100 protein-coding genes, 1 tRNA gene and 1 pseudogene (1 of these 102 running past the window's edge) are annotated in these 115,343 nt (G+C 65.3%); 47 read left to right on the plus strand and 55 right to left on the minus strand.

Translation table 11 applies throughout. The features are described 5' to 3' along the window. Positions 1-182, minus strand: a 182-nt coding sequence (locus tag OXH60_10585; protein MDE0712565.1) for an MFS transporter, incomplete at its 3' end; no start/stop codon positions are given. Positions 183-1,163: 981 nt separating this feature from the next. Here OXH60_10585 and OXH60_10590 point away from each other — a divergent pair. The 6 genes from OXH60_10590 to OXH60_10615 are packed head-to-tail and all read left to right on the plus strand — an operon-like array spanning position 1,164 to position 7,114. Then, positions 1,164-2,405, plus strand: coding sequence for an MFS transporter (locus OXH60_10590; protein MDE0712566.1), 1,242 nt, complete (start codon positions 1,164-1,166; stop codon positions 2,403-2,405). Between the two features lie 40 nt (positions 2,406-2,445). After that, positions 2,446-3,237 (plus strand): SDR family oxidoreductase, encoded by a 792-nt coding sequence (locus OXH60_10595; protein MDE0712567.1) that lies wholly within the window; start codon positions 2,446-2,448, stop codon positions 3,235-3,237. Positions 3,238-3,240: 3 nt separating this feature from the next. Then, entirely contained in the window at positions 3,241-4,197 is a 957-nt protein-coding gene (locus OXH60_10600) for a 3-hydroxyacyl-CoA dehydrogenase (protein MDE0712568.1), read from the plus strand. 15 nt (positions 4,198-4,212) lie between these two features. Continuing rightward, positions 4,213-5,187: a 3-keto-5-aminohexanoate cleavage protein gene (locus tag OXH60_10605; GenBank protein ID MDE0712569.1), complete on the plus strand. Its 975-nt coding sequence runs from the start codon at positions 4,213-4,215 to the stop codon at positions 5,185-5,187. Between the two features lie 33 nt (positions 5,188-5,220). Further along, complete coding sequence (locus OXH60_10610) at positions 5,221-6,345, plus strand: zinc-dependent alcohol dehydrogenase family protein (protein MDE0712570.1); 1,125 nt, start codon at positions 5,221-5,223, stop codon at positions 6,343-6,345. Positions 6,346-6,364: 19 nt separating this feature from the next. Then, entirely contained in the window at positions 6,365-7,114 is a 750-nt protein-coding gene (locus tag OXH60_10615; protein ID MDE0712571.1) for an aldolase, read from the plus strand. A 30-nt stretch (positions 7,115-7,144) separates the two neighbouring features. Here the strand turns inward: OXH60_10615 and OXH60_10620 are convergent, their stop codons facing one another. Genes OXH60_10620 through lnt form a run of 3 tightly spaced genes read right to left on the minus strand, consistent with a single transcriptional unit; the run spans position 7,145 to position 11,922 of the window. Continuing rightward, on the minus strand, positions 7,145-9,595 hold the full coding sequence (locus OXH60_10620; protein MDE0712572.1) for a PBP1A family penicillin-binding protein: 2,451 nt from the start codon (positions 9,593-9,595) through the stop codon (positions 7,145-7,147). Continuing rightward, on the minus strand, positions 9,579-10,388 hold the full coding sequence (locus tag OXH60_10625) for a fumarylacetoacetate hydrolase family protein (protein ID MDE0712573.1): 810 nt from the start codon (positions 10,386-10,388) through the stop codon (positions 9,579-9,581). The genes OXH60_10620 and OXH60_10625 overlap by 17 nt, the downstream gene beginning before the upstream one ends. Positions 10,389-10,419: 31 nt before the next feature. Continuing rightward, a complete protein-coding gene (lnt, locus tag OXH60_10630) occupies positions 10,420-11,922 on the minus strand; it encodes an apolipoprotein N-acyltransferase (protein MDE0712574.1) in 1,503 nt (500 codons plus the stop codon). A 467-nt stretch (positions 11,923-12,389) separates the two neighbouring features. On the opposite strand from lnt, the gene OXH60_10635 reads away from it, so the two are divergent. From OXH60_10635 to OXH60_10655, 5 genes are all read left to right on the plus strand, one after another. Continuing rightward, a tRNA-Glu gene (locus OXH60_10635) sits at positions 12,390-12,465 on the plus strand. Between the two features lie 149 nt (positions 12,466-12,614). Further along, entirely contained in the window at positions 12,615-13,181 is a 567-nt protein-coding gene (locus OXH60_10640; protein ID MDE0712575.1) for a hypothetical protein, read from the plus strand. 740 nt (positions 13,182-13,921) lie between these two features. Beyond that, complete coding sequence (locus tag OXH60_10645) at positions 13,922-15,124, plus strand: oxygenase MpaB family protein (GenBank protein MDE0712576.1); 1,203 nt, start codon at positions 13,922-13,924, stop codon at positions 15,122-15,124. Between the two features lie 848 nt (positions 15,125-15,972). Then, complete coding sequence (locus OXH60_10650) at positions 15,973-16,896, plus strand: LysR family transcriptional regulator (GenBank protein ID MDE0712577.1); 924 nt, start codon at positions 15,973-15,975, stop codon at positions 16,894-16,896. A 55-nt stretch (positions 16,897-16,951) separates the two neighbouring features. Then, positions 16,952-17,164: a hypothetical protein gene (locus OXH60_10655; protein ID MDE0712578.1), complete on the plus strand. Its 213-nt coding sequence runs from the start codon at positions 16,952-16,954 to the stop codon at positions 17,162-17,164. A 104-nt stretch (positions 17,165-17,268) separates the two neighbouring features. Here the strand turns inward: OXH60_10655 and OXH60_10660 are convergent, their stop codons facing one another. Next, positions 17,269-18,441: an N-acetylmuramoyl-L-alanine amidase gene (locus OXH60_10660; GenBank protein ID MDE0712579.1), complete on the minus strand. Its 1,173-nt coding sequence runs from the start codon at positions 18,439-18,441 to the stop codon at positions 17,269-17,271. Positions 18,442-18,861: 420 nt separating this feature from the next. Here OXH60_10660 and OXH60_10665 point away from each other — a divergent pair, with 420 nt between their 5' ends. Next, on the plus strand, positions 18,862-22,374 hold the full coding sequence (locus tag OXH60_10665; GenBank protein MDE0712580.1) for an Rne/Rng family ribonuclease: 3,513 nt from the start codon (positions 18,862-18,864) through the stop codon (positions 22,372-22,374). Here the strand turns inward: OXH60_10665 and OXH60_10670 are convergent, their stop codons facing one another. Continuing rightward, positions 22,375-23,544: a pyridoxal phosphate-dependent aminotransferase gene (locus OXH60_10670; GenBank protein ID MDE0712581.1), complete on the minus strand. Its 1,170-nt coding sequence runs from the start codon at positions 23,542-23,544 to the stop codon at positions 22,375-22,377. It lies immediately after the preceding gene. 313 nt (positions 23,545-23,857) lie between these two features. On the opposite strand from OXH60_10670, the gene rpmB reads away from it, so the two are divergent. Beyond that, the gene (rpmB, locus tag OXH60_10675; protein MDE0712582.1) at positions 23,858-24,145 is read left to right on the plus strand and encodes a 50S ribosomal protein L28; all 288 of its coding nucleotides are present in this window, start codon (positions 23,858-23,860) and stop codon (positions 24,143-24,145) included. A 6-nt stretch (positions 24,146-24,151) separates the two neighbouring features. Here the strand turns inward: rpmB and OXH60_10680 are convergent, their stop codons facing one another. The 3 genes from OXH60_10680 to OXH60_10690 are packed head-to-tail and all read right to left on the minus strand — an operon-like array spanning position 24,152 to position 27,567. After that, complete coding sequence (locus tag OXH60_10680; GenBank protein MDE0712583.1) at positions 24,152-25,987, minus strand: cobaltochelatase subunit CobT; 1,836 nt, start codon at positions 25,985-25,987, stop codon at positions 24,152-24,154. Next, a complete protein-coding gene (gene cobS / locus OXH60_10685; GenBank protein ID MDE0712584.1) occupies positions 25,984-27,009 on the minus strand; it encodes a cobaltochelatase subunit CobS in 1,026 nt (341 codons plus the stop codon). Before cobS ends, OXH60_10680 begins: the two co-directional genes overlap by 4 nt. Positions 27,010-27,045: 36 nt before the next feature. Beyond that, complete coding sequence (locus OXH60_10690) at positions 27,046-27,567, minus strand: DnaJ domain-containing protein (GenBank protein ID MDE0712585.1); 522 nt, start codon at positions 27,565-27,567, stop codon at positions 27,046-27,048. A 209-nt stretch (positions 27,568-27,776) separates the two neighbouring features. Between OXH60_10690 and OXH60_10695 the strand changes: the two genes are divergently transcribed. Further along, positions 27,777-28,067 carry a BolA family transcriptional regulator gene (locus OXH60_10695; GenBank protein ID MDE0712586.1) on the plus strand — a complete coding sequence of 97 codons (291 nt, stop codon included), beginning with the start codon at positions 27,777-27,779 and terminating at the stop codon, positions 28,065-28,067. On the opposite strand, the gene OXH60_10700 is transcribed toward OXH60_10695, so the two are convergent. The 5 genes from OXH60_10700 to OXH60_10720 form a co-directional block, all read right to left on the minus strand. Beyond that, positions 28,064-28,657 carry a DUF2889 domain-containing protein gene (locus OXH60_10700; GenBank protein ID MDE0712587.1) on the minus strand — a complete coding sequence of 198 codons (594 nt, stop codon included), beginning with the start codon at positions 28,655-28,657 and terminating at the stop codon, positions 28,064-28,066. The genes OXH60_10695 and OXH60_10700 overlap by 4 nt on opposite strands. Before the next feature lie 54 nt (positions 28,658-28,711). After that, entirely contained in the window at positions 28,712-29,614 is a 903-nt protein-coding gene (locus OXH60_10705; GenBank protein MDE0712588.1) for an AEC family transporter, read from the minus strand. Between the two features lie 393 nt (positions 29,615-30,007). Further along, a complete protein-coding gene (locus tag OXH60_10710; protein ID MDE0712589.1) occupies positions 30,008-31,261 on the minus strand; it encodes a CNNM domain-containing protein in 1,254 nt (417 codons plus the stop codon). Between the two features lie 34 nt (positions 31,262-31,295). After that, entirely contained in the window at positions 31,296-32,417 is a 1,122-nt protein-coding gene (aroB, locus tag OXH60_10715) for a 3-dehydroquinate synthase (GenBank protein MDE0712590.1), read from the minus strand. Beyond that, positions 32,414-32,995 (minus strand): shikimate kinase, encoded by a 582-nt coding sequence (locus OXH60_10720; GenBank protein MDE0712591.1) that lies wholly within the window; start codon positions 32,993-32,995, stop codon positions 32,414-32,416. Before OXH60_10720 ends, aroB begins: the two co-directional genes overlap by 4 nt. A 237-nt stretch (positions 32,996-33,232) precedes the next feature. Here OXH60_10720 and OXH60_10725 point away from each other — a divergent pair, with 237 nt between their 5' ends. The 7 genes from OXH60_10725 to OXH60_10755 are packed head-to-tail and all read left to right on the plus strand — an operon-like array spanning position 33,233 to position 40,284. Next, on the plus strand, positions 33,233-33,415 hold the full coding sequence (locus tag OXH60_10725) for a hypothetical protein (protein MDE0712592.1): 183 nt from the start codon (positions 33,233-33,235) through the stop codon (positions 33,413-33,415). Further along, positions 33,399-35,333, plus strand: coding sequence for a hypothetical protein (locus OXH60_10730; GenBank protein MDE0712593.1), 1,935 nt, complete (start codon positions 33,399-33,401; stop codon positions 35,331-35,333). Before OXH60_10725 ends, OXH60_10730 begins: the two co-directional genes overlap by 17 nt. 26 nt (positions 35,334-35,359) lie before the next feature. Further along, positions 35,360-36,295, plus strand: a complete 936-nt coding sequence (locus OXH60_10735) for a tyrosine recombinase (protein ID MDE0712594.1) — start codon at positions 35,360-35,362, stop codon at positions 36,293-36,295. Further along, complete coding sequence (locus OXH60_10740; GenBank protein ID MDE0712595.1) at positions 36,292-37,275, plus strand: CoA ester lyase; 984 nt, start codon at positions 36,292-36,294, stop codon at positions 37,273-37,275. Before OXH60_10735 ends, OXH60_10740 begins: the two co-directional genes overlap by 4 nt. 11 nt (positions 37,276-37,286) lie before the next feature. Beyond that, entirely contained in the window at positions 37,287-38,234 is a 948-nt protein-coding gene (locus tag OXH60_10745) for an acetyl-CoA carboxylase carboxyltransferase subunit alpha (GenBank protein ID MDE0712596.1), read from the plus strand. A gap of 30 nt (positions 38,235-38,264) precedes the next feature. Continuing rightward, positions 38,265-39,428 (plus strand): MFS transporter, encoded by a 1,164-nt coding sequence (locus OXH60_10750; protein ID MDE0712597.1) that lies wholly within the window; start codon positions 38,265-38,267, stop codon positions 39,426-39,428. 1 nt (position 39,429) lies between these two features. Then, entirely contained in the window at positions 39,430-40,284 is an 855-nt protein-coding gene (locus OXH60_10755) for a DUF4743 domain-containing protein (protein MDE0712598.1), read from the plus strand. Between the two features lie 90 nt (positions 40,285-40,374). Here the strand turns inward: OXH60_10755 and OXH60_10760 are convergent, their stop codons facing one another. The 5 genes from OXH60_10760 to nhaD all read right to left on the minus strand — a co-directional run bounded on the left by OXH60_10760 (position 40,375) and on the right by nhaD (position 46,057). Beyond that, positions 40,375-40,800, minus strand: a complete 426-nt coding sequence (locus OXH60_10760) for a hypothetical protein (GenBank protein MDE0712599.1) — start codon at positions 40,798-40,800, stop codon at positions 40,375-40,377. 237 nt (positions 40,801-41,037) lie between these two features. After that, positions 41,038-42,456 carry a TolC family outer membrane protein gene (locus tag OXH60_10765; GenBank protein MDE0712600.1) on the minus strand — a complete coding sequence of 473 codons (1,419 nt, stop codon included), beginning with the start codon at positions 42,454-42,456 and terminating at the stop codon, positions 41,038-41,040. 99 nt (positions 42,457-42,555) lie between these two features. Continuing rightward, positions 42,556-43,029, minus strand: a complete 474-nt coding sequence (locus OXH60_10770) for an NfeD family protein (GenBank protein ID MDE0712601.1) — start codon at positions 43,027-43,029, stop codon at positions 42,556-42,558. Between the two features lie 12 nt (positions 43,030-43,041). Further along, complete coding sequence (locus OXH60_10775) at positions 43,042-44,082, minus strand: SPFH/Band 7/PHB domain protein (GenBank protein MDE0712602.1); 1,041 nt, start codon at positions 44,080-44,082, stop codon at positions 43,042-43,044. 574 nt (positions 44,083-44,656) lie between these two features. Then, positions 44,657-46,057 (minus strand): sodium:proton antiporter NhaD, encoded by a 1,401-nt coding sequence (gene nhaD, locus OXH60_10780; GenBank protein MDE0712603.1) that lies wholly within the window; start codon positions 46,055-46,057, stop codon positions 44,657-44,659. Positions 46,058-46,183: 126 nt separating this feature from the next. Here nhaD and OXH60_10785 point away from each other — a divergent pair, with 126 nt between their 5' ends. After that, on the plus strand, positions 46,184-46,588 hold the full coding sequence (locus OXH60_10785; GenBank protein ID MDE0712604.1) for a VOC family protein: 405 nt from the start codon (positions 46,184-46,186) through the stop codon (positions 46,586-46,588). Between the two features lie 24 nt (positions 46,589-46,612). On the opposite strand, the gene OXH60_10790 is transcribed toward OXH60_10785, so the two are convergent. The 3 genes from OXH60_10790 to OXH60_10800 are packed head-to-tail and all read right to left on the minus strand — an operon-like array spanning position 46,613 to position 49,843. Beyond that, positions 46,613-47,683 (minus strand): maleylacetate reductase, encoded by a 1,071-nt coding sequence (locus OXH60_10790; GenBank protein MDE0712605.1) that lies wholly within the window; start codon positions 47,681-47,683, stop codon positions 46,613-46,615. Between the two features lie 30 nt (positions 47,684-47,713). Beyond that, positions 47,714-48,823, minus strand: coding sequence for a mandelate racemase (locus tag OXH60_10795; protein ID MDE0712606.1), 1,110 nt, complete (start codon positions 48,821-48,823; stop codon positions 47,714-47,716). A gap of 24 nt (positions 48,824-48,847) precedes the next feature. Beyond that, positions 48,848-49,843 (minus strand): hypothetical protein, encoded by a 996-nt coding sequence (locus OXH60_10800; protein ID MDE0712607.1) that lies wholly within the window; start codon positions 49,841-49,843, stop codon positions 48,848-48,850. Positions 49,844-50,117: 274 nt separating this feature from the next. On the opposite strand from OXH60_10800, the gene OXH60_10805 reads away from it, so the two are divergent. Continuing rightward, entirely contained in the window at positions 50,118-52,364 is a 2,247-nt protein-coding gene (locus OXH60_10805; protein MDE0712608.1) for a 4Fe-4S binding protein, read from the plus strand. A gap of 179 nt (positions 52,365-52,543) precedes the next feature. Next, entirely contained in the window at positions 52,544-53,341 is a 798-nt protein-coding gene (locus OXH60_10810; protein MDE0712609.1) for a phytanoyl-CoA dioxygenase family protein, read from the plus strand. A 6-nt stretch (positions 53,342-53,347) separates the two neighbouring features. On the opposite strand, the gene OXH60_10815 is transcribed toward OXH60_10810, so the two are convergent. From OXH60_10815 to OXH60_10860, 10 genes are all read right to left on the minus strand, one after another. Then, the gene (locus tag OXH60_10815) at positions 53,348-54,439 is read right to left on the minus strand and encodes a TRAP transporter substrate-binding protein (protein MDE0712610.1); all 1,092 of its coding nucleotides are present in this window, start codon (positions 54,437-54,439) and stop codon (positions 53,348-53,350) included. 177 nt (positions 54,440-54,616) lie between these two features. After that, positions 54,617-55,315, minus strand: a complete 699-nt coding sequence (locus tag OXH60_10820; GenBank protein MDE0712611.1) for a winged helix-turn-helix domain-containing protein — start codon at positions 55,313-55,315, stop codon at positions 54,617-54,619. Next, the gene (phoU, locus tag OXH60_10825) at positions 55,312-56,034 is read right to left on the minus strand and encodes a phosphate signaling complex protein PhoU (GenBank protein ID MDE0712612.1); all 723 of its coding nucleotides are present in this window, start codon (positions 56,032-56,034) and stop codon (positions 55,312-55,314) included. Before phoU ends, OXH60_10820 begins: the two co-directional genes overlap by 4 nt. A 15-nt stretch (positions 56,035-56,049) precedes the next feature. Further along, positions 56,050-56,835 (minus strand): phosphate ABC transporter ATP-binding protein PstB, encoded by a 786-nt coding sequence (gene pstB, locus OXH60_10830; protein MDE0712613.1) that lies wholly within the window; start codon positions 56,833-56,835, stop codon positions 56,050-56,052. Continuing rightward, positions 56,829-58,097 (minus strand): phosphate ABC transporter permease PstA, encoded by a 1,269-nt coding sequence (gene pstA / locus OXH60_10835; GenBank protein ID MDE0712614.1) that lies wholly within the window; start codon positions 58,095-58,097, stop codon positions 56,829-56,831. The genes pstB and pstA overlap by 7 nt, the downstream gene beginning before the upstream one ends. After that, a complete protein-coding gene (pstC, locus tag OXH60_10840) occupies positions 58,090-59,442 on the minus strand; it encodes a phosphate ABC transporter permease subunit PstC (protein ID MDE0712615.1) in 1,353 nt (450 codons plus the stop codon). Before pstC ends, pstA begins: the two co-directional genes overlap by 8 nt. A 53-nt stretch (positions 59,443-59,495) precedes the next feature. Continuing rightward, complete coding sequence (locus OXH60_10845) at positions 59,496-60,545, minus strand: substrate-binding domain-containing protein (protein ID MDE0712616.1); 1,050 nt, start codon at positions 60,543-60,545, stop codon at positions 59,496-59,498. A gap of 101 nt (positions 60,546-60,646) precedes the next feature. Further along, positions 60,647-62,008 carry an ATP-binding protein gene (locus tag OXH60_10850; protein ID MDE0712617.1) on the minus strand — a complete coding sequence of 454 codons (1,362 nt, stop codon included), beginning with the start codon at positions 62,006-62,008 and terminating at the stop codon, positions 60,647-60,649. 18 nt (positions 62,009-62,026) lie between these two features. Then, a complete protein-coding gene (locus OXH60_10855; GenBank protein ID MDE0712618.1) occupies positions 62,027-64,300 on the minus strand; it encodes an NADP-dependent malic enzyme in 2,274 nt (757 codons plus the stop codon). Positions 64,301-64,523: 223 nt separating this feature from the next. Next, positions 64,524-64,712 (minus strand): hypothetical protein, encoded by a 189-nt coding sequence (locus OXH60_10860; protein ID MDE0712619.1) that lies wholly within the window; start codon positions 64,710-64,712, stop codon positions 64,524-64,526. A 154-nt stretch (positions 64,713-64,866) separates the two neighbouring features. Here OXH60_10860 and OXH60_10865 point away from each other — a divergent pair, with 154 nt between their 5' ends. The 3 genes and pseudogenes from OXH60_10865 to ndk all read left to right on the plus strand — a co-directional run bounded on the left by OXH60_10865 (position 64,867) and on the right by ndk (position 67,343). Then, on the plus strand, positions 64,867-66,363 hold the full coding sequence (locus tag OXH60_10865; GenBank protein ID MDE0712620.1) for a leucyl aminopeptidase: 1,497 nt from the start codon (positions 64,867-64,869) through the stop codon (positions 66,361-66,363). Continuing rightward, positions 66,360-66,728 (plus strand): annotated as a pseudogene (locus tag OXH60_10870) (DNA polymerase III subunit chi). Before OXH60_10865 ends, OXH60_10870 begins: the two are co-directional and overlap by 4 nt. A 210-nt stretch (positions 66,729-66,938) precedes the next feature. Beyond that, a complete protein-coding gene (ndk, locus tag OXH60_10875; GenBank protein MDE0712621.1) occupies positions 66,939-67,343 on the plus strand; it encodes a nucleoside-diphosphate kinase in 405 nt (134 codons plus the stop codon). Here the strand turns inward: ndk and purN are convergent. After that, positions 67,310-67,957 (minus strand): phosphoribosylglycinamide formyltransferase, encoded by a 648-nt coding sequence (gene purN, locus OXH60_10880; protein ID MDE0712622.1) that lies wholly within the window; start codon positions 67,955-67,957, stop codon positions 67,310-67,312. The two genes, ndk and purN, sit on opposite strands and share 34 nt — an antisense overlap. Continuing rightward, positions 67,945-69,012, minus strand: coding sequence for a phosphoribosylformylglycinamidine cyclo-ligase (gene purM, locus OXH60_10885; GenBank protein MDE0712623.1), 1,068 nt, complete (start codon positions 69,010-69,012; stop codon positions 67,945-67,947). The genes purN and purM overlap by 13 nt, the downstream gene beginning before the upstream one ends. A gap of 109 nt (positions 69,013-69,121) precedes the next feature. On the opposite strand from purM, the gene OXH60_10890 reads away from it, so the two are divergent. Genes OXH60_10890 through OXH60_10915 form a run of 6 tightly spaced genes read left to right on the plus strand, consistent with a single transcriptional unit; the run spans position 69,122 to position 76,615 of the window. Next, positions 69,122-70,300 (plus strand): DUF2066 domain-containing protein, encoded by a 1,179-nt coding sequence (locus tag OXH60_10890; protein ID MDE0712624.1) that lies wholly within the window; start codon positions 69,122-69,124, stop codon positions 70,298-70,300. Positions 70,301-70,305: 5 nt separating this feature from the next. Continuing rightward, positions 70,306-71,373 carry an AI-2E family transporter gene (locus OXH60_10895; GenBank protein MDE0712625.1) on the plus strand — a complete coding sequence of 356 codons (1,068 nt, stop codon included), beginning with the start codon at positions 70,306-70,308 and terminating at the stop codon, positions 71,371-71,373. Then, entirely contained in the window at positions 71,370-72,050 is a 681-nt protein-coding gene (locus tag OXH60_10900) for a DnaA/Hda family protein (protein MDE0712626.1), read from the plus strand. Before OXH60_10895 ends, OXH60_10900 begins: the two co-directional genes overlap by 4 nt. A gap of 29 nt (positions 72,051-72,079) precedes the next feature. Then, a complete protein-coding gene (locus OXH60_10905; GenBank protein ID MDE0712627.1) occupies positions 72,080-72,865 on the plus strand; it encodes an SDR family oxidoreductase in 786 nt (261 codons plus the stop codon). A gap of 31 nt (positions 72,866-72,896) precedes the next feature. After that, positions 72,897-75,101: an RNA degradosome polyphosphate kinase gene (locus OXH60_10910; GenBank protein MDE0712628.1), complete on the plus strand. Its 2,205-nt coding sequence runs from the start codon at positions 72,897-72,899 to the stop codon at positions 75,099-75,101. 17 nt (positions 75,102-75,118) lie between these two features. Beyond that, a complete protein-coding gene (locus OXH60_10915; protein ID MDE0712629.1) occupies positions 75,119-76,615 on the plus strand; it encodes a hypothetical protein in 1,497 nt (498 codons plus the stop codon). 2 nt (positions 76,616-76,617) lie between these two features. Here the strand turns inward: OXH60_10915 and rnd are convergent, their stop codons facing one another. The 3 genes from rnd to OXH60_10930 form a co-directional block, all read right to left on the minus strand. Then, complete coding sequence (gene rnd / locus OXH60_10920) at positions 76,618-77,805, minus strand: ribonuclease D (protein MDE0712630.1); 1,188 nt, start codon at positions 77,803-77,805, stop codon at positions 76,618-76,620. A gap of 640 nt (positions 77,806-78,445) precedes the next feature. Then, positions 78,446-79,504: a saccharopine dehydrogenase NADP-binding domain-containing protein gene (locus OXH60_10925; GenBank protein MDE0712631.1), complete on the minus strand. Its 1,059-nt coding sequence runs from the start codon at positions 79,502-79,504 to the stop codon at positions 78,446-78,448. Between the two features lie 164 nt (positions 79,505-79,668). Then, complete coding sequence (locus OXH60_10930) at positions 79,669-80,583, minus strand: NAD(P)-dependent oxidoreductase (GenBank protein MDE0712632.1); 915 nt, start codon at positions 80,581-80,583, stop codon at positions 79,669-79,671. A 277-nt stretch (positions 80,584-80,860) separates the two neighbouring features. Between OXH60_10930 and OXH60_10935 the strand changes: the two genes are divergently transcribed. The 6 genes from OXH60_10935 (at position 80,861) to OXH60_10960 (ending at position 87,740) form a co-directional block, all read left to right on the plus strand. Continuing rightward, on the plus strand, positions 80,861-81,130 hold the full coding sequence (locus tag OXH60_10935; protein MDE0712633.1) for a hypothetical protein: 270 nt from the start codon (positions 80,861-80,863) through the stop codon (positions 81,128-81,130). Positions 81,131-81,344: 214 nt separating this feature from the next. Beyond that, positions 81,345-82,544 carry a mandelate racemase/muconate lactonizing enzyme family protein gene (locus OXH60_10940; protein ID MDE0712634.1) on the plus strand — a complete coding sequence of 400 codons (1,200 nt, stop codon included), beginning with the start codon at positions 81,345-81,347 and terminating at the stop codon, positions 82,542-82,544. 105 nt (positions 82,545-82,649) lie between these two features. Next, a complete protein-coding gene (aspS, locus tag OXH60_10945) occupies positions 82,650-84,431 on the plus strand; it encodes an aspartate--tRNA ligase (GenBank protein MDE0712635.1) in 1,782 nt (593 codons plus the stop codon). A gap of 119 nt (positions 84,432-84,550) precedes the next feature. Continuing rightward, positions 84,551-85,294, plus strand: coding sequence for a Bax inhibitor-1/YccA family protein (locus OXH60_10950; GenBank protein ID MDE0712636.1), 744 nt, complete (start codon positions 84,551-84,553; stop codon positions 85,292-85,294). Between the two features lie 134 nt (positions 85,295-85,428). After that, positions 85,429-87,327 carry a propionyl-CoA synthetase gene (locus OXH60_10955; protein MDE0712637.1) on the plus strand — a complete coding sequence of 633 codons (1,899 nt, stop codon included), beginning with the start codon at positions 85,429-85,431 and terminating at the stop codon, positions 87,325-87,327. A gap of 5 nt (positions 87,328-87,332) precedes the next feature. Further along, positions 87,333-87,740, plus strand: a complete 408-nt coding sequence (locus OXH60_10960) for an NUDIX domain-containing protein (GenBank protein ID MDE0712638.1) — start codon at positions 87,333-87,335, stop codon at positions 87,738-87,740. Positions 87,741-88,085: 345 nt separating this feature from the next. Here the strand turns inward: OXH60_10960 and OXH60_10965 are convergent, their stop codons facing one another. After that, positions 88,086-88,610, minus strand: a complete 525-nt coding sequence (locus OXH60_10965) for a DUF3574 domain-containing protein (GenBank protein ID MDE0712639.1) — start codon at positions 88,608-88,610, stop codon at positions 88,086-88,088. A 222-nt stretch (positions 88,611-88,832) separates the two neighbouring features. Here OXH60_10965 and OXH60_10970 point away from each other — a divergent pair, with 222 nt between their 5' ends. The 4 genes from OXH60_10970 (at position 88,833) to OXH60_10985 (ending at position 93,045) form a co-directional block, all read left to right on the plus strand. After that, complete coding sequence (locus OXH60_10970) at positions 88,833-89,873, plus strand: amino acid ABC transporter substrate-binding protein (protein MDE0712640.1); 1,041 nt, start codon at positions 88,833-88,835, stop codon at positions 89,871-89,873. A 92-nt stretch (positions 89,874-89,965) separates the two neighbouring features. Further along, positions 89,966-91,150: an amino acid ABC transporter permease gene (locus OXH60_10975; protein ID MDE0712641.1), complete on the plus strand. Its 1,185-nt coding sequence runs from the start codon at positions 89,966-89,968 to the stop codon at positions 91,148-91,150. 32 nt (positions 91,151-91,182) lie between these two features. Then, complete coding sequence (locus tag OXH60_10980) at positions 91,183-92,259, plus strand: amino acid ABC transporter permease (protein MDE0712642.1); 1,077 nt, start codon at positions 91,183-91,185, stop codon at positions 92,257-92,259. A gap of 12 nt (positions 92,260-92,271) precedes the next feature. Continuing rightward, on the plus strand, positions 92,272-93,045 hold the full coding sequence (locus OXH60_10985) for an amino acid ABC transporter ATP-binding protein (GenBank protein MDE0712643.1): 774 nt from the start codon (positions 92,272-92,274) through the stop codon (positions 93,043-93,045). A 250-nt stretch (positions 93,046-93,295) separates the two neighbouring features. On the opposite strand, the gene OXH60_10990 is transcribed toward OXH60_10985, so the two are convergent. The 8 genes from OXH60_10990 to OXH60_11025 form a co-directional block, all read right to left on the minus strand. Next, positions 93,296-93,970 carry an outer membrane lipoprotein carrier protein LolA gene (locus OXH60_10990; GenBank protein MDE0712644.1) on the minus strand — a complete coding sequence of 225 codons (675 nt, stop codon included), beginning with the start codon at positions 93,968-93,970 and terminating at the stop codon, positions 93,296-93,298. Between the two features lie 13 nt (positions 93,971-93,983). Further along, positions 93,984-96,203 carry a DNA translocase FtsK 4TM domain-containing protein gene (locus tag OXH60_10995; protein ID MDE0712645.1) on the minus strand — a complete coding sequence of 740 codons (2,220 nt, stop codon included), beginning with the start codon at positions 96,201-96,203 and terminating at the stop codon, positions 93,984-93,986. Between the two features lie 251 nt (positions 96,204-96,454). After that, a complete protein-coding gene (locus OXH60_11000) occupies positions 96,455-97,642 on the minus strand; it encodes an aminotransferase class I/II-fold pyridoxal phosphate-dependent enzyme (protein MDE0712646.1) in 1,188 nt (395 codons plus the stop codon). A gap of 138 nt (positions 97,643-97,780) precedes the next feature. Then, positions 97,781-99,085, minus strand: a complete 1,305-nt coding sequence (locus OXH60_11005; GenBank protein ID MDE0712647.1) for an ammonium transporter — start codon at positions 99,083-99,085, stop codon at positions 97,781-97,783. Positions 99,086-99,422: 337 nt separating this feature from the next. Beyond that, positions 99,423-100,364 (minus strand): alpha/beta fold hydrolase, encoded by a 942-nt coding sequence (locus tag OXH60_11010; GenBank protein MDE0712648.1) that lies wholly within the window; start codon positions 100,362-100,364, stop codon positions 99,423-99,425. Further along, positions 100,333-101,370: a site-specific DNA-methyltransferase gene (locus tag OXH60_11015; protein MDE0712649.1), complete on the minus strand. Its 1,038-nt coding sequence runs from the start codon at positions 101,368-101,370 to the stop codon at positions 100,333-100,335. The genes OXH60_11010 and OXH60_11015 overlap by 32 nt, the downstream gene beginning before the upstream one ends. A 475-nt stretch (positions 101,371-101,845) precedes the next feature. Continuing rightward, positions 101,846-103,150, minus strand: coding sequence for an ammonium transporter (locus tag OXH60_11020; protein ID MDE0712650.1), 1,305 nt, complete (start codon positions 103,148-103,150; stop codon positions 101,846-101,848). 431 nt (positions 103,151-103,581) lie between these two features. Further along, positions 103,582-104,274, minus strand: coding sequence for a YggS family pyridoxal phosphate-dependent enzyme (locus OXH60_11025; protein MDE0712651.1), 693 nt, complete (start codon positions 104,272-104,274; stop codon positions 103,582-103,584). Between the two features lie 19 nt (positions 104,275-104,293). On the opposite strand from OXH60_11025, the gene OXH60_11030 reads away from it, so the two are divergent. Genes OXH60_11030 through holA form a run of 4 tightly spaced genes read left to right on the plus strand, consistent with a single transcriptional unit; the run spans position 104,294 to position 109,016 of the window. Next, entirely contained in the window at positions 104,294-104,977 is a 684-nt protein-coding gene (locus OXH60_11030) for a thiamine phosphate synthase (GenBank protein ID MDE0712652.1), read from the plus strand. Further along, positions 104,955-107,516: a leucine--tRNA ligase gene (gene leuS, locus OXH60_11035; GenBank protein MDE0712653.1), complete on the plus strand. Its 2,562-nt coding sequence runs from the start codon at positions 104,955-104,957 to the stop codon at positions 107,514-107,516. Before OXH60_11030 ends, leuS begins: the two co-directional genes overlap by 23 nt. Before the next feature lie 13 nt (positions 107,517-107,529). Then, positions 107,530-108,012, plus strand: a complete 483-nt coding sequence (gene lptE, locus OXH60_11040; GenBank protein ID MDE0712654.1) for an LPS assembly lipoprotein LptE — start codon at positions 107,530-107,532, stop codon at positions 108,010-108,012. Then, positions 108,009-109,016 carry a DNA polymerase III subunit delta gene (holA, locus tag OXH60_11045; GenBank protein MDE0712655.1) on the plus strand — a complete coding sequence of 336 codons (1,008 nt, stop codon included), beginning with the start codon at positions 108,009-108,011 and terminating at the stop codon, positions 109,014-109,016. The genes lptE and holA overlap by 4 nt, the downstream gene beginning before the upstream one ends. Before the next feature lie 16 nt (positions 109,017-109,032). Here the strand turns inward: holA and OXH60_11050 are convergent, their stop codons facing one another. The 9 genes from OXH60_11050 to OXH60_11090 all read right to left on the minus strand — a co-directional run. Further along, positions 109,033-109,929: a ParB/RepB/Spo0J family partition protein gene (locus OXH60_11050; protein ID MDE0712656.1), complete on the minus strand. Its 897-nt coding sequence runs from the start codon at positions 109,927-109,929 to the stop codon at positions 109,033-109,035. Next, positions 109,926-110,729 (minus strand): ParA family protein, encoded by an 804-nt coding sequence (locus OXH60_11055; GenBank protein MDE0712657.1) that lies wholly within the window; start codon positions 110,727-110,729, stop codon positions 109,926-109,928. Before OXH60_11055 ends, OXH60_11050 begins: the two co-directional genes overlap by 4 nt. Next, positions 110,726-111,247: a Smr/MutS family protein gene (locus tag OXH60_11060; GenBank protein ID MDE0712658.1), complete on the minus strand. Its 522-nt coding sequence runs from the start codon at positions 111,245-111,247 to the stop codon at positions 110,726-110,728. Before OXH60_11060 ends, OXH60_11055 begins: the two co-directional genes overlap by 4 nt. Continuing rightward, positions 111,244-111,852 carry an LUD domain-containing protein gene (locus tag OXH60_11065; protein ID MDE0712659.1) on the minus strand — a complete coding sequence of 203 codons (609 nt, stop codon included), beginning with the start codon at positions 111,850-111,852 and terminating at the stop codon, positions 111,244-111,246. The genes OXH60_11060 and OXH60_11065 overlap by 4 nt, the downstream gene beginning before the upstream one ends. Further along, on the minus strand, positions 111,849-113,267 hold the full coding sequence (locus tag OXH60_11070) for a lactate utilization protein B (protein MDE0712660.1): 1,419 nt from the start codon (positions 113,265-113,267) through the stop codon (positions 111,849-111,851). Before OXH60_11070 ends, OXH60_11065 begins: the two co-directional genes overlap by 4 nt. Before the next feature lie 2 nt (positions 113,268-113,269). Next, entirely contained in the window at positions 113,270-114,046 is a 777-nt protein-coding gene (locus OXH60_11075) for a (Fe-S)-binding protein (protein MDE0712661.1), read from the minus strand. Between the two features lie 16 nt (positions 114,047-114,062). Further along, entirely contained in the window at positions 114,063-114,428 is a 366-nt protein-coding gene (locus tag OXH60_11080) for a hypothetical protein (protein MDE0712662.1), read from the minus strand. Between the two features lie 153 nt (positions 114,429-114,581). After that, the gene (locus OXH60_11085) at positions 114,582-114,917 is read right to left on the minus strand and encodes a hypothetical protein (GenBank protein MDE0712663.1); all 336 of its coding nucleotides are present in this window, start codon (positions 114,915-114,917) and stop codon (positions 114,582-114,584) included. A gap of 326 nt (positions 114,918-115,243) precedes the next feature. Next, positions 115,244-115,343, minus strand: the final stretch of a protein-coding gene (locus tag OXH60_11090) for a uracil-DNA glycosylase (protein MDE0712664.1). The gene runs 584 nt beyond the window's last position; 100 of the gene's 684 nt are visible here — the last part of the coding sequence; the start codon falls outside the window, past its right edge; it ends in the stop codon at positions 115,244-115,246.

The raw sequence follows: 115,343 nt of genomic DNA on the forward strand, positions 1-115,343 counted from the left end.
TGCCGGGCGGCAGGCGGAAGCGGACGTTCCAGAAATTCTGCGATGGTGGCGTCGATCTGGCCGCGGCGCCGCAACGCGGTCGTGATCAGCGCGCGGGCGAAGGCCCGGTCACGGTCGTCCAGGCCGGGCAGCAGGGTCGACGCCGCCAGCGCCTCCTGCAGCGCCACATTCCGAAACAGCACCGACGACAGGACAGCTGCCGCGGCCTGCCGAGCCCGCAGCAGCTGCTTCGGATCCCCGGATGATCCGGACCTCTGACCGTGGCGGCGCCCGTCCGACCTAGCGGCGCGGGACCCGGGTGATGGTGCCGGCCGACGGGGGAACTTTGCCGCTGCCTCGCGTCCCGGTCGACCCGGCGGGCCTTGCCGTGTTCGATCACCGGGCGCCCGGCGCGGGCGACCAGCGGCAGTCTGCCGACCGTTATCGTCCCGCCGCCGGTCGCGCTCGGGGCCACGGCGATCCTTGTCGCCTCCGGTGCGTGCGGTGCGCGCCGGTGGGTTGGCGGCCGCTTCCCCGCCGGTCTGCCGGTGCCTGCCTGCAGCATTCCGGGCATGCTGCCGGCGAGCGGGCGGGCGGGCGCCGGGCGCATCGGCTCGCTGCTTGTTCCCCCAGACACGCCGGGACGGCCCGGTGTCGCCGGCGCGGTGCACAGGATCGGTCCTTCGCCCGCCCGCGCCGCCAGCGGCGCGCTTGGGCCGGGACCGCGCCATATCGGGCGGCTTGCCTTGGGAGTCTCGGGACGGACCCCTGGCCCGCCGCACCGCCCGATCGCCTGTGCTTGACCTGTCCCGACCGGGTGCGCCCTCAGAGTGCCGTCCGCGATCGCCACGGGAACCGGCGGCAGCGCTCCCGGAATCACGAGGTCCGGACCCGCGCCGCGGCTTGCGGACGCCGTCCCGAGGTTGGTGAACGGACGTCGGTCGCGCCTTCTTGGGCGAATGCTTGGCCTGCGCCTCGCGCCCCGCCTGATCCCTTGAGCGGCCGTCGCGGCGCCGGCCGGCAGCTTCTGCGTCCGAAGGGGGACGCGGTACATGCTTTGGCATGGCAGAGCCCTTAACCGCGTCTCACCTTAGGGTAGCATGCGCCGTCGGGCTGATCGGCGGCAGGCTCATCGACGGCCCCGACTCCCCCCGCAGCGGCTGCCGATCGGAGAGCCCGCGACGATGAATCTCGGCCTGGTACGACTGATCACGCTGGCGTGCACCGCGTACCTGCTCTCGCAGTTCTACCGGTCATCGGTGGGCGTGCTGGCACCGGATCTGATGAGCCGGCTGTCGCTCACGCCTGAGGAGCTCGGCCGCCTGGGAGGGATTTTCTTTCTCGCGTTCGCATGCGCGCAGTTGCCGCTCGGCGTGCTGCTCGACCGATACGGACCCCGCAAGACAACCTCCCTCGTGCTGGTGGGAGCAGCGCTGGGGGCGTTCCTGTTCGCCACCTTCACGGAATTCTCCGGCCTGTTGGCCGGACGCGCCCTGATGGGAGCAGGCTGCTCGGTCGGACTGATGGGATCACTGGTCCTGTTCTCCCGGTGGGTACCGTCGCGCCGGTTCGCGACCATGGCCGGGCTGGTCCTCGGGGTCGGGGGTTTCGGCGGCATCCTCGCCACCACGCCGCTTGCAGCCGCCTCCGCCTGGGTGGGCTGGCAGGGCGTCTTCATCGGCATGGGAGCCATCACGCTGGTGGTGGCGATGGTCTTCTGGCTGACCGTCCGCGACACGCCGGACGGCACGCCATTTCAGAAGACTCGAATCGGCGGCCGGGAGGACAACGTGCTGCGGGGATTTCTGGAGATCCTCACCACGCGCGATCTGTGGTTCATGTTGCCGATTTCGTTCGTCGGGTACGGCGGGCTGCTGGCGATCCTCGGACTCTGGGGGGCGCCCTACCTGAAGGATGTACAGGGCCTTGGCGACATTGACCGGGGGAATGTGCTGCTCGCCACCGCTGCCGCCTGGAACGTGGGCTGCATCCTGTTTGGCCGCGCGGACCGGCTGTTCGACACCCGAAAATGGACGGCGGTCGCCGGCTGTTGCGGCCTCGCGCTGGTGATCTCGGTCATTGCCGTGATCCCCCAGGTACCGCTGTGGCTCAATCTCGTGCTGTTCGGGGTGCTGGGTCTGGTCGGAGCCTTCAGTGTCCTCCTGCTCGCCCACTACCGCGCCCTGTTCCCGGTCAGGCTGGTCGGCCGGGCGCTCACCTTCACGAATTTCTTCAATTTCGGCGGCGTTTTCGTGCTGCAGTGGACGACCGGCCTCGTGCTGTCCAGCCGGGGAGGGACCGCGTCGGGCGCGCCGCCGGAGGCCTATACCACGGCCTTCCTGATGATCGCCGTCGTCCTGACGCTGGCAACGTTCGCATACCTGTTCGCACGCGACTACCGGCCCAGCTCGGAGATTCCCGGATGATCAGCGAACGCCGGGCAATTCGCCTACAGTAGCCCGCGTCATGAATTCGCCCCCCGCCAACGCCCTTGTGACCGGCCAGCGTATTCTGGTCAGTGCCGCAGCCGCCGGCATCGGTCGCGCCATCGCCGAGACCCTGCACCGGCATGGTGCGCGGGTGCATGCCTGCGACGTCGACGAGGCGGCCTGTGCGGCGTTCCGTGCCGCCAATCCCGACATTTCGATGGCGCGCTGCGATGTCGCCGACGCCGACCAGGCGCTCGAATGGGTGGAAGACGGCATTGCCCGCCTGGATGGGCTCGACGGACTGGTGAACAACGCGGGCATCGGCGGCCCGACCGGGCGGATCGAGGACTTGGACCCCGCCGACTGGAAACGCACGATCGACGTGGACCTGAACGGGATGTTCTACGTGACCCGGGGAGCCGTGCCCGCGCTACGTGAGTCCCGCGACGGGTCCGTGGTCAATCTCTCCTCGCTCGCGGGCAAGTTCGGGTTTGCGGGCCGGACCCCGTACGCCGCCGCCAAGTGGGCCGTTGTCGGGTTCACCAAGTCGTTGGCGCGCGAACTGGGCAACGCCGGCGTTCGCGTCAACGCCATCCAGCCCGGCAACGTTGAGGGGCCACGGATCGATCGGGTCATCGCCGCCAAGGCCGAACTCCGTGGCGAGTCCCCGGAGGCTCTGCGGGAACGGGTCTGCGAGACGATCTCGCTCGGCCGGTTTGTCACGGCACAAGACATCGCGGATACGGCGCTATTCCTAATGTCCCCGCTGGCCCGCAATGTCTCCGGACAAATCATCGCCGTTGACGGCGATACGCAGATGCTGCTCTGAGTCATGCAGGAACGACCCGTCATCGCAGTCGTCGGCAGCGGCCTGGTGGGGCGCGGCTGGGCGGTCGTGTTTGCCAGGGCCGGCTGTTCGGTCAGGCTGTGGGATACCCAACCCGGCCAGGCCGACAAGGCCGTGCACGGAATTGCGGGCGAGCTGGACGGACTGGCGGAACTCGGACTGGCCGGCGAGGACCCTCCGTCCGAAGTGCTCGGGCGGATTGCGGTCGCGTCAACCCTGGAGGCTGCGCTGGACGGGGCGGCCCACGTGCAGGAATGCACGCCTGAGGTCCTTGCGACGAAACAGGCCGTCTTTGCCCAGCTCGATGCGGCCTCTGCTCAAGACACCGTGCTCGCCAGCTCGACGTCGGGCATTCAGGCCTCGCTGTTCTCGGAGTCGCTGACGGGGCGGAGCCGCTGTCTTGTCGCCCATCCCCTGAATCCCCCGCATCTCATCCCGCTGGTCGAACTCGTGCCTGCGCCGTGGACCGATCCTGCCGTCGTCGAGCGGACCCGCGTGCTGATGGAGGGAGTCGGGCAGGCAACGGTCACCCTGAAGAAGGAAGTGCCCGGGTTCGTCGTGAATCGGTTGCAAGGGGCCTTGCTGCACGAGGCGTTTCGGCTGGTCCAGGATGAGGTCGCCGATGTGGCCGACGTGGACGCGGCGGTGGAATCGGGATTGGGCCTGCGATGGTCGTTCATGGGGCCCTTTGAAACCATCGACCTCAATGCGCCTGGCGGGATCGCCGACTACGTCGCTCGCTACGGCCAGCTGTACCTCGACCTGGCGCGCGACGGCGGACCACCGCGGCCCTGGGAGGCCGAGCTCGCCCGAAGCCTGGAAACCGACCGGCGCAAACAGCTGCCGGCCGACCGGCTTGACGAGCGCGCACAATGGCGTGATCGGCGACTGGCGTTGCTCGTGGCCCACAAGCTGCGGCACGCTTCGGACCCCGACACCTGAACGGAGACCACGAACATGGCCACGTCCGCTGCCCCGCCCCCTGAAGCTGCACCTTCCGGGCGTCCCCGGCGCAAGGTCATCGTGACGTGCGCGGTGACCGGCTCGATCCACACCCCGTCGATGTCGCCGCACCTCCCGGTCACGCCGGACGAGATCGCGACCCACGCGATCGACGCGGCGGAGGCCGGCGCCTCGATCATCCACCTCCACGCCCGCCAGGCAGACGACGGGCGTCCGACGCAGGATCCGGAGGTGTTCCGCCAGTTTCTCCCGAGAATCAAGCAGAGCTGCAACGCCGTCGTGAACATCACGACGGGCGGCGCGCCGCGAATGCCGGTAGCGGAACGCATGCGTCCGGCGGTCGAGTTCGCGCCGGAAGTCGCATCGTTGAACATGGGCTCGATGAATTTCGGCCTGTTTCCGATGCTGAAGCGCTACGACTCCTTTGAGCACGCGTGGGAGCGCGAGGCCCTGGAATCGAGCCGCAGCAACGTGTTCCAGAACAGCTTCGAGGACATCGAGAACATTCTCCGCGCCTGCAGCGGGAACGGGACCCGCTTCGAGTTCGAATGCTACGACACGAGCCACCTGTACAACCTGTCGTACTTCCTGGATGAAGGGCTCGTGCAGCCGCCACTGTTCATCCAGACCGTGTTCGGAATCTTCGGCGGAATTGGGACCCACCCTGAAGACATCGCGCACATGAAGCGGACGGCCGACCGGCTGTTCGGGGACGTGTGGCGCTGGTCCGTGCTGGGTGCCGGCGCCCATCAGATGCGCGTGGCGGCGTTTGCCGCCGCGCAGGGCGGCAACGTCCGGGTCGGACTGGAAGATTCGTTGTGGGACGGCCCGGGCCAGCTGGCGGAGAGCAACGCCGCCCAGGTCACCCGCGTGCGCAAGATCCTGGAGGGCCTGTCGCTTGACACCGCCACGCCGGACGAAGCGCGTGCCATGCTGTCGCTCAAGGGCGGCGACACCGTCCGCTTCTGATTCGATTTACCCCGTGGCTGAGGAGACCTGCCCATGAAATGCCGCGCCGCCGTTCTGCACAACATGGGGGAGCCGCGTCCCTACGCGGAGACCAAACCGGTCAAGATCGAGGAGATCGAACTTCTCGACCCGGGTCCCGGCGAGGTCCTGGTCCGGATGGTCTCGGCAGGGCTGTGCCACTCTGACCTGTCGGTCGTTAACGGGTCCAGGCCGCGCGACTTGCCCATGGTGCTCGGCCACGAGGGATCGGGGGTCATCGAGGCCGTCGGGCCAGGCGTGGATGAGCTCCGCGTGGGCGATCACGTAGTGTACGTGTTCGTCCCGAGCTGCGGCCATTGCGTGCCGTGCGCCGAGGGGCGCCCGGCGCTATGCGAACCGGGGGCCAAGGCGGCGGCGGCCGGGACGCTGCTGTCGGGGGGGCGGCGGATCAAGCTCAACGGGGAACCCATCAACCACCAGGTCGGCGTGTCGTGCTTCGCGGAGTACGCGGTGTCCAGCACCCGTTCACTGGTCCGCGTCGACCCCGAGATTCCCCTTGACCAGGCTGCGCTGTTCGGATGCGCCGTGATTACCGGCATGGGTGCGGTCGTCAATACCGCGAAGGTGCGCCCCGGCGCCACGGTGGCCGTGATCGGTCTCGGCGGGACGGGCTTAGCTGCCGTGCTCGGTGCCCGCGCCGCGGGCGCCAGCCGGGTCATCGGTCTCGACCTGCTCGACAGCAAGCTCGAATCGGGTCGCCAGATCGGCGTCGACGACGCCGTGAACGCCGGCGACCCCGACGTCATCGAGACCGTACGCGAGATGACGGCGGGCGGCGTCGAGTACGCCTTCGAGTGCGTGGGTTCGGCCAAGGCGATGGAACTCGCCTACGCGATCACTCGGCGCGGCGGCACCACGACCACCAGCGGCCTGCCGCCTCCCGACGCGAAGATCGCCGTGCCGCACGTGCAGCTCGTCGCCGAGGAGCGGACCGTCAAGGGAAGCTACCTCGGGTCCTGCGTTCCGCGGCGCGACATCCCTGCCTACATCGAGCTCTTTCGGGCGGGCCGACTGCCCATCGACCGGTTGGTCAGCGACCACCTTCCGCTCGACAAGATCAATGAGGGCTTCGATCGCCTTGACGACGGCGATACGATTCGGCAAATGATAGCGTTCTGATCAGGATACCGGAGCCGTCATGCGGAGTTCCCACAACGCCGAACGGGCAGCCCGGGTGGATCTGGCCGCCGCGTATCGGCTGGCCGACCATTACGGGCTGTCGGAGGGCATTTGCAATCACCTGACCCTGGCCGTGCCCGACGAGGAAGACCGCTACCTGCTGATCCCGTTCGGCATGCACTGGTCCGAGGTCACGGCCAGCGCGTTGCTGGTCGTCGACGGGGACGGAAACGTCGTCGACGGGGACGGCCTCGCGGAACCCACCGCATTTCTGATTCATGGTGCCGTGCACCGCGCGCGGCCGGACGCCGCCTGCGTGATGCATACGCACATGCGCGCGGCGCTCGCGCTTTGCATGATCGATGACGGCGGGTTGCACATGGCCGACCAGAATGCGTGCCGGTTCTTCGGCCGCACCGCGACCATGACTGACTTCGACGGGGTGGTGCTGGACGAAGTCAAGGCCGCCCCGATCGTCGACGCGATCGGCGACTGCAACGTGCTCTTCATGGCCAACCACGGCGTCCTCGTAACCGGCCGGACGGTCGCGCGCGCCTGGGAGGACCTGTACTTCCTGGAGCGCGCATGCGCCGCGCAAGTCGCGGCGATGTCAACCGGGAGGCCGCTCAAACGGGTGCCAGATTCGGATGCTGCCGCGATCGCCGCGGACGTGACCCGCGAGGCCGAATCGGGCCTCTGCACGGCAGACAAGTTCTTCAGCGCGTCGAAACGACTGCTGGATCGTTGCAACCCGGGATATGACGCCTGACCGACCGCGCCCTGCGGACATCCGTCGCCGTCAGTAGATCTCATCCTCGAAGCCGCGCACCGTGGCGCCCGCCGATTCCGGGCCGGTGCCGCGCGCGAACGCCTCGAAGATCACCCGTTGCGAATCCGGCGCCGGTCGCCGGCCAGTCTCCGCATCGATCCGCACCATGTCGACACCGTCCGGAATCCGAAACGGGGATGCCGCCCCCTCGGCCAGCGCCCGTTCCATGAAGGCTCCGAAAATGGGTGCGGCCACGCGGCCGCCGCTTTCCCCGCGACCCAGGTTCCGTGGCTGGTCGTAGCCGACAAATACGCAGACGACGAGGTTCGGCGAGAACCCCACAAACCACGCATCGAGGAAGTCGTTCGTGGTGCCGGTCTTGCCCGCCAGCGGGATGCCAATGTCCGCCAGGCGGCGCGCGGTCCCGACCTCGACCACTCCCTTCAGCATCCACGTCACCTGAAACGTATTGACCGGGTCAGCCACGGGGATGCCGAGCGGCGGCAAGCCCGGCGGCAATTCCGATTCGACTTCGCACGCCGGACAGCGCCGCGTGTCGCGGCGGTGGATCGTGCGGCCATGCCGGTCCTGCACGCGTTCGACGAATGCCGGTTTGATCCGCCGGCCACCGTTCAGCAGCGTCGCGTACGCTGACGCAAGCGCCAGCGGCGTGGTCTCGGTCGTACCCAGCGCCGTGGCCAGAAACGGCTGCGGCAACCCCAGCCCGAAACGTTCGGCGACCTCGGCCACACGTTCCACCCCCAGGGTGTTGGCCAACCGTATGGTCATGACATTCCGGGATCGCTCCAGTCCGTCCCGGAGCGTTCGCGGGCCATAGAACCGACCAGCCGCATAGTTCTGAGGGCGCCATTCCTCCAGGTGCGGTCCCTGATCGATCACCAGCGGCGCGTCGAGGACGAGGCTCCCCGGCGTCAGACCGTCTTCCAGGGCCGCCAGATAGACAAAGGGCTTGAAGGCCGAACCGGGTTGACGCTTGGCCTGCGTGGCCCGATTGAACCCGAACTCCCCCTCACCGTAGCCGCCGACGAGCGCCAGCACCCGCCCGTTCCTGGGATCGAGCGCCACGAGCGCACCTTCGACCTCGGGGAGCTGGCGCAGCGCCGGCTGCCGCTCCTCGGCGCTGCCCAGCATCTCCACCAGCATCACGTCGCCCGGCACCAGGAGTTCGGCGGGATTCCCGTCTTCGCCGCCTTCTAGCGCCCAGGCCATGTCGCCCCGTGTCATGTCCATGACGGCACCGCCCGCCAGCCCGACACGGGCGGCCTGGCCGTCAACTTCCAGCACCACGGCGGGTTCCAGGTGGGGCGGAATCCATACCGGCCGGATGCCCGGATCGGACAATTGCCCGGCCCAGTCGGTTCCTTCCGGGTCGTCGATGGTCCATACCGGCCCCCGGTAGCCGTGCCGCCGGTCGTACGCCTCCAGCCCGTCCCGAAGCACGTCGGTCGCAATCTGCTGCAGCGTGGGCTCAAGCGTGGTCGTCACCGTCAGACCGCCCTGATAGAGGGCTTCCTCACCCATCGAGTCGGCGATCCATCGTCGCACTTCCTCGGCAAAATGCGGGGCGGCGATCAGAGCGTCCCGGCCCTCCCGTGCCACTGACGTGAGCGGTTCCGCCCGGGCAGACGATGCGGCCTCGGCGGTAACGAAACCCTCCTCGGTCATCCGCCGCAGCACATAGGCGCGCCGCTCGAGCGCCGCCTCGCGCCGCAATTCCGGGTGGTAGTTGTTGGGGCCTTTCGGCAGCGCCGCCAGGTACGCCATTTCCGCCAGGGACAGCTCGTCCAGGGACTTGTCGAAGTAGTTGCGCGCCGCGGCGGCCACCCCGTACGAGCGGAGCCCGAGGTAGATCTCGTTGAGATAGAGCTCCAGGATGCGTTCCTTGCTGAGCACGCGTTCCATGCGGAGCGCGAGCAACGCTTCCTTCACCTTCCGTTCAATCGAGACCGTTCGCGTCAGCAGGAACGTCTTTGCCACCTGCTGGGTGATCGTCGAGGCACCGATCAGGCGGCGGTCGTCCGCGATGCGGCGGGCGTTCTGGACGACGGCTCGCGCAATGCCGACGTAGTCCAGCCCTGAATGCGTCCAGAAGTTCCTGTCCTCCGCCGCGATGAAGGCATTCGCCACCTGCTCCGGGATCGAACGGATCGGCACGAATTGCCGGTCCTGCTCCGCGTAGCGGCCGAGTGGCTGACCGTCGGCAGCGTAGGTGCGCGACGTTTCCGCCGGCTCGTAATCCAGGAGCTGCCGGTATTCGGGCAGGCCCTGCCCGAATTGGCTGAGCACGACGATCACCGCGACGATGCCGACGGCCACCCCCAGCAGGCCGGCCAATCCGAAGCCGACCGCAAGCCTGCGCGTCCACCTTCGCCAGCGGCTCGGCGGTGCCTGGTGCTCGGGCTTTAGTCCGGAGGTGCGCCGGAACAGCGCTGCGTCGTTGGGATCAACCGATAGTGGCACGCGCAGCTCCCAGCCCGTCGAACACTCCCTCCACCTCGGCCCCGCGCTCAACCCACTGAATGGCGGTCACGCTGCCCAACAAGACAAACTCACCCGCCCGCAGCGTGCCGCCACAGGCCGAGGCGTGGGAAGCGAGCCAAGCCAAGGCGTTGAGCGGATGCCCCAGGATGTCGCTTCCACGTCCCTCAGAGCACGTCTCCCCGTTGATGCGCACTTCCCCTGCGAGAGCAGCCAGGTCGAGCTCCGCGGTCAGCTTTCTCGCCGGGCCCAGCACCGCGGCAGCGTCAAAGAAATCGTCGGCGATCAAGGTCGGTGTATCCAACTCGGCCCGGTCCACGTAGCGGTCGTCCACGATCTCGATCGCTGGCATGATCTCGTCTACCACGTCCACCATGTCTTCGCCTCGGAAGGGCCCGTCAGCGGCATGAAGCGTGGAGCGGAGCCGCACGGCAATCTCGACCTCCACACCAGGCCGGATGAAATCGGCGTGGCGGAAAAGACCGGACCCATGATGGACGTTGGCGCCCATGACCCCGCCGCCCGCGGGATGACCGATACCCAGGTAGCGCTGCATCTGGGCGTTGGTGCATCCGATCTTCCAACCGGCCCGCTGGCCGAATCCCGCCGCCGTGAGTTCCTGGTGCAGTGCATGCTGGACGGCATACGCCGTCGACTCGTCGCGCGGCCGGAGGCGCTCGGGGAGGGCGGCGAGGGGGTGACACTCCAGTCGGTGGCGCGCGATCCACGCGGCGGCCTCACGAACCGGGTCAGCGGCGGGGGCAGAAGTCATCATGGACTAGTCATGGTGCGGATTGCCGCTGAGGTCAATCCTTTGCGGCATCGTCAACAACCGGCTCCTGACGGATGGTCGCCAACATGAGCACCAGGAGCGCAAACAGCCCCCCGAACAGCGGTAGGTCACCCATCCTTGCGTGCAGTGGCGGCTTCTCGGGCACCGGCAGAGGGTGGTCGATCACACCACGCTGACCCAGTGCCAGTCGAGCAAGAATGCGGCCGCGCGCGTCGATCACGGCGGATATACCGGTGTTCGCGGCCCGGACGACCGGCAAGCCCTCCTCGACGGCTCGGAGGCGGGCCTGAACAAAGTGCTGATAGGGCCCCGAGGTGCGCCCGAACCATGCGTCGTTGGTCACGTTCAGCAGCCAAGCCGGCCGCTCCGGCCCTCCCGTCGACGTAGGAAAGATGATCTCGTAGCAGATCGCGGGTGCCGCCGGCGGGAAGCCCGGAATGGATACACGGGCGCGCGCATCAGCAGCCTGCATCCCGCGTCCCGTTACCGGTCGCAGAACGTCGGGCAGCCACGCTGCAAGCGGGAGAAACTCTCCGAATGGCACGAGGTGCACCTTGTCATAAAACGCTTCCACCTGGCCGTCTGGAGCCAGGAAGAACAAACTGTTGAACACTGCGCCATCGGCCGGACGGATCCTGAAGCCGCCGGTAGCGAGCCGGACTTCACCGGGGATTGCCTGCTGGACGTCGCGAACATTCCGCCGAATATCCTCCCGCCCCGTCGGATCGAATGGCACGACGGCCTCCGGCCAGATCACCAGCTTCGGGGGCGGGTCCGCAGGCGGCGTCCGCGAGGTGGCAACGTACTGCCGCAGGTTGTCGTCGAACCGGCCCGCGTCCAGCCGGGCAGCCTGCGGAACGTTGCCCTGGACGATCCGCACCACGGGACCCTCGCCCAGATCGAGGGTCCGGACATTGTCCCGCAGGAAGCCGAGAAAGAGCACGGCCGCTAACGGGGCGGGCAGCAGCAGCCCCAACCGTAACCGGCGGCTGGCCAAGGCGGCAGGCGCCAGCGCCGCGAACACTGTCACGGCCCCAAGACCGTGCGTGCCTATCCACGCCGCCGGCTGCAGGGTTTCGACAGAAAAGGCCCAGACCTGGCCCGTGAGATTCCACGGGAAACCGGTCAACAGCCAGCTTCGAAGTCCTTCGGCGAGAATCCACGCCGCGCCGAGGGCGACCAGTCGACGGGGCAGCGAGTCGAGAGTCCGGGCCACCAATGCCGCCGACGCCGGAAACACTGCGAGTCCGGCCGACAGTCCCGCGACGCCGATGCCGCCGGCGATCCAACCGAACTGCCCCGTGTAGACGAATGAGGCACCGATCCAGTAGAGCCCTGCCGCGAACTGACCGAATCCGAAGGCCCAGCCAGTCCAGAAGGCCCGGCGAAGCCCGCCGTTGTTGATCAGCCAGGCCAGTACCGGAAACGAAACCAATAGCACCGGTACGGCGTGGATCGGCGCGAACGCCGCTGCAGAAGCCGCGCCGGCCAGCATCGCCGAAGCCGCGCGGAGCACGCGGCTTTCCGAAATCCGACGTGGAATCGAGCGGCCGCTCCAGGGCATCTCAGGACTCTTGACGACGGGGCGCGAGACGCACGGAGAAGATCATGGGGCAGCGGTCAGTCACGGACCGTGCTGCACTGCCACACGGTACCATGGTTGCCGGCGCGGCCGAATGCTCCAACAGAAGGGCGCGAAGATCAGGATCCCGGGGTGGCGCGGCACCCGGAAGACGACGGCGCGCACCAGTTCTGGGCCGGGCCGACGCAAGCTCAGCATGCGCAGCGTCGGCCATCTCCCCGTGGTGCATTCGTCCATACGTGCGCGGCGCGCCGATGGCCCTCCCCGGGTTTGTTGCGTCAGCACCGCTTCGTTGGCACACTCGCCATCTCCGACTTCCAGCGCTGGTAACCAAGTACCACAGAGGCGAAACAGGTAGGTGCCAACGTGGTACTGTCCTGCATGCGTCGGAGAACACACGGGGCCCCTTCGTCTAGCGGTCCAGGACGCCGCCCTCTCACGGCGGAAACAGGGGTTCGATTCCCCTAGGGGTCACCAAGCCGTCTCGAGCCCGCCTGGCAACGTGTCAAACACCACATAAGTTGTCGCCGTTTGTCCCTCTATGGGTGTTTGTCCGTTTGTGCTGGTGAGGGTCCGAAAGCTAGCTAAGCGGGTTCCGTCAACGGCACGACGAGGCATTAGGACTCGTGAACCCGCCGGACAGGTGCTCGGCGGACGCCGCCGGGATCCTCACGCTCTACATGCGCCTTGGAACGGATACCGAACCTGCACACCTGTCCATCACGAGCCTCGGCGCGTGGGAGGGGGAGACGACCGATCTCACGCGGAGCCTGTCGCAGGTCTCATTCGGCGTGCGGCACGCCAACTGGGTCACCATGCCGTGGACGACGGGCGTGGAACCCGCCCAAGCCCTTGCCGACAACTCACGACTGCAGGGAACCGCGGCTTGGAACGGGGATCTGATCGGCTTCACGCCGACGCTCGACGGCGCGCAGGGCGATGCGGAGATCAGCGTGAACCTCGGCACCATGAACGGGCGGGCCGATTTCACCGGGCTCGAGAACGAGGACGGCTCCACGTGGGGAGACGGGGATCTCAGCTACGCCATCACCGTCGGCGCGAACTACCTACGGAGCACTGGGGGCGACACCGGGACCGTCAACGGGCAATTCTACGGCCCCAACCACGAAGGCGTGGGTGGATCGGTTGAGCGCGTCGATCTCACGGCCGCCTTCGGCACCAGGAGGCAGTAACTTGCACGACCCCGCCTTAGGCGACAGTCGGGCCTACCAACTTGCGAGAAAGGCGGTGCTCATGAGCAATGAAGTGGCCGAGTATCCTCCTCCTGGCAGAGGAGGCAGTCGAAAACGTCACAGCCCATTGGCCTTACGGTGGGAAATCCGGCACGTTGTAGTAGACGAGATTGGTCCTGCGCGCGCAGGAGCGACCCAAGATGCGGCATCAAACTTGAGCGCGCCTCGACTCTTGTCGGACGTAACACACCGCCCGCTGCTGCCGCCTTCCGGGAAGGCTTCGGCGTCCCTCCGGGTGGTCCTGTGTCAGACGCCGTCCCGCCGAACACCCGGAGCCAAGCGTCGGGCGACGGACGGGCCGGTCGCGGCCTCGCCAGGCCTCATCGCACCGCCAGCCGGTACCGATGGGCGCGGGCCCTGCGGGCTCGGCCGCGCGGCCCTTGTACGCCGCTCAAGGTAACCATTTTGTGTTCATCACGGATCCCACAATATCCGAACGGTAAATATTGCGCCATTTGACGGCAGTAACCGGGACTTTGGCGGGCGAAGCGGGTTAACATCACGCTGGGCACGCGCGGGTCGGCGAGACGCCCGGAGCTCACCGGGAGTCTGCCCGGACCGGCGCGTGTCGGTTAGTCACTGTGTAGACGGGGGCCGTCATGGAGCTTGGCAATCTGGCGCAGCACGCGGGCTGCCATCTCCCTATCTGAGGGACCCTTCCAGGCCGAGCACGAGACGCCGTGACCATCGGCACACATCTCACTCCGCGACCTGCGGAGATTCCGAGCGCCTATATCGACGGCTACGCCAGGGGCCGGGCGGCCGACCCCGAGCGGTCCGCCAACTATGTCGCGCACACCACGATCGGGGACCCCCTGGCTGACGCGATGATCGCGGATCTCCTCCGCCTCGGGCCGGATGAGCAAGCCAGGCTGATCAGGCTCGGCATGCACGATCGGGACCGCACCGCGCTTCGCGGCGCACCGGCCTCTGTCAGGGCGTTCTTCGAGCACTGTCGCAAGCCACCGGAATGGCTTGACCTGACATCGTTCCAGCCGGGCTGCCGCATGTTCCACCGGAATACGCGGCTGATCCTCGCGGGCATGGTGGGCGGCGTGCTCGTGGAGGGGTTTTCCACGAACATCGCCAAGTCGTTCTTCATCACCGGCAGGCTACGCGACCAGGGCACGCGGCGCCTCAAGCAGAACAACCGCCACATGCTGGAGATCTTCATGCCTGGCGGCATGGAGAGGCACGCCGACGGATGGACGCACTCCGTACGGGTGCGGCTGGTACACGCCAAGATCCGGTGCCTTCTGAGCGAGTCCGGTGAATGGGACATCGGGGAACTCGGCACGCCCATCAGCGCGGCGCATACCGGCTTCGCCATCGCGGCCTTTTCCGCCAGGTCGTTGAGGCACCTGACAAGACTCGGCGGATCCTTCAGCGACGAGGAACGCAAGAGCTTCATGGCGGTCTGGCGGTACTCCGGCTATCTGATGGGCATCCCGGAAACCATCCTGTTCCGGGACGAAACGGACGCGCTGCGGATCTTCGACACCGGCCGCATGTGCGAACCTTCGCCTTCGATGGAATCGATCGCCCTCGCGTTGTCCCTTATCAATTCCGCGCCGCTGTTCGCTGGACTGACCGAACGGGACGCACGCCAGAAACTGGCTGGCTACATCGCGCAGATCTCGCGCGCGCTGATCGGCAATGCGTTGGCCGATGAGCTCATGTATCCAGCGAGCCCGACCCTGGGGATCCTGTGGAAGTTCCGGCTGCTGAACCGGATCGAGGCCATTCGGAACAGGTTGAACCCGAGCCGTGCCGCCGCTACCTCCAACATGATGACCATCCTTGATGCGTCGATGTACGACAAGGAGGGGATCAGCTACAGATTGCCCGACCATGTCTACGCGGAACAATCCAAAGAGTGGTGAGAATTGCGGGCCGCCAGGGACTCACCGGTCAGGTGCGTTCGGGATGATCCGGTCGGGCCGGCTCCGTGTCCGGGAGCCGGAGCGGCAGCGCCTGCGACAAACGTGGAAACCCCTGCCGTCCGCGGGCCGGCTACCGCCTGACCGGTCTTCGCCATCGGGCTGCCTCGCGCGAGGATCCCGGCGGCGTCGATCGCCGGCAGCGAGCCGTCGAGGCGGAACCAGCTGTCGGCCATGTTCGAGTCCGGGGGAGTCCTCCTGGCTTGGGTGACCATGCTGACCTACCGCTGACAGAGGAGGCAGTCGTAAACGTCACAGCTAATTGGTCGTACAGCGAGAAATCCGACAGATTACGGTAGACGAGACTGGTCCTACGCACGCTGGAACTACCCAAAATGCGACATCAATCGTGAGCGTGCCTCGACTCTTTATCCGATGTTTCACACAACGTTGCGAACCGCCAAACAAATCGAGTCAGTTTGCACCCTCGAGCTCCCGCGCCCGTTTGTGCGGAAAGCCGCCGGGATGGCCCCTGCACAACCGGGAACAACGAGAGCCGCGCGACCGCAGTTCAGGCTGCCCGGAACCGTCGGGCGGACGCCGGGCGCAGCTTTGCCAAGGCGGCGGCAACAGAACTTCCAAGCCAGGCAAATGCATCAGCGAATGCCTGGCTTCGCAGGTGGTGGGCACGAGCCACTGCCTGCTCGACTTCGGGCTGCGATGGGGTGCGGGATGTCGCAAACATGGATCTCACTCCGGGTTCGGGTTGCGTTGCGGAACAAGTTAGGCATGCTTCAGCTGATAACAATCCATCCTTGAAGCACAACATTGTTGCTTAAATTGCAAAGAACATGCCGACGCTGAACGCCCTCCGTTGTTTCACTGAGACCGTCGAGGCCGGAGGCTTTTCCGCCGCCGGCCGAAAACTCAGTGTCGCCCCCTCCTCGGTATCACGCCAGATCACCGCACTGGAGGACAGTGTCGGCGCCCAACTGCTGCTTCGCACGACTCGGAAACTCAGTCTCACCGAGGCCGGGCGGCTCTATTACCGACGCGTTGCACACATACTGGCGGACCTCGACGAAGCGACGACAGCGGTTTCCGATCTCGAGAGGGCGCCGCGCGGTGTTCTCCATGTCAACGCACCGATCGCCTTTGGAACCCGCCACATCGTTCCCGCGACGCCGGCGTTCCTGGCCCGCTTTCCCGAGGTACGGATCGAGCTCACCCTGACCGACAATTTCGTCGACCTGCTCGAGGTCGGCGCGGATGTCGCAGTACGCGTGGGCGAACTTGAAGACTCGAGCCTGATCGCCCGTCGGTTGGCCGCCAACCGCCGAATCCTGTGCGCCAGCCCCGATTATCTCGCTGGCGCCGGAACACCAGATCGGCCTTCCGATCTGATCGCCCACAACTGTCTCGTCTACACCCGTCATCAGGGGAATGTGGACTGGAATTTGGAGGGACCTGACGGACCCGCGGAAGTGCGTGTCACCGGGAGTCTGCGCACCAACAACACTGAAGCGCTCCATGCGGCGGCACTGGGCGGGCTTGGCATCGTGCTGCTACCGTCCTGGTTGGTCGGTCACGAAGTTCAGGCGGGGCGACTGGTTCAGATTCTCGGCCACTACCGGGCTTCCCCCTCAGCCCTCGACACATCCATCTATGCGCTTTATCCCGCCAACCGACATCTCTCCAGCAAGGTTCGGGCGTTCGTTGACTTCCTGGTGGAGCGCTTCAGCCCGGCACCCTACTGGGAAGAGGCGCCAGGCTAGCCCGCTGGGATCTGCCGCCCCGAGTACATTGCGGCTTCGCTAGGAACGCCTTCACGTGCAACCCCGCGTCTCGCCGCAACCGTTTCCGGGCGATACGCGGGCGCAGGCGAAGACCTGGGAAGAGCACTTCAAGTTTGATGCCGTTCTGGACAGCCCGTCCGTGATGGTTCGTCAATTCGCCGCAGCTGCCAACCTTGGCTTCCCAGCGACGCCACGCCGATGCAAGTACGTGGAAGATCGGTTCCCGAACCAGCAGCAGGCTGACTAGGCCCGAACAACTCTCTGAAACAGCGTTGGTGAATCCGCGCCAGTGTAACGCTGTTTCCCCCAGACGAATCGTTCCGGCGGCCGGACCCGGAATGCGGCGGCGATTCAGAATCCGCGTGTCTTGAAATAGTGATCCACGTAGTCCGCGATGGCGGTCATCAATTGGCGACGGTACTTGGCACTGGCAAGGAGCTTTGCATCCTTCGCGTTGGAGACGAAGCCCATTTCGATCAGCACCGACGGAATATGGAAGCCGCGCAGCACGGCGAAGTTTGCCTGCCGGTGTGGCCGCCGGAGGAGCCCAATTCCGCGTTCTCCGAGAGATGCGACCAGCGACTCGGCAAACTGCGCCGAGAGGTTGCGAGCCCCGGTACGGGTCAGATCCATCATCGCACTTTGGACCTGCCGGTCGTACGTTTGCAGGTTGGCCACGTCCAGCACCGCATCGACTGCATCCGCATCCCTGGCCAGCGTTTCGGCCAGGCGGTCCGACGCCTTGTCGGACAGCGTGTACGCGCTGAGGCCGCGGGTCCCGGGTCGCTTGACCGCATCAGCGTGCAACGACACAAACAGGTCGCCCTTCGCGCGGACAGAGATCTCGACCCGTTTGCGGAGCGGGATGTACACGTCGGTTTCACGGGTCAGCACGACCTTGTACTTCCGCTTCCGGAGGATCTCCCGCAACCCCTTGGCGGCCGCAAGCGTCAGGTCCTTCTCTCGCAGGGACCCCCGTATCGCACCGGGATCCTTGCCGCCGTGTCCTGCGTCGATGATGACGGTGAACGGCGTGTTGCGCGCGCGGGGTTCCGCCAGCCCCCCTTTCAGATCAAGAACAATCCGGTCCGGCCGATCACCGTCCGGCGGGAGCGTGAAGTGCCGGTGCAGGTGAAAAGCGCCCGCAGTATCGAACACCAGGCGGGTGACCTGAGCCTCGCGGCGGCCGACTCGAATGCGCTGCACGGCGCCAGCGGCCGAGACCCGGCCCAGCTCCCCGAGGCCGGCCGACACGTCAATCACGAGGCGATCCGGCTCCTGGAGCACGAAGGTCTCGTATGGAGCGGGCGCCGACAACTCGACGACAACCCGCGTGACGGCCTCAGCGTCCGTGCGCCCGCCCTCCGGCGCCCCGATCCGAACGTTGTCCACCGTTGCGCCCGCCGCCGCGCCCGCGTGCGCCAGCCCGATGAGGATCCCGAACCCGAGAGCAGCCGCACACGCACGCGACCGCGCCCAACCAGCGTACTGCAGCGCCCTCGACTTCTGACCGGCGGTCAGCACACGATCACCCAGGACCATATGACAACATGTGTTGTTGCATGGCTGGTATGTTCCAACGCAAGGGCCCCGTCTCGATACCAAGCTTGCGAAAATCCGCGAAACCTGCGATACTCCAAGTGAATAGCAGACAGTGCCAAGAGCGCGCGACTACGTGTCGCCCGGCGCTGCTCCGAAAGAATTTACCTAAGGGCGGCCCACGTAACGCCGGCCGCCAGCCTTCAATGTCCTAGCTCGTGCCAAGTTATATCGCAAACACGGCGCGCTGCCCTGCCGGACCGAACTTGAGCGGCGGGGGCACCACGGACATCGGCAAATCGCTCAACGAGTACCGGCCAGGTCTGACTGGACCGGGTTCACGACATTTCGCGGCTGCTGCCCCTGCTCGCAATGCAGGGGCTTATGCGCCGACCTGGAGTTTTCATGCCAAAACGAATGCTAATCGACGCGGCGCGCCCCGAAGAGACGCGTGTCGTCGTTGCTGATGGGGCCCAACTAGAGGATTACGATGTAGCACTCGCCTCACGCCCGCAGATCAGGGGCAACATCTACCTTGCCAAGGTGGTTCGCGTTGAGGCGTCGCTGCAAGCGGCTTTTGTCGACTATGGACACGAGAAGCACGGATTTCTGAGCTTCACGGAAATCCACCCCGACTATTTCCAGATTCCCGTCGCCGACCGCGAGGCCATCGTCGCTCGCGACAGCGAACTCGCGCGCCAGGAAGCTGAAGCCGAAGAATTGGATGACGATGGCCAGGAGGACATCGACGCCGCAGATACAGGAGAGGAACTGTCCGCGGACTCCGGCGAGGAAGACGAAGATCAAATCGCCGAAGGGGACAACCGCAGCGAGCGACCGCGGCGGCGCTTGAGCCGGCGACGGTCGGAAAAGCAGCGCCGGGCAGAACTGTACCGGAACTACCGGATCCAGGAGGTCATTCGCAACGGACAGCTGATCCTGGTCCAGGCCACAAAGGAACAGCGCGGCAGCAAGGGCGCCGTGTTTTCCAGCTACATCTCGCTGCCCGGCCGGTACACGGTGCTCATGCCCAACACCGCCCACGGCGGCGGCGTCAGCCGAAAGATCGGGGGCCCCGACGACCGCAAGCGCCTTCGAAAGGTCGTGAAGGACCTGGAGGTAGCGGAGGGCATGTCGGTGATACTCCGCACCGTCGCCAAGGGCCGCACCCGCGCGGAGATCCGCCGTGACTTCGATTACGTCGTCTCGCTCTGGTCCGACATCCGGGAAAAGACCCTCAACTCCGTCGGCGCGTCTCTAGTTCACCACGAAAACGACCTGGTCAAGCGTGCGGTGCGCGACATGTATCAGTCCGACGTGTCCGAGGTCATGGTCGCTGGCGAGGAGGCGTACAGACGGGCCAAGGAAATCACCAAGATCCTGTCGCCGTCGAAGGCACGTCATGTCAAGCTGTACCGCGGTGACCTCCCGTTCTACCACTCCTACGGTATCGAACGTCCGCTGGCCAGCGTCCATCGGCCGGAGGTCCGGCTGCCGTCCGGGGGGTCGATGGTCATCGCCCAGACGGAGGCACTGGTTACCGTCGACATCAACTCGGGACGCGCAATCCGCGAACGGCACATCGAAGAAACGGCACTCAAGACTAATCTTGAGGCAGTGGACGAGCTGGCGCGGCAGTTCCGGCTCCGGGATCTCGCCGGGCTCATCGTCATCGACTTCATCGGCATGGAGCGACGGCGCAACAACGAGCAGGTCGAGCAGCGCTTAAAGGAAGTCCTGAAGCAGGATCGCGCCCGCACCCATGTCGGTCGCATGTCGGAGTTTGGCCTGATCGAAATGTCGCGCCAGCGGCTCCGGGCCAGCATCCACGACACCCAGCACGAGCCTTGCGCCAACTGCCATGGCCACGGCTGGATCTACCGGCCCGAGGCGCACGCGCTGATGGTGATTCGCGCGCTGGAATGCGAGGTCGCGAATCATCGAGGCTGCCGGTTCCGCGTGTCGGTTCCTCCTGCCTGCGCACAATACCTGTCCGAAACCATGTGGCGGTCGGTGCACCAACTCGAGACGCAGTTTGAGGTCCGGATCGAAATCCAGGCAACGGCCGAACCGCTGGCCGACAATTATCTGCTTGAGGTCGTCCGCGCTGACGGCGCCAGTCTGTCGCTCAATCCGACACAGGCGAACGAACTGGACTCCGGATCCATCAAGCAGGGCGAGCGGAGCCGCCGCGGTGCGCGAAACCGGGCTTCGGCCCGGGATGAGGACGGCGCCGACGAGCGCCCGGCACGGTCCAGACGGGCCCGTTCGGCTCGTGCAGATGACAGCAGCCAGGACGGGGAAGAAGAGCGGCGTCTTCGGAGCCGAAACGGCAGGGCGTCGGCCCGACGCGCCAACGACGACGACAAACGCAGTGCCCGCAATGGGCGCCGGCGACCGATCGCCCGCGCTGATTTCGAAGATGACACCGAGGAGGGTTTCTCCGAACGCCGGCGCACGATGCCCGTAGCTCGCGACGAATACGATGAGGACGGCGACGAGGAACGCCGTCCCAGGGCGCGTCGCACCCTAGCGGGTTCTCCCAACGGGTACGACGACGAGGAAGGGCGACGTCGGTCCCGAGGCCGCCGCGGCCGGGCCGTCGAACGTGACCAGGCCGATGACGCTGCCGATGAAGATCGAACCCGTCGTGAACGTTGGTCCCGACCGGTCGATGATGACGACTACGACGTCGAAGAGGAACGCCGCAGGTCCGATCGGGGGGCTCGATACGCGGAACGTGACGCGGACGAAGATGACGACCTGATCAGGGACACCCGTTCCCGTCGACGGAGGTCACGTACGCAAATGCGCCAGGACGGTGACCACGATGCGGCCGACGCGCCCCGCGGGCGAGGCAGACGTGCACGGACGCCGACCGACAACGAGTACGACGATGAGTTCCCTGAAGAACCGCGTCCTCGGCGGCGCCGTGCTCAAGCCACACCACGCAGTGAGCCTGCAGATCTGCTTGAAGAAGGCTCCCGCACCGGCCGGCAACGGGAGAGGCCGCCATCAGCAAACGATCGCTCGGACGTGGATGCGGATGAGCCGAGGGGGCGGAAGCGCCGGGCGCGGTCGGCCGGGCGCGATGAGCCACGCGGTGAGGAGACGAAAGAGAGGCGGCCGCGACGCTCGTCATCCCGGCTGGACACTGTCGAGGACGGCCTTGATGCTGCGGAGGACTTCGTCGAGTCGATGCCGGACGGCGGCGGGCCAGTGGACTACGGTGACCGATCCGAGGAACCGGAAGTTTTTGCCGCGTCCGCCGACGCAGATGGCTATGCGGTCGGGGACGCGGATTCTCCATTCGAGGAGCAGCCGGAAACGCCGCTCTCCGGTCGGAGCGACCGATCGAGCAGACGCACGCGACGAGGATCGCGCGGGGGCAGCCGGCGGCGGAACTCGCGCGTCAAGCGACGAGAGACCCAGGCTCCCGAACGGCGCGACGACTTGGACGCCGACATGAGCGATGCCTCGGTCAGCGCTGCGAACTCGCCCGACTTTGAACAGTCCGCCGACTTCGGAGCGGCGTCGCCAGACCTAGACCCGTTCGGGGCTGCCGCTGACGTCTCGGCACGGGATCCTTCGGCCCAGGTGTCCACCTTCGCGACGGCCCCGGCTCATCCTTTCGGAGGCGCCGACGAGCCAATCGTTGCGGACGTGCCGTCGGAACCCTCCCCGGCGTCCGATGATCCCTTCGGAGCGCCAGCCCGGCTCCGTGTTGACCCTGGTCCGGTGGCCGACGACGCGGCGGCCGGGCCCGAGGACCCGTTCGCCAGCCAGGGACCGTCATCACGATCGGACCCGACGGCGCTGGCTGACGGCGAGCTGAACGGCAGTTCCGAAGTGCGATCTGAGGCCAAGTCGAGACAGGGAGCCGGGCGATGGTGGACGACGTTTCGGGGGCGCTCCTGATCATCGGCCCCCAGTTTCGCGTGGGGTCCAACTGCTGAGCCTGTCCATGGCCGACTGGATGGTTTCGGGGGCGCCTGAGTAGCTCAAGCGGACAAACCGGTGCCCCCGGTCACGGTCGAAATCGACTCCGGGGGCGACCGCGATCCCTTGCTCGTGCAACAGTTGGCGCGCGAACTCGAACGAGTCATCCGTAAAGTCGGAAACGTCCACGTACAGGTAGAACGCACCATCAGCGGCAGCGACCCTGTCGAAGCCGGATCGCGACAGTCCATCAAGCAGACTGTCCCGGTTGGCGCGATATCGCTCGACATGCGAGTCGAGTTCCGCGTAGCAATTGAACACCTCACAGGCTCCCACTTGAGCCACCGTGGGCGCACACAGGAAAAAGTTCATGGCGAGCCGCTCGGCGGCTGCGATGAGTTCCACAGGCCCGACCACCCAGCCAAGGCGCCACCCCGTCATTGCGAAATACTTCGAGAAACTGTTCACGACGACGGATTGGTCATCAATACCCAGCACTGTCGGGCATGCACGTTCGTACGTGATGCCGTGGTAGATCTCGTCGGCGACGAGTCGAATGTTTCGTTCCCGACAGAATGCGACCAGCCTTCGTAGTTCCGTCTCGGGCATCACCGATCCGGTCGGATTGGCGGGGCTGGCCAAGACGACGCCTTGCAGGTCGTCGGCCACGGGCCGAAGGAGATCGACGACGGGCTGGTAGGCACTTTCATGAAGCCCGGGAATCGACACCACATCGATTCCCAGTGCCGTCAGAATGCTTCGGTAGGCCGGGTATCCCGGAGAGGCAAGGGCCACGCGGTCACCAGGATTGAAGAGCGCGAGGAACACGAGAATGAACGCACCCGAGGCGCCGGTCGTGACAATGACGCGTCCCGTTTCGACTTCCACGCCGTAGAAGTCACGGTAGTGTGAGGCGATGGCGCGACGTAATTCCGGCAGCCCGAGCGCCTCGGTGTACCCAGTGCGGCCGGCCGCGATTGCCGCCGTGGCTGCGTCGCGCACCTTTGCCGGGGCACGGGCATCCGGCTCCCCCACTTCAAGGTGTAGAACGTCCCGACCGAGGGCAGCTAGGCGATTCGCCTCGGCGAGCACCCCCATGGCATGAAACTGCGGTACTTGTGACCTGGCTGACAATTTGCCGAGCACCATCGGACTCCCGCTACCTCGACTGACAACTCTCGCTCGGGTGGCGTCGCTGGATCGGTGTTGTGCACCCGCTCTCGTTCACCCTGCATCGTTCAGCGACGCGTATCAAGCTCGTGATCGGCGCTGCGGCACAAACGGCCTCGGTTGGCGCGAGACTGGCGCCTCCAGGAATGGCGCCGGCACCCCGAACGCGGCAGCCCGCATCCAAGACATGTTCGCCGACGCATCGGCGCATCGTCGACGGCTACCCGTGTATACTCCCCCGCCTTTGACCGCCGGATCGGCTCGCACCGGATCGAACTCAGGACGACATCACATGTCACGACGCTGTGAACTTACTGGCAAGGGCGTGCTTACCGGCAACAACGTCAGCCACGCCCACAACAAGACACGCCGCCGATTTCTCCCGAATCTGCAGCGCGTGTCGCTGCACAGCGATCTGCTTAACCAGACCGTCCGGTTTCGTGTAGCTGCCTCGACGCTCCGGACCGTGGACCGGAAGGGCGGTCTCGACCTGTTCCTCCTGGATGCCGATCCGCAGTGTCTTTCATCGCGAGCCCGAGCGCTTCGCACGCGCCTCGAGAAACGCCAGACAAGCGTCTAGACGTTCCTAGATCGCCAGCGGCCCAGGGCGACCGGGACGCATCTCTTCGGAAAACAGTTCGGCAAGCTGCCCGGTGATCGCGCCGCCCAGTTGCGCGACGTCAAATATCGTGATTGCCCGCCGATAGTAGCGGGTCACGTCATGCCCTATTCCGACTGCCACCAATTCCACTGGTGACGTCCGCTGGATCATGTCGATCACTTCGCGGAGATGCCGATCGAGATAATGGCCATGGTTGGCTGACAGGGTGCTGTCATCCACCGGGGCTCCGTCCGAAATTACCGTGAGGATTCGCCGCTGTTCGGTGCGCGCAAGCAACCGGTGATGCGCCCACAGCAATGCTTCGCCGTCGATGTTCTCCTTTAGCAGGCCTTCCCGAAGCATCAGACCGAGGTTCCGCCGCGCCCGGCGCCAAGGTGTGTCAGCGGCCTTGTAGACGATGTGCCGAAGGTCGTTGAGCCGGCCCGGCCCCGCGGGCCGGCCCGCCTCCAGCCAGGCAGCTCTCGCCTGCCCGCCTTTCCAGGCCCGGGTCGTAAACCCGAGAATTTCCACCTTGACGCCGCATCGCTCGAGGGTACGCGCGAGGATGTCCGCACTGATCGCGGCGACCGTAATCGGCCGGCCCCGCATCGAGCCCGAATTGTCCAGCAGCAGCGTCACAACAGTGTCGCGAAAACGTGTTTCCGCCTCGCGCTTGAACGACAGCGGCGTGGCGGGGTCGACCACCGCGCGGGCCAGCCGGGCGCAGTCGAGGAGACCTTCCTCCAGGTCGAACTCCCACCAGCGCACCTGCTGGGCCAGCAGCAGACGCTGCAACCGGTGGGCAAGTCGCGCGATGAGACTCTCGAACTGCACGAGGTGCCGGTCCAGCGCTTCCCGCAACCTGACCAGCTCATCCGGGGCACACAATTCTTCCGCCGGAATGACCTCGTCGTGTTTCCGCGTGAAGACGGCGTACGGAACCTGCTCGGAACCGTCGGCAGAGAGATTGTGCCAGGCGGGCGGCGCACTGCTTTCCTCCTCCTCATCGCCCTCGCCGTCCAGCCCGGACGTGCTGTCGCCGCCATCTTCCTCCGGAAGCTCGTCGTCCAGGGCGCCGGTCCCGGGCATGCCGTCCGTCTCGCCGTCGTCCTCGTCTTCCGCATCCATGTTGCCTTGGGACTGCTCGTCGTCCGTCGCGCTCTCCTCGTCTTCGCCCTGTTCGTCTTCCTGACGGGTCAGGGTGTGCAGGTCGAGGTCGTCCAACAGCTCCCGAAGGTGGTTCGCGAAAGCCGCCTGGTCATCGATCACGTCAGCCAGGGTGTCGAGTGATCTGCCGCTCGCAAAGCGGAACGTGCCTTCCCACCGCTGCACGAGGGCGGCGGCGTCCGCGGGAACGGGACGGCCCGTCAGCCGCTCCCGCACCATGAGCCGCAGCGCACTGGCAAGCGCGTCGTTCCCGTCTTCCGCCGCCGTGATGGCGGCGGACCGACGCGCCTCGTCGGCCAGCGCCGCGTCGAGATTGTCGGCCACGCCCCGCATGGCGTTGGCGCCCAGCGCCTCGTACCGCGCCTGCTCGGCGGCGTCGAGCAGTGCCTGGCCAAGCGGATTCGGGGACCCGAGCTCCTGGTGGAGGGCTGCGTCATGGTGCCGCAGCTTGAGCGCAGCCGTGTCGGCGATCCCGCGTATCGACGCGGCATCGACGGCGTCGCGGGTCGGCACGGGAATGGAGACCGCGGGCGCCTCCGTGGACACGTTGCCGAACCTCACTTCCACATCCGCCTGGCCGGCCAGCGCCCGGACCGCCCCCGCGGTCGCCCGCTTGAAGTCGTCCAGTCGACCGCGGGCCCTGACTACCGTCATCCCTTTGGCATCCCGCTGACCCAGCTTTCCGGCAGGTCGCGCCCGAAACAGCGCTGGAAGTACTCCGCTACCACCGAACGTTCGACTTCGTCGCACTTGTTCAGGAACGTCAGGCGGAACGCAAGCGCGTTAGCCTCCTCCCGGCCGCCGCCGCCGGCCTCAAAGATGAGCGCGTTCTCGGCCCACGTGATCACGGTCCGCGGTGACATGACCGTCGAGATGTCACCGGCCGCCAGTCCCCGGCGCGTCAGATTGGCCACGGCGACCATCGCCTTCACGGTCTCCGAGTGCCCCGGTTCCGCGAAGGCCGGCACCTTGGCGTGGACGATCTCCACTTCTGCGTCCTCCGCCAGATAGTTCAGCGTCGCCACCACGTTCCAGCGGTCCATCTGTCCCTGATTGATCTGCTGGGTTCCGTGGTAGAGGCCGCTGGCATCACCAAGGCCGATGGTGTTGGCCGTCGCAAACAGGCGGAACCCGGGATGCGGGCGCAGGACACGGTTCTGGTCGAGGAGCGTGAGTCGGCCGTCGACTTCCAGCACCCGCTGGATCACGAACATGACGTCGGGTCGACCGGCGTCGTACTCATCGAACACCAGCGCCGTCGGGGATTGCAGCGCCCATGGCAGCATGCCTTCCCGGAACTCGGTGATCTGGTGGCCGTCACGGACCACGATGGCGTCCCGGCCGACGAGATCGATCCTGCTGATGTGGCTGTCGAGGTTGATCCGGACGCAGCGCCAGTTCAGGCGGGCGGCCACTTGCTCGATATGCGTTGACTTGCCCGTGCCGTGATAGCCCTGGATCAATACCCGGCGGTTGTCGCGAAATCCCGCAAGGATGGCGAGGGTCGTCTCGGGATCGAATCGGTACGAATCGTCGATCTCCGGAACATGCTCATCCGGCTGCGAGTACGCGGGGACCTCGAGGTCGGTATCGATTCCGAAGACGTCTCGAACCGAGACGACGGAATCGGGTACAGGGGTTCGAACGGCTTCGGGGCCAGCTGGAATATTCGACATGTGTGCGTGTTCGACTTTGCGGAAAGCGCGGCCCGCTCAGGCCTTGCCGTGGTAACGGGTAAGAACGGCATACGCCGCGTTAATTCCGACCAGCCGGTCCGACGCTCTTGTGTCGCCGCCGTTGGCGTCCGGATGGTGCGACTTCACGAGCGACTTATAGCGCGTCTTGATGGTCTCCAGCGACGCTTCCTCGCCGAGACCGAGCACGCGGAGGGCGCGCATCACGTGCGCGTCCGGCCGCGCGCGGCGCGAGGCGCGTTGACCCTCGCGTGGCCGGCCGCTCTCGCGAAACAGACCGAACCAGTCCGTCAACCGCGGCTCAGACCTCCGCACATGCTCTCTGAGCGGCCAGGTCGGACGCTGCCAGCCGATGTCGTCTCGAACCTCTCGGCCGATCTCCACCTCATCACAGCCTTCGAAATAGTTCCAGCGTCGGTTGTACTCCCGGACATGGGCCAGACAAAACCAGCGCCAGTTGCGAAGAGCCCGACGCGACCGCGGCGCCGGGTACTGTCCGAGGTCGGTGCATCCGGGATGTTCGCACACGCGCGGAGGCACGCGGGCATCGTCGCCCAGGCATTCTGGTGCTCCGCGAGGAGGATTGCGGCGAGAGCGACGAGCAGTCATGGCCGCATCATGGTGGCACAAATCGATTCAGGCAAAGGGTCGCCGCCGAAGCGGGCGGTGCCGGCATCGGAGCGCTTGCGGTGATCAAATCCATGCGTCAGGGTGTCGGCTCGGCCATCAGCTGAAGAGGAGCGCGCAGGGTGACCCGAGCGGAACGAATGCTGGCAGCGCTGCAGGCCCGTCTTGGCTCGGCAAGTATCGAGATCGAAGACGAATCCCGCTTGCATGCCGGACACGCCGGCGCCCCGCACGGCGGGGAGAGCCACTACCGGGTAAAGATCGAGAGTACCGCGTTTCGCGGCCTGAGCCGGATCGAGCGGCACCAGCTGGTGCACGAGATCCTCAAGGAGGAGCTGGCTGGAGGCGTACATGCGCTGGCTCTCGAGCTGTCAGTGCCCGCACCGGATCCCGGCGCCGAGACGAACCCCTAGGACCGGCTTTCCGCCGCGCCGCTCTCGGTCGCTGCGGGGCGGTAGTGCGCGGGGTAGAGGTCGCGCACTACCGGACTGCTTTCCGCGTAGGCGTGGCACGTGTTCAGGAGCATGGGCCGGTCGCCCGCCTGCAGATCTTCCACCGGCTGTCCCCTGTCGCGGATCCGCGCCGGATAAATCGTCTGGAAGGCAGCCGTGGCAAGCGGAAACAGCATCTCCACCAGATGGGTGCAGCCCGCAGTGCCACCCAGCCGCTCGCGCACCGCCCGTCGCCAACCCCGAGCGATCGGGATCCCTTTTAGTCGCTGCAGATTGGGAATGACCGCCGGGCACATCGGGTACGGCGATTTCTCCACCGCCACGTGCACCTCTTGAACGATGAAGTCGTCGTCGACGGTCAATCGGATCCACATGTCGTGAATGGGGTCGCCGGCCGCGACGTCTCCGCGCCAACGGGTCGTGAAGCCATAGTCCTTGGTGTCACAAAGGTGCCCCTCGATGTCCCAAAGACCGTCCTCGCGTCGGTAGCCGCGGCAAATCAGCTGGCGGCAGTGCAGGGAGGTGCGGGCTTCGGGTTCAGGCAAGGGCATTGCGGCGTTCTCCGATGACGAAACAAGTTCTTGGGTGGCCCGCCTGGCGGCGGGTCAGGGTAGCAACAAGTACGTGAGCATGATGGGCACCAGGACCAGCGACGCAATGGTGGTGATGACCACGACGCTGGCGACCTCCTCGGGGCTGCGCCGGTAATGCTGGGCGAAAAGGGCCGCGAATACCGGTGTCGGCAGGACCCCCTGGATCAGCACGACCCCCCGGGCGACACCCTCGAGGCCAAGGCCAGCGGTAATCGCGAACGCCAGCCCCAAGCCAATGGCATATTTCATGGCGACGGCGCGCACGATGCGACCGAACCAAACGACCTGGATGTTGGCGATCGTCGCGCCCAGCGTGAACAGCATCAGCGGGATGGCGATGCCGCCCAGGAGCGACGTGGTGGCAAACACCCATTCGGGCACTGCGGCATCGGTCAGCAGCACGGCCAGCCCGGCCGCCACGGCGTACGGAAACGGGGTGCGCAACAGCGCGATGGGATTGGCGTTCCCGGACCAGATCAGGACGCCGAGCGTGAAGTGCAGCGTCGCGGTGACTGTGAAGAAGACGATCCCAAGCTCGAGACCCGCGGCGGCAAACGCGAAGAGACAGATGGAAATCCCGAGATTGCCGCTGTTCGGGAACATCATCGGCGCGAGAAACGTCCGCCGCGACAGGCCCGCGAGCGGCAGCGCAACCAGACCGATGATCATCGCGCCGAGGATCATGAAGATGGCTGCCAGCGCCACATCGATCGCCAGCGCGGCCGGCGACCCGAGTGTCGCCAGCGTCGTGAAGATCAGGCACGGTGCCCCGACCCGGCTGACAAGATCCGTGACTTGCCGCGTATCGAAATGGAACCCGCCCTTGACCCACAGGTATCCGAGCCCCGAAATCGCGAATACCGGTGCGAGGATGGGTAGGAGCGCCAGAACGATGGTGCCCAGGGAACCGATCACAGCAAATCCAGTCCAGTAGCCGCCGCCGGTCGGAATCCCGGAACTCCGGGAAACATGCAGAAGAGACCCGGTGATGACCCCAAGCCGTCGAGCCCGACCCATGCACCCTAGCGCCGGACGTCAGCAGTACTGCCGCGTCGACATGCAGGCAAGGGACGCAGCAACCCCGGACGCGGCGGCCAGACCTCGCCCGTTCCCCGACCGGCGGAACGCTATGCGGCCATGGCTGCAGAGGGGCGGCGACCACCCGACGCGCTCCCGTTCCCTCTCGACTGTCAAGGTCGGAAACGCGTGCCGGCGCGCGGACGGGCTGTCGCCAAGGGTTTCCCGCAGGGGCAGGGCGCGGCCGGTGTAGAGCAAAGCCGGTGTCGCGGCTAGCCGAAGCGGCTGGCCCTATTGCAATTCCGCATTCGGGCGGAGGCGCAGCCGGACGAGCCGCGCCCCGTCCTTTCGCAGGACCTGCACTGCGAAGCCGGGCACCTGCACCTCGGCTCCCTCTTCCGGAAGTTCCTCGGCCTCATCGATCACGAGACCAGCAATCGTCGGTGCTCCGTCCGTGGGTAGCTGCCAGTCGTAGCGCCGGTTCAGGTCGCGCACCGACGTGTCGCCCGGCACGATCACACTCTGGTCCGTCTCCGGCTGCGGGAGCGTCCGTACCGGATCGAATTCATCCGGAATGTCGCCGACGATGTCCTCGAGTATGTCTTTCAGGGTTACCAGGCCTTCCAATGCTCCGTATTCGTCGACCACGAGGGCCATGGGGGTCTGCCGGGCACGAAATGAGTCCAGCTGGTGAGCCAGCGTGGTGACGTCCGGCACGTACCATGGTTCATCCAGCACTTCGCGGATCTCGATGGATGTCGCCCCTCCCATCTCCTGAATCCGCATGAAGAGTTTGCGTGCGTGCAGGATGCCGATGATGTTCTCCCGTTCATCCTCCCAGACCGGGTACCGGGTGTACGGGTTCCTGAGGACCTCGGACGCGAGGACATCGGTCGGCTGAGAAGCGTCCAGCGTCAGCATCCGGACCCGCGGCACCATCACGCTTCGCACCGTCACGTGGTCGAGATCGAGCACGCTCCGCAGCATGTTGCGGTCGCGACGACGAACCCCCGCCGTTGCCGCGAGTTCAATCGCGCCGCGGAGTTCCTCCCGTGCCGTCCGGCCGGCCGATGCGGCACGACCCAGCCGACCGCCGAGCCGGAACACCGCCCCGACGACCATCGTCAACGGCGTCAGCAGCGTTACCAGCGGCGCCACCGGAATCGCCACCCAAGGGGCGATACGGTCGGCGTGGCGGATCGCGACAGTCTTCGGGAGGATTTCCGCGAATACCAAGACCAGCAACGTCATCACGACGGTCGCATACAGCACGCCGGCTCCGCCAAACCGCTCGATCAGGGCCCGGGTGGCCAAGGCAGACGCCAGAATGTTGACCAGGTTGTTGCCGAGCAGGATTGCGCTGATCATCTGTTCGCGGCGGTCGAGCAGGCGCTGCACCCTGAGCGCCCGTCGGTCACCGCGCGCGGCGTGGAGGTGTATCCAGGGACGCGATGCCGCCGTCAGGGCGGTTTCGGACCCAGAAAAGAACGCGGAAAGCAGCAGCAGGCCACCGATGGCGGCAAGGTCTATCGGAAGCGGGTTCAAGCGTCAGTCCTGAAGGTGAAAGCGGCGGTGCCGGTCAATTCTCTGCCTCCGCATGCAGAAAGGCGGCAATGTCGTCACGGCTGCAATCCGGCGCCACAAATGCGTCACCGATCGCCCTAGCCAGGACCAGCGGCATCTTGTCATCGCTTCGGATCTTCTTATCCGACTGCATCTGCCGGACCGCCGTGTCGGCCGACCAAGGCCGGCCCAGCGCTTGCCGCGGAGACGTGGGCAATCCCACCTCTGCCAGGTGCCGCGCAATCCGGTCCGCCGTTCCCGCGGCGGCGTGTCCGCGCCGCTCCGAATACCGGAAGGCAAGGACGCAGCCAACCGCCACCGCCTCGCCGTGGCGCAGGGTGCCATCCATCCCGGCTTCAGCCTCGAGCGCGTGCCCGAACGTGTGGCCCAGGTTGAGCAGGGCACGTCCGCTGTGCTCACGCTCGTCGTCCGCGACCACCTGCGCCTTGATCCGGCAGCAGCGCTCGACCGCGGTCGTGCGAAGGTCTTCGTCGCCGGCAAGCAGCGCCTGGCCGTGCCGTTCCAGCCAGCCAAACAGTTCGGCGTCGCCGAGCAGGCCGTACTTCACCACTTCCCCGTAGCCCGCGCGAAGCTCGCGGACGGGCAGCGTCCGCAGGGTCGCAATATCGGCGAGCACGAGGCGGGGCTGATGGAACACCCCCAGCAGGTTCTTCCCCGCCCGGGTGTTGATCGCCGTCTTGCCGCCCACCGAACTGTCCACCTGGGCCAGAAGCGTGGTCGGAGCCTGCACCAACGCCACCCCGCGCAGCACGGTTCCCGCCGCGAACCCGGCCAGATCACCGACGCACCCGCCGCCCACCGCGTAGACGCTGCAGTCGCGCCGGATTTCAGCTGCCAGCATTCGCTCCACCAGGTGTTCGAACGAGGCATGCGTCTTTGCCGGTTCACCGGACGGAACCTCGAGAACAGCACGAACCGGCACGCCGGCGTCCCGGAGGGAGTCGACCACCACCGAGGCGTGGTGTTCGGCCACCTCCGGCTCGGTCACGATCAGGGCGGGCCCGAGGTCCAGTTCGCGGTGGAGCCGCCCAGCCGCGCCCAGCACGCCCGGTCCCACCGCGACCTGGTAAGCCCGATCACCCAGCGGGACGGAGACCTGAAGGTGCGGCGTGTTCATGCGGTGACCGCGGCGATGGCCGCGAGTGTCCGGCGGACCGTCACTGCATGCGCAACGTCTTCCGAAACGACCACCACATCCGCCTTTCCGTAGACCGGGTATCGCTTTTCCATCAGTGCCGTCAGCGCATTGCGGGTGCTGTCGCCGGCCAGCAAGGGCCGGGTGGCCGGCCGACGGAGCCGCCCGACCAGGACGTCGAGCTCGGCGCGCAGCCATACCGAAAGCCCGGTCTGCTTGATATGGGCCCGGTTCGCCGGGCGCAGGAACGCGCCGCCGCCGGTGGCAATGACCGTTGGAGCACCTCCAAGCAGACGTTTGAGGACCGCTTCCTCCATTTGCCGAAAGGCGTCCTCGCCATCACGCGCAAAGATATCTGAGATCGTCTGCCCGGCCTCGGCCTCCACCACCGCGTCACTGTCGGCGAACGGCCGACCGAGTGTGTCGGCAAGTCGCCGACCAATGGCGGATTTTCCGGCCCCCATCAACCCCACGAGCACCAAGTGTCGACGACCGAGCACCTGCGATGCGGCACGGGCATCCGAATCATCGCCCAACGCGTGTGCGCTCCCAGTCTCCACCGGTGACGCTCCCCATAACGATCCGGCAGGCCTGCGTGCGTCCGCCCTGCTGTGTCGCAACAGACGGGCAGTTTACCATGCCGCGACGCGCAGCCGTCCCGGTATCAATTCACTCGTCAAGTTCCGTTCGCGGGAGCAGGAGTCAACGGGGGTCTTTCGTCACCAGCGGATTGCCTCTGGCCCGCACCATCTGTTCTATATTGTTGCCTCAGAGCCAGGCTAGGACCAATTCGAGCAATGTTTGCCCGTCAAGAACAGACTCGTTTGGAGGCGCGGCGCAGAACGCAGATTCTGACTGCGCTGTTCCTTCTGGCAATCGCCGCGGTTCTGGGTACCGGCGTGTATGTGCTCCTCTCCGTGGACATCACTCCTGAACCTGCACTCGTGGAAGAGCAAATCCCGAATGATCGCTTCTTTTGAGCGTATTTCCCGCTTCCTGATTCGTTCCGCCGCCTGTGCCGCCTGCCTCGCGCTCCTGCTGCCGGCCGTCGCGGCCGCACAGGCGACGGACCCTGAATCCATGTTGCCTGCCGAGGGCCCGACGGAAGCGGCTGCAGACCAGACACCTGCCGCGACCGGCGAGTCGCCGATCCAGCTCGTACCCAACACGACTCCGGACGCCGCCCTCATCGATGACGAGGCGGGTGACGGCGAGGACGAGGTGCCGCCCGCGTTCCAAGTTCCTCAGCTGAACGAAGGCGTCATGGTCTCGGACCTGCCCACCGCCCGACCCGGCTGGTTCGGCGTGCTGACCGGGAGTGAAGGCGGCCTCGGGTGGACGATGTGGGAGGGCACCGACGCGGCACTCGCGGCACGCCTGCTGGCCGCGGTTCCGGATGCGATCGATTCGCCCGCCATGCGCAGCCTCACCCGCCGCCTGCTCCTGAGTCGCGCCGCGGCGCCGGAGCGGCCACCGCAGCGCGAAATTGTCCAGCTGGGCCCCGACGGGCAGCCGATCAACACCGACACGGGAGAAGTACCGCACTTCCTTGAGGAACGGATCCGTCTCCTGGTGCGGCTGGCGGACGGAGAGGGCCTGGCCCTGCTGGCCCAAGCCGTGTCGTCGGACACGGTGGGTCCAGCCCTGGATGAGCGGGTGCTCGAAGGACGGATCCTGACCGGCGACGCCGAGCAAGCCTGCGCGGAAGTACGACAGCGACTGGCAAATCAGCCGTCCACCCGGCTCCGACTGGCGCTCGCCGTCTGCCAGATCCGAGGGGGTGCGCTGGACGCCGCGCACCTCACGCTTCAACTTCTGGAGGAAGTGCTCCCCTCCGACACCGTCGTGTCGGCGCTGGCCTATGCGGTACTGGACGACAGCCCACTGCCGGAAGGGGTGGAGGTCTCCGACGACGATTACTTGGCACTCGCGCTGCTCGCAAGCGGCGGCGAAGCCTTGGTCAGGTACCAGAATGCCGCGGGTCTGCCCGTGCTGCGGGCGATCGCCGAGACCGCTGCCGGCGACACCGTGCGCCGGATCTATGCCGCCGAGCAGGCGGCGCGCGTCGGAGCTCTTCGGGATGGCGCCCTGGCGGAAACGTACGCTGCCGTCGAGTTCACGCCCGAGCAGCTCCGTGGCGCCGGAACCCAGGCCGACGCGCTGCATCCTGTGCTCGCCCGGGCCCTCCTGTTCCAGGCCGCTCTGAATGCCACGACCACGATTGACCGGGCCCGATTCCTCCGGCTGCTCTGGGACCGGGCCGACCCAGATCCCGGCTTCACGGTGATGGCTCAGGTGACCGGGGCGGTCGCCGCTACCGTGAAGCCCCGGCAAGATCTCGCCTGGTTCTCGGTGGCGGCCGCCCGGGCGCTCCTTGCCGGCGACCGCTACGCGGAAGCCGAGGAGTGGGTCCGGATGCTGACGAGTTCCGCGGACCTCGACTTCATGACGTCGGGCCAGCTTTACTCCCTGTTCCCGGCCCTGGCCCTGGTGGGCAGGCCGATACCAGAGCCGTTCGAGGTGTTCCCGCGCGAGGACGTCCGGGCCACGCTCCCGGTAACCGGATCGCCGGATGACCATGCCAATCAGCTGAGCCGGCTGCTGGTCGTGCTGGAAGCCATGGATGTGCCGGTTCCGCGAGGGTCCTGGGTGACTCTGCTCGGCGACGCTTCGGTGCGAACCACCGCCACGATCCCGAGCGCACCAGCCCGTTACCAGCTGCGAGATGCGGTGGCGAATTCGCGGACGGCGGAGACCGTGCTGTTCGTATTGTCGATCCTCGGCTCCGGCGGTCCGGCCGCGGCCGATCCGCTGACCCTGAACGCCGCCATCCGCAGCCTGCGAGCGATCGGCCTCACCGACGATGCGCGGGCGATCGCGCTGGAGGCCGTCATCTGACCACCCTCTCGCGGGCACCGGACCGAATTGCGCTCTTTGTCGACATGCTGGCGGCGGAGCGGCAAGCCTCACCCCATACGCAGGATGCCTACGCGCGTGACCTCCGTCGGCTGGAGCGTGCGCTGGAGCCACGTGCGACCACCCTGGAAGCCGCGACCGCGGCCGATCTCCGGCACTACCTGGGCCTGCTCGCCGCCCGCGGCCTCGCCCGCCGCACGCAGGCACGCCATCTCTCTTCCATCCGCGAGTTCTACCGCTTCCTGCTGACCGAGGGTCTCCGCGACGACAACCCGGCAGAAACGCTGCAGTTTCCCAAGCGGGCGCGCACCTTGCCCAAAGTGCTGGACGAGGCCGAGGTAGAGCAGCTGTTCGAGACTGCGGCCGCCGACTCGAGTCCGCGCGGACTCCGCCTCCAGGCAGCCCTTGAACTCCTTTACGGCACCGGCCTCCGCGTGTCGGAGTTGGTCGGAATTCCGCTCGCCGCGCTGGCGCCTGATCTCACGGCCCTCACCGTTATCGGGAAAGGCAACAAGGAACGGCGACTGCCCCTCGGAGAACCGGCCCGGGACGCGATTCGGGCGTGGCTGGAGGTCCGGGACGCCGAAAGGTCTTCCGCAGCGCCCGCCCGCTGGCTGTTTCCCTCCGGTCGCGGACACCTCACCCGCCAACGCCTGGCCCAGTCGCTGAAGGAGCTCGCGGCCCGCGCCGGTATCGCCCCCTCTCGCATCTCGCCGCACGTGCTTCGGCATGCATTCGCGAGCCACATGCTTGCCCGGGGCGCTGATCTTCGTACCCTGCAGAAATTGCTGGGCCATGAAGACATCTCGACCGTGCAGATCTACACGCACGTTGTCGACGAGTCCGTTCGCCGCGCGCTGGCCGCTCACCCGCTGGCGCGGCAGCATGCAGCTCCGCACTGTGCCGACGGGACGACGGATGCGCGGACAAAAGGACCCCTATGAGCTTCCAGATCGTCGAACAGGCCACCGCCCGTTTGAACCGCAGCGAATTGTCCGTTCCCGGCAGCCGGCCCGAATTGTTCGAGAAAGCGGCGAAGTCGGCAGCGGACATCGTGGTGCTCGACCTCGAGGACGCCGTCGCGCCGGACGACAAGGAGCAGGCCCGAAAGCATGTCGTCTCCGCCCTCAACGATGTCGACTGGGGTGACCGTGCCGTCTCGGTGCGGGTCAACGGACTCGATACCGGTTACATGTATCGTGACGTCATCGACCTGCTTGAGCAGACCGGGGACCGGCTGGATCTGATCATGATCCCGAAGGTCGGCAATGCCGCCGACGTCTACGCTGTGGACGTGCTGGTATCGCAGGTTGAGCACGCGAAGGGCCGGACCAAGCCCGTCGGTTTCGAACTGATCATTGAAACGGCGCAGGGCATGGCCAACGTGGACGAGATTGCCGCGGCGTCACCGCGAAACGAGTCGCTGCACTTCGGCGTCGCCGACTACGCAGCCTCAACCCGCGCCCGCACGACCAGCATCGGCGGCCCGCACCCGGATTACGGCGTGCTCACCGATTTGCTGGAGGGCGAGGAACGCGCCTACCATTGGGGTGACATGTGGCACTACGCGATATCACGGTTGGTGGTGGCAGCCAGGGCAGCTGGACTTCGTCCGATTGATGGGCCATTTGGCGATTTCTCGGATCCGCACGGCTATCGCGCGCAGGGAAACCGGTCAGGCGTGCTCGGCTGCGAAGGGAAGTGGGCGATCCATCCTTCCCAAGTGCCGCTGGCCAACGAATTGTTCAGCCCGTCCGAGCAGGACATCGTCCAGGGACGGCGAATTCTCGAGGCAATGCACAAGGCGCAACGCGAAGGGGCAGGGGCGGTGGCGCTCGACGGTCGAATGATCGACATCGCTTCGATCAAGCAGGCCGAGAATCTGGTCAGGAAGGCGGACCAGATCCGTGGGTCGGCGGGCTGACGGCAACACCGATGCAGCACTTTCTCGACTTTGAAGGGCCAATCGCCGAACTCGAAGGCAAGATTCGTGAGCTTCGCCATCTGAGCGGCGAAAGCGACCTCAACATCGTCGAGGAAGTGGGACGCCTGCAATCCAAGGCGCAACTCCTCCTCCAGCAGACCTATGCCAAGCTCACGCCCTGGCAACTGACGCAGGTCGCCCGGCATCCGGACCGACCGCACATGCTCGACTACGTCGAGGCGTTGATCGAAGAATTTCAGCCGCTGGCCGGCGACCGCTGCTTCGGCGAGGACCCGGCGATGGTCGGTGGTCTCGGACGATTCCGATCGCGTTCTGTCGTGGTGCTCGGACACGAGAAGGGACGAGAGACCGCCGAGCGGGTGCGCCGCAACTTCGGCATGGCCAGACCGGAAGGCTATCGCAAGGCCGTGCGCCTGATGCGGCTCGCTGACCGTTTCCAGCTGCCGATCATCAGTTTCGTCGACACCGCCGGCGCGTATCCTGGAGTCGGAGCCGAGCAACGCGGCCAGGCAGAAGCGATCGCGCAGGCGATCCGGACCTGCCTGTCCGTCGGGGTGCCCATCGTCAGCGTCATCGTGGGCGAGGGCGGCTCCGGCGGGGCGGTGGCCATTGCGTCCGCCGACCGGGTCCTGATGCTCGAAAACAGCGTGTACTCGGTGATCTCTCCGGAAGGATGCGCGTCGATCCTCTGGCGCACCAACGACGAGGCCGACGCCGCTGCCGAGGCGCTCCGCCTGACCGCGGCGGACATGAAATCTTTCGGCGTGGTCGATACCGTCATCCCCGAGCCCGTGGGCGGAGCACACCGGAAGCCGGATTCCGTTCTCAAGTCGGTGGGGCAACACCTGGAAACGGCCGTGACAGCGCTGGAAGGCAAGGACCCACGCGCGCTGGTTGCTGCGCGGCGCAAGAAGTACATCGACTTCCGCCGCATTTAGCTGCGTTTGTTCCGGCCTGGGGGCCGTCCCATGCCGGTTGTCCTGCTAATCGTCGCGATCGACATGATGGGGTTCGGGATCATCATCCCGATGCTCCCGTTCTACGCGGAAAGCCACGGCGCCAATCCCCAAGAGATCGCCCTGCTGATGACGACGTTCTCGGCGGCACAGTTGGTGACCTCGCCGCTCTGGGGCGGGCTGTCCGATCGATGGGGCCGAAAACCAGTACTGCTCACGACGCTTGCCTGCGGAATCGGCGCCTATCTCCTGCTGCTGCATGCCCAGTCCCTTACCGACCTAGTCATCGCGCGCGCCGCCGCGGGCGCGATGGCCGGGAACCTTGCGGTCGCCCAAGCGTACATTTCCGATGTGATGGCTCCCGAGGACCGCACGCGCGGCATGGGACTGTTTGGCGCCGCCCTATCGGTCGGCTTTGTAGCCGGGCCTGCCATCGGCGGCCTGCTGGCGGGAATGGATCCCGCGACGGCGGATTTCTCATCGCCGCTGCTGGCAGCGATCGGCGTTTCCGGCCTAGCGGTGGCGTTGGGCGCCGTCTTCATGCGCGAACCGCAACGCCGGCAAACGCCGGAAGCGGGCCGCAATCCCGTTCGCAGGCTCCTGCCCGCCTTTGCCGGTGGGTTCTGCGGCGGCCTCGTGTTCCTCTATTTCGGCGTGACCCTCGTGTTTGCGGGCATGGAGTCGACATTCGCCCTGTGGTCGGAGCGGGTGCTCCACTGGGGGCCACTCCACAACGGCTACCTCTTTGCCGGTGCCAGCGTGCTCGGCGTCCTGGTTCAGGGTGTGCTGGTGGGGCGGGTGGCCAGCCGGATCGGGAACCCGGCAACCACCGGAACTGGGATCGTGCTGTTGGCGGTCGGCATGGCCGGTATCGCGGCCAGCACCGATCTGATGCTCTTGGTCCCGTCCATTGTCGCGCTGGTGTTTGGCTTGGGATTTGCCAATCCGGCACTGGCCGCGCTGATCGCCGGAACCATCCGGAACAACAGCGCCGGTGCGGCGTTCGGCCTTGCGCAATCGGCGGCGGCGTTCGCCCGGATCGTCGGCCCAGCAGTAGCAGGCGCCGGTTTTCATCATGTCAGCCCAAGCTGGCCGTACATGGCGGGGGCCGTGTTTGCGGTGGTGATGGCGGTCGGCGCGCTGTGGCTGTTCAGCAAGTACGCGCCGGGAGACTGACGTGCGAGGGCTTCCAGCAATCATCAGCGCCTGCGCCAATGCAGACCTCAGGGATTTCGTCCCGTTGCGCATCGATGGAACGCTGGTCGGCCGCATTCATCACCGGCGCGTGCCGTACCTGCTCGAGCGCCTTCCCTGGTTGCAGCCAGGTGCCGACGTGCTGCTGTGGAACGGTGACGATCCCGCCATGCGCACGCGGAGGCTGGCCGAAGCACTGCCCGCACTGGCTGAGGCCGGGCTGGCACGCGCGCCCACCGGAGAACTGTTCGACGTCGTGCGACCGTTCGGCGGAAATCCGCTGGCACGGTGCGACCGCGCCCTGCTCCCTACGTTCGGATTCCCCGGGTATGGGGTCCACGTGGTCGGTTACGTCGCCGACGCCGACGGACCCTTGATCTGGATTCCCAGGCGCTCCCGCGACCGGGAAATCGCGCCCGGTCAGCTCGACAACACGATCGCCGGCGGCATTGCATCCGGCATGACGGTAGTCGAAACGCTCAGGAAGGAAGCGCAGGAAGAGGCGGGCCTGGCATCTCCTCTGGTGGACGCTGCGCGACCCACAGGAGCACTCGCGTACTGTCATCAGGAGGGCGAATTCCTCCGGGATGACACGCTGTTCCTGTACGACCTGCCGATGCATCAAGACATCCGTCCGCGCAATCTCGACGGCGAAGTAGAGGATTTTTCGCTGATGCCATGGCAGCAGGTCCTTGAGCTGCTGCGGAACGGCGCTTCCTTCAAGTTCAACTGTGGACCGGTGCTGATCGACTTCCTGTTGCGGCACGGCCTGATGGACCCGGACCGGGAGCCCGGCTACTCGAGCCTCGCTCGGGGGCTCCGGGGTTCCGCACGCTGATGCGATCCGCCGGCTGGCCGAACCGGACGGCCGCCCGCCCGTCCCGAAGCAGCTGACGAACGCGTCGCCGGCGTGGCGGTGGACAGGTCGTTACGTGGCGACGTCTGCTTCCGACAGACCGACCTGAACGATGCGCGGACGATCAACTCCGGCGACACCGACATACATCATGTGTTTCCCGTCCAGCTCCCGGGGTTGCACGCCCTGTTCGACGTGGACTGCCTGTCCGGTCAGCAGCATCGCAAACGGCGCCGCCTGACCTAGCGCCGCAGGATCGGAAGGAAACGTGAACGCGGTGCCCGGCGTGCTGCTGTACTGGGTCTTCCCGGTTTCGTCCGTGACCCAAATTTCCGCCAGTACCGTCGCCGCCACGACGCGAGACAAGACGGCGTTGATGTCGTCGGCGCTGGCGCCGGCGCGCGCGGCGACATCCACGTAGTGCGCCACCAACTCGGCTGCCGCCCGCATGTGACGGGCGGCAGCACGTTCCGTGTCGGTCAGCTTCGCATCAGCCACTTCCATTCCTCCCGGGCACCCAGGCGTGGTATCGCCGGCCACCTGACCGACCCATCGAGGCACATACATACCCGGCGTCACGCTCACGTGGGAACCGGTACCCCGGTCCCTTTGTGCGGCTGACCCACCGGCATCGAATGACAGGGAGTTCCAACTGGGTTGACCGGGTGGCACGGGCTCGGCCGTTTGCGACCGCTGCCGCAGGTACGCTCGGCCGGCACATCACCTGTCTCCCCGCTACCGCAGGTCTCCGATCCTGAGACCGCCCACGGCCTCCAGCAGGCGATAGCTCTCCACGATCCGGTCCCGCTCCGCTGTCAGCGCTTCGATCTCCTGCTCAACCAGAATGCGCTGGGCATCCAGCACTTCCCGTAGCGAGCGTTTGCCGACATCCGCCTCGTGCCGAATATGCTCGAGAGCGGTTTCCGATGCCATCACCGCCGTCAAGATCGCCGCGCTGCGCTCCCGTGCGGTCTGCAGGTTGTGCCATGCGCTCTCTGTCTTCTGCGCGGCTTCCAGCCGCGCCGCCATCCATTCTTCCCGGCGTTGCAGGTAAATCCGCTTGGCTTGGTTCAGACGGCCCTTGACCGCGCCGGCCTGGTAAATCGGTATCCGAAGCTGGATGCCGGCGCTGATGTCCGCCCTGCGTTCCCTGGCCACCGAATCCGGACTCGTCAGGGGAGCACCAGGCAGGAAGAAGCGTTGGCCCCGATCGTGCTTGTTCGTCACCGACATGGACCCCACGATATCCACCGTCGGGCCGGCCTCGCCGTGGATGGCACGCATTGCATGCTCGGCCGCATGCAGGGCGTGTTGCGCTACCAGCACAGCCGGTCCCAGGTGCTCGGCTGCCCGGCGGGCGTCGTCGAGCGTCGGCGGCAACAGCATCGGATCCGGCTCGGCGGCGGGTTCGAGCCGACCCGGCGGCGTGCCAACCAGCTTCTCCAGCAGGGACCGCTCAATCGCAAGCTGAGCGCGGGCGGACAGAATGGCGGTAGCCGCAACCGCCCGTTCGGCTTCGGCCTGGGCGACATCGCTTCGCGTGCGCTCGCCGACCTCAAACAGGACACGTGCCTCCCGGGCGCGCTCCTCGAATGCGGCCAACGCCTCCTCCCGCAGCGCGACCGTATGCTCGGCCAAGAGGGCATCCAGATACGCGACGGCTACGCGCAACAGTACGCTCTGCTGGACGCCCTGTGCCGCCGCAATGCTCTGGCGGGCGGTGCGGCGCGCGTGGCGCAGCTTCTCGGTATCACTGCCGCCACGGTACAAGCTGTGGTTGTACACGAGCCCGAGCGTGAACCGCCCCGTGGTCGAGTACCCCGCATTGTCACCTTCCTGGATGGCGGTCGTATCCAGCCAGTTGTAGGCGGCGTCGGCGCGGGCAAACCCGTGGACCGTGGGAAACCACGCGGAGCGGGCCACCGAAACCGCGGCGTAATCGGCGTGGGCGGCTTCGCGGGCCGCCCGCACGGTGGGATTTGCCGACGCGGCCAAGACGAATGCTTCTTCCAGGGAAAGACCGCGCGCCGATGGAATGGTTGCCGCGATTGCGGCCAATACGGTCACGATCGCCTTACGCGCCCGCTGATCTCCTCTCGCCCACAGCCAGTTCAGGATCAGAAACCGCTTCCGGCGCACACTGGTGTCTCTCATCCGCCGGTCGCAAACCGCCCGAAGCATGGTAGCCGACACGGGACGAGAACTGTCGGCCGGGACCTGCCGCGATGACCACGGGGTACCAAGCGCCCACCATCACTTGTGAACGCGACGAACCAGCAGGGTCAGGCCTTCCGCCCCGACCACCTCGATTTCCGTGCCGACTTGGAGCGTCTCGCCCGTCTCGGTGCGGACCTGCCAGACGCTATCGTCAAACGCCACGCGGCCCCGGCCACCGTTAAGCGCGTCGGTGAGCACCGCTCGCCGGCCCAGATATTGGGCAGTGCGGACGTTGAGGTCGGGACGGTCGCTGGCCGGGGCCCGCCGCCGTCCGATCGCGTACTCCCATGCAAAGGCCGCGGCGCCCGAAGTCAGGGCCAAGATCAGGATCTGGTAGCGCCAGTCGAGGTCAGGCACGAACGCGACGATGATGCCCACCACGAAGCTTCCCGCAGCAGGCCAGACCAGCACCATCGAAGTGATGAACGCCTCCACCACCAGGAGCGCGAGTCCGAACGCCCACCAGTGCCAGAATTCGATGGCCCATAGCCATCCGATCAGGACATCCACCGTGTTCGGTCCCTAGTCGCCCGCTTTCGGGACCGATGCCCGCGCCGTCGCCGCGGGCTCCGTCAATTCGTCTGCAGCGGCGTCCACGGGCACGGTCTCCGTCGGCACCGACGGCCTGCCTCCGTCCTTACCGAACACCGACTTCGCAATCTCGGCAATCCCGCCAAGGCTGCCGATCAGGTTGGAAGCCTCCACCGGGAACAGCACGACCCGCTGGTTGGGTGCAGCGGCAAGGCTACCAATCGCGCTCACGTACTTCTGGGCCACGAAGTAGTTGATCGCATTGATGTCACCGGCCGCGATGGCGGCCGACACGGAGGCCGTGGCGTGGGCCTCGGCCTGCGCTTCGCGCTCACGCGCCTCCGCATCGCGGAACGCCGCCTCCCGCCGGCCCTCGGCCTCCAGGATGGCCGCCTGCTTGAGCCCTTCCGCACGCAGGATTGCCGATTGCTTGTCCCCTTCCGCCTGCAGCACCTCTGCGCGCTTGTCGCGCTCGGCCTTCATCTGTCGCCCCATCGCCTCCACCAGGTCCGCGGGAGGCCGGAGATCCTTGATCTCCACACGTGTCACCTTGACTCCCCAGGGGTTCGTAGCCGTGTCGATGACCTGCAGGAGACGAGCATTGATGTCGTCCCGCTTGGACAGGATGTCGTCCAGCGACATCGCGCCGAGGACGCTTCGGATATTGGTCAACGCGAGGTTGATCATGGCGCCCTTCAGGTTCTGCACTTCGTAGGCGGCGCGGGGGGCGTCCACAACCTGGAAGAAGGCAACGCCATCGGCGGTGATCGTGGCGTTGTCCTGTGAAATCACGTCCTGTGAGGGAATGTCGAGTACGGTTTCTCGCATCGACAGCCGCTGCCCAACTCGGTCGATGATCGGCACGATCAGCCGCAATCCCGGCGGCAGGGTGCGCACGTAACGGCCGAAGCGTTCGACGGTCCACTGCTCGGCCTGCGGCACCTGCTTGACGCCGGACAGCACGATGACGGCCATCACGGCCACCACGGCGATGACGAAAACAAGGAACGGACTCAGGCTGTATGCCTCCATGGCAAAGGGCTCCCGTTGATCGAATGCAGCGCCAACAGCTCAATGTCGCATGATTCGTACGCCTTGAGCAAAATACACACGAATACAAGCCAATACACGTTGCCATCGAGGTGCCGCCCCGCGCGGTCCGGCGAAGCAACGATGGCCCCGGCAGCCGTAGGCAGGCGTCCCGACTGGCCATTATCTGCCGGCTCGGTCCCGGCGCGTGATCCGGCGTCGATGCCGGGCGGCACGGAGCACCGTACCCGGTTGGCGGACCGACGCCACCGCGGTGCGCCGGAGCGGTGTCGAACCGCGCCCCCGTGAACGAGCCTCCCGACTGATGCAGTTCCCGGCCAGAACCGATACCTGAGGTTCAGCCCGGCGGCCGGCACCTCGGTAGCGTCGGCCGACATACCCTAATACACTGTTTCGCCGCCGTTCTTGCGGCGGCCGGACGGGCGGCTACGCAGCTGGGCCCATGCAAGCCCGTCCTTGCGTGAACTGAGCCTGACCCAGTGCGTCTTGAGGCTCGGAATCAGGTAGCCGCGGCGCAGCAACCGAGCGCCATGCCGCAACCCCGGGTTTCCGCAGACTACGGCAAGGGAATCGGAACGAGGTCGAACAGCGCTTCATTCCACAGCAAGTGCACCCAGATCCCGACCGCGTAACCCACCGCGATCACGGGCGTCCACCGGAGGTGCGAGAAGAAGGTGTAGATCCCGCGGGCCTGTCCCATCAGGGCAACGCCCGCGGCCGAGCCGATCGAAATCATGCTGCCGCCGACGCCCGCAGCGTAGGTCACCAGCAGCCACTGTCCCTCATCCATGGACGGGAAAGCCGTCAGCACCGCGAACATCACCGGAATGTTGTCGACAATCGCGGACAGGACCCCGACCAGCGAGTTGGCCCACGTGTTGCCAAGCCCGCCGTAGACCACTTCAGTGGACAGGGCGAGATAGCCGAAATTGGCCAATCCGCCCACGCACATGAGGACCCCGTAGAAGAAGAACAGCGTGTCCCATTCGCCGCGGCCGACGGTCTTGAAAATGTCGAAGACGTCATCGTCGGCGCGCGCCTGGCCGAGATCGCTGCGCCGGAGGAGCAGGCTGTACCAGCAGAGCACGCCGAAGCCCGCCAGCATTCCGAAGGCTGGCGGAACGTGGAACAGCTGGTGGGACGACACCGTGAAGCAGATCGTCCCCAGGAACAGCGCGACGATCACAAGGGCACCGGTGCGGAGTTGCACCGTGTCCGACTCGACCGTGGGATGCCCGTCCGGAACCGCGAAATGCATGACCGCCGCCGGGATCAGGAAACTGACCGCTGACGGCACGAAGATCGCGAAGAAATCCCAGAAGGACAGCACGCCCTTCTGCCAGACCATCAGCGTGGTGATGTCGCCAAACGGGCTAAACGCGCCACCCGCGTTGGCCGCCACCACAATGTTTGCAGCTGCGATGGCAACGAACCGGGGCTGTCCCTTGCCCACGGCCATCACTACTGCGCACATCACGAGTGCGGTGGTCAGGTTGTCCGCGATGGGCGACAGAAAGAAGGCGATGATGCCGGTGATCCAGAACACCTTCCGAAGGCCAAACCCCCGGGAAACGAGCCAGGCGCGCAGCCACTCGAAGACGTTCCGCTCCGTCATCGCATTGATGTACGTGATCGCGACCAGTAAGAAGAAGAACAGCTCGGCGAATTCCAGGAACGTGTGCCGGAAGGCGTCCTGCAGCGCATGCTGCTCGGCACCGGTATCCCGGGCAGCGATCGCCAGCAGGACCCAGATCGCGGCGCCGCCGATCAGCACCGGCTTGGATTTCCGGATGTGGGTAAATTCCTCCGTCATGACCACCAGGTAGGCGATGACGAAAATCACCAACGCAAACAACCCGATCGGGGCCGTCGTGAGACCAAGATTCATTCCGCCGGACGCCTCGGCGGCAAGAGCCGGGGTCGGGGCGAGCAGCATTAAGGCGGCGATGAAGCGCATAGTACTCACTCGGAAGGGAACTGCCGGTAGCGACAGGGACCCGTATAGCCGAGCGCTCCGTCCGCCGCCACTGCCTGCTGCTTGCACTATGCTTGCCAAACCCCGACCTGCGATTGGGAGGCCGGTATGGCAGTCCAGCTACGTTCTCTCGACCATGTGACCGTGTGCACCCGTGATCTCGACGCTTCGTTGGCGTTTTATCGCGATGTGCTCGGATTGGAACTTGCCGACTGGCGGCCCCCGTTCAAGTTCGACGGGGCCTGGCTGGCACTTGCCGGACACGCTGTCGTGCATCTGGTGACCGGCCGGCCGGCGGAGAATCCCACCGGGGCCGTCGACCATTTCGCGATTGCCGGCGCGGGCTCGCCCGAAGCCGCGAAAGCGGAGTTGACGTCGAGAAGCATCGCGTTCGACGAGCGCGTGACCCCGGACGGGCGATTTCGTCAGCTGTTTATCGTGGACCCTGACGGCGTGAAGATCGAAATCGTGTTCGATCAGACGCGCCCGACGACCGGAAGCGCTACCGCCTGAACACCCGTCACCGCCCAGGCCCGCTCACTCGGGTGCGGGTGCCGTTCCTCGCCAAGCGTTTTCGATCATAGTCCGCAGCGGCACGGCCGCGAGCGGCCGCGGATTCTCGCACGGGGCGGCGAGGATCATGGCAACTGCCTGTTCGATTCCCGCTTCGGGAAAGCCCAGGTCCCGAAGGGCCACGGGGGCGCCGACCCTCCGCATGAGGTCGAACATACTTTTCGCCGGATGCGTGTCGGCGGTACCAAGCGCCCGGCTGATGCGGGTCATCGCGTCGGGGGCCGCGTCCGCGTTGTACGCGATGGCGTGGGGCAGGAGAGCCGTGTGCGTATCAGCGTGCGACAACCCCCAGCTCCCGCCGACCACGTGGGCCGCCTTGTGATGGAGCGCAATTCCCGCTGATACGATCGGCTGTCCGCATAGCCAGGCCGCGCGAAGGCCGAGGCCCCATCCGTCCAGACTGCGCGGATCGGCCGCCAATTGCTCGAGCGCCCGCGCCATCATGCCCAGCCCCTCTTCGGCCAGCAACGAAGCAAAGGGATTGGCGCCGGGACTGTAGAACGCCTCGACGGCATGCGCGATCGCGTTGAAGCCGCTTGGAATGGCAACTTCCCGCGGCAGGCCGCGCACGACCTCCGGATCGTAGATGATGGTCACCGGCAGCATCCGCTCCGACTGATGCAGCCGCTTCACGCCGTCTTCCAGCATGCCTTCCAGGTTGGTCGACTCGGAGCCGGAGAATGTCGTCGGGATGGCGATGATCGGGATGTCCGCCACGTGGGCGATCATCTTCGCGAGACCGATGGCGGACCCGCCCCCGTAGGCCACCAATCCGTCCGCCTCGGCTTGCCGGGCCGCTTCTCGAGCGACCGCGACGACCTCAACGGGAACGTGCGGGCGGGCCTCGGCGCAGACAGCGCCAACCTGACCGTGGAATCGCCCGGCCAGGTCTTCCGCCACCGCGCGTCGGCCGGGCGTGCAGCAGACCATGACCCGGGAGACTCCGAGCCGGCTGATCTCTTCCCCCAAGTTGCTGAGCGCGCCGGGGCCATAGACCACTCGGCCGGGAAGACCGATGTGGACGAACTTTTCCACTGCGTCTGGCAACCGCAATCGGTCCGCAGCTCAGCTGAGGATGGCGGTCTGCTTGCGTTCGATCAGATCGAAATCGATCTCAGCGCCGATACCAGGTCGGCTCGGCGGATAGACGAGACCATCGGAGTCCGGGCTCAAGTCCTCGACGAGGCCGTACTTCTGGGCGTCCGCCGGCAGCAGCACCTCGAAGAATTCCGTGTTGGGAATGGCGGCGATCACGTGCAGGTTGGCCCAATTGTTGTGCGAGTTGCCGCCGTGATGAACCTCGTAGTTCATCCCGAACGCCTCAGCCAAATGCGCGGTCTTCAGAATGCCGGTAATTCCGCCTTTGACCGCCACGTCGCCGCGCAGGTAATCGGTCGCTCGCATCATGATCCACGGGACGTATGCCGTGAACCCGCCTGGCGAGTACTCGGTCGCCATCAGGGGAATGTTCAGCTTTTCCCGAAGCTTGACGCAGTTGTAGATGTCGTCGTCGGCAAGCGGATCCTCGTACCAGTAGAACCCGAGTTCCTCGATGGCGCGGCCGACGCGGATCGCGTGCTGGAAGGAGTAACTCCAGGTCGAATCTAGCATGACCCGGTAATCGTCCCCGACGGCCTGCCGCACGGCGCGGCACACCTCGATATCTTCCGCCCAGCGTGTGGGAGGGTGAATCTTGTAGGCCGCCCACCCGGCTTCCTTGATCCGCACCGCTTCCTCGGCATACGCCTCCTTCGATGGCAGCAGCGCTGACGACGCGTACGCCGGCACGCTGTGCCGATACGTGCCGATCAACTGGTGCACGGGCAGTCCGGCCGCCTTTCCCGCCAGGTCCCACAGCGCGATGTCAGCGGCGCCGATGGCGCGCCAGGCCACGGCACGGTTCCGGTGGCAGAGGTCGTCGTACAGCCGTTCACGGTCGAGCGGATTTCGCTCCATCAAGAGCGGCTTCAGGTGGCGGATGAAGTCGGGGCCGTCGGCGTGCGCGCCGTCGAGCGCCGACCCCAGGAACGCATGCCCCTCGAGGCCTTCGTCGGTGTGGATCGTCACCAACCCCATCTCGCTGGTGCCACCGAAGATCCCGGTGTGGCGGTTGTAGGACGTAGCGGGAATGTCGTCCCACTGAAACAGCGTGACGGTGACGTCGGTGATCTTCATGGATCCTCCAGCCGGGACGGCGGTTCAGTGGGCAGTTGGGCGCAGATCGGCCCAGGTGGCGCGCATCCATTCCACACAGGCGACGGCTTGCTCGAACAGCGAGTACTGACATCCCTCGCCGTAGTCCAGGTTGGGAATGAACTCGGTCGAAATCTGGCCAAGCGTCGCCGCGTCGTCGGCAGCGTGGTGTCGCAACAGGGCCCGGATCACTTCCTTCCACGGCTCCAGGGCAGCTTCCCGCCATTCGGTGTGATATTCGCCGGGTGCTGGCTGCTTGAACGGATACTGGATTCCCCGGCCGGGGTTCCCGTCCTCATCGACCGCGGCGACATTCTTAGGATTGTTGGGAACCGCGGCACGGGCATGGCAGTGACGCACCCAGCCGAAATCGATCCAGCGCTGGCAAACGTTTCCCGGCGCGTACGGATCCAACACGATTTCACCGGCGGCCACCGCCTCACGGATCCCGCCGATATCCTGTTCTTCGGGGTTGTCGATCTTGAAGATTACGTGGCTGTGGTCGAGCGTCATGTTGAACGGCACGCCGTGCGACTCGACCGATCGCCCCACGGACTCCACGCGACGGAAGTCCTCCGACCACATGTTGACGTGAACCTCGAAACAGGGCGTGACGCCAATCCGGTCTCCTGCCTCGGCGGCCCGCAAGCAGGCGCTGACCACTTCATCGTCCGTCACTTCGTGGCCATCGGCATGATTCGCCAGGAACTGCACGTTGTGCACCAGCGAGCCCAGTTCCCGACCAACCTCCAGATTGTGGACGAGCAAATCCTCGTCACGCCCCAGCGTGTAGAACCAGCCTCCCGCACGCACAGGGATCCCGTACTTGTCTCTCGCCGCCAGGAACTCCCTCACCTCGCCCGGCGCCGGGGTCTTGTCAACGTAGTCGAACACGCCGGCGTCCCGGACCATCCGGAACCGGGTATCGATCTCCGGCATCGGGTCTGCGTGCGTGTGCTTGATTCCGTTGGTCTGGATGCCAAACAACAGGTCCGTCGCCAAGGCTTGGCCCTCCCCGTTCGCCACCCAGGCGTCCGTCGTGGGGCAGGGGTACGGGCAATGGATGCCGGGCAGCGCTGGTCCGCAAGCATAGTGGCACCAGGCGGCGGCCGGGGCCGGCGTCGCGGTGCAGCATCGCCCGCCGGTTCCCGGCATCCCTTCCCGGGCGACAAATGGCTATGGTTCTGACCGGCACCGGGCCGTTGACCGTTCTCGACCGCGCTGGACAATCGCGGGGTTTGGACCGGTGTCCCTGGCTGCACTGGGAGTGAGACCCATGCGGGCATTGCTGATCGTCTGCGCGCTGCTGGTGGCCGGACTGGCCCCGCACCCGCCCCGCGCGGTGGCCCAGGCCGACGAATCCACGCCGACGAAACTCCAAGGCTACGGCGAGGAAGAAGCGTACCCCGTGCCCCTCGCCACCTGGACCAACCCGGGCCTGGGCGCTGACTGGCTGTCGTTCCAGTTGGTGCAGGAACTCTTCGCGGACGCAGACGCCGTCGAGCCGATGGAATCGGACCCGCCAGTGGCGCCCGTCTTCGCGGGCGGGGTTCTGCAGGGGTACATGTTCGTGACCCGCGACATCACGGAATCGCTGGGATTCTCGTCGCTTGAATTCCTGATCGCCGTCGGGCTGCGGCTGGACGGGACGCTGGCCGGAGCCCGGGTGGTCGCGCATCGCGAACCCATCATCGATCTCATCATGCTGCAGGACCTGGTGCCCCGGTTTGCACGCCAGTACGTGGACGTGGACATTCGGGCGCCGCTCAGGGTGCAGCTGACCCAGTCCAGTGAACCCGGCTCCATCGACGGCATCTCGTCGGCCACGATCAGCGCCGTGCTCTTCAATGAGGCGATCCTGCGGGCGGCCCGGATCGTCGCGCGGGCAAAGGGCATCCGGCTGCACGATCAGCCGGTGCTGGACATCGTGACATTCCACCCCCGAGGGTTTGATGCACTGGTCGAGCACAACACCATCGGGCGGCTGCGGATTTCGAAGGACGCGGCCGCGGCGGTCGGCGTCACAGAGCCCGACCTGTCTGCCAGCGGAATGGGCGCGGCCGACCTGTACGTCTACGCCAACGAACGCGCCAGCCGCGCGGCGACTCCGCCCTTCCCGGAAGACCTGCTGCTGGACATCTACGCCGGCCCGGCCATGACGCCGACGGTCGGCCGGAATCTGCTCGGGAACACGTGGCACGACCTGTTCGTCAGCGGACGTAACCCGAACGATCTCATGCTCTGCATCATGACGATCGGTCCGTACTCCATCGACGGCGAAAAGCATCTGTCGAGCGGACCGTTTCGGCGCCTGCGTCTGCTGCAGGAGGGCCAGACCTTCGAGCTCAGCAAGGACCGCTATCGCTACCTCGGGTTCCTCCACGGAACGGACAAGCCGGACTTCGGCGAGATCGGCCTTTTCTGGATTCCGGCCGAAACCGGAATTGACCCGGTCAAACCCTGGACACTGGAAGTGCTGGTGGAGGACCAGGAGGGAGCCAACGGGGCCTGGTTCGGGCTGGACTACGTGCTGGACGACCAGTTTGTGCTGCTGCCGACCAACACGGCGGTGCTCGCGGCTGATCACGACGCGCCGGTCTGGGTAGCCGCATGGGACGCCCAGCGCGTCAACATCGCCATTCTCGTGACTTCCCTGGTGGTCCTGAGCGGCATCCTGGCAGTGCACGGCAGGTTGTCCCGGAGACCGGTCTTGCTGCAGTGGGTCCGACTCGGGTTCCTCGGCTTCGTGCTCGTCTGGATGGGCTGGTATGCGGGTGCCCAGGTGACCATTCTCAACATCCTGACGTGGCTGCAGTCGGCGGTCTCCCAGACCGGGCTAGCCGTCCTGCTGTCGGATCCACTGATCGTGCTCGTCGCGGTGTTCGTCCTGGTCACGTTCTTCCTGTTTGGCCGCGGAATCTATTGCGGCTGGCTGTGTCCCTTCGGCGCGCTCCAGGAACTGCTCGGCAAGGCGGCACAGGCGCTGCGAATCCGGCAGTTCGTGCCGAGCTACCGGGCGCACCAGTGGCTTTGGCCGGTGAAATACGTGGTCCTCGCCGTCCTGGTCGCACTGTCATTCCACGATATGGACCTGGCGGGCACTGCCTCGGAAATCGAACCCTTCAAGACCGCCATTTCACTGCGGTTTGATCGAGCATGGCCGTTCGTCCTCTATGCCGGCGGTCTGCTGGTGGCAGGGGTGTTCATCGAGCGTTTCTTCTGCCGGTTTCTCTGCCCGCTCGGCGCGGCACTGGCCATCGGCGGCAAGTTGCGGATCCGGAATCCCCTGAAGCGCCGCGACGAGTGCGGCTCCCCGTGCCAGCTGTGCGCACGACGGTGCCCGATCAACGCGATCGCACCCAACGGCTCGATCCGCATGGACGAGTGCTTCTACTGCCTTGACTGCCAAGTGATCTACCACGACGAGCACGTATGCCCGCCACTGGTCCGGGCACGGCGTCGACAGACCGCGCCGGACATGACGGTCGGCGCCACGCCGGCGGTGGCGGCCGTCAAGGACTGAAGCCGGCCGCACCCTTGCCGGAAAACCCGGACACGGACCGCCAGCCTGAGGCGGGCCGCATCGCTTCCGGGGCTTCCGAACTTGCGCCCACCGGCGCATCTGACCTACCTTCCACCGCCAACGCGCCTTGGCAGCACAGGTGGCGGCGAAATCGGCGCTGGCGCCGGCCGGAGGGGGCCATGGCACGACTTTCAGATGCGCAGGTGGAAGCCTACGGGCGCGACGGCCACGTCACCGCCGATTGGCGCTTGCCCGCCGAGACCATCGAAGCGATGCGCAGCGCGCTCGACAAGCTTGTCGACGCCAACGGCCACATGACCAGCGACAACATGTTCTGTCCGCACCTCCGGAAGGCCGGCACGCAGGGGCTCGAAGGCGATGACGCCTGGCTGGAATTCGCCCGCATCCCCGAGGTGCTTGACATGGTGGAGCAGCTGATCGGGCCCGACTTTCTGCTCTGGGGCTCCACGGTGTTTGGAAAACCCGCGAATGTGGGCAAGGAAACGCCATGGCACCAGGACGGGGAGTACTGGCCCATTTGCCCGCTCGCCAGCTGTTCGGCCTGGATCGCAATCGATGACGCCTCTTCGGAGAACGGCTGCCTGCGCGTGCTCCCCGGCACCCATCGCAACCGTCACATCCTCCAGCATCACCGACGCGAGGGCGAGGACATCACCCTGAACGAGGAACTGTGCGATCCGTCGGTCGACTACACGACTGCGCGCGACATCGTCCTCGAGGCCGGCCAGATCTCCTTTCACGACGTCTTCCTAGCGCACGGCAGCGCGCCGAACCGGTCGGGTCGGCGGCGGGCCGGCTACGTCTGTCGCTACATGCCGACGACGTCGGTGTGGGACCGCCGGCTCGGCAAGGCCCTGGAAGAGCGATCCGGCACCGTCGAGTTCGCGAAGCGGGACCTGTACCTTGTGCGCGGCCGCGACGTTTCCGGGCAGAACACCGTCGTGACCGATCGCTGATACGGGCTAGAGGTAGCCGAGGTCCCGCCAGAGCTTGTACCGCTCCCGGAACGTCGTCAGCGAGTCCCAGACGCGCGCGAAGTCCGCATCTGCCGCGGCCTCCGCCGCCACGACTTCCTCCCAGGCGGAACGAAACGTCGCCAGCATGGCTTCCGGCCACGTGTGGATCGTCACGCCCTTGCGCTGCAGCTCCTCGAGCGCAGCGATCTGAATGGTTTCGCCTTCCGCGATCGAGTGCCGGAAATTGTCTCCGCAGACCGTTTCGATCTGCGTCTGCCGTAGCGGTGAAATGCTGTTCCAGCGATCCATGTTGATCATCAGCTCGAAGTTCGTGGACTGCTGATGCCAGCCGGGGAAGTAGTAGTGCTTGGCCACCTGGTAGAAACCGAGGTTCAGGTCGATCGCCGGCATGGAGAATTCGGTCGCGTCGATGGTTCCCAGTTCAAGAGCCGGAAAGATGTCACCGCCGGCCAGCAGCTGCGTGGAAGCACCGACCCGGTCCATCACCTTGGCGCCCAGACCGAAGAAGCGCATCTTCAGGCCCTGCAGGTCATCGACGCTCTCGATCGGCTGCCGGAACCAGCCGGACGCCTCCGGCGGGATCACGCCGCACAGGATGCCGCGGATGTTGTGCCGGGCGTAGATCTCCTCGAACAGCTCCTTGCCGCCGCCGAAGTAGAACCAGGCCATGTACTCGTTGGCCGGCGGCCCGAACGGAACCGCCGCAAAGAGCTGCAACGCAGGCACCTTCCCGGCCCAGTAACCCGGCGTCGACCAGCCGGCGTCGAGCCCGCCGCTGGACACCGCATCGAAGATCTCGAGTGCCGGCACCAGCGCACCGGGATCGAAGAACTTGATCTGCACGGCACCGTCCGAGACGGCTTCGACCTGATCCTGAACCCGAATGCCGAGTGATCCCAGCTGCGTGAGCGATCCGGCGAACGTGCTCGCCATCTTCCAGCGCACGGTGTCCTGCACGACGGGCGCCGGCGCGGCTTCCTCCGTCTGGGAAACCGGCTCGCCGCCGCCGCCCGCGAAGTACGTGATCAGTACGCCGACGGCAACTCCCGCCAAGCCAAAAAGGATTGCATTCCGCATGTGCGGACCTCCTGAAACAACACGCCGGGGATCGCCGGACCACAGTCGCGGGCGGACCGCACCATTCCAGCTTGGCGGCCGAATTGCAACGATTGGCGGCCCGCCCCGAGGCAACGTCAGAGCCGCGACCGCGGGGGCGGCGCCCCCCGGGCGCCCGGGAGATCGGACCGGCCCGAACTACGTGCTGTCGACGTCCAGCGCGTAGCCGGTGGCCCACACGGTTCGAATCAGGTCTAGGCCGCCGCCTTCGTTAAGCGCCTTTCGCAGCCGCCGGATGTGCACGTCGACGGTGCGTTCCTCGACGTAGATGTTCTCGCCCCACACCGAGTCGAGCAGCTGCTGGCGCGTGAACACGCGCTCCGGAGCCTCGATCAGCTTGCGCAGCAAACGGAATTCGGTCGGCCCCAGGTGAACCCGCCGGCCGGCCCGACTGACTCGATGGGTCACCGGGCTCAGTTCGAGATCGTGGTAGAAGTACGATTCTTCGTGCTCGTCGGCAGCATGGCGGCTGCGCCGCAGAAGTGCACGCACCCGCGCCAGAAGCTCCGCCGTCGAAAACGGCTTCACCATGTAATCGTCCGCCCCGCCGGAGAATCCCTGCAACATGTCCTTTTCCGTCTTGCGGGCGGTGAGGATCAGGATGGGGAGCTTGCTGGTTGACGGCTCGCGCCGGACCGCGCGGCAGATGTCAACGCCCGAAACGGTGGGCAGCATCCAGTCAACCACCGCTAGGTCCGGCAGGTTCCTGCGAAGCATGTCAAGCGCCTGGGCGCCGTCGTCCGCTTCGTCGACTTCCAGGCCGCCGGCCACCAGGTTGTAACGGATCAGATCACGAATCTCGTCGTCGTCCTCGACGACCAGAACGCGGTGGGTCATGTCGGATCGTCAGGTGACGGCGCGCCCTCCATGAGGAAGCCCCGCCCCCGAGGGCGGTCCTCGGACGCCCGGGTCCCGGTCGTCACGTAGTCCACGAGCTCTGCAATGTTGGTCGCATGATCCGCGATGCGTTCGAGATTCTTGGCCACGAACAGCAGGTGGACGCCCGGCGTGATGCGGTGCGGGTCCTCCAGCATGTGGGTCAGGAGCTCCCGGCACAGGGCGACGTACATGTCGTCGAGTTCCCGGTCGCGATGCCGGATCGACTTTGCCTGATCGACGTTGCGGTCGCGGTACGCATCCAGTGCATCCTTGAGCATCGTGTGTGAGGCGTCGCCCAGTTTCGGAAGCGCGTAGAGCCCCGGCACCTCCCTCGTTTCACACAGAACGATGGATCGTCGCGCCATGCTGGCCGCGAGGTCCCCGGCACGCTCCAGATAGCCTGCGATCTGGATCGCGGAGATCGTCATGCGCAGATCCTGTGCGACCGGCTGGCGGAGCGCAAACAGCCGTTCGACCTGATCCTGGATATCTTGCTCGTAGCGGTCGATCTCTGAATCCTGCTCAATGATCCGCGGGGCCGACTCGCTGTCGCGTTGCGCGACCGCCGTGACGGCGCGCGCAATCTGAGCCTCCACCAAACCGCCCATCTCGAGCAAGCTGCGCTCGATCTTGTCGAGATCCTCGGTGAAAGCTTTGACCGTATGTTCGGCGGGCATGCGCAGCTCCTGCGGCTATCCGAAGCGACCTGTGATGTAGTCTTGGGTCGACGGTTCGGAAGGATTGGTGAAGATTCTTTGTGTCTCGTCGAACTCGATCAACCGGCCCAGATTCAGGAAGGCCGTCTTTTGCGAGACGCGGGCTGCCTGTTGCATGTTGTGGGTCACGATGATGATCGTGTACTCGGACTTGAGTTCGTCGATCAACCCCTCGATCGTCGCCGTGGCGATCGGATCAAGCGCCGAACACGGCTCATCCATCAGCAGCACATCCGGGCGTACGGCGATTGCGCGAGCAATGCAGAGGCGTTGCTGCTGACCGCCCGACAGGCTGGTTCCCGGCTGGTCGACCCGGTCTTTGACCTCATCCCAGATCCCGGCTCGTCGCAGGCTGGTTTCGACGATTTCGTCGAGGTCGCCCCGCGTCGGCGCCATGCCATGGAGACGAGGACCGTAGGCCACATTGTCGTAGACGGACTTGGGGAACGGGTTCGGTTTCTGGAACACCATGCCGATGCGCATTCGCAACTGCACGACATCGACATCCGGGCCCGCGATGTCGCTGCCGTCAAGCAACATGCTTCCGGTGCTTCGGCAGTCGTCGATCAGATCATTCATGCGGTTAAAGCATCGGAGGAAGGTTGACTTGCCGCATCCGGACGGTCCGATAAACGCGGTGACCTCGCGTGACATGATGTCCAGGTCGATATCGAAGAGTGCCTGCTTCGCGCCGTAGTAGACCGACACCGCGCGCGCTACCAGCTTTGGCTGCGGGTTGGAGAGAACGCTTACGTTCACCATTGCTTCTCGAACTTTCGGCGGAGATAGACAGCGAGTCCGTTCATCACCAGCAAGAAACCCAGAAGCACAATAGTCGCGGCAGCTGTCTTCTCGGCGAAGCCGCGCTCCGGACTGTCAGCCCAGAGATAGACCTGGGCTGGAAGCACCGTGGATGGGTCAGTGAAGCCACCCGGGATTTCCACGACAAAGGCGACCATCCCCATCATCAGCAATGGCGCCGTCTCTCCCAATGCCCGTGCCATACCGATAATGGCTCCCGTCAGCGTGCCCGGTGCCGCGGCCGGCAGCACGTGATGGAAGATGGCCTGCACCCGGCTCGCGCCCAGCCCGATCGCCGCCTCGGCAAATGACGGCGGCACCGCCCGGATGGCTGCGCGCGAGGAGATGATGATGGTGGGGAGTGTCATCAGGCTCAGCACGAGACCGCCGGATATCGGGGCGGACCTCGGCAGTCCGAATACGTTCAGGAACACCGCGAGGCCTAGCAGCCCAAAGACGATCGAAGGTACCGCAGCAAGATTGTTGATGTTGATTTCGATCAGCCGGGTAATCCGGTTCTTCGGAGCGAACGCTTCCAGATATACGGCCGTCATCACGCCAACCGGGAACGAGAGCACGATGGTCACCAGGAGCGCCAGTGCAGAACCGACGATGGCGGCAAGGATTCCCGCTTCCTCCGGGTTGCGGCTGTCGCCTCGCGTGAAGAAGCTGCGGTTGAAGCGCAGGTCGATGCGCCCGGCTTCCTCGAGCGCGGCGATGCGGGCCAGGGAGGCATCCGAGATGGGGCGCTCCTCTTCCGGCAGGGCGGCGTCGATCCGCCCCTTGTAGAACTGGTCGACCGGGTCCGACGCCAGTACCCACACGTCCTCCACAGTCCCGATGATGGCGGGATCCGCCTCAACCGTCTCCCGCAGGACAAACACTGTGCCTGCGCTCACCAATCCCGCCAGCGCCCGGCGCTCCGCACGCGAACTGCCAGCGTTGGGGAACAACTCCAACAGACTCGTGCGCAGCATCTTCCGGTAGCTTCCGGCTTCGATGAGCTCCTGGTCGAAATTGACCGTCAGCCGCACTTCGGTCTGCACGAAACCCATGTAGCCGCGGCTGACGATGCTCGCGAGAAATACGACCAGGAAACCCAAAGCCGCCGAGATCGCGAGAATCCCGTACAGCTGGAACCGCCGTTCGGCCCGCTTGCGCCGTAGCAGCAACCGGTTGGCCGCCGCCTGGGAGCTGATCGTCGTGGGGGCGTAGCTACTCATACCGTTCGCTGTACTTCTGGACGACCCGAAGTGCGACCACGTTGAGGGCCAGAGTCACGATGAACAACGTGAGTCCCAGTGCAAAGGCCGCCATGGTCTTTTCCGAATCAAACTCATGGTCGCCGACCAGCAGGGTGGCAATCTGGACCGTCACCGTCGTTACGGCCTCAAACGGATTCGCCGTCAGGTTGGCCGCCAGACCGGCCGCCATCACCACGATCATCGTTTCGCCGATCGCGCGCGAGATCGCGAGCATGAAGCCGCCGACGATTCCCGGGGTGGCCGCCGGCAGAATCACGCGTTTAATCGTTTCCGAGGCCGTGGCTCCAAGACCGTAAGAGCCCTCGCGGAGGGACATCGGCACGGCAGTCATGATGTCATCGGATAGGGATGACACGAACGGGATGATCATGATGCCCATGATCAGTCCTGCAGCCAGCGCGCTCTCCGAGGAGATGGTGAGCCCCAGGTCCACACCCAGATTGCGCATGCTCGGCGCCAGGACGAGCGCCGCGAAGAACCCGTAGACGACGGTCGGGATCCCGGCGAGGATTTCGAGCAGCGGCTTGATCACGGCGCGGACCCGAGGGTGGGCGTACTCCGCGAGATAGATTGCCGACATCAGGCCGATCGGACCGGCCACCAGCATCGCGATGACCGTGATCAGCAGGGTGCCGGCGAACACCGGCACGGCCCCGAAGGCACCGGATGCGGCGACCTGGTCTTCACGCAGCGCGATCTGCGGAGACCATTCCAGACCGAAGAAGAACTCGAACGGCGAGACCAGCTGGAAGAATCGGAAGGTCTCGAACACCAGAGACAGCACGATCCCGACGGTCGTCAGAATCGCGATGATCGATGCAATGAACAGCGCCACCAGCAGCGCTGTCTCAACCCGATCGCGGGCCGTCAGCTCCGGACGAATCCGTCGCCAGCCCCAGAAGAATCCGAGAACGGAAACTGCCGTTACCAGGGCGAAGCGCGCCGCTGCGCTGAGATTCTCAAGGTTCAGCAGCAGTTCCACCGACGCCATCGGAACGTGATCGGTCACCACGCCCGCAGCGGCATTCTCGATCGAAACGTAGAGCAGCGTAGCCGCCGTACCCGACAGGTCCGGAAAGTCGGAGAGGACGAGATTGCGGATGACCTGGTCATCGACGACGGTCCATACCGCATAGACGAGGGCTGCCGGCACCACCGTCCAGAGCGTCCCGTACCAACCGTAGTGCCCCGGAAGTCCGGGCAACGACCGTTGCGGCGCCGCGCTGATTCGCGCGCGCGAGGCGTAGAACGCGCCGACACCGAACAGCGCGATGATCAGGAGAGGGAGGTACGACAGCAACATGGGAAACGAAAGGGGCGGCGCGAAAGCCTGGGCCACCCCCGTCCTGGTTGCGATCAGAGGCTCTCAAGCGGGGTTAGATTAGCGGCATCGTCGCCAAACATCGTCCGCTCGTCGGTCGGGAGAGGGATCAGGCCCCGGTCCGTCAGGTAGCCCTCGTCACCCCAGGCGTCATCGCTGGTGAAGGCGGAAATGTACTCGCGGATTCCGGGGATCACGCCAACGTGCGCTTTCTTCACGTAGAAGTAGAGCGGCCGGGACACCGGGTAGGCCCGCGTCGCGATGTTCTCGAACTCGGGTGCCACCCCGTCGATGGATGCGCCCTTCACAGCGTCACGGTTCTGGTCGAGGAACGAAAAGCCGAAGACGCCGAAGGCGTTGGGGTTCTCGGCCAGCTTCTGCACGATCAGATTGTCGTTCTCGCCTGCCTCGATGTAGGCCCCGTCTTCTCGAATACCTCGGCAAATCGCCTTGTAGCGGTTCTTGTCTTCCTGCTCGATGGCCTGCAGCCCCGGGAACGTCTTGCATCCGCCCTCGACGGCAAGCTCGTTGAAGGCGTCGCGCGTGCCGGAGGTCGGCGGCGGGCCCAGCACCTCAATGGCAACGTTAGGAAGGGCAGGGTCGACGTCCGCCCACGTCTGGTTCGGATTGTCGACCAGCTTGCCACCTTCTTGATTGCCTTCCGGTACCTGCTTCGCTAGGGCGAGGAAAAGGTGGCGCAACGTGAAGTGCGCCTCCGGGACGGTCTTCGCGTTGGCGATGACGATGCCGTCGTAGCCGATCTTGATCTCGACGACGTCCTGGACACCGTTCGCCCGGCACTTCTCAAGCTCGCTACTCATCATGCGGCGAGAGGCATTGGTGATGTCGGGGTGATCGGTTCCAAGGCCGGCGCAAAAGAGCTTCATGCCGCCACCGGATCCGGTGGCTTCGATCTTGGGTGTCTTGAAGTCCGAACCCCGGCCGAAGTTCTCCGCGACCACGGTTGCGAAGGGATAGACGGTCGAGGATCCGACGATGTTGATCTGGTCGCGTGCCTGAGCGGTACCGGCCACGGCGGCTACGGCGCCCGCGACGAAGACTGCGGCGACGAGACGAGTGTGCATGGTGCGGAATGCTCCTGAAGAGGATGCAGGGCTAGAGCCGGCCCCGTTTCCACCATTGGTACCTGATACCGTCGTCACCAATTGTGTATGGAATACGAAGATTATGTGACAGTCGGGTCGAGCGGCGGCGGCGGCAAGCCTTCGAATGTCACGCTGATCGCGCAACCGACGCCCGGCTCACTCTGTACATCAAGGGCGGCGCCATGTCGGCGGGCAACGTGCTTCACGATGGCGAGTCCGAGCCCGTGGCCAGGGATACGGCGGTTGCGGGCCTGGGCGGATCGGTAGAACCGCTCGAATACGCGTTCCGTTTCGCCCGGCGGAATGCCTTCGCCGTCATCGGTCACCGTGATCCGGGCTGGCTTCGGGCCCACCTCCACGCGGACGCTCCCTCCCTGCCGGCCATGCTTGATCGCGTTGCTGAGCAGGTTGGTCAGCAGTTGGCGCAGTTGGTCGGCATCGCCGGTCACTTCAACCGGATCGGTCGGCACCTCCACCTTGACGTCCATCGACTGGACCGCGGCCTGCCACGTCAGGTCCTCCGTTACCGCGCGGGCAAGCGGAACCAGATCCACCCTGCCGTCAGGCGGCAATGCCTCGCTCATCTCGACGGCCGACAGATGGATCATGTCGTCGACTAGCGTCACCATCCGGCCCGCCTGCTTGCCGAGCCGGTCCAGGTAGAGGGTCCGCACCTCGGGGTCGTCGCGCCCTGGCCCCTGCAATGTTTCCACCATGCCGAGAATTGCCGTCAGCGGTGTCCGGAATTCGTGGCTGGCGTTGGCGAGGAACGTCGTCCGGGCCGTCTCGCGGGGCGTGGAATCGGCAAGCTCCAGGCAGACCATGACCCGGCGCGGCGCGGCCCCGGCATTCACCTCGAACGGATGCACCGACACCTGGTACAGGCTGCCGTCCTGGGCCGGAAGCCGGCACTGGACCGTCTGCACCGTACGCTCACGCCCGGCCGTGTCGACCGCCTGCAGGCAGGCCGGCACGCGGGTGAGCTCGGGTAGTGCGTGGCCGGGCGGGGTCTTCTGGAACAGTTTCGCAGCGGCGGCATTGGCGTCGGTCACCCTGCCGTCGGGATTCAGCGTCAGCACCGGCATGGGCAGCGCGAGCAGGAGTCCGTCGAGGAACCGATCACGGTCGGCGACACCGGAACGGATGCGGCCCACCTCGGATTCCAGTTGACCGAGGTGCCGGGAAAGCTCGCGAAGGCTTCCGCCGAAGACTTCCGCATGGGCGCCGGAATCTCCGTCACGCATGGCCCGGACCCATCGGACTAGCCGCCGGGAATCGCGGACCTCCAAGAGGGCAATGCCGACCCCGAGTACGAGCGTGGCGCCCCAAACTGCGAAAGCGACCTGCCAGTCCAGCTGCGCCGTGGCGACCGCCCCCAGCAGCACCACGCCCGGCGGCGAGGCGGTGCGCAGGACCGCTCGGAATACCTCGGCAATCGGCACAGAGCTGCAGCTCCTGAACTACTCTCCGTCTACAGCCCCGTGCGCCGCCAGGATGGCGGCCGTGACGATCTCCGACACGCGTGCGCCCATCCGCGTGATCTGCGCCGAATGCGTCAGGCCCGTCAGCATCGGACCGAGGATCTGGCACCCGCCCGTCTCGCACAGCAGGTGGACGGCAATGCTGGCGGCGTGCAACCCCGGCATTACCAGCACGTTGGCGGGCCCGTCCAGTCGGCAAATCGGGTAATGCTCCTGCAGATCGGTGCGCAACGCGATATCCGGCGCCATCTCGCCGTCGTAGGCGAAATCGGCCTCGCGCTCGTCCAGGATCTCGACAGCCCGTCGCACCCGCTCGGTTTCCGGACTCATGGGCTGACCAAAGTTTGCAAACGACAGCAGGGCAACCTTCGGTTCATGGCCGAAGCGGCGTGCCGTCGACGCCGCGCCAACCGCGATGTCGGCGAGCTGGGTCGGCGTCGGCGTCTCATGGATCGTGCTGTCAGCAATGAACAGCGTCCGCCCCCCGGTCACCGCGATCGAGAGGCCGAAGATCTCGCCGTTGGCCGGCGGGTCGATGACCCGCCGGATGTCGGCCAGCGCCGAATACTGATTGCGGGTGGTCCCGGTAACCAGCGCATCCGCATCGCCGAGCGCGACGGCACAGGCGGAGAACACGTTGCGGTTGCGGTTGACGAGACGTTGGCAGTCGCGCCTCAGGTAGCCCTTGCGGGCGAGGCGCCCGTACAGGAAGTCCGTATAGGCGTCGGTACGCGTGCTGACGGCGGCATTGAGGATTTCCAGGCCCGCGGCCGACCGGATGCCCAACCGGTCCATGCTGGCCAGCACGCGCTCTTCGTTGCCCACGAGCACCGGGGTGCCGTAGCCCTCGTCCCGCCAGCGCGCGGCCGCGCGGATCATCCGGCTCTCGTCCCCCTCGGCAAACACCATGCGCCGCGGCGTGGCGCGCACCCGGTCACCCAGTACCTGCATGAATGACGCCGTCCGGTCGAGCCGCGTGGCCAGGGTGCGCTGGTACTCGACTGCATCACGAATCGGGCGCTTGGCAACGCCGGAGGCGATGGCTGCCTCCGCCACCGCCGGCGGAATCTGCGTGATCAGCCTCGGATCGAATGGCTTGGGAATGATGTGTTCCGGACCGTAACGCAGGGTCCGTCCGGCATAGGCCGCCGCCACCTCGTCAGGGACATCCTCGCGCGCGAGCGCCGCGAGGGCCTCGGTGGCGGCGATCTTCATCTCCATGTTGATCGTGGGGGCCCGCACATCGAGCGCGCCCCGGAAGATGTACGGGAATCCCAGAACGTTGTTGACCTGGTTCGGGTAATCGGAACGGCCGGTCGCGACGATCGCATCTTCCCGCACCTCGGCCAGGTCCTCCGGCCGAATCTCCGGGTCCGGATTGGCCATCGCAAAGACGACCGGTTTTTTTGCCATCGACCGCATCATGTCCGCGGTGAATGCTCCCTTGGCCGACAACCCGAACGCCACGTCCGCCCCCTTCAGGGCATCCGCAAGCGTGCGGTCGCTGGTGCGGACGGCATGGGCGGACTTCCACTGATTGACCCCGTCCCGTCCCTGGTAGATGACACCGGAGCGGTCGCAGAGCACGGTGCTGCCCGGCTGGCACCCCATGGCCTGGAGCAATTCGGCGCACGCGATCCCCGCCGCCCCGGCGCCGTTGATGACGATGCGCGTGTTCTCGAGGGTCCGACCGGTCAAATCGAGCGCGTTCAGCAGCCCGGCAACCGCGATGATCGCCGTGCCATGCTGGTCATCGTGAAAGACGGGAATATCGAGCGCGGCGGACAGCTGCTGCTCGATGATGAAGCACTCGGGCGCCTTGACGTCCTCGAGGTTGATCCCGCCCCAGCTGCGGGCAACCGTCCGAATGGTCTGGACAAACTCGTCCACGTCTTCGGTATCCACCTCGATATCGATCGCGTCGATGTCCGCGAAGCGCTTGAACAGGACGGCCTTGCCCTCCATGACGGGCTTCGAGGCCAGGGCTCCGAGATTGCCGAGACCGAGCACCGCGCTGCCGTTGGAGACCACGGCCACGGTGTTGCCCTTGGACGTCAGGTCAAAGGCCGCACTCGGATCACGCTCGATTTCCAGGCAGGGAATGGCGACGCCGGGAGAATATGCGAGCGAGAGATCCCGGGCCGTCACCAGGGGCTTGGTGGGAGCGATTTCCAATTTGCCCGGCTTGCCGCGACGATGAAACTCGAGCGCCTCCTCGGTGGTGTAGCTGTGAAGCGGCGTCTGGTCGGTCATGTGCGATTCCGGGTGCATCGGGCCAAACTGGCCGCACCCGTGCCCTGTCCTGTCTTCGGAGATTCCTGGGTGCCCGGGTACCACGCGCGGAACAGGGTCGCACATCCGCCTTCAGAGCAGGCAGGCAACCGAATCCGGCCCAAGCGCCTCATTGCACCTTGCATCGTAGCGAAAACTCCGCTTCCCTGCCGACCGGTGTGGGTTCGGCTGCTGTGCCTCTCCTTCACGTCGCGTGTCGCCGGGCGCCTTCGGTCGGCACGAGCGTGAACGCCGCGATCCGGGGCGCGGCGGTATCGTGGCCCGGCAGCGTGCCTTGAAAGTTGCGGCCCCGGCTTCCATTCTGCGAACCGCTGGCCCCGTTTCTCGGGCGAGCCGTACCACGCAGCAACGCCGATGACAGGGAACCTCTCATGGCTAATTCACCTTCCAACGACCGGAGCCTGGTTTGGGTCACAATCGGCACGATCGTGTTCGCCGCAGCGGCCATTTACGTGCTGGTACAGGTCCTCAACTACTGATCCAGGAACGTGCCGGACACCTTCCGGCCCACCATCGGAACTTCGCCCATGTCCATTGACTTAAGTTTCATCAAGCCGTCGCTGCCCCGGAGCGGTGCGGTTGTCGTCGCCGTCGGCAAAGGCGGCAAGCTTTCCGCCAGCGGTCGAGACCTTGACCGGCGCCTCAAGGGAGCGCTGCTGAAAGGGGCCAAGGCCCACCGCTTCCAGGCGAGCTTCGGCAAAACCATGCTGTTTCCGGCGCCGACCGGAATCGCGGCGGACAGCGTCATGCTGGTCGGACTGGACGATGTTGCAAAGATCGATGCGGAAGCCGTGGCCCGGATCGGCGCGGCGATTGCGCAGGCGCTTGACCGGCACCGGGTAGCGCGGGCGACGGTGTTCTCGGACCTGCCGGCCGGGGTGACGGTGGACGCGCCCGAGGCCGCCGCCCAGATCGCCTACGGCATCCGCCTGCAGAGCTACCGTTTCGACCGGTACCAGACCCGGCTCAAGGACGAGCAGAAACCCGTCATCAGCGCCGTCGCCGTGACAGCTGACCCGGTCGGCGCGGCGGAAAAACGTTTTTCGGCACTCGACCGGATCGCCGACGGGGTCTTCTTCACGCGCGACCTGGTCTCCGAACCGGCCAACATCCTGACCCCCGTGCAACTCGCCGCGGCTGCCCGCAGCCTCCGCCCACTCGGGGTCGAGGTGGACGTGCTGGCGCCGGCTCGTTTGAAAGCGCTGGGCATGGGCGCCCTGCTCGGGGTGGCCCAAGGCAGCGCCAACGAACCGAGGGTGGTGACTCTCCGCTGGCGCGGGCGCCGAACCACACGGCCCGATCTCGCACTGGTCGGCAAGGGCGTGACGTTTGATACGGGCGGGATCTCGATCAAGCCATCGGCGTCGATGGAAGACATGAAGTGGGACATGGGGGGCGCCGGCGTGGTGCTCGGCACCATGAAGGCGATCGCGGGCCGGAAGGCGAAAGCACATGTCGTGGGCGTGGTCGGACTGGTGGAGAACATGCCGTCCGGCACGGCGCAGCGTCCCGGCGATGTCGTCACCACCATGAACGGCCAGACGATCGAGGTGATCAATACGGACGCGGAGGGTCGGCTCGTGCTCGCCGACGCCCTGTGGTTCGCTCAGCAGAAGTTCAAGCCGAAGGCGGTGATCGACCTCGCGACGCTGACTGGCGCCATCCTCGTGGCGCTGGGTCAGGAGCGGGCCGGGCTGTTCTGCAACGATGACCAGCTGGCTGACCGCCTCGGTGCGGCCGGCGACGCGGTCAATGAGAAAATCTGGCGTTTCCCGCTCGACAGCGAATATGACCGGCACATCGAGTCGCGCATCGCCGATATGAAGAATGTGGGCTCCGGCCGTTACGCCGGCAGCATCGCGGGCGCCAAGCTCCTGGAGCGCTTCATCGACGGCATCCCGTGGGCCCATCTGGATATCGCCGGCGTCACCTGGCGGACCCGCGGTCGGCCCCTGGTTCCGCCCGGAGGGACCGCCTTCGGCGTGCGCCTGCTGGATCGCTACGTCGCGGACAACCTTGAATGAGTGGACCGCAGATCCACCTCTACGGCTGCACGCAGCCCGTCGGATCGGTAGTCCCGAAGCTGCTGCACGCGGCCTTGCGGCAGGACATGCGGGCCGTGGTTCGCTCCCCGGATGCGGAGCGGATCGAGGCACTCAATGCCAGTCTGTGGGAGGGAGGAACCGCGTTCCTTCCGCACGGTGCGGACGGCGACGATCATCCCGAGGAGCTGCCTGTCTTCCTCACCACAACCACAGCCGTGCCCAACCGTGCGCAGTTGCTGGTGCTGCTCGACGGTGCGGACGATTCGGATGCCGATGCGTTCCAGCGGGTCTGCATGCTCTACGACGCGACCGACCCGGAAGCCACGCGGTCTGCCGAGGCGTTCGGACGGGCTCGCTCGGAGACCGGCGGCCTGCAGTGGTCGGTCCAGACCGACGAGGGCCGGTGGGAGCGCGCGGCAGCGGCGGCCGAGGCTGCCCCCCCGGCCGCGACGGAAGTGTCCGAGGCTGACGAGTCCGACGCCGACGATGCCGCGGCCAGCAAATCCGGTGACGGCGGGCCGCCCCCCCGCGATCCGCCGTCCGTCGAACGCACCCTGTCGATCATCAAGCCCGACGCCACACAGGCCAACGTGACCGGCAGCATCGTTGCCCGGCTAGAGGAAGCGGGTCTGCGCGTCGTCGCACAGCGACGCCTCCAGCTCACGCGGGCCGCCGCCGAGGGCTTCTATGCGGAGCACCAGGAGCGCCCGTTCTTCCAGTCGCTTTGCGACTTCATGACCTCCGGACCGGTGGTGGTCCAGGTGCTGGAAGGCGAGGACGCGATCGTGCGCAACCGCCAGGTGATGGGTGCCACCGATCCAGGCGACGCCGACCCCGGGACGCTTCGGAAGGACTTTGGATCCTCGATCGAGCAGAACGCGATCCACGGGTCGGATTCGCCTGCGTCGGCCGCACGCGAGATCGCCTACTTCTTCTCCGCGCTCGACATCGTGGGCTGAACCGGCCCACCAGGCCCGATTCCTCCGGGATCGCTGAGCCGACCGGCGGCGATAGCGGCCACCACCTCCGGATAGAGCCCGTGCTCGGCGGACAGGACGCGGGTGGCCAGAGTCGCGGGATCGTCGCCTGGCCGAACCGGTACTGCCGCCTGGGCAATAACGGGACCGGCATCCACCTCCGAGCGGACCCAGTGCACCGTGCACCCGTGACGTCGAACGCCGTCACGCAGCACGCGTGCGTGCGTGTCCAGCCCCGGATACGCCGGCAACAGCGATGGATGGATGTTGATCAGCCGGCCGCGCCAGTGATCGACAAAGCCCGGTCCGAGAATCCGCATGAAGCCCGCCAGGCAAATCAGCTCCACGCCCGCGCGTTCAAGGGCCTTGGAAAGCCGGGTGTCAAATGCCGCGCGCCGCTCCCCTGCCGCGCGCTCGATGACCACCGCGGAAACACCTGCCGTTGCGGCGCGCTCGAGCGCCGCCGCGCGCGGTTGATCAGACACCACGAGAGCAATCCGAAACCCGGCACCGGCCGCGATGGCGGCCCGGTCGAGCAGCGCCTGCAGGTTGGAGCCGCGCCCGGAGACGAGCACGGCCACGTTCAGTACTGCCACGCGGACTCCGGGTGCTCGATGGCCACTGCCGGCCCATCGCCCGTGCTCACCGTTCCCACCGGCCAAGCACGCATCCCGTTCCCTTCAAGGTCTTGCTGAATCCGCTCGGCCGCGGCGGATGGCGCGACGAGCAGCATCCCGGCGCCGCAATTGAACGTGCCGAACAGAGTGTCGGCGTTCAGCCCGCCAGCCACGCGGAGCCAGTCGAACAGTGGTGGCAGGCGCAGGGCGGCGCCGTCGAGCGTGACCTGCGTGCCGGTCGGAAGTACGCGCGCCAGATTGGCAGCGATGCCGCCGCCGGTGATATGCGCCAACGCCTTGACAGTGCCAGTGGCCAGCACCGGCAGGAGCTGGCGCACATAGATCCGGGTCGGATCGAGGAGCGCCTCGCCCAAGGACCGGTCCGGCGCGAAGGGGGCCGGGCCAGCCAGGTCGAATCGTTCCCCAGCGACGATCGCCCGCACCAGCGAGAAGCCGTTGGCATGCAGTCCGTCGCTCTCCAGCGCCAGGACGATATCCCCCGGCTCGAGATCATCGCGAGGGAGCACGCTGTCCCGTTCAACCGCCCCCACCGCGAAACCGGCAAGGTCGTAGGCCCGGCCCGAATAGAGGCCAGGCAATTCGGCCGTTTCGCCACCCGCCAGCGTGCATCCTGCCTGCCGGCAACCCTCAACCACCCCCTGCAGCACCTGAAACGCGTGCTCGGGGTCGAGGCGGCCGGTCGCGAAGTAGTCGAGAAAGAAGAGCGGCTGCGCGCCCTGCACCAGGAGATCATTGACGGACATCGCAACGAGGTCGATCCCGATTCCGTTGTGCCTGCCGACCGATTCCGCGAGCAGCAGCTTGGTCCCAACCCCGTCGGTCGCGGCCACGAGCAACGGGTCCCGGAATCCCTCGCGCTGGAGATCGTAGACCGCGCCGAAGCCGCCGAGGTCGCCGGTCGTCCCGGCCCGGGCGGTCGTACGGACCAGCGGCGCCAGCCGGGCCACCAGCTGCTCTGCGGCGCTGGTGTCGACGCCCGCTCCTGAATAGGTGTACTGCTTGGAACCCGTCATCGACGCACGTGGTCGCTCCGTGGCGATCCCCAAAGGGCTAGGCTGGCGTCGGCCGTCGGCACGGCCAACGGCGAATCACCATGCATTTATATTTGCTGCCATGCAAAATATGACGCGAAGTCGAGCGCTTCCGACGCTTGTCGGCGCCTGGCTGTTCTGGATGGCGGGCAGTCTCTGCAGTCCCGCTGCAGCCCAAGGTACCGCCGACATCTACACGGTCGGGGGCATCGCGGTCGACGAGACCGGAACCGACGGCAGTTCGGCACGAGCCGCCGCACTCCACGCCGGCGAGCGTGTGGCGTTCGACCGACTGCTGCAGTGGCTGCTCCTGAAAGAAGATGTGGGCCGGATCCCTGACGATGTCCGCGCAAACCCGTCCCGGTTCGTCACCGGCTATTCGGTGCAGAACGAGCGGATTGCGGCCAATCGCTACCGCGCAACGATTGAAGTGCAGTTCGATCGCGACCGGGTGCGCAACCTGATGGGCGAGCTGGGTCTCGTCTTCGAGGAACACCGTCCCCCCACCCACCTGCTGATCCCGCTCCTCGGCCAAGGCGGCCAGCTGACCTTGTGGGACAACAACCCGTGGCTCGACATCTGGGCAAACCGACCGAGTGCAGGTGACTTCATTCCGTTGCTGGTGCCGCACGGCGAACTCGGCGATGTCTCCGCGCTCTCCGTTGCCGAAGCTGCGGGCGGACAGGCGGACCGGATCGCGGGACTCGCTCGACGCTACGGTGTCACCCACGCCCTGCTGGTCCGGGCCGACCAGGCTGCCGAAGGGAGGCAGGTGACCGTGTCCGTAGTCCTTACCGATCGGGGGCAGCCGATCGGGGACCCGCTGCGGTTTCAGTCGCGCCGGGCTGTCGATGAATCGGGCGCAGACTTTCTTGGGCGCACGGCCATGACCACCGCCCGGGCGGCAGCGGACCTCTGGATCCAGTCGGTTCGCGACCGGCGCGCCGCCGACGGGGTCCTCGCCGTACGCGCGGAGTTTGGAGATTTCCGCGAGTGGCGGCGTCTGCTGACCGAGGTCCAGCGCTCCAGCCGCCTTGCTCACGTTACGATCCGGCGCCTGACAACGCGGCACTCGGACCTCTTGCTCCATTACAGCGGTACTGTTGATGCCGTGCGCGAAGCTCTGACAGCCATCGGACTGGACGTCGAAACCGCCGGTGACCCGTGGCTGCTGCGGTTCGCGGCCACGGAGGACCCCCCGCCCGTCGCAGCACCCGTTCCCGATGTGCCGGTCGAGCCTGAGCCACCGGCGCCGCCCGTCGTCGATTGAGTCCCATGTCCCTTGTGTCCGGCACTCGTGGCGTGATCGCGATCTGGCTGGCGTTTTTCGTGGCGGCCTCCGCAATCCTCTGGCTGTTCTCCTCCATTCTTCTGCCGTTCATCCTTGGCGCTGCCATCGCCTATCTGCTCGATCCTGTCGTCGACCGGTGTGAGGACCTGGGGCTGGGACGTAGCCTCGCCACCACGCTGGTTCTGATCGTCGCCACCCTGGCGGCGTTCGCCATCACCGGTTTGCTCCTCCCGGTGGTTGTCGACCAGGCGCAATCATTCGCCGCCAAGGCGCCCGACCGGATCGGACGGATCCTGGCGTGGTTGGACCAGATCCGACACCTGCTGACGGAACGCTTTGGCTGGGAGCTTGGCAGCAGCGCGCAGGATCTGCTGCCGCTCCTCAGTGGGGAGATCGGCGTCTGGGCGCTTACGACGCTGCAAAACCTTTTTCGGTCCGGCGCCGCCATCATCAACGTCAGCGGGCTGCTGCTGGTAACCCCGTTGGTGGCCTGGTACCTGCTCCGGGATTGGGACGAGCTGGTGGCGCGGATCGACTCGCTGCTGCCGCGCCGCAACTTGGCGGCCGCGCGCGCCCGCTTCGTCGAAATCGACCGGGTCCTGGCCGGGTTCGTCCGCGGACAATCGACGAGCTGCGCCCTCCTTGCAGGTTTCTATGCCCTTGTTCTCGGCCTGATCGGCATCCCGAACGGCGTGCTCATCGGCCTGTTCGCGGGCCTCATTTCGTTCGTGCCCTACGTCGGGACGATACTCGGCCTGCTGCTTTCGGTGGGCCTGGCCGCCCTTGAGTTCGGCGCAGCATGGCAGACCGTGGTCGCCGGCATCGTCTTTGCCGCCGGTCAGCTGGTTGACGACTACGTGCTGCGCCCCCGGCTTGTCGGCGAACGCCTGGGCCTGCACCCCGTCGGCACCATCTTTGCCCTCTTCGCGGGCGGTGCCCTCCTGGGCTTCGTCGGAATTCTCGTCGCCGTGCCGGCCGCAGCTGTCATCACGGTTCTGCTTCGGTCCGCGCTGGCGTGGTACCGCGAGAGCGGATTCTACCGGGAGACATGACGCCAGAGTTCCAATACACGTTTGCCTTCGACGTGCGCGAGGCGCAGGACCGTGACGATCTGGTCGTCGGCCCGGCGAATGCGGCCGCCGTCGCCTGGGTGGACCGGTGGCCCGACTGGCATCCGCCTGGCCTCGTTCTGATTGGCCCGCCGGCCGCCGGGAAATCGCACATTGGTGCCGTGTGGTGCCGTCGCTCGGGCGCGGCCCGGCACCCGGCGGCGCGGTTGCACCCGGCACTCGAGGCCGCGCGGGGGGGCGCGCGGGCGCTTCTGATCGAGGATGTCGATGGCGCCGCCGACGAGGACAGCCTGTTTCGCCTTGTCAATGCGATGATCGAGGCGCGCGGCCACCTGCTCGTGACCTGCCAGCGGCCCCCGGCGCAATTGGGCTTGCGCGTGCCGGACCTCCTGTCACGGCTTCGCGCCATGCAATCGGTCTTCCTGGGCCAACCGGACGACGAACTGCTCGGCCGCGTGATCAAGAAACAGTTCGGTGACCGCGGGGTACGCGTCGACAACGAAGTGATACTCTTCCTTCTGCGGCGCATGCAGCGGTCCTTCGTTGCGGCCCGGCGGCTGGTCGCAGAACTCGATGCTGCCGCCCTTGCGCGTCGTCGCAAACTCACGATCCCGTTCGTGCGGGCATGGTTCGCAGACACCGTGAACCGACACGCCTGACACGACCGTCAGACTGCTGGGAGACACGCATGGATCTTCAAATTGCCGGACGCACAGCGATTGTGTGCGCCTCCAGCCGCGGATTGGGGCGTGGCTGCGCACTAGCTCTCGCCGAAGAAGGCGTGCATGTCGTCCTGAACGGCCGCGACCCGGAGACACTCGAACGGACGGCAGCCGACGTGGCCAAGGTCGCAACACAGGGCGCCACGGTCAAAATGGTTGCCGCCGACGTGACTACTCCCGAGGGCCAGACCGCCTTGCTCGAGACCTGCCCCGACCCTGACATCCTGGTGAACAACGCCGGTGGACCGCCGCCCGGCGACTTCCGTGACTGGACGCGCAAGGATTGGACCGCTGCTTGCGCCGCCAACATGTTCACGCCGATTGAGCTGATCAAGGCCACCGTCGACGGTATGACGGCGCGGCGATTCGGGCGGATCGTCAACATCACCTCGAGCGCCGTCAAGGCGCCGATTGACATTCTCGGGCTGTCGAACGGAGCGCGCAGCGGGCTGACCGGTTTCGTCGCAGGCATCGCCCGCAAGACCGTTGCCTACAACGTAACCATCAACAATCTGCTCCCGGGGCCATTCGACACCGACCGGCTGCGCGGAACGATCGAGTTCGAGGCCAAGAAGCGGCAGACCGACGTCGACGTAGTGGCCGCCGAACGGGCCGGGAGCAATCCGTCCGGCCGCTTTGGGACTCCCGAAGAGTTTGGCGCCGCCTGTGCGTTCCTGTGCAGCGCCCATGCTGGCTACATCACTGGGCAGAATCTCCTGCTGGACGGCGGCGGCTACCCGGGTACGTTCTGACAGCCCGGAATTGTCCGGGTTAGGGGTGCCCATGCAGGCTGAGACCGCTGTAGTTGTGCAACCCGTTGCCGTGTCACGGACTCGGCGACCGCAGACGGAGCAGAGCCCGCTTCCGGCCATCGGGCTCGGCCCGGACCGGTTCGTGAACCGGGAACTCTCCTGGATCGCGTTCAACCGGCGTGTCCTCAGCGAAGCCAGCAAGCCTCATCATCCGTTGCTGGAGCGCGTGAACTTCCTCTCGATCTCGGGCACGAACCTCGACGAGTTCTACATGGTCCGGGTGGCAGCGTTGATGGGCCAGATTTCCGCCGGCGTGAAGCGGCGGTCGCCAGATGGACGGTCACCGGCCGAAACCCTGGTTGAGGTCAATGCCGCCGCCGCCCAACTCATGGCCGAACAGCAGGCTTGCTGGCGACAGCTGCGCGCCGAACTGGCGGCGGCCGACGTGCACGTGATCGACCCCGACGAGCTCACGGCGAGCGAGCATGACTGGCTGTCCGACCACTTCGGGAGCGAGATCTTTCCGATGCTGACGCCGCTCGCGATCGATCCCGCCCATCCGTTCCCGTTCATTGCCAATCTTGGGTTCGCGCTGGTGATGAGCCTGCGGCCGCGCATGTCCGGCGCCCGCAATCTGCACGCGCTGATCCCGATTCCCGCCGTGCTCCCGCGCTTCATCCGGCTACCCGGTTCGCCATTGCGGTTCGTGATGCTGGAGGACGTGATCCGGACCTTCGTCGACCGGGTCTACAACAATTGCGAACTGCTGGGCTACGGCACATTCCGGATCATCCGTGACAGCGAGATCGAACTGCACGAGGAAGCAGAAGACCTCGTTCGGTCATTCCAGACGCTGCTGCGAAAGCGGCGGCGCGGCAATGTCGTGCGGCTCAAGATCAATGCGCAGATGCCGTCGGATCTCCGGGAGACGGTGCTCCAGGAACTGCGCGTCGACCCGGCCAACGTCGTCGAAGCCGATGGCATCATCGGGGTCGCCGCGCTCGCCGAGATTGTGGAGTGCGGCCGGGATGATCTGCGTTTCGAATCCTTCGAGCCGCGTTTCCCTGAGCGGATCCGGAGCACGGGCGACGACTGCTTTGCCGCCATTCGCAAGAAAGACCTGATCGTCCACCACCCGTACGAGAGTTTCGACGTGGTCGTCCAGTTCCTGCGCCAGGCGGCACGCGACCCGGAGGTGTTGGCGATCAAGCAGACGCTTTACCGAACGCCGCGCGAGGACTCCCCGGTGGTGGACGCCCTGATCGAGGCCGCCGAGGCCGGGAAGTCGGTGACAGCCCTGGTCGAACTCAAGGCCCGGTTCAACGAAGAGGCGAACATCAAGCTGTCGCGTGACATGGAGCGTGCCGGGGTTCATGTGGTGTACGGCTTCATGGGACTGAAGACCCATGCGAAGGCCTCTCTCGTGATCCGGCAGGAGCCCAACGGTCCCATCAGCTACGTCCACTTCGGGACCGGGAACTACCATCCTGCAACCGCGAAGATCTACACCGATTTGTCACTCTTCACCTGCGATCCGGCCATCGGACGCGATGCCAGTGCCTTGTTCAACCTGCTGACCGGCTACGCCGAACCCGAAACCTGGCAAGCGATCAAGGTGGCACCGGCTCACCTTCGAAGAACGCTGCTCGGTCTGATCGAACAGGAAGTCACGCATGCTCGCGCTGGCCGTCCCGCATCGATCTGGATCAAGGCCAATGCCCTGGTTGATCCGGAGGTGATCGATGCGCTGTACGGCGCCGGACAAGCCGGCGTCGCCATCGAGCTCGTGGTTCGCGGCGTGTGCTGCCTGCGCCCCGGGGTCCCCGGCCTGTCCGACAACATTCGCGCAAAGAGCATCGTCGGTCGTTTCCTCGAGCACGCCCGGATCTATTGTTTCGGCAACGGTCGGAAACTGCCGTCGCGCCGCGCCAAGGTCTTCATCTCCTCGGCCGACCTGATGCCCCGCAACCTCGATCGTCGCTGCGAGACCATGGTGCCGATCCTGAATCCCACCGTGCACCAGCAGGTCCTCGATCAGATCATGGTGGCCAACCTGAACGATCGCACGCAGAGTTGGGAAATGCAGGGCGACGGGACCTACCGACCGATGCAGGGCGATGCCAAGTCGGAGTCGGCGCACCAGTACTTCATGGACAATCCCTCGCTCTCCGGACGCGGCAAGGCACTGCGCACTGGGGCACCGCGCTCCGTGCCGCTCGACAAGTCCGCCAACTAGGCGAGGTCGCACTCGCAATGACCAATCGGCGGACGTTCGGGTCCGGAGACGGGCTCGACCGCCCGGTGGCCGTGGCCGACCTGGGCTCCAATTCGTTTCGCCTGGTGGTCTACCGCCCGCCCGCCCGCGCACCGGTGGTTCTCTACAACGAACGTGTGATCGTGGGACTTGCCCGGACCCTGGGCAGCACCGGAAAACTGCAGCGCCGTGGACGCGACGTCGCGCTGGCGACCGTCCTGCGGTTCCACCGCCTGGCCGAAGCCATGGACGCTCGGCACATCCGCACGGTGGCCACCGCAGCCATCCGGGAGGCGGCCGACAGCGGGCCGCTCATCGAATCGATCCGCAAGCGCACAGGTATCGATGTCGAGGTGATGGACGCCCGCGAGGAGGCTCGGCTGGCCGCAAGCGGGCTGATGGCCGGAATTCCCGGTGCCAACGGGATTCTCGGGGATATGGGGGGCGGTAGCATCGAGTTCGCGCGTGTCTGCGAGGGGAACGTACTGGCGGACGGATCGCTGCCGGCGGGAATGCTCCGCCTCATGGACATGAGTCGTCGCGTCGCCGCCGATGCCGGACGCGTGCTGGCGCGCGAACTGACGCCGCTCGACTGGCTCAAGGATGGTCGCGGTCGGCCCTTCTTCGCGATCGGCGGATCTTGGCGGGCCCTGGCGCGCGCGCTGCAGAGCCGCACCAAGCATCCGCTCCCGATCATTCACGGGTACCGGCTGGATCGACGTGAGCTGGTCGACCATCTAACCGAACTCGTCCATCTGCCTGCCCGGAAGCTTCCGCATTCCGTCCCGAGCCACCGCCGGCCGGGATTGCCGTTTGCCGCCGCGGCCATGCTGGCGGTGATGAAGGCGGTTCAGCCGTCACGGGTTGTCTTCTCCGGGTTCGGTCTGCGGGAAGGGATTCTTCTCGAACTGCTCGAGGAGCCAGCGGACCAGCCAGTTTCACCGCTTCTGGAGGCCACCGCTTCGCTTGAACCCGCGAACCGGCCCTTCGTCGGCAACCCCGACACCATCGCCAACTGGATTCAGCCAATCCTGGGGGACGCGGGTTTCGTCAACAAGAACGGGGAGTTTCTGGCTGCCTGCGCCCGCCTCGTCGATCTTGCCTGGAATGAACACCCGGAACACCGGGCTCGGTATGCCTTCGATCGCGTGGCACTGCGCCCGCTCTTGCCGGTCAGCCAAACGATTCGCATCCGCATGGCACTGGCGCTGCACGCTCGCTACACGGGTGCGGCGGTCACTGGACGGATGCGGTCGATTGCCCAGCTGATCCCGGACTCGCACGCGCGCTGGTCACGGATCGTGGGGCTGGCCCTGCGCCTTGCCATGACGATCGGCGGGGGAGCAGGGCATACGCTGGAGGCGTGCCGACTGGAGCTGCGCGGCGACGTCCTGACCCTCACCCTGCCGCATTGCCTCGACGCCCTGGTCGTGCGGGCGCGTCTCAAGACTCTCGCCCAGGCGCTCGGACGAAGGCATCACATCATCTACGCCTGAAGTCAGCCGTGCTCGTCGAGCGGAATCTCCCGCAACTTGCCGCCATCCACGCCCAGCGCGATGCGCCCTTCGCAGAGTGCCGCCGCCCGTTCCCCGAACACCCGGTTTCGCCAGCCCCGAAACGCCGCCATGTCCCGGTCACCGGCCGCAATGCGATCCAGCTCCTCCGTGCTCGCCAGCAGCTTCGGCGCGATGCCGTGCTCGGCCGCCACTTGGCGAATAAGCGCACGCAGTAGTACGGCGGCCGCGGGCGACTTGTGTCTTGACTTTGGACGGCTTTCGGCCTTCGGAAGCGTCGCTGCCCGACCTTCCCGCACGGCTTCCAGGAGCCTGCTGCCGGTCCGGCCCCGCGCGACCGTCTCCGAAACGCCCCTGATCTCCGCGAGTTCGCCCGCGCTGGAAGGGCCGGTTCGTGCTATCTGCACCAGCGCCTCGTCTGACAAGATCCAACGCCGCGGGCGATCCGCCTTCTTGGCCATCTCTTCCCGTGCCGCCGCCAGGAACTGAGCGACCAGCTGCTGTCGGGGCGGCAACGGCGGGAGCTTGGCCCGTCGCCACGCCTCTTCCGCCCGGAGCCGGTACGAGTCCGGGTCCGTCAGCGACTCCATCTCCTCGTCAAGCCACTCCCAGCGGTCCGCCTCGTCAAGCCGGTCGGCGAGCTTTTGGTAGATGGCCGGCAAGTGGGTCACGTCCGCAAGCGCATAGGCCAATTGAGCCGGCGACAGGGGCCGGCGCGACCAGTCGGTGTAGCGATCTGCCTTGCTGATTGTCACACCCGCGATGGCCTGCGCAAGGCTTGCGTAGCTGGCCGCTTCCCCGTAGCCGCACGCCATTGCCGCCACCTGCGTATCGAACAGGGGCGTGGGTACGCGGCCAGTCGCCAGAAAGAAGATGCCGACGTCCTGGCGGCAGGCGTGGAACACCTTGATCGGCGGCGCCTCGTTCAGCAGGCGATAAAGCGGTTCAAGGTCCAACTCGGCCAGGGCGTCGACCGCGTGCCCCTCGCCGTCCGAGCCGGCGAGCTGTACCAGGCACAGTTTCGGCCAGAACGTCTGGCCGCTCAGAAACTCTGTATCGACGCAGATGAACGGCTCATCGGCGAGATGTTCGCAAAGCCGTTCGAGTTCGGCCGTCTCACTGATCAGCAGGTCCCGGGCAGAAGGGTGCCGCCGACCGCTCCGAGACTTCAAGGCGAGCGCACCCCAACCAGTGCTTGATCCGATGCTGCTGCCAATGGGCCCAGAACCGTACACGCGAGATGAGGGACGTTTGCCCGGCCGCAGTTTCCTCGGCGCCCACCGGCATGTGTCATGACGGAACCGTCCACCATCCCAGGTCCTCCTGGGCCCGGGCGCCGGCGTCCCAACGAGCGGGGTGCGCCGGGGGCCGAATCGAATTCGCGGTGGTTCGGTGTTCAATCCCCGTGTCCAGCCATGGCACCGCCCCCGGAAGGGGCCGCGGCAGATGCATCCGAGCGTCGGTCAGGAGCTGATCGCAGACATCAGTCCCGGGCGCGGCGGGGGCAGCCGCCGTGCCGCCCATCAACCGCAGCGCGGCCGGAATCGGCGGGCGGGCGAATCCCACCGCCCTCCGGAGCAGGAACCCGTCACCATCCGCCGGTGCGACCCACACTCGGCGCCGTTCGGAGCGGTCACTGATCTGGACAAGCCGCACGACTCAACATAGGCCGTTGCCAAGCACCGTTGCAAGCTTGGACGCCTGTCGGCGCCTGCAGGCTGGGTCCCGGTCCCTATCATCATCGGGCGCGCCGAACCGGTCGGCTGCGGCAGTTCCCGAGACCCGGGCAGGTGGGTCTCCGGTGTCGCCGCGCTATCCATCCGGCCGATCCCATGCCACGCCGTCGAATTGGCAAACGAAGTCAGCGCCGTAGGCCAAGGAAGGCGTCTGGTAACCGAGCCTGACGTCGCCCTGCAGGACCCGCGCGGCAATGGCGACCACTGCGGCCGCGGTGAACCCGTACGGATCGGCCACGCGCAGGCGTGACGTCACGCGTTCACCGTCGGCATCCTCGATCTCGGCCACGAAAGTGGCATGACTGGTCCGTCGCTCCCGTTCGCCGGGGCCGGCCGGCCCTTGCCGGATCACCGCGTCCAGCAGCCTCCGCGGCCACCGCATGGTCAGCAACCCCCCGAACCGCCGCGCCGTCCACATCAGCAGTTCGACCGGTCGGGACGTCTGGCTGTAGGTTTCGATATTGGCGATTCCGGTCGACCGATAAGCGGTGGCGACATCGCCCAGCACGCTGACCAAGGCGGTGTTCGGCCCCTCCCCGAAGTCAAAGTCGTGACGGAGGCTGCCGGCCTCGACCCGCACGATCGCACCGTCGCGTCGAATGCGAAAATTGTCGAGGCCGTCAAGGACCGTGCGCAACGTGCCCTGGGAGAAACCGCTGTGGGCTGCGAGGCCGAGCCGGAGACATCGACCGCCGGGATTCCGCGCTGCCAGGTCGGCGATCAGGCAATCGCTCGGCAAGACGTCACATCCTGCGCCCGGCAGGACCATGATCTTCGCCTGCCTAGCCGCGGCATCACAGGCCGCCAATGCTTCGAAGACCGCCAGTTCCCCCGTAATGTCCAGGTAGTGCGTCCCTGTCTTGCAGCACGCTTCGACCACCGGTTGGGCCGTGCGCGAGAACGGCCCCGCACAGTTCACAAGCACGGTGATGTCCTCCAGGGCGGAGGTCAGCCCATCCGCATCACCCACTGCCACCGTTCGCTTGTCGAGCGTCGACCACCGGGTCAGCGCAGCGAGTTTTTTCGGGCTGCGTCCCGCCAGCACGGGACGCAGCCCGCCCGTGACAGCCTCAGCCACCACCAACTGGCCGGTGTAGCCCGTAGCGCCGTAGATCATCAATTTCGGCCGCGACATCGATCAGCCCCTCTAGGGCGCAGCCGGGAACAGGCCGTCAGTCCGGGCAACCCCGTCCACTGCGCGGTCTGCACTAGGCCGGCACCCACCCACCCGTTCTGCATGGTTCATCGGCTCGGTCGGGCCCGGCCGCCGGCAGCTCTCGCGTTCCATCGGCCATCCGATCAGTCCGCACCGCCGCGGCCGGAAAAACGTACCGGCTCGATGCCGGCGCTCTCGCAGAGAGCATCCAGCAGGGCAGAAAAATCCTGCCCGCCCCAGCCACGCGCCCGGGCGAGGCTAAGGCATTCGCGCGCCGCCGCCGCAACCGGCATCGGCACGCGGTTGGCATTCGCCGCCTGCGTCACGAGGGATAGGTCCTTGTGGGCGAGATCAATCTGAAACCCCGGCGTGATATCGCCCTTGAGAACCTTGGTGGCGTAGTTGATCCGCAATTGACCGTTGGTTGCGGTGGTGCCGTGGAGGACCTCTAGGGTACGTTCCAGATCCAGCCCGAAGCGGCGCGTGAGCGCAAGCGCCTCCGCGTTGATCTGGCAAAGCGTGATGGCGAGGTAGTTGTTGACCAGCTTGGTGCGAATACCGGTGCCGACCGGGCCGCAGTGATGAATGGACGTCCCCATTGCTTCCAGCATCGGCCGGATGGCGTTGAACTCGACTTCCTCGGCACCGACCATGAAGAGGCTCTCGCCGGCATCCGCGTGGCTGGCGAGTCGCCCGATCGGAGCATCGATGCAGTGCATCCCCGAGCTCGCAAGTGCTGCGGCACAGCGATCGGTGACCTCGGGATCAATGGTGCTCATTTCCACGATGGTGGTGCCGGGTGCAGCGTGTGCGATCAGCCCATCGGGTCCCAGGATGACGCCCTCCACTTCGACGTGCGAAGGAAGACAGGTGAAGATGGTGCGCGCCTCCTTCGCGACCCCTGCGACGGAGTCCGCTACCGAGGCGCCAAGCTCCGCCAGCGCATCGCACGGCGAACGGGCGATATCAAAGACGACAAGCCCAAAACCCTTGCGCTGCAGGTTGGAGGCCATCGGGCGGCCCATCCGCCCCAGCCCAATGAAACCGATCCGGTCCATGCATGTCTCTCCTGGGCAACATCCCGGGCGGCGCAGCGTAGACGATGGGGCCCCCTGATGCTCCGGAGGTCAGACTGCATCACCGTGGGACCGGGCGTGTCAGGTGGCAGGCCGATGGACGCGACCGTCCCAGCATCGGTGCGGCAACTAGGGCATGGGCGTCAAGCCGAGTAACCCGGGGCGTGTGGACACCAAATCGCGGAACACAACGTGGAGCGAAAACTCCGTAAGATTGCGCGGGCGCGACCGAGCGCGACGGACTGTCCGGAAACCCGCAATGTCAGCTATTTTGCAGCCGCATATTCTCGCCATCGTCAGTGGCACGATCCTTGCCGCCGGGCTCATCTTGATCTTTTGCGGAAGAATGACGCTGCAGCGGCTGCAGATTCCTGATCGTGAAGACGATACAGCCGGGTTCGAGAAGGCGGACCGCATCCTGGAGCGAGGAATGTTTCTGTTGCGGGCTGGTGACGTGATCGGCGTGGTGGGCGGCATTTGCGTGATTCTCACCATGCTCGTCTACGCCGGCATCATCCCAGGTCTCTGACCCGCACCGCAGCGGCGCCGCCGGCCGCGCAGATTGCCGGTGCAGGCGGTCCCGGACTGGTCGGCTGGATTCGTCGGCGCGGTCGGACACCGTCTGCCGATATCTGCGCATGGCGGGTCGCAAACCATGACGTAGGATGGGCTCAGAGGACGTCCGCGGCCGGCATGCCCGCGGACGGACACTGGAACTTCCAATCTGAACGGACTGAATTGCCATGAAGCTCACTGGTTTTGAGATTCTCCACGCGGACGGCGGGTGGCGCGTACTGTCGTTCCTGAAGGCCACTACCGACGAAGGAATCACCGGCTGGGCGGAGTTCAACGAGAGTTACGGAAGCGCCGGTCTCAGCGCCGTGATCATGGCGCTCGGACAACACCTGGTCGGCAAGGACCCACGCCCGGTCGAGCGGCACAGCGCGATGCTGTACGCACGCACTCGCCAGGCTCCCGGAGGTGTCAACCAGCAGGCGATTGCCGCCATCGAGAATGCCCTGCTCGACATCAAGGCGCGCGCGTTGGGCGTCCGCGTTTGTGAGCTGTTCGGTGGTCCGGTGCGCGAGGAGCTGCGTCTTTACTGGTCCCATTGCGGCACGTACCTGCTGGGGCACGCGGACTTGATCGGCCAACCTCCCCTGACCAGTCTCGCCGACGTCGAGACCTTGGGCGCGCGCGTCCGCGGCGAGGGCTTCACCGCACTCAAGACCAACATATTCCTGTTCGATGGTGAGCGGCCGCAACTCTACATGCCCGGCTTCGGAGTGGGAGCAAGCAGCCCCCAGCTCTCTCCCGACCTCTCCGTGGAGCGCGCGCTCCGTGCCCAGGTGGAGGCCTTTCGCGCGGGCGCTGGACCGGATGTAGAAATCCTCGTGGACCTGAACTTCAACTACCGGCCGGAGGGCTACCGGCGCATCGTCCGGGCCCTTGACGATCTGGGCCTGATGTGGGCCGAAATCGACCTCTTCGACGCGACGGCACTGGCCGGTATCCGCGAAGCCGTGAGCACGCCGATCGCCTCGTGCGAGTCGCTCTACCGCCGGCGTGAATTCAAGCCGTTCTTCGAACGCCGCGCCGTCGATGTCTGCATCATCGACGTGGTCTGGAACGGCCTCGCCGAAAGCCTCAAGATCGCGACCATGGCGGATGCGTACGAAATCAACGTCGCGCCGCACAACTTCTATGGACATCTCTCGACGCTGCACAGCGCGCACTTCTCGGCCACCGTCCCGAACTTCCGGGTGATGGAAATCGACATCGACGAGGTTCCGTGGAAGGATGACTTGGTAACGACCGTGCCCGTCATCCGGGACGGCAAGCTGGTGCTGCCCAAGGAGCCTGGCTGGGGCACGGAAGTCAACGAAGAAGCCGTTCGTGCGCACCCGCCGCGGCCGAGCACGGACCGGCATTGGACGAACTAGGGGCGGCCCCGGTTCCCGGTCTGCAGCCGCCACCGGTGGCGGCAGTGCCCGACAGCCCTATCATCGGCGCGCCCTAGCAGCGGACGGCCCACGGGAAACCTCGCCATGCATCCGTACCGGACCCACAACTGCGGCGAACTCCGCGCCGAACACGTCGGCACGACCGTGCGCCTGTCGGGATGGGTGCACTCGAAACGTGATCACGGCGGGCTGCTGTTCGTGGATCTTCGCGACCACTACGGCTTGACCCAGATCGTGGTGGCCGGCGATGCCGAATTCTTCGCCGCCGTTGAATCCGTACGTGTCGAAAGCGTGGTGACCGTCACCGGGCCGGTCGTCGCCCGTTCGGAGGACACGGTGAATCCAACGCTGGCGACGGGGGACGTGGAAGTCCGGATCCAGACATTCAACGTTGAATCGCCTGCTGCAACGCTGCCGCTCCAGGTGGCGGGCGGGCAGGATGCCGGCGAATCGGTCCGTCTCGCGTACCGGTTCCTGGACCTCCGTCGCGAGAAGATGCAGCGGAACCTGCGCCTGCGAGCCGATGTCATCGCAATGATCCGTCGGCGCATGACCGAACAGGGCTTCCTCGAGATCCAGACACCCATCCTCACTGCGTCTTCACCGGAAGGCGCTCGAGACTTTCTGGTCCCGAGTCGCTTGCATCCTGGACAGTTCTATGCCCTGCCGCAGGCTCCACAGCAGTTCAAGCAGCTTCTGATGACCTCGGGCTTCGACCGCTACTTCCAGATTGCTCCCTGCTTCCGAGACGAAGATGCCCGGGCCGACCGAAGTCCCGGAGAGTTCTATCAGCTCGATGTCGAGCTGGCGTTCGCAACGCAGGATGACGTGTTCGAAGCCGTAGAGCCGCTCCTCCGCGACGTGTTCGCCGAACATGGAAGCCGACCCGTTGCTGGCGGCAGCTTCCCGAGGATCGCGTGGCGTGACGCGATGCTGCGCTACGGAACCGACAAGCCCGACCTTCGAAACCCGCTGGAAATCGCCGACATTACCGCTGCGTTCGAGCTCGATGGCGTCACGTTCCGCGCATTCCGGAGCCAAATCGAAAAGGGAGCCGTCGTGCGCGGCATTCCTGCCCCGAACGCAGCCCAGCGTCCAAGGAGCTTTTTCGACGGGCTCAATCGCTGGGCCCGAGAGCAGGGCGCGGCCGGGCTTGGCTACGTCATCTACGACGACGAGGGCGGCAAGGGCCCGATTGCGAAGTTTCTGGTTCCCGAAGCCGAAGCAGCGATTCGCGATGCGACCGGGGCTGGCCCCGGAGACGCTGTCTTCTTCGTGTGCGACCAGCCCGCCCGGGCGGCAACCTTCGCGGGCGTAGCCCGCACCAAGCTCGGCGAGGAACTCGATCTGATCGATGACAGCGCATTTCGTTTCTGCTGGACCGTAGATTTTCCGATGTACGAGCGTGACGCGGACACGGGCAAGATCGAGTTCAGCCACAATCCGTTCTCGATGCCCCAAGGGGGCCTTGAAGCACTGGAAACTGCGGCCGATCCGGAAGACATCCTGGCCTGGCAGTACGACATCGTCTGCAACGGCGTCGAACTCTCCTCCGGAGCCATCCGAAACCACCGGCCAGACATCATGATCAAGGCGTTCGCCATCGCCGGATACAGCCTGGACGAACTTGAGCGGCGTTTCCCCGCCCTGCTTCAGGCATTCCGCTACGGCGCTCCGCCGCACGGCGGCATCGCTCCCGGCATTGACCGGATCGTGATGCTGCTGGCCGACGAGCCGAACATCCGAGAAGTCATCCCGTTTCCATTGAACCAGCAAGCGGAAGACCTGCTGATGGGCGCGCCGGGGCCGGTCTCCGCCCAGCAGCTCCGGGAAGTCCATCTCCGCGCCGTCACGCCGCCAGCGTAACGGCGGCCACGTTGTCTGTTCAGCAGGCCGCTACCATATACTTCGGAGCGTAATCGCTTGCGGTCGCGATCCGAATCGCGCGCTTGCGCAGCCCTGTCAAATTTTCTGGGAGCGTGCCCATGGCCTTAGGCCACTACACCAACAATTCCTTCGTTCGCCAGCAGGCGTCCCAGCTGTCTGCTGTCGATGCGGGCCTGCGGTCTTACATGCTGCGGATCTACGGCTACATGACGGCGGGCCTCGGCATCACTGGCGTCGTCGCGTTGGCAATTTCATCCCTGGCCGTCACCGACGGGCAGCTGACATCGGTTGGCCTCGCACTCTACACGCCGCCACTTGCATGGATCGTGATGTTTGCGCCGCTGGGTGTGGTCCTGTTGATGAGCTTCCGCGTGCACCGGTTGCAGGCCGCCACGGTACAGATGCTGTTCTGGGTCCTCGCGGCCTGTTACGGCGTTTCGCTTTCCTCGATTTTCCTCGTCTACACCGGCGAGAGCATCGTTCGCGTCTTCTTCATCGCGGCATCCATGTTCCTCGCGATGTCGGTTTGGGGTTACACGACCAAGCGGTCGCTCTCCGGTCTCGGGTCGTTCCTCTTCATGGGAATGATCGGCATCTTCATCGCGATGCTGGTGAACCTGTTCCTCGCATCCAGCGGACTCCAGTTCATGATCTCGGTACTTGGGGTACTGATCTTCGCAGGACTTACTGCCTACGACACGCAGAAGCTCAAGGAGATGTACGTCGCCGGACAGTCAGGTGAGCTGGCGGTCAAACAGGCGGTCATGGGTGCGCTGAGTCTCTACTTGGACTTCCTGATGATCTTCGTGTTCCTGCTTCAGCTTCTCGGAAACCGGGAATAGCTCAGGCGGAGCAAGGCACACACTAGCGGGCATGCTCGGCCACTCGGCGCTTCCCGACGGAAGCGCCGTTGGCCGGGGCTTGCCGAGCAATCTTTCTGCCTATCGTTGACGAGTTCGCTCCGGGGAGGACTGGCATGTCCGGTTCGTATGAGGCGCTCTACCAGGGCTGGGTGGCTGACATGGAAGCGTTCTGGGCCGAGCGGGTTCCCCTGCTCGACTGGAGCCGGGCCCCGAGTCGCATGCTGGACGCCGACGAGCCGCCCTTCTACCGCTGGTTCCCGGACGGCGAACTGAACACTTGTCACAATTGCCTGGACCGGCATGTCGAGGCAGGCCACGGCAACCGCCCGGCGCTGATCTACGACAGTCCCGTAACCGGAACCCAGCAAACCTTCACGTTTGGCGAACTGCTCGACTGCGCGGCCCGCGCGGCCGGCGCGTTTCGTGATCTCGGTGTCGACCAAGGGGATCGCGTCTTGATCTACATGCCGATGATCCCTGAAGCGGTGATCGCAATGCTGGCCTGTGCCCGCATCGGCGCCGTTCACTCAGTGGTATTCGGAGGGTTCGCAGCGCCCGAGCTTGCTTCCCGGATCGACGATGCAACCCCCAAGCTCGTGGTCGCGGGAAGTTGTGGGATCGAGCCGAATCGCATCGTGGCCTACAAGCCGATGCTGGACCAGGCATTGGAGTTGGCTGAGCACGCTCCGGCCCACTGCCTGGTCAAGCAGCGGCAAGCTTCGCCGGCCACCATGATCGAGGGCCGCGATCTGGATTGGGACCAGGCGCTCGCGACTGCCGACCGCGCGGACTGCGTGACAGTTTCTGCCGTCGACCCACTGTACATCCTCTATACGTCAGGCACGACCGGCGACCCCAAGGGCATCGTCCGGGACCAAGGCGGGCACGCTGTGGCGTTGGCCAACAGTATGGCGATGACCTACGGACTCCGTCCCGGCGAAGTGTTCTGGGCCGCTTCCGACGTCGGGTGGGTGGTAGGGCATTCCTACATCGTCTATGCGCCGCTTCTCCACGGCTGCGCCAGCATTCTCTATGAAGGCAAACCCGTGGGTACACCTGACGCTGGCGCTTTCTGGCGCGTGATTTCCGAGCACAATGTCTCGGTGCTGTTTACGGCCCCAACGGCGTTCCGGGCAATCCGACGGGCGGACCCCGAAGCAAAGCTTCTGCAAGCGTACGACCTCAACAGTTTTCGCGCCCTTTTTCTGGCCGGGGAACGGGCCGATCCCGACACCGTCCGCTGGGCCGAAAAGGTCTTGGGGGTTCCGGTATTCGACCATTGGTGGCAAACGGAAACCGGCTGGTCGATCACCGGCTACTTTGCGGGAACCCAAGGTTTTTCGGTACGCCCCGGCTCAGCCGGCAAGCCGGCGCCAGGGTACGCCCTGAAAGTGCTGGATGACGACGGGCAGGCGGTTCCGGCCGGTGAAATCGGGGCCCTCGTCGCGAGATTGCCGATGCCGCCCGGCTTTAGTCCGACCCTATGGGGCAATCAGGAACGTTTTCGCAAGGTCTATCTGGACGTGTTTCCCGGCTACTACAGCACCGCCGACGCCGGAATGATCGATGAGGACGGTTACGTGTGGGTCATGGCGCGGACCGACGACATCATCAATTGCGCGGGACACCGGTTATCCACGGGTGCCATGGAAGAAGTTCTGACCCAGCATGCAGACGTCGCCGAATGCGCCGTCGTAGGAGTGCACGATCGCCTCAAGGGACAAGTTCCGATCGGCTTGCTGGTGCTCAATGCCGGCGTGACCCGGGAGTCGGATGCGATCGCCGCCGAGACCGTGCAAATGGTACGTGATGCGATCGGCGCAGTTGCGTCCTTTCGGACGGCCGCTGTCGTACAGCAGCTTCCCAAGACGCGCTCAGGCAAGATTCTGAGAAATGTCATTGCGGCAATCGCGGACGGGCGAACTCCGAAGGTCCCGCCGACGATCGAGGATCCGTCCGTCCTTGACGGCATCAAGTCCGCACTGGGAGCCGTTGGCTTGCCTCACCAATAGCGCCCATGCGAGGACCTGCCAATCTTCGTTCCTACGGCCTGCTGGTACGCGACTATCAAGTCTTGATCGCCCGGGAAATGGTCGGCCCGGTACTGGCGCGGAAATTCCCGGGCGGCGGCGTCGAGGACGGGGAAACGCCGGAAACAGCCCTGGTGCGGGAGTTCCGCGAAGAAACCGGTCTCAAGGCGCACGTGCTTCAGCTGCTCCACGCGCCAGGGACGCTCATGTCGCCTTGGACAGATGCGCCGTATACGCCGTTGTACTACGCCGTTACAGCAGATGGCGAGCCTGCCCCACAACCGCCCGAATTTCTTCCCCTCCGGTTCGTAGAGGCACAAGCACTGTTTGGCGCAGAGGACGTGGCCGAACCTGAGCAAGTAGCTCTCAGGCGCGCCCTGGACCTGGCGGCCTGACGCGAGGAAGTCCTCCGCTTCGCACACGTGCGGCCAACGTCGCCTGAGACAACCAGAGCCATCGGATACCCTCGCCACAGCCGGTTCGGCCGATTGCCGTCCATGCAGCCAAGCGTTGTGGCCACGCTCGGGCAACAGGACGACGCGAAGCCGTCGACCGCTTCCGGTCGCGTCGCGTTCCGGTATCCGGCTGTCTCCGGGCAGGGCGACGCCGAAGCCGTCGCAATGTCGGGTGCTGGGCAGCCGTCACTCCGGCCGAATGGTGTCAGCACTCGTGCATGCGAACACCCGCCATGGTGCTCTTGCACATGATCTCGACGCCGGCCTCCGAAGTCGCTGACCCCGTCAGAATGATGCACAAACGGTGCTGATCGTCCGCAGCACGGCCTCTTGAGCAAATGCTTCCTTGTACGCCCGCACAATCTCGTCGGTCCGCTTCAATCCCGAGTCTTCGGCCCCGGTAAGGACCACGACAAGCTTGGACTTTTCCCGGACAATCGCGCCTGCCTTGTCGCGCCACTGCCCGGCAGCATCGACGACAGTCAAGCCATCGCCAAAACGCGGCGTAATCTCATCCGACAGGAAAGCGCTCCAAGCCGCATCGCTCACGACTTCGACGCTCCCCAGGTTACGGCCGAAATACAGTCGATATTCCGTGAATTGCTCAGTTCCCTCCGGGCAGACCTCGGCCCCATCATCCGCGCGCGCATGCGGCGAACCCCCCGCTGCCACGATCAACATGATTGCTGCCAGCCAGCAGCATTGGTCTAGTCGTCGCACCATCTTTTCTTCTATCACGAAGTATCGGACTTCGGCATTGTCAGATGACGTCACCGTCCAGAAGATAGAACACTTGTCAATCCTGTCCAACTAGTATGACACAAGAGTAAAGGAAAGTTTAAATTTAATTGGCCTATTGTACCAGTTCTGGCGATATCAGCATTGTGAAAATAGATATAACTATGTTGACATTAAGTACGAATTTCCCTATGGTTGACTCGTCTTGGACAGCTTCTGTCAAGCGGTATGGAAGCGTTTGAAGCAGAAGCTCGTCAACGGCAGGCAATCTTCGCGCGATATGGAGAACTTACGATGATCGCAACGACACGACGGGTGTTGTCTTGTGCAGTGTTGGCCGCGTTCGCGTTGCCGGGAATCGCGGGCACAGCCCATGGGGCCACGCTTGACGACGTCCGCGCTGCCGATGAGTTGAAATGCGGAATCAATACCGGCCTCGCCGGTTTCGCAAACACCGATGACGCAGGAAATTGGGTTGGGTTCGACGTCGACTACTGCAAGGCGCTGGCTGCCGCCGTGCTGGGAGATGCCAGCAAGATCCAGTACGTCAGCCTCACGGGGAAGAACCGCTTCCCGGCGTTGCAGGCAGGCGAGATCGAAGTGCTGGCACGGAACACCACCTGGACATTTTCGCGTGACGTGGACCTGGGGTTGACGTTCGTAGGGGTCAACTACTACGACGGCCAGGGCTTCCTTGGGCCGAAGAGCCTAGGTGTTTCCAGCGCGACGGAACTCGATGGTGCATCGGTTTGCATTCAAACCGGCACGACGACCGAGCTGAACCTGGCGGATTTCTTCCGAACGCACAACATGGCGTACGAGCCCGTTCCCATCGAGACCAATTCTGAAGCCCGTGCCGCGTACGAGGCCGACCGGTGCGACGTCTATACCTCTGACGCGTCAGGGCTCGCCGCCACGAAGGCGACGTTCGACAATCCGGACGATCACATGGTTCTTCCCGAAATCATCTCGAAAGAGCCGCTCGGACCGGTGGTGCGCCAAGGCGACGACCAATGGGCAGATATCACTCGCTGGGTGCTCAACGCTCTCATCTCGGCAGAGGAATTGGGCGTTACTCAGGCGAACGTCGAGGCACTGGCACAAGACGGCGGATCTGACAATCCGGAAGTCCAGCGCCTTCTCGGCAGCGAAGGCAGCATGGGCGCCATGTTGGGGCTTGATGCCGACTGGGCGGCCAGAGCCATCATGGCCGTTGGGAACTACAGCGAGATTTTCGAACGCCACCTCGGACCCGACACTCGGCTCGGTTTGGAGCGTGGCTTGAACGCCTTGTACTCCGCGGGCGGGATCCTGTACTCTCCTCCGTTCCGTTGACGATACGATCAACGGCATAACATTGTCGTGGCTGCCGAGGGTCCGGGCGACTCTCGGCAGCCAACGTGATGTGAGCCGGATCGAAGCAGGTAATGGCCACCCCGTCCAGCACCCGAATTGAACAGCTTGGCTATCTTTGGACCGATGAACGGCTTCGGGGGATCGCCTTTCAGGTCCTCGCGGTTGCTGGCCTCGCGCTCTTCTTCGCGTTCATTATCTGGAATACCGCTGCCAATCTGAAACACGCCGGTCTTGCGTCCGGATACGGCTTTCTCCTAGACCCTGCGTCGTTTGACATCAACCAGCGGCTCATTGACTACGAGTCGACGTCAAGCTACGGGCGGGCGTTTCTCGTTGGCGGGCTCAACACGGTTCTCGTCGCTTCGCTCGGGATTATGGCGGCGACAGGTATCGGTTTTGTCGTCGGCCTGATGAGGCTTTCGAACAACTTCCTGGTAAGCCGTATCGCCACGGTCTACGTCGAGCTGACCCGCAACGTCCCGCTGCTTCTGCAGATCATCTTCTGGTGGGTTGTCATCCTGGCCCTGCCAAGGGTGCGCGACAGCATTTCCATCGCGGATGTCGTGTTTTTCAACAATCGCGGCATCCGGATGCCGCAACCGATATTCGAGGACGCGTTCCAGTTCATCCTCGCACTCTTCGTTGCAGGATGTGTCGGCACGTTTGTCCTCGCTCGGTGGGCTCGAAGACGACACGAACAGACAGGACGGACGTTTCCTGTGGGCTGGAGCGCGATCGGTCTGATCTTCGGGCTCCCGGCCTTGTCGACCCTGTTTCTCGGACTGCCGGTCGATCTGGACATCCCCCTCTTGGGAAGATTCAACTTCGAGGGGGGGTTCAATGTCACTCCGGAATTGATCGCACTGTGGCTGGCGCTGTCCCTCTACACCGGCGCATTCATCTCTGAAGTCGTTCGTTCAGGCATACTTGCGGTCGACAAGGGACAAATTGAAGCGGCGCGAGCCGTGGGACTGCCGCCCGGCCTGAGAACCCGCAAGATCATTCTCCCGCAGGCCTTGCGCGTCATCATTCCGCCCCTCACGAACCAGTACCTGAATCTGACCAAGAATTCTTCGTTGGCGGTGGTAATCGGCTATCAGGACATCGTGTCCATTGGAGAAACCGTCCTGAATCAAAGCGGCCAAGCCCTTGAAGTCATTTCAATTTACATGGCGTTCTATCTGACCCTCAGTCTCTTAACCTCGGTCTTGATGAATTGGTACAACAAGCGCACCGCCTTGGTGCGCGAGCGGTAAACGACCAGATGTTTTTCCGAGACCAAAGCGAGATGCTTCCTGCGCGCCCGGCGCCGATCACAGAGGTCGGCGTCATCGGCTGGCTCCGCATCAATCTGTTCTCGAGCTATGCCAACACGGCATTGACGCTGGTTTCGGTGGCGCTACTCGTGCTGATCATTCCGCCATTCGTCGCCTGGGGATTGATCGACGCGCAATTCTCCGGCGACAGCGGGACTGCGTGTTCGGGAATCGGCGCGTGCTGGGCCTGGCTCGATCAGCGTCTGGGGCAGTTCTTCTACGGGTTCTACCCCGCTGACGCGCACTGGCGGGTCAACGTCACCGCATTGCTTCTCGTTCCAGCGCTGCTGTATGTGCTGGTCGACAACATGCCTGGGGCCAAGTTCGGTCGCTGGTTCTCGTATGTCTACCCGTTGCTTGCGGCCTATCTCCTCGTCGGCGGCTTTGGCCTCGAGGTAATTTCAACAGACAAATTCGGCGGCTTCATGCTCAACATGGTTGTTGGGCTTACCGGCATCGTGCTGTCTCTTCCCGTCGGAATTCTGCTGGCACTGGGCCGCCAGTCGCGTCTGCCGGTCATCCGACTTCTCTCGATCACCTTCATCGAGGCCGTTCGGGGCGTCCCGCTGATTACGCTCCTGTTCGTCGCCATCGTGCTCTTGCAGCTGTTCCTCCCACCGGAAGTATCGCTCGATCAGCTGCTGCGGGTGATCATCATGGTGACGCTGTTTGCCTCGGCCTACATGGCGGAAGTCGTGCGCGGCGGCCTGCAGGCCATTCCAAAGGGACAGATCGAGGGGGCACAGGCCGTGGGGCTGGGGTACTGGCAGACCATGCGGCTCATCGTTCTGCCGCAGGCGCTACGGATCTCAATTCCGGGGATCGTCAACACGTTTATCGGCTTATTCAAGGACACCACGCTGGTTATCATCATCGGCTTGTTTGATCTCCTGGGCCATGCCCGCTTGCTGCAGACCAATCCGGACTGGATCGGTGATGTCGACCATGAGGCCTACTTGTTCTCGGCCGCGGTGTTCTTCGTCATATGCTTCCTCATGTCTCGCTATTCGGTCTCACTGGAAAAGCAGCTGAGCCAGGACCGTCACTAGGAGCGCCGCGCCATGTCGACCGCAACCCCCGAGTCCTCCAACGCGCCGGCCGCCCCGCTTATCCAGATCTCGAACCTCAACAAGTGGTTCGGAGCATTCCACGTCCTTCGCGACATCAACCTGTCAATCGCGTCCCAGGAACGCGTCGTCATCTGCGGTCCGTCGGGATCCGGAAAATCGACGCTGATTCGGTGCATCAACCGGCTGGAAGACCATCAAGAAGGTTCCATTACCGTCGATGGCACGCAACTGACGCGGAACCTTAAGAACATAGATCTGGTTCGGCGCGATATCGGGATGGTATTCCAACAGTTCAATCTCTTCCCGCACCTGACCGTTCTCGAGAACTGCACCCTAGGTCCGATTTGGGTTCGGCACATGCCGCGTCAGGAGGCTGAAGAGACCGCCAAGAGACTTCTCGACCGCGTGCAAATTCTCGACCAATCCACCAAATATCCCGGTCAGCTGTCGGGAGGCCAGCAGCAACGAGCGGCCATTGCCAGGGCTCTGTGCATGGAACCGCGCGTGATGCTGTTTGACGAACCGACTTCAGCGCTGGATCCCGAAATGATCAAGGAAGTTCTTGATGTCATGACGGACTTGGCCGAAAGCGGCATGACGATGATCATCGTGTCGCACGAAATGGGGTTTGCTGCACAAGTAGCCGATCGCATGATCTTCATGGATGACGGGCAGATCGTGGAGGAAAACACCCCGGACGCTTTCTTCAACAATCCGCAGTCCGACCGGACGAAACTGTTCCTCAGCCAGATCCTCAGACACTAAGGCGCCACGCCTGGCGCCGGCCCCGTCGCTGGCGTACTCCTGAACTCCTGTCCGACGCTCTGACAGGGACAGCCAACAACTTCGCGCATATGGGCCCGGATGGTCCCGTACAAGCGTGTGCCCGGCCGCGCGACCCGCGCGCAATCAGGCAGCGAATACGACGCCACCCGGGAGCGTTCCTTCACGGGCTTGAGCGCGCCGGTGGTGGCGGCAGTCAGGTGCGGAGCCGCTCAAGCGCTGCGTCCGACGTCTAGCGTATGCCGCGAGGGTTGCTCGGCAATACCCTCCGCTGAGCCCACGGCCCGCGCCACAGATCGCCCCGCTGAATCATGTCGTCCGTCAGGCTGAACATGTCGTGCGCAGCGAATTCGGCCGCCGCCAGGTCTTCCAGGATCACGACCGTCGAGCGCTGCTGCACGTCAACCAGCTTCCAACCGGCGAGGCCAAAGGGTTGCTGCAGGAACACGAGCTCAATCCAGCCAGGAATCTGGACGCCGTCATCATCCAGCGCAGCAATCCGAACGGCAAGAAATTCATTGCGTTCAGCCACTTGCAGGATCTGCAGGTTGTCGTCCGCAGTCGGACGCCGGCCCTCGAACAACACCCGCAACGGCAATTGGTCCAACGAGAAGTGTGCCGTCTGACCTGCATCGGGATTGTGGTAGACCAGATACGTTCCGTTGGCCACCAGCACGGTGTTGTCGGGAGGCTCGTACTCAATGCGGGCCCGCCTTGGCGGAGACACCGCGATCCAGCCCTTTCGGAGTGTTCCGTCCGGATCCTGCTGGATAAACCGAGCGGTCAGTGGCGGAAGCGTCTCGAGGAACGACCAGACCCGATCCAGACGCGGGTCGGCCTGCGCGGCGTCGACGTGGCCGCCGCCGAGCAGCCAGCACAGCAGCAGTGCGCCGAGGACCGGCCTCACATTCGCATCCCGGTCAACCTATCACCTCGCGCTTACCGGTGTGGTCGGCTGGACTCACGATCCCGTCGCTTTCGAGTTGGTCGATCATGCGGGCGGCACGGTTGTACCCGATCTGGAGATGGCGTTGCAGAAAACTGGTCGAGGCTTTGCCCTTTTGCCGCAACAGGGCGACCGCGTCGTCGTAGAGTGCATCGCGCCCGGCTTCCTCGGAAAAGTCCAGGGGTTGGGCATCACCGACTTCTTCGGTTACTTCGAGGTTGTATGCCGTCGATATTCCCAAGTTCCTGAGGAAGTCGGCTACCCGTTCAACCTCTTCGTCACTGACGAACGGCCCATGCACCCGCTGCATTTTCCCGCCAGCCTGCAGATAGAGCATGTCGCCCTTCCCGAGCAGTTGTTCGGCTCCCTGGTCTCCGAGAACGGTTCGGCTGTCGGTGGCGGACGACACCTGAAAGCTGATCCGGTAGGGAAGGTTTGCCTTGATCGTGCCAGTCACGACGTCCACTGACGGTCGCTGGGTTGCGACGATCAGGTGGATGCCGGCAGCGCGTGCCTTCTGCGCCAGCGCCTGGATGGCAAGCTCGAAGTCCTTGCCCGCGCTGAGCATCAGGTCAGCCATTTCGTCTACGACAATGACGAGATATGGAAATGGCTCGGGCTCAATGGCCTGAGTCTCGTAGACCGGTTTGCCGGTCTCGGCATCGAATCCGGTCTGCACCTCGCGCGACAACTTTCGTCCGCGTGCGACAGCTTCCTCGACCTTGCGGTTATAGGCTTCGACGTTGCGGACCTGGAGCAGCGACATGGTCTGATAGCGCGAATTCATTTCACGCACCGCCCAGCGCAGCGCGGCAACCGATTTCTTCGGGTCTGTCACCACCGGGTGCAGAAGATGCGGAATCCCCTCGTACACGGTGAACTCAAGCATCTTCGGGTCAATCATGATCAGTCGCAGTTGATCCGGGGGAAGCCTGTAGAGCAGAGACAAGACCATTCCATTCACGCCGACTGATTTCCCCGAACCCGTTGTGCCGGCAATCAGCAGGTGTGGCATTCCCGCCAGGTCAGCGGTGACGGGCTCGCCGTTGATGTCCTTGCCCAACGCAATGATCAGGCTGCCGCGCTGTTTTTCGAACAACTCTGAGCCGAGAATCTCACGAAGGTAAACGGTCTCTCGCTTGGCATTCGGGAGTTCGATGCCGATGGCGTTGCGATCGGTCACCACCGACACCCGTGCCGCCTGCGCCGACATCGACCGGGCAATATCCGGCGCCAGCGAAATCACCCGACGCGACCGTATCCCTGGCTCCGGCTCAAAATCGTAGCGGGTGACGACGGGCCCTGACAGAATCCGCTCGATGACGCCTGCGATCCCGAACTCGGCAAGCACCGTCTCCAGCATCCGCGCGTTTGCCTCTTGGCCCTCGGCGCTGCCACGAACAGGTCTCGGCGGTTTGCGCAGCAAGCCAAGCGGTGGGAGCCGGTAGCCCTCCTCGTCCATCCCCAGTGTGGCCTGCCGTTCGTCATCCTCACGCTGGCCGATGCGCGTCGGGCCGGCAGTCTGAACCCGCCGGCGTTTTTTCTTGGGTGATCGTTCCTTCGAGGCCTCCATCGCGGGCCCTAGCGTCGGAGCAACCCGTTGCGCCGGGGCGTTTGCCTCGTCACTGGAAATACCGGCGGTCAGTTTTCGGACAGCTGCGTAAACCGCACGGAGTCCCTTGACCAGTCCCGCCCAGTCCGACGCCTGCATGGCAGAGGCGTATAACCAGGCGATCGAGGCCAGCGCCATGCAGACCGTGACCATGATTGCCTGAAACCATGACGTATCGGCCAGTTCCGTCCCGACCTGCGCCTTGAATGCTCCCACAACTTCCGCAGCGCCCAACACCGCGGAACTTGGCCCTTCACCAAGCTGAAACCATGCAGCTGTCAGGGTCGCGAGTACCAAGGCAAGCGCAAGCGCAAGCAGCCGCCAACCAAACCGGACCAGCGATTGCGAACGAACCATCCGCCAGCCCCAGGCCAGCACTGCCAAAGTCGCCACCAATGCGGCGGGCATGCCGATCCACGTTCTGAGCTCGGCGCTTACCAGTGCACCCGGCATGCCAAACCAATTGACGGGCGCCCGGTCCACGTGGACCAACCTTGACGGATCGCCTGGGTCCGACGAAAGCAGCGTGAGCAGCAGGACTCCGCCGACCGCCAACAGGCAAATTCCCAGCAACCGCCGCATCAACCCCCATACGGGGTCGGTCCACTGACGGCGCCACTTGTTTCGACCTGCCTTGTTCGCCGCAGTATCCGTCAACTCGACCTACAATCGAACGCGGCTCGCCGAATGAGCATCCGGCGAAAACTCTGACGAGCCGTAGTCCCGGTGCGCTGGAAACCCGTTCATTTCCCTCGTCGCAAGGTGCGCCTACGAAACGCTTCCGTCAAGTGCGGCCATCGCCCGGCGGTCGGCGCGGCCGCATCGATTTCCGCTCACCCGAGCGCATCGGACAAACGTTCCAGGCCTTTCCGTACAACATCGGCAGGCGGCACTAACGCCACACGAATGTGCCGGTCTGCTTCCCCGGCTTCACTGGAGAGGAAGCCTCCCGGCATCACCTTCACGCCGGCCGAGTCCCAGAGAGTCCGAGCGGCTCGCTCACCGTTCCCGACATCAAGCCAGAGAAAGAACCCGCCGGCCGGTTGATAGAACTCGAATCGACCCGCCAAGATGGCTCCAGCCGCTTGGAATTTCTGGCGGTAGAGGGCTCGGTTGTCTTCGACGTGGGAATCGTCGTTCCAAAGTTCGGTGGCGGCCGCCTGCACCGGAAGGGGCTGCTGACCCCCGCCATAGGTACGCATCCGCAGAAAGGCCTCGAGGAAGGCAGCATCCCCGGCGACAAATCCGGAGCGCAGTCCAGGGACGTTGGAGCGCTTGGACAGCGAGTGAAAACTGACCACGTTCGCAAGGTCACCCCCAAGCTCCCGGGCCGCTTCCATCACGCCGAACGGCGGAGTTTCACAGTAGATTTCGGCATAACACTCGTCCATGACCAAGAGCGCGCCGACCGACCGTACTAGCGCGATCAATCGCCTCAAATACTCGCCGTCAGCCACCGCACCCTGCGGATTGGCCGGTGAACAGAGATAAAAGAGCGCTGTGCGCTCCCACACGCCCTGCGGTATCGCGTCAAGATCCGGCAGAAACCCGCTAGCCCGGTTGCATGGCAGGAACACCGGATCCGCGCCGGCGATTACCGCAGCGCCCCGGTACACCTGATAGAACGGGTCCGGCATCAAGACCAGCGGCGTTTCGCCGCTCTTGCGTTCCGGCATAGCAGCAAGGGCCACCGCGAACAGTCCCTCGCGCGTACCTCCCACTGGCAACACATGTCGATCAGGGTCGATCATGCCCGCGGGTAGCCGATAGCGCCGCATCAGCCAGTTTGCGCAGGCAGCACGAAGCGCGTCGGTCCCGCGGGTTGGAGGGTAGCGGCCCCACTCGCCCGCGTGCCGTTGCAACGTCTCGACAAGAACGGGCGGCGGCGCGTGTTGCGGCTCGCCGATCGACATCACGATTTGCCGATCGGCTGCAGGCGCCAATCCCGCCAGCAGTCGATCCAGCCGCCTAAACGGATAGTCGACCAACCGGGACAGGCGGGGGTTGACGGGTACAGACATCAGCAGGGCTGGGTGCAGGTCACTTCGTCAGGGTACTGCGTTCTCGCCGGACCGACGCCGGCCGGGCAGGACCCGGCCGGCGTCGGGACGCTGTCGCAGCCCCTGATTTGGATAACCGGTTCCGACCGGCTTGGCCGACTATGTGGCGCGACCCGGCACGAACTCTGGGTAAGACACGAGCCCGATTTCCACCGCATCGGAACCCTGCATCTCGTCCTCGTCATCGAGACGAATTCCCATGGCGAGCTTCACCACGTACCACGCCAGCGCACTCACGAGGAACGCAAATAGCCCGACAGCGATGATCCCGGTCAGCTGGGTGCCGAAACTGGCGTCGGGATTGGTGAGGCAAACCGCGATCGTGCCCCAGATCCCGCAGAACAGATGCACGGGAATGGCGCCGACGACATCGTCCAGCTTGACCCGGTCCAGGAACGGAACGCCAACGGCGACGATGACTCCACCGACACCGCCGATGAGAATCGCTTGAATGAATGTGGGCGTCAGTGGCTCGGCCGTGATGCTCACCAAGCCGCCCAGCGCACCATTCAGAATCAGTGTGACGTCAAGACGGCGATAGAACCCGTAGTACACCGCGGTCGCTGCCAGCGCCCCGCCGCAACCGGCTAGGTAGGTGTTCGCGTAGACGCGCGACATCGCGCTGGCGTCCTCAACCGACGCCAATGCCAGTTGCGAGCCGCCGTTGAATCCGAGCCAGCCAAGCCACAGCACGAAGGTGCCGAGTGCAACCAACGGCACGGCCGACGCTTGCATCGGATTCACGGTGCCGTCCGCCGAGTACTTGCCACGCCGCGCGCCCAGCAGGATCACGCCCGAAAGCGCGCACCAGCCGCCAACGGAATGCACGATGGTGGAGCCGGCGAAATCGGAGAATCCCAATTCGCTCAACCAGCCGCCGCCCCATGACCACGCACCCTGAATCGGGTAGATCAGCGCGACGATCACGAACGCTACCCACAGAAACGCGGACACTTTGACGCGCTCTGCCACCGCTCCGGACACGATCGATGCCACGGTGCCCACAAACACCATCTGGAAGAACCAGTCGGAAGCGACCGAATAGGAGGCTTCCGCCGTCTCCGACGCGGGATCCGCGATTTCGAACAAGCTCAATGAACCGAAGTACCCGCCGTCGACACCGTCGTACATCAGGTTGTAACCCAGCAGCGCATAGGTAACGGCGGCAAGCGAGTAGAGCCCGACCTTCTTCATGCAGATGGCGCCGGCTGACTTGGTGCGCACCATGCCGCATTCCAGCATGCAGAAGCCGATGGCCATTGCGCACACCAGCGCTCCGTTCACCAGAAACGACATCGTGTTGAATATGAATGCCATCTCGTCCGGTGACGGTGCGGCGAGGGCCGCGGTCGGCCCGAGCAGAACGGCAGCAGCAGCCGTTCCGGACACACGAAATGTTTTCACGCGATACTCCGATGGAAAGAGTTTTTGACAAACTGGAAAATCGGGCCAGAGCACAACCATCGTGGACACGTCACGACTGTTGGCAGAACCAGCGCCCAGAGATGCCTACTCTAGTTGGGAAATCCCGTCCCGGTCTATCCGACCTGGCACTAGAGAACGGTCTTCCCCTGATCGGGGACAAGACGCCGAGCTCGGGACGCCCTTCACATGCGCACCCGTCCTCGGTCCTCGGCATCGTGCACGATCGTCCTGGGGCGCGATGCTGCACGCGAGGATCACGGCACCGTTCACGCGCCAAGTTGCGTTACCTGTGCCGCCGGCGCACGGGCAGCGTCCGCTACGTCTTGCCGGCCTCGACGTCTGCCAAGAATCCTTCAAGCACCATGTTGAACAGCGCCGGATCTTCCAGATTGAGTACGTGACCTGTATCCGGCATCACGAACAGGCGCGCCCTGCTGACACACCGCTTCAGGAACAGACCCGGTACCAGGCATCGCTGGTCGTCATCCCCGGAAACGATCAGCGTCGGAAGCTGAATGGCTCGAATTCGATCTTCCAGGTCCCACAAGCCGGGACGCTCCGCCTGGACGCCTCGCTGTGTCAGCGCGGACCCGGCGTCTGAGTGCTCGGCAAGTCGTGCAACGAAGGCCCGCCAACCACGCGGGTCCTTCCGCATGAAGTTCTCCCGCCCCGGCCCCGAGCCATATTCCTCGGCGAATCCGGCCGCTCCTTGCTTCTCAAAGCTGCTTGCCACATCCAGCGAGAGGGCCCGGAATTCGTCGCGTGTCTCAGGCTCCGCGCCGTAACCACAACCACAGACCGTGAGCGACAGGGCGCGGTCGGGATAGGCCAAACCAAAATGAAGCGTGGCGAACCCGCCCATCGACAGCCCGACGATATGTGCGCGCTCGACTTCCAAGTGGTCCAGGACGGCAAGCGCGTCATCGCGGGCCAGTTCCTGTGAATAGCTTCCAGGGTCCGGCGGAATGTCGGAATTCGGGTAGCCGCGTGCCGAATAGACGATACATCGTCGCCGTCGACCGAAATGCCCCAATTGCGGTTCCCACGCACGGTAGTCGCCTGCGAACTCGTGAATGAACAGGATCGGCACTCCGGTACCGGTCTCTTCGTAGTACAGCTTGACACCGTCGCGCGCGGTTGCATGGCCCACGGTCAGTGTTCCCCCATCTGCGCGGTTCGTTGGCGGCCGGAAGCGGCCCCGCGCCTGATCCGACGTCGGAACGGGTCTAGCACATCGCTGTGTGCCGCTCCACCACATGGCCGAAGGCCGGCCGGCCGTCATCGGTGCGCGCCGGCAGATCGGTCGTAAACGTCACGTCCTCGGTGAACAGACGGCGTTGGCCCGCGGTCCCTTCGGCAAGAAGACCCTCGCGGCCCAGTCGCTGGAGGACCACGGCCTTGGCATTACACCAGATATCGATGCCCACCCATTGTCGCTTGAGCCGCTCGGCGGCCACCAGCGTGGTCGCGCATCCGGCGAAGGGGTCGAGAACCATGTCCCCTTCATCACTGCTGGCGAGAATCATGCGTTCATAGAGGGCGATTGGTTTTTGCGTCGGATAGCCAAGGCGCTCGCCGTGAGTCGTGGAAAGCATCGACATATCCCACCAGTCCCGAGCAGAAACGATGGAATACGTGCCCTGACCATCGCGGAAATACTTTACGGCGCCGCCTTGCCCGCCACCGGTTCGGCCGTACGACTTGACCTTGAGAACGTTGAAACGGCAGAGTTTTTCCGCTTTGGCGTAGAACAGAATGATGTCGTGCTTCCTGGCAAATTGCCGTTTGCTCACTCCCCCCGACTTGTAGCACCACACGACTTCGTTCTTGAAATTCCGGTGCCCGAACACCGCGTCCAAGAGCTGTTTGAGGTAGTGGCTCGCGGTCGGATCGCAGTGGAGGTAGACGCTCCCGGTCGGCTTCAGGATCCGCCGCATGGCCAAGAGGCGCACGGCCATGAAGCACAGGAAAGCTCCCATACCGTCGCTGTACGTGTCCCTCGCGGCGGCGATGAGGCGCATGAGACCCGGATGGCTATCGGTGATCTGGTCTACCCAGTCCCGTTGCACGTCCTGCTCCCACGACCATCTGTCCTGAAACTTCGCGCCCGCCGCCAGGCTGTCAGGCGTGGCGCGAAAATCGCGCCCTTTGTTGAATGGTGGATCGGTTGCGATGAGGTCAACGGATTCGCTGTTCATCGCCTCCAGGAACCCCAGATTGTCACCGAGGAAAAACGTCCGATTCTTCCAGTTGGGCTCAGCCATCACCTCGTTCCGTCAGATCGCAGGGGGCGGCTCCGTTCGAACGAAGCAGTTGGTTGCGCAAACGATCGCCAGCCGAACGCGCTCGTTGCCGAGGCCGTTGACCAAGTCCCAGATTGGCCGGGATCCCGTGAGATGTCCGTGACCCCGTGCAGCTCGCGAAAGGGCGCGAAGTCCTTCGCGACTGCGGTGCTTGGCTACCTCCCGCAGACCGGCGCCGATCTGGCTTCATGTCCGACCGGCACCTGAACCGCGCCGTCTCGAACGGCGGAACGCGACGACCATCAGAGGACGACCTCCTATGGCAGTGCCGCACCCTGCCCGCGCCGCTCGAGACTCCTTCCGAGGATCCGCACATGGGTCCAATGCTTCCCGGCGTCCGGGCCGTCGCGACGGAAGCGCCGGATGAGATTCCCTCATCCGGCGCCATGCCTTCACGTCGGTTGGTCGGTCTCAAGGGCCGTTCCGGCCACCGGGATCACCCGGAGCGACCGGCGACGAACTCGGGGTACGACGCCACTCCGACTTCGGTTAGGTCAGAACCGTGCATTTCATCCTCCTCATCGAGGCGGATGCCCATCACGAGCTTGACCACGTACCACACCAGCAGGCTCGCGAGGAAAGCGAACGCGCCGATGGCGACGATGCCGATCAGTTGGGATAGGAGGCTTGCCTCGGGGTTGGTAAGGCAAACGGCGATGGTTCCCCACACTCCGGCAAACAGGTGAACGGGAACCGCCCCGACCACGTCATCAAGCTTGATTCGATCGAGGAAGGGCACACCGACCGCCACGATCACGCCACCGATGGCGCCGATCAAGATCGACTGTACGAATGATGGGGCCAATGGCTCCGCAGTGATGCTGACCAAGCCACCGAGCACTCCGTTGAGAATCAGCGTGATGTCGAGCTTCCGGAAAACGGCGAAGTACGTCGCCGCTGCCGCTAGCGCTCCCCCGCATCCGGCGAGGTACGTGTTCGCGTAGATCCGCGACATCGCGCTGGCGTCCTCAACCGACCCCAAGGCCAGCTGCGAACCGCCGTTGAATCCCAGCCACCCGATCCACAGCACGAAGGTGCCGAGCGCCACCAGCGGAACGGCCGATGCCTGCATCGGATTGACCTTGCCGTCGGCCGCGAACTTCCCCCGCCGTGCGCCGAGCAGGATGATCCCGGCCAGCGCGCACCAGCCGCCAACGGAGTGCACGATCGTAGAGCCGGCGAAATCGGAGAAGCCCAATTCGGCCAGCCAGCCGCCGCCCCATGACCACGCGCCCTGAATCGGATAGATGACGGCCACCAGCACGGCAATCACCAGAACGAACGGAATCACGCGAACCCGCTCGGCGACAGACCCTGACACGATCGAAGCGGTCGTCGCCACAAACACAACCTGGAAGAACCAGTCCGACGCCGCCGCATAACCGCCATCGGAAGCTTCGGAAGCCGGGTCTGGCGTATCGAAGAGTCCCAGAGACCCGATGAAGCCGCCGTCGACCCCGTTGTACATGAGGTTGTAGCCGACGATCGCGTAGGTGACGCCGGCGATCGAGAACAGCCCAATGTTCTTGACGCAAATCGCGCTCGTTGACTTCGACCGCACCATGCCAGCTTCAAGCATGCAAAAGCCGATAGCCATCGCGAACACCAGGGCTCCGTTCGCGAGGAACGACAAGGTGTTGAAAATGAAGGCCGCATCTTCTGGCGAGGGCGCCGCCAAGGCCGCAGCAGGTCCGAACAGGACGGCCGCAACGGCCACCCCGGAAACAAGGAATAGTTTCATGCGATTCTCCGACGCATCCCCGGAACTCCGCTCACGCGACGAAGAGAGGCGCCAAGCGAATGGCCGCCTCCGTTCCGCTTCCGGCTTGGATGACCAAAACTCCCTGACAATGCCCAGCGTCCAGCAAGGGCCTTACGGCGGCCGAGCCGCAGAAGAACCCGGTTCAGTTGACCGCGGGTTTGCGGCAGAGGGCACGTGTGAGCAGGTGCGAGCCCCCGCAATAGTTACAAACAAGAATCATGCCAATTTTGCCGGAGGGCACCGGTCAGCACCGCTGACGCTACAACTGCCTAACTTATAGCCGTGTTGTGTTCAGTAGTGATGAAATTATATGCGGTTATGTCGATAGGCTGCTTGCGGAACCGCCAAAGCATGGCGCCGTCAGCGTACGCGCGTCGACGCCCGAGCGGTCCTGATGACCAGCCCAGGTCCTATGTCCGAGGGCGTGGGCCGAACACGGCGGTTCCGACCCGGACATGGGTCGCGCCCATTTGAATTGCGGCCTCGTAGTCGGCGCTCATCCCCATACTCAGTTCCGCCAGGCCGATGCGGTCCCGCAACGTCCGTAACAGCCCGAAGTACGGAACCGGATCCGTATCTTTGGGGGGGATTCCCATGACACCCGAAACGCGCAGTCCCAGCTCCGCCTGACACCAGGTGATGAAGCGGCCGGCTTCGGCCGGCGGGCAACCGCCCTTCTGTGGCTCCTCACCGACATTGACCTGGACCAGCAGCCGCACGGCACGGTCGCGAACCGCACTGCAGTTCGACAAGGCGCGAGCCACGGATTCGCGATCTACGCTCTCGATGACGTGTGCGAGCCCGGCTGCAGCCGTGACCTTGTTGGACTGCAGCCGTCCTACGAAACGGAGTTCGGCAGCTGGGTAGCGCTCCAGGAGCGGCGGCCATTTGGCCTGCATTTCCTGAACGCGGTTTTCCGCGAAGGCGCGATGGCCGACTGCCAGCAGTGTCTCGATGGTGTCAGCGGCCACGCCCTTCGAGACGGCAACCAGGGAGACGCCGTCGGGATCTCGCCCAGCCTCCCGCTCGGCCGCACGGACGGTGGCCAGCACCGATTGCCAGCGCGAGACAAGCCCAGAGGTAGCGGCAGGCCGTGCGCGCATGACCTAGATTGCGAGCGCCATGACGATTGATCCTAGCAAACCTCCCCGCCTGCCTCGGCTGTGGTTTCTCAGCGCCGAGGAGCGCGGCATCGACTCCCGTGAGATCGTACCCACGCTGCCCCGAGGCATGGGCGTGATCTATCGCGATTACCGCAATCCTGAGCGACGTCTCCGCGCCCGCGAGCTTGCCCGGCTATGCCGACGACAGGGATTGGTGCTGCTCGCCGGGATGTCGAAACCCCGGTCGTCGTCATCGGTGACCGCAGGCGTGCACGTCCCGAGCTGGTCCCGGCGCCCGCCGTGCGCCAGAGGTTTGGTCACGCTGTCGGTGCATCGGGCCGGCGACCTGCGCCGGGCCAGGGCCAGCGGCGCCCACTTGTTCATCGTCGCGCCCGTGTTCCGCACCGAAGCTCATCCGGAGGCTGTTCCCCTCGGGCCGCTGCGTCTGGGTCTGCTTGCTCGCCGGCTCCCGGGTCCGGTCGCCGCGTTGGGTGGCATCACGCCGATATCGGCCCGCCGCCTGACGGGTCTGGGTGTCTACGCACTATGCGGGAGCGGTCTGTTCGCGCACGCGGGCGCGCACAGAGAATTGGCCGGGCTCCGTGTATGGTGTGGGCCGCCCTCCACCCGACCTCAGGTCCGGCCCGCGAATCCGCGCGACGCACGACGGTTCCGAACGTATGTCCGCTTACAATCCCGCTGAACTTGAAGCCAAATGGCAAGAGGCTTGGGAAGCGGCGGAGGTCTACCGCACGCCACCGCCGTCAGATGCACCGGACCGGTACGTCCTGGAGATGCTCCCGTATCCGTCGGGACGCATTCACATGGGTCACGTCCGGGTCTACACGCTGGGGGACGTGCTCGCCCGGTACTCGCGGGCCCGCGGGTACAGCGTGCTGCATCCGATGGGCTGGGACGGATTCGGGCTCCCGGCCGAGAACGCCGCCATGGAGCACGGCATCCATCCGGCAAAGTGGACGTGGTCCAATATCGACACGATGCGCGCCCAGCTCCGGTCGATGGGCCTCAGCTACGACTGGGACTGCGAGGTGGCGACCTGCAGCCCGGTGTACATGCGCGAACAGCAGCGTCTCTTTCTCAAGATGCTGGACGCCGGCCTGATCTATCGGGCCGAGGCGTGGGCCAACTGGGATCCTGTCGAGCACACGGTCCTTGCCAACGAACAGGTGATTGACGGGCGGGGCTGGCGCTCAGGAGCCCCGGTCGAACGGCGTTTGCTGCCGCAATGGTTCTTCCGCATCACCCGCTACGCGGGCGAACTCCTTGATGCACTCGATCATCTGCCGCGGTGGCCAGAGCGCGTAAAGACCATGCAGCGGAACTGGATCGGACGGTCGGAGGGGGCCCGGCTGCGCTTTCAGGTGCTGGGCGGCAGCGAAGAAGTCGAGGTTTTCACGACGCGGCCGGACACGATCTTTGGAGCCACCTTCATAGCGCTGTCCCCGGATCACCCTCTCAGCAGAACCTGTGCCGACACGAATCCGACCGTGGCCGCGTTCATTCAGGAATGCACGCGCGATCCCGGCCGGCGGAACCGGGAGGCGGCGGGCCCTGCCGGAAAGACCGGCGTCGACACGGGACTCCGCGTGCAGCATCCCTTCCTTGAGCGCTCACTCCGTGTCTTCGTCGCCGATTACGTCCTGATGGAATACGGCACCGGCGCCATCTTCGCGGTGCCCGCACACGACCAGCGCGACCTCGATTTCGCCCGCGCCCACGAACTCGATGTGGTTCCCGTCGTGGACCCGCCGCCCGGCGTCGAGCGCCCCGGGCCGGACGAGGCATACGTTGGCGATGGCACGCTCAAGAATTCCGAATTCCTCGACGGACTCGACGTGACCGCGGCGAAACAGACGGTCATCGACCGACTCGGAGAGCACGGAGAACGCAGCATTCAGTACCGAATCCACGATTGGTGCGCGTCGCGCCAGCGCTACTGGGGCTGCCCGGTGCCGGTCGTCTTCTGCCAGGACTGCGGTGTCGTCCCGGTGCCTGATTCCGATCTTCCGGTAACGCTGCCCGACGACGTCAAGTTCGACCGGCCGGGCAACCCACTGGAGCGGCACGCGGAATGGAAGACGGTCGACTGCCCGACCTGCGGCTCGGCCGCAGAGCGCGAAACCCAGACCCTCGACACCTTCGTCGATTCCGCCTGGTACTACTACCGGTACATTTCCGCCCAAGCCGATCAGCCGCTCGACCGCGAGGCGGTTGCCCGATGGTGCCCGACGTTCCAGTACGTGGGCGGCATCGAACACGCCATTCTCCACCTCCTGTACGCACGCTTCTTTACGCGCGCGCTTCGCGATATCGGCGAACTGCCCTTCGACGAGCCGTTCGACGGCCTCTACTGCCAGGGAATGGTCTGCCACCAAACCTATCGGGAACCAGCGGAAGGCACCTGGCTTTACCCGGAAGAGGTCGAGGCGAGTGGCAACGGCGGCTTCCGGCGCCGTTCCGACGGGGCGCCGGTCGTCGCTGGGCGAGTCGAAAAAATGTCCAAGTCGCGCCGCAACGTCGTCGATCCCGTCGACATCATCGCCACCTACGGGGCTGACGTCGCGCGCCTCTTCATGCTTTCAGACAGCCCGCCCGAGCGCGATCTCGAATGGACAACCTCCGGCGTGGAGGGCGCCGCCCGCTACCTGCAGCGAATCTGGCGAGCGTTCGACGAACTTGAGCCCGGACCGGTCGGAGCTGCCCAGCCGACCCGGTTTGCCCCGGCCGCCCACGCGCTGAGACAGACCACCCACCGTACGATCCGCGCGGTGGAAGAAGACATCGAAGCATTCCGCCACAACCGGGCCGTCGCCCACCTGCGTGCCCTGTCCAACGCGTTCCTTCGTTTCGATGTGGCGACAGCCGGAACCGGCGGTGCGTGGGCGCTGCGGGAGGCGCTCGAGACCTTCGTGCGGTTGTCTGCCCCCCTGATCCCGCACCTCGCGGAGGAACTTTGGCAGCGACTGGGACGCGACGGATTCATCTGCCAAGGTGCCTGGCCGGAAGCTGACCCCAATCTGCTTGCCGAGGAGCGGGCGACCATCGCGGTCCAAGTAAACGGTAAACTTCGGGGCACGATCGAACTTGCCCTCGGGGCCGGCGAGGCAGACACTCGGGAAGCAGCACTCCAGTTGCCGAACGTGATCCGTGCGATCGAGGGCGCGGAGGTGCGCAAAGTGATCGTTGTCCCGGACAGGGTAGTCAACGTCGTTGCCCGGTAGGGTCTTCAGGAGCTTGGCAGCGGCCGCCGTACTCGCCGCGGCAACCTCAGGGTGTGGCTTCGAACCGCTTCACGGGGCCTCTGTCAACGCTGCGCTCAGCGCAGTCGACGTCTCTCCGATCCAAGGCGGGCCCGGCGAACTGGTGTATCGGGCGCTGGTTGAACGGTTGCATCCCGCGGGCAAGTCGTCGGCCCCTACCTACCGACTGAACGTGACGCTCCGGTCCGTCAGTTCGCCACTGATTATCGACCAGTCGACGTTTGTCCGCCGTTACGACGTGCATCTGCAGGCGCAGTATCAATTGATCGAGATTTCCACGGGCCGTGAGGTCGGCGGCGCGGAACGGGATGCCCACGCGAATCACGGCGTGATCCCCAATGAGATCTACGGCACGCTGATCGGTTCACACGCAGCTCTGGAACGGGCCGCAAACGTCCTTGCAAACGTCATTGCGACTGATGCCGCACTGTTGATTCGTGCGGATCAGCGCGGATGAAACTGCAAGCCCATCAAGTCGAGGGGTTTTGTGCCAACCCCTCTCCGGAACCACGGGCGATCCTGCTGTACGGGCCTGATCAGGGTCTCGTTTCCGAACGGTTTACGCAGATTTCGCTGTCGCTTGCGCCCAACCAGGATGATCCGTTCCAAGTGGTCTCCCTCGATGGCGACGACGTCGCATCCGATATGGCCCGTTTCCTGGATGAAGCTGCGCAAATATCGCTCGACGGGACGCGGCGCGTCATCCGGATCCGCCACGCTGGCGAAGCCGTGACCACCGCCCTGGACACATTTCTCAATTCCGAGGGAGAGGATTCGGTGGTCCTGGTTCAGGGCGGCGATCTCGGGCCCAGATCTGGCCTGCGCCGGCTCTTTGAACGCGCCAAGGACGCAGCAGCAGCGCCCTGCTACGCGGACGACAGCCGGACGATCGAGCGACTGCTGCGCGACGTTCAGGAATCGCATCGCATCGAGATCGACCCGGATGCCTACGCCTATCTGGTTGTCCGCCTCGGGCGTGACCGTGGCGTCACCAGGAACGAGCTTGAGAAGCTCGTGCTGTTCGCGGGAGATGGCGGGATCCTCGACTATGAAGCCGCCGCCGCGCTGTCCGGTGACAATGCGCTACTGGGGGCAGACGCACTCGCCGATGCGGTCGGGCTGGGCCGGGCGGGTGACGCGTTTCGAGCCCTTCGGCGACTGCACGAGGAAGGACTGAGTGATGTCGCGGTGATCCGGCGTCTGCTCCGTCACTTTCAAACCCTGCACATGGTGACGGCGGCAGCGGATCCACTCCAGGCCGTCGATAGCCTTCAGCCACCCGTCCATTTCAAACGCAAAGAGGCCGTCGAAACGCAAGCCAGACAGTGGTCGCCGCTGCGCGTTGAGCACGTGTTGCGGCTCCTCGGGCGCGCCGAGCAGACGTGCAAGCGAACCGGAACGCCGGGCCGGGAAGTCGTGCGGGAAACCGTGCTCCGGATCGCCCGCATCGCTGGTCCCTGACCGCGGTCTCCAGCGCCTATTCGCGCCGCAGACGTCTGAGGATTTCTTCCAGCTGTGCGCTGCGCTGATAGCGGATTCTGACTTCGCCGCGGTTACCTCTGGCCCGAACCGCCACTTCCATTCCGAGCGTTTCTTGGAGTTCCCGCTCGAGTTCCTCCAGATTGGGGTCCCGCCGGGGCGGCGTGCGGCCACGGCGTTCGCGACGCACGAGCTGCTCCGCAGCACGGGAATTGAGACCGCGCTGCACGATCACGCGGGCCAGTTTCAACGCGTCCGGTGACCCGATGAGCGGACGGGCTGAGCCCGCACTCAGTTCGCCGCTGCGGACCATCTGCTGTACCGGTTCCGGAAGCGACAGCAGCCGAACGGAATTGGCTACGTAGCTCCGGCTTCGACTGACCGTTTCGGCCGCCTGCGCCTGCGTGAAACCAAACTCGTCCATGAGCCGGGACAGCCCGCCAGCCTCCTCAATCGCATTGAGGTCAGCCCGCTCCATGTTCTCGATCAGCGCCAGGCCCACGGCCTCCTGATCGCTTGCGGCCCGAATCCGGACCGGGACGCGGTGCAGGCCAGCCTTCTGAGCGGCCCGCCATCTCCGCTCGCCGGCCAGGATCTGATAGCGGCCGGACTGCGCGGGATCGGGGCGGGCCAGGATCGGCTGCAGCATGCCCGAACGCCGGACCGAATTCGCCAACGTGTTGAGGTCATCCGGATCGAAGTCGGAACGCGGCTGAAACGGGTTCGGGACCAGGTCGGTGATGGGCAGTGTGGCGTCTGGGGCCGCTCCGGGCTCGGCCCCGCGGGCTTCCGGCACCGTGCGGGTGTCTGCAGTTGCGGCACGCTCCGCGACCAGGGACTCGAGCCCGCGAGAGAGGCCTCGGCGCATCCGCGTCCCGCCGGTTTTCTGGGTCACGACCGCATCCGATACGCCTCGTGTGTCAGCAGCTCCCGGGCGAGCGATACGTAGGCCTGCGACGCAGGCGAGTTCCGATCGTACAGGAGTACAGGCTCGCCGGCGGAAGGCGCTTCGGCAACGCGCACGCTCCGGGGGATTTCGGTCTTGAATACCTTGGATCGAAGGTGCTCGCGCACATCGCGCTCAACGTCGCGTGCGAGATTCGTGCGGCCATCGATCATGGTCAAGAGCACGCCATCCAGCGCAAGACTCCGATTGGGTCCCGCCCGCACCAATTCGATCGTCTCCAGCACCTGTGCGAGCCCCTCCATCGGCAAGAACTCGCACTGCAGCGGAATGATGACACCGTCGGCCACCGCCAGCGCTCCCAGTGTCAGCCAGCCGAACGACGGCGGACAGTCGAAGAAAATGTCGGTATGCGTGGTGCGAAAGGCGGCCACAGCGGATCCCAGGTGCCCTGCATCGATCTGCCGACGGACCTCGTCGACCCGGGCCAGGGCAGAAGTGGCCGGCACAAGTTGGAGGTTGTCGACCAGCGTGGAGCGGATCGCGTTGGCCGGTCCCGTTCGGCCCTCCAGGAGTTCCGTGACGCCGGGGTTCCGGTCTCCCAGCGCCACCCCGAGGCTGGTCGACGCATTCCCCTGTGGATCCATGTCCACCAGCAACACCCGTCGCCCTGCAGCGGCAAAAGCCGTGGCGAGATTGACGGCCGTCGTGGTCTTGCCAACGCCACCTTTCTGGTTGGCGATCGCGACCACCCGCCCGTGGCCGGGAACCGGTCCCGACGGACGGGTCACCGGGTTGGGCGGATTCGGATTAGCAGGTGAAATGCCCCGTCACCCCCGTGACGTGTCGGTGCCGGTTCGCAACCCAGTACTACCCCGCGGAGTGCCGGCGAGCGGACGATCTCCGGCAGGGCTTCTCTGAGCGCTCCGGTGGGGCCGGCCTCCCCGAGCTTCCGCCCGGTCACCACGCGGACACAGCGGTGCCCTCCTGCCTGCGCGTCCAGCACGAATTCACGCACGGCCACCCACGCCTCGGACACGCGAAAGCCGTGCAGATCGAGCGTTCGGGTCGGCGCGATCCGGCCCCGCCGAAGTTTCTGCCGCGTCGATCGATCGATCCCGTTGTGCGGCCGCTTCGAAACTGCGGCTCGCTTGATCACCGTCGGGCGCGCCGGGGGCGTGCCGGCGGCGGCGGGGTCGAGGAGACCGCCGCGCGCCGACCGTGAGTGCGGCCCCTTCAGGCTGGCCTCGAATTCCGCAATCTCCTCCGGAGTCGCGATTGAGGACGTGCGGCGCTTGAAACGCGTCATTTCTTGGTCACCAGCACGTGAAGCGAGCGCGGACCGTGCGCTCCGAGCTCGATACGCTGCTCGATGTCGCCGGTTCGGGATGGCCCCGTAATCAGGCAGACGGTGCGTGGCATCGACGCGCTCGACGCCGCTGAAAACGCGGTCTCGAGATCGGCGCACACCGCGTCTTCGGCCACCACGGCGATAGCGTGATCGGGCAGGAAATGGTTGGTGGTCGGGTTATCGCCGGCCGAAACGTGGACCAGACTGCCCGTTTCGGCGACCCCAAGGACCGCCGGGACGACCGCCGCCGCATCGTCGAGATCGGCGACTCCGAAGGCGGTTTCCAACAGCGGCTCGGCATCCCAACCAAGCTTCGCCAGCGCCGGGGACACCCTGATCCGTGCTGCCAGGTTGCGCTGCGTAAGATATTGGGCGACTGCCTGTGGAACCGCGTCTTCGGGAATCCGCTCGACAGTCGCTCCGGCCGCCTCCAGACGCCGGCAGAACACGCCCACGTCTCCGGCGCGCGCCGGCGAGGCCACCGATTGGCGCGGGGATTCCTGCGATCCCTCCCCCAGACGATCCCGAAGACGGCCCAGAATCCGTTCGCGTGCCGCACTCATGATCGGCGCTTCCAGCTGTTGAGAAACGTTCTACCGGCAGGCGCAGGAAAGTCGCGCGATCGGGTCCACCCGTTCGCCAGGACCAGATTCCGATAACGGCGGGACCGGCCAGCCAGCCGCGACAGCATCCACATTGCCACCCCCGTCCCCAACCGGTACAGCCGAGGATGTGCGGCGAGCCAGCCCCAGAGTGCGAGCGCCACCCGCGTCCGGACCGTGTTCAGGCGCGCTTCATGTTCCTTCGCCCGCCAATAGCGGAAGATCTTCGGAAGCGGGATCCGCATCGGACACACCTCTTCGCAGCGCCCGCACAGACTGGAGGCATTGGGAAGATGACGGGCGGCTTCGACGCCGAGCAAGGCAGGGGTCAACGCTGCACCGATCGGGCCGGGATACACCCAGCCATACGCGTGACCGCCCACGGCGCCGTACACAGGACAATGGTTCATGCAGGCCCCGCAACGGATGCAGCGCAGCACGTCCTCGGCCGGTGTGCCCAATAGGCTTGACCGGCCGTTGTCCAGCAGGATCACATGGTATTCCGAAGGCCCGTCGATATCGGTCGATCGCCTAGGCCCGGTCGAGACCGTCGTGTAGGCGGACATGTCCTGACCGGTGGCGGACCGGGCCAGGACCCTCAGGATGGCCGCGCCGTCGGCCAGTGTCGGTACCACTTTCTCGATCGTGGCCAGCACGATGTGCAAACGCGGGAGCGTCTGAGTGAGGTCGCCGTTGCCTTCGTTCGTAACGATGACCGAACTCCCCGTGTCGGCGACCAGGAAATTCGCGCCGGTGAGGCCGGCATCCGCCTCCAGGAACCGCCGTCGAAGCACGGCGCGCGCCTCGGCGACAAGGTCGGCGGGCGTGTGACGCGGGAACGGCTCCGCCTTGTGGTGGTGGTGCTGCCGGAAGAGTTCGACGACTTGCGGCATCGTCTTGTGGATGGCTGGGGCAATAATGTGGCTGGGCACCTCGTCGGCGAGCTGGATGATGTATTCGCCGAGATCGGTTTCGACCACCTCGATGTCATGTTCCTCCAGGAAGCCGTTGAGGCCGATCTCCTCGGCCACCATGGTCTTGCCCTTGCTCAGCACCCGCACGCCGCGGGAGGTCAGCAGCTCCAGCACGATCTGGCGAGCGTCTGCAGGGGTTTCCGCCCAGTGCACCACCCCGCCCTGTTCCTGGCAGCGCGCCTCGAAGTTCTCCAGATGATGGTGCAGCTGACGGAGGGTGCGCGTCTTTGCATCCACGGCCGCATCGCGCGCATCCTCGAACTCGGAGAACCGCTCCACAGCATCGGTGCGGCGGGCCTGAAACCCGTCCCCGAGCAGCCGCAGCGCTGCCTGCAGATTTTCGTCTTCGAGAGCCCGAGCGCTCGCTTCAGGAAACTGCGCGATCTCGCGTCCGTCGAACATGATCAAACCGGGACGACGGGGTCCGTGTTCTCCGCGCCGGCCAGAACTTCGGCCACGTGCAAGCAAGCGATTGGTCGCCCCTCACGGGCCAGTCTCCCGGCGATGTTCAAGAGGCAGCCGAGATCTCCGGCAAGCACGGTCTCCGCACCGGTCCCGGCGATCGAAGCTGTCTTGTCTGAGACCATCTTCGTGGAAATGTCCGGGTACTTGACGCAGAACGTGCCGCCAAACCCGCAGCACGCGTCGCGATCCGGAAGTTCCACGAGCTCCAGCCCGTCCACCCGCGCCAACAGGGCACGAGGCTGGTCACGTACCGCCATCTCGCGCAGCGACGAGCAGGAGTCGTGGTAAGTCACGCGCTGCGGAAACGTGGCTGAAATGTCGGTCCAACCGGCCACGTCCACCAGAAAGCTGGTCAGTTCGTGGGTTCGACCGGCAAGCCTCTCTGCGCGCGCTGCCTCGTCCGGCTCCGATGCGAACAGCCGGCCCAGGTGTAGCCGCAGCATTCCGGCGCAACTCCCTGACGGCGCGACGACGTACTCGAATGGCTCGAAGGCATTCAGGAACCCGCGGGCAACGCGGCGCGCTGTGCGCAAGTCCCCTGAGTTGTACGCGGGCTGGCCACAACAGGTCTGACGGTCGGGGACTTCCACCCGGAACCCCGCCCGTTCCAGCAGCTTCACCGACGCCCAAGCCACTGACGGCCTGAACAAGTCGGCGAGGCAGGTCACGAACAAGCCGACGCGCCCGCGATGGGACTCGCTGCTGGGGACAGACACGACCAGGATCGGCCGATCAGGAAACTCGACGGGCGTTGGTCAGAGCGTAAGCGCAGAGTCCGGTCGACACCCCGTCGCCGATCGGTTCGACCGTCCCGTCAGGCATGATTGGCTCCAATGCGCCGTCGATCGCTTCCCGCGCTTCCACCTTGACTGTGATCTCAGGCCCGCCGGGCAGGGAGTGGGGGCGCGGCGGTGCCATGAGACTGAGGAGACGTCTGCGGTCGGAACTGGCGAGCGGGATCTTGCAGCCGTCGGCGGGCGCCACCGCCGTCATGGGGTCCGCGTACTGCTGCCCGTCATCCTGCACGGAGACTGAAACCGCCCCCCACATGGACAGCACCGAGTATCCGGAAACCGGGAATAACCGAGAGGGCTGCATGCCTGGCCTCCGTACTACCGCCTCGACCACCAGACAATACCCGTGGAATGTCGGTTCGGGCCGCCAGGACGCCCGAGCCCAAGTACTGTCAGGACCAGCATGGCCTCGCCGCCAACCCAGGCAAAGGGCACCAGAAGTTGCTTGTGCTCCCCACTACCACAGGCTCGCGCCGCAGGCCACGCGGTGGGCTGTGGCCAAGCCGAGACCTGCACCAGCGACAATCAATATAAGGCTCTCCGCCATGATCTGCCAGAACAGCTGCAACTGGGTAGCGCCCGGCGCCCGTATGACGGCAAGGTCCTCCTGCCGTTCCTCGAGTACCTGAACGAGCGCAGCAAACAGGCCCAGGACTGCGCCAACCATCAAGATGGCCGTGAACGCGCGCACCGCATCAGCGCCGAACCCGACAAGCCGAAACCGGCGTCGGACATGGAGCGCCGGGCGCGCCGCCTGAGTCACCGTCGACTGATTGATCTCGCGCGGTAACAAGACGGTCTCCATCGGTGCGAAACGATCAATGAGAAGTGCCGTGATTTCGCGGGCCAAAGACTGGCGGAAGCCTGTTGCGGGTAGGTCTCGTGGTCGCCGGCGGCGTGCCCCACACGACCCACGACCTCGCAATCATCATCGTGCCCAGGGCTGGGCGCCGGTTCCGCGGGCTCGGCATGGTGATCGTGCTCGGTGGCGGCGCCCCGACCCAGACCTTGTCCGGGAGCCATACCGTGCACCGCCGGTACCGTTGCCGGGATCGACCCAGGCAACTGAGGAGTTTCAGACCGTCAGGGCGCGTCGGAGCGGCTCATCGTGCGCTGGGCTCACGGCCCATCCAGTCGCCGTTTCAAGTTTCGAAGATCATTCCAGGCATCTGCCTTCCGAGCCGGCTGACGTAGCAGGAAAGCCGGGTGAAACGTCGGG

The organism is Rhodospirillales bacterium, assembly GCA_028824295.1.
Taxonomy (GTDB): Bacteria; Pseudomonadota; Alphaproteobacteria; order TMED109; family TMED109; genus VXPW01.

Excerpts from the sequence above, each read along its gene's own strand:
- OXH60_10590 (MDE0712566.1), top strand. The coding sequence starts at position 1,164 with ATGAATCTCGGCCTGGTACGACTGATCACGCTGGCGTGCACCGCGTAC.
- OXH60_10595 (MDE0712567.1), top strand. The coding sequence starts at position 2,446 with ATGAATTCGCCCCCCGCCAACGCCCTTGTGACCGGCCAGCGTATTCTG.
- OXH60_10600 (MDE0712568.1), top strand. The coding sequence starts at position 3,241 with ATGCAGGAACGACCCGTCATCGCAGTCGTCGGCAGCGGCCTGGTGGGG.
- OXH60_10605 (MDE0712569.1), top strand. The coding sequence starts at position 4,213 with ATGGCCACGTCCGCTGCCCCGCCCCCTGAAGCTGCACCTTCCGGGCGT.
- OXH60_10610 (MDE0712570.1), top strand. The coding sequence starts at position 5,221 with ATGAAATGCCGCGCCGCCGTTCTGCACAACATGGGGGAGCCGCGTCCC.
- OXH60_10615 (MDE0712571.1), top strand. The coding sequence starts at position 6,365 with ATGCGGAGTTCCCACAACGCCGAACGGGCAGCCCGGGTGGATCTGGCC.
- OXH60_10625 (MDE0712573.1), bottom strand. The coding sequence starts at position 10,388 with ATGATGACTTCTGCCCCCGCCGCTGACCCGGTTCGTGAGGCCGCCGCG.
- OXH60_10650 (MDE0712577.1), top strand. The coding sequence starts at position 15,973 with ATGCCGACGCTGAACGCCCTCCGTTGTTTCACTGAGACCGTCGAGGCC.
- OXH60_10665 (MDE0712580.1), top strand. The coding sequence starts at position 18,862 with ATGCCAAAACGAATGCTAATCGACGCGGCGCGCCCCGAAGAGACGCGT.
- OXH60_10670 (MDE0712581.1), bottom strand. The coding sequence starts at position 23,544 with ATGGTGCTCGGCAAATTGTCAGCCAGGTCACAAGTACCGCAGTTTCAT.
- rpmB (MDE0712582.1), top strand. The coding sequence starts at position 23,858 with ATGTCACGACGCTGTGAACTTACTGGCAAGGGCGTGCTTACCGGCAAC.
- OXH60_10680 (MDE0712583.1), bottom strand. The coding sequence starts at position 25,987 with ATGACGGTAGTCAGGGCCCGCGGTCGACTGGACGACTTCAAGCGGGCG.
- cobS (MDE0712584.1), bottom strand. The coding sequence starts at position 27,009 with ATGTCGAATATTCCAGCTGGCCCCGAAGCCGTTCGAACCCCTGTACCC.
- OXH60_10700 (MDE0712587.1), bottom strand. The coding sequence starts at position 28,657 with ATGCCCTTGCCTGAACCCGAAGCCCGCACCTCCCTGCACTGCCGCCAG.
- aroB (MDE0712590.1), bottom strand. The coding sequence starts at position 32,417 with ATGAACACGCCGCACCTTCAGGTCTCCGTCCCGCTGGGTGATCGGGCT.
- OXH60_10725 (MDE0712592.1), top strand. The coding sequence starts at position 33,233 with ATGTTTGCCCGTCAAGAACAGACTCGTTTGGAGGCGCGGCGCAGAACG.
- OXH60_10730 (MDE0712593.1), top strand. The coding sequence starts at position 33,399 with ATGATCGCTTCTTTTGAGCGTATTTCCCGCTTCCTGATTCGTTCCGCC.
- OXH60_10740 (MDE0712595.1), top strand. The coding sequence starts at position 36,292 with ATGAGCTTCCAGATCGTCGAACAGGCCACCGCCCGTTTGAACCGCAGC.
- OXH60_10745 (MDE0712596.1), top strand. The coding sequence starts at position 37,287 with ATGCAGCACTTTCTCGACTTTGAAGGGCCAATCGCCGAACTCGAAGGC.
- OXH60_10750 (MDE0712597.1), top strand. The coding sequence starts at position 38,265 with ATGCCGGTTGTCCTGCTAATCGTCGCGATCGACATGATGGGGTTCGGG.
- OXH60_10765 (MDE0712600.1), bottom strand. The coding sequence starts at position 42,456 with ATGAGAGACACCAGTGTGCGCCGGAAGCGGTTTCTGATCCTGAACTGG.
- OXH60_10775 (MDE0712602.1), bottom strand. The coding sequence starts at position 44,082 with ATGGAGGCATACAGCCTGAGTCCGTTCCTTGTTTTCGTCATCGCCGTG.
- nhaD (MDE0712603.1), bottom strand. The coding sequence starts at position 46,057 with ATGCGCTTCATCGCCGCCTTAATGCTGCTCGCCCCGACCCCGGCTCTT.
- OXH60_10785 (MDE0712604.1), top strand. The coding sequence starts at position 46,184 with ATGGCAGTCCAGCTACGTTCTCTCGACCATGTGACCGTGTGCACCCGT.
- OXH60_10795 (MDE0712606.1), bottom strand. The coding sequence starts at position 48,823 with ATGAAGATCACCGACGTCACCGTCACGCTGTTTCAGTGGGACGACATT.
- OXH60_10805 (MDE0712608.1), top strand. The coding sequence starts at position 50,118 with ATGCGGGCATTGCTGATCGTCTGCGCGCTGCTGGTGGCCGGACTGGCC.
- OXH60_10810 (MDE0712609.1), top strand. The coding sequence starts at position 52,544 with ATGGCACGACTTTCAGATGCGCAGGTGGAAGCCTACGGGCGCGACGGC.
- OXH60_10815 (MDE0712610.1), bottom strand. The coding sequence starts at position 54,439 with ATGCGGAATGCAATCCTTTTTGGCTTGGCGGGAGTTGCCGTCGGCGTA.
- OXH60_10820 (MDE0712611.1), bottom strand. The coding sequence starts at position 55,315 with ATGACCCACCGCGTTCTGGTCGTCGAGGACGACGACGAGATTCGTGAT.
- phoU (MDE0712612.1), bottom strand. The coding sequence starts at position 56,034 with ATGCCCGCCGAACATACGGTCAAAGCTTTCACCGAGGATCTCGACAAG.
- pstB (MDE0712613.1), bottom strand. The coding sequence starts at position 56,835 with ATGGTGAACGTAAGCGTTCTCTCCAACCCGCAGCCAAAGCTGGTAGCG.
- pstA (MDE0712614.1), bottom strand. The coding sequence starts at position 58,097 with ATGAGTAGCTACGCCCCCACGACGATCAGCTCCCAGGCGGCGGCCAAC.
- pstC (MDE0712615.1), bottom strand. The coding sequence starts at position 59,442 with ATGTTGCTGTCGTACCTCCCTCTCCTGATCATCGCGCTGTTCGGTGTC.
- OXH60_10845 (MDE0712616.1), bottom strand. The coding sequence starts at position 60,545 with ATGCACACTCGTCTCGTCGCCGCAGTCTTCGTCGCGGGCGCCGTAGCC.
- OXH60_10855 (MDE0712618.1), bottom strand. The coding sequence starts at position 64,300 with ATGACCGACCAGACGCCGCTTCACAGCTACACCACCGAGGAGGCGCTC.
- OXH60_10860 (MDE0712619.1), bottom strand. The coding sequence starts at position 64,712 with ATGAGAGGTTCCCTGTCATCGGCGTTGCTGCGTGGTACGGCTCGCCCG.
- OXH60_10865 (MDE0712620.1), top strand. The coding sequence starts at position 64,867 with ATGTCCATTGACTTAAGTTTCATCAAGCCGTCGCTGCCCCGGAGCGGT.
- purM (MDE0712623.1), bottom strand. The coding sequence starts at position 69,012 with ATGACGGGTTCCAAGCAGTACACCTATTCAGGAGCGGGCGTCGACACC.
- OXH60_10890 (MDE0712624.1), top strand. The coding sequence starts at position 69,122 with ATGACGCGAAGTCGAGCGCTTCCGACGCTTGTCGGCGCCTGGCTGTTC.
- OXH60_10895 (MDE0712625.1), top strand. The coding sequence starts at position 70,306 with ATGTCCCTTGTGTCCGGCACTCGTGGCGTGATCGCGATCTGGCTGGCG.
- OXH60_10900 (MDE0712626.1), top strand. The coding sequence starts at position 71,370 with ATGACGCCAGAGTTCCAATACACGTTTGCCTTCGACGTGCGCGAGGCG.
- OXH60_10905 (MDE0712627.1), top strand. The coding sequence starts at position 72,080 with ATGGATCTTCAAATTGCCGGACGCACAGCGATTGTGTGCGCCTCCAGC.
- OXH60_10910 (MDE0712628.1), top strand. The coding sequence starts at position 72,897 with ATGCAGGCTGAGACCGCTGTAGTTGTGCAACCCGTTGCCGTGTCACGG.
- OXH60_10915 (MDE0712629.1), top strand. The coding sequence starts at position 75,119 with ATGACCAATCGGCGGACGTTCGGGTCCGGAGACGGGCTCGACCGCCCG.
- OXH60_10925 (MDE0712631.1), bottom strand. The coding sequence starts at position 79,504 with ATGTCGCGGCCGAAATTGATGATCTACGGCGCTACGGGCTACACCGGC.
- OXH60_10930 (MDE0712632.1), bottom strand. The coding sequence starts at position 80,583 with ATGGACCGGATCGGTTTCATTGGGCTGGGGCGGATGGGCCGCCCGATG.
- OXH60_10935 (MDE0712633.1), top strand. The coding sequence starts at position 80,861 with ATGTCAGCTATTTTGCAGCCGCATATTCTCGCCATCGTCAGTGGCACG.
- OXH60_10940 (MDE0712634.1), top strand. The coding sequence starts at position 81,345 with ATGAAGCTCACTGGTTTTGAGATTCTCCACGCGGACGGCGGGTGGCGC.
- aspS (MDE0712635.1), top strand. The coding sequence starts at position 82,650 with ATGCATCCGTACCGGACCCACAACTGCGGCGAACTCCGCGCCGAACAC.
- OXH60_10950 (MDE0712636.1), top strand. The coding sequence starts at position 84,551 with ATGGCCTTAGGCCACTACACCAACAATTCCTTCGTTCGCCAGCAGGCG.
- OXH60_10955 (MDE0712637.1), top strand. The coding sequence starts at position 85,429 with ATGTCCGGTTCGTATGAGGCGCTCTACCAGGGCTGGGTGGCTGACATG.
- OXH60_10960 (MDE0712638.1), top strand. The coding sequence starts at position 87,333 with ATGCGAGGACCTGCCAATCTTCGTTCCTACGGCCTGCTGGTACGCGAC.
- OXH60_10970 (MDE0712640.1), top strand. The coding sequence starts at position 88,833 with ATGATCGCAACGACACGACGGGTGTTGTCTTGTGCAGTGTTGGCCGCG.
- OXH60_10975 (MDE0712641.1), top strand. The coding sequence starts at position 89,966 with ATGGCCACCCCGTCCAGCACCCGAATTGAACAGCTTGGCTATCTTTGG.
- OXH60_10980 (MDE0712642.1), top strand. The coding sequence starts at position 91,183 with ATGCTTCCTGCGCGCCCGGCGCCGATCACAGAGGTCGGCGTCATCGGC.
- OXH60_10985 (MDE0712643.1), top strand. The coding sequence starts at position 92,272 with ATGTCGACCGCAACCCCCGAGTCCTCCAACGCGCCGGCCGCCCCGCTT.
- OXH60_10995 (MDE0712645.1), bottom strand. The coding sequence starts at position 96,203 with ATGCGGCGGTTGCTGGGAATTTGCCTGTTGGCGGTCGGCGGAGTCCTG.
- OXH60_11000 (MDE0712646.1), bottom strand. The coding sequence starts at position 97,642 with ATGTCTGTACCCGTCAACCCCCGCCTGTCCCGGTTGGTCGACTATCCG.
- OXH60_11010 (MDE0712648.1), bottom strand. The coding sequence starts at position 100,364 with ATGTGGTGGAGCGGCACACAGCGATGTGCTAGACCCGTTCCGACGTCG.
- OXH60_11015 (MDE0712649.1), bottom strand. The coding sequence starts at position 101,370 with ATGGCTGAGCCCAACTGGAAGAATCGGACGTTTTTCCTCGGTGACAAT.
- OXH60_11020 (MDE0712650.1), bottom strand. The coding sequence starts at position 103,150 with ATGAAACTATTCCTTGTTTCCGGGGTGGCCGTTGCGGCCGTCCTGTTC.
- OXH60_11025 (MDE0712651.1), bottom strand. The coding sequence starts at position 104,274 with ATGCGCGCACGGCCTGCCGCTACCTCTGGGCTTGTCTCGCGCTGGCAA.
- OXH60_11030 (MDE0712652.1), top strand. The coding sequence starts at position 104,294 with ATGACGATTGATCCTAGCAAACCTCCCCGCCTGCCTCGGCTGTGGTTT.
- leuS (MDE0712653.1), top strand. The coding sequence starts at position 104,955 with ATGTCCGCTTACAATCCCGCTGAACTTGAAGCCAAATGGCAAGAGGCT.
- holA (MDE0712655.1), top strand. The coding sequence starts at position 108,009 with ATGAAACTGCAAGCCCATCAAGTCGAGGGGTTTTGTGCCAACCCCTCT.
- OXH60_11060 (MDE0712658.1), bottom strand. The coding sequence starts at position 111,247 with ATGACGCGTTTCAAGCGCCGCACGTCCTCAATCGCGACTCCGGAGGAG.
- OXH60_11065 (MDE0712659.1), bottom strand. The coding sequence starts at position 111,852 with ATGAGTGCGGCACGCGAACGGATTCTGGGCCGTCTTCGGGATCGTCTG.
- OXH60_11070 (MDE0712660.1), bottom strand. The coding sequence starts at position 113,267 with ATGTTCGACGGACGCGAGATCGCGCAGTTTCCTGAAGCGAGCGCTCGG.
- OXH60_11080 (MDE0712662.1), bottom strand. The coding sequence starts at position 114,428 with ATGCAGCCCTCTCGGTTATTCCCGGTTTCCGGATACTCGGTGCTGTCC.